Raw genomic sequence first — 112,470 nt, 5'->3', positions numbered from 1 at the left:
GCTTTGCGAGCCGTGCGTGTTTCGTCGATCGAGCGCGCACGGCTCGCAGAGCCCAGACATTTGCGGAGAAATCATGTTTGTCGTTATTGGATGGGTTCTGGTCATCGGCTCGGTGATCGGGAGTTTCATCGGCGTCGGGGGCCACCTTGCCGCACTCGTTCAGCCGTTTGAATTGCTGTGTATTTTCGGCGCAGCGATCGGCGCATTCGTCGTATCGAATCCCACTGCCACGCTCAAGAAGACGCTTCAGGCGCTGCCCAAAGTGTTCAAGGGCGGCGGCTATACCAAAGAGAAATATCTCTCGCTGATCGCGCTGCTTTATGAGCTGCTGCAAAAGGCGCGCAAGGAAGGAATGATGGCGCTCGAAGCCGATGTCGATGCGCCCGAAGCCAGCCCGCTCTTCCAGAAGTACGAACACGTGATGGCCGATCATCACCTGCTCGACTTCATCGTCGATTATCTGCGCATGATGTCCGCAGGCAACGTGAATGCGCTGGAATTGCAGGACCTGATGGACGAAGAACTCGAAACGCATCACGCGGAAAGCTCCGTTGCCGCCAACGCGATTCAGAAGATGGCCGATGGCCTGCCCGCGTTCGGCATCGTCGCGGCGGTGATGGGCGTCGTGCATACGATGGGTTCCGTGGGCGCCGCGCCCGCCGTGCTCGGCGAGATGATCGCGGGCGCGCTCGTCGGCACGTTCCTCGGCATTCTGCTCGCGTATGGCTTCATCGGCCCGCTTGCGGACCTGCTCAACGCGAAGGGCGCGGCCGAAGCCAAGCCGTTCCAGTGCGTGAAGTCGGTGCTGCTCGCGTCGATGAACGGCTATGCGCCGACCATCGCCGTCGAGTTCGGCCGCAAGGTGCTGTTCACCGCCGATCGTCCGAGCTTCCAGGAACTCGACGACGCCGTGCGCGCCACCAAGATGCCGAAGTCGGCCTGACGAACGCGTTGATCGAAAGGAATAGCGCTCATGGCTGAAAGACCTTCACGCGACCCGTTGCAATCGGTGCTCGCGCCCACCGTCGTCGTGCGCCGCAAGAAGAAAGGCGGCAGCCACGGCGGGCATCATGGCGGTGCATGGAAGATCGCCTACGCCGACTTCGTCACCGCGATGATGGCGTTCTTCCTTCTGATGTGGCTGCTCGGCTCCACGTCGAAGTACGACAAGGAAGGCATCGAACAGTACTTCAACACGCCGCTCTCCGCGCTCTTCGGCAACGAAGGCGGCGCGTCGGCGCATACGAGCATCGTCGACGGCGGCGGCAAGGACTTGTCGAGCTCGCGTCCGGGCGAAGCCAACAAGAGCCAGCCGCAGCCCATTCCGCCTTCGGTGGCGCGCGCGTCCGTCGCGGCCGAAGACCTGCAGCGCTTGCAACAACTGAAGCAGAAGCTGACCGCGCTCATCGAAAACACGCCTGCGTTGCGTGCGTTCAAGGACCAGATCCGCATCGCGATCACGAGCGAAGGCTTGCGCATCGAGATCGTCGATTCGCTGAAGCGGCCGATGTTCGCATCGGGCAGCTCGAAGCTCGAAAGCTATGTGACGACGATCCTCGCGAACATCGGCGCATCGCTCAACGACGTGGACAATCGCGTGTCGATTGCGGGCCATACGGACGCCGTGCCCTACTCGGGCAGTCAGGCCGGTTATTCGAACTGGGAACTGTCGAGTGAGCGCGCGAACGCGGCGCGCCGCGCGCTGGTCACGGGCGGCATGAAGGAAAGCAAGGTGCTGCAGGTGCGCGGTCTCGCCGACGTGCTGCCGCTGAACAAGAACGTCATCGACGAGCCGACGAATCGCCGCATCAGCATTCTCGTGCTGAACAAGGCCGCCGAACTCGCGTTCTTCCGCGATGGCGGACGCACCACGGCGGATCAGGCCTTGCCCGCCGATACCGCGATTCCCGCTGCCGTCGCGGCGAAATCGAACCTTGCGGTAGGCGTGGTCAAGTAAGCAGCGCTTAAGCGAACCACTCCATCGCGGTCTGCACGACGAGCCACACGTTCGCCGCGCTGATCACGATGAACAGCAGCCACGCGAGCGCCTTCGTATGCGAGGCGTTCGCGAACCTGCCCATCAAATCGCGATCGCTCGTCATGCGAATCAGCGGATAAAGCGCGAGCGGCAGCTGCAAACTCAGCACGACCTGACTCGCGACCAGCAGCTTCCCCACCGCGCCGTTCCCCATCAGATACACGCCGATCACAGCCGGCACGAGCGCGAGCGCGCGCGTGATCAGTCGGCGCTGATAGCACGGAATTTTCAGGCGCAAGAAGCCTTCCATGATGACCTGCCCCGCAATGGTGCCGGTGAAGGTCGAGCTTTGCCCCGAAGCGAAGAGCGTCACCGCGAAGAGAATCGCGGCGAGTCCGGTGCCGACGATCGGCGCGAGCAGCTTGTACGCATCCTCGATTTCGGTGACTTGCGTATGCCCCGTCGCATGAAACGCGGAGGCCGCGAGAATGAGGATGGCCGCGTTGATCAAAAGCGCGAGCAGAAGCGACACGATGGTATCGAGCCGCGACAGCTTGATCGCGGACGCAAGGCTTTTTTCATCGCGATTGACGACGCGCGTCTGCACGATCGACGAATGCAGATACAGGTTATGCGGCATGACGGTGGCGCCGAGAATGCCGATGGCGAGATAGAGCGGCTCGCGATTCGACAGCATGTCGATGGACGGCACGAGCCCCGCCGCCACCGCGGGCCAATGCGGCTTCACCAGCGCCAGTTCCACGACATATCCCACGCCGATGGTCGCGATGAGCCCGAGCATGATCGCTTCGAGATCGCGGAAATTCTTGCCCTTCAGCCCGAGCACGATAAGCGTGTCGAACGCGGTGAAGACCACGCCCCACATGAGCGAACAACCGAACAGCAAGTGAAACGCGAGCGCGCCGCCGAGCACTTCGGCGAGATCGCACGCGATGATCGAAAGCTCCGCGAGCATCCATTGCGCATGCGCGACGGGCTTCGAATAACGTTCGCGCGAAAGCTGCGCGAGATCGCGGCCCGTGACGATGCCCAAGCGCATCGACAGGCATTGCAGCACCATTGCCGCGAGACTCGACAAAAGAACGACGAACAGCAAGCCATAGCCGTATCGCGAGCCGGCTTCGATATCCGTCGCCCAGTTGCCGGGGTCCATGTAGCCGATGGAGATGAGCAGGCCCGGCCCCGCGAATTGCAGCAGCTTCTTCCAGAGCGGCGCGCCCGGCGCGACGATGACGGAGCCTTTGACTTCGGACGGGCAGAACGGCGCGGTCGCCGTGGTCGGCAATTTGAACGGCAATTGATGAATTCCGGTGTCGATATAAGCGCGGCGCAAGGCCCGATGAGCAGGCGAGTCTATCACCGGCTGCGCGGTCTTTCAGACACGTGCCCGGCGATTCATCTGACCGACGCGCCATCTGGATGCCAGCATCTCGTCACCGTCCGACAAATAGAATTTGCACGTGATCCTGGCGCGCATGCCGCGATCGCCCATCACTTGCAATGAGGAGTCCGCCATGAAGCTAGTCACACGCATTGCCATCGCCGCATTCATCGCTTCGCCCCTCGCCGCCGTCGCTCAGGAAGGACTCACGCGCGCGCAGGTCAAGGAAGAGTTGAAACAAGTCGAACAGGCCGGCTACAACCCGTCCGAGCGCGACGCGTTCTATCCCAACAACATCCAGGCCGCGGAAGAAAAGATCCAGTCTGGAAGCGCGTATGGCGCATCGCCGGATGGCACGTCGGCGTCCGGCCGCACGATGTCCACCACGCCTCCGGGACAGACGCCGCAATAACGTAGACGCAGCTTTGCATGCGAACCTCATGGCGCGTGCCTAGAATGAAGAAGGCCGCGCGCGGATGCCGTGGCCGCGCACCGCAGTCGCGTTCCTTCATCACCTGGTATGAGGAGTCCGCCATGAAGCCAGTCATACGCATTGCCACCGCCATTCTTGCGCTGTCGCCCATCGTCGCGGCAGCGCAAACCAGCGGTCTCACGCGTCAGCAAGTCGTCGATGATCTCGTTCGCGCCGAACGCGCCGGCTACTATCCCGGCGTGGACGACCAGCGCTATCCCGGCAGTTTCCTCGATATCAAGGACGGCATCTATACCGGCGCGAGCGTCTATCGTCCGGCCCGGCCTCTCAACGTCCCCGCCAATACGGACGATTCATCCGCGAACTGAACCGCCGTCGCATCGGGCGATCGCGTCGATGCGACCGCTCATGTCTCTTTTTTCTTTCAAACGCCCTTAGATGACGAAAGCGCCATTTTCACGTCATATTGTCGTTGGGGCCCGGCCACTACCATAGCGTCACCGAACACGATTGCCGCATCGCGTTCATCGATCATCGCGCGCCGCTTACACATCGCCGCGCCCTTCCCTCGCATTTTCCGAACGACTCAATGTGGATCGTCAACGTTGCGCTCAAGCGGCCCTACACGTTCATCGTGATGGCCATCATGATCCTGCTCGCCACGCCCTTCGTCCTGTTGACGACGCCAGTGGACGTCCTGCCCGAAATCGATATTCCCGTCGTCAGCATCATCTGGAATTACACGGGCCTGTCGGCCGAGGACATCGCCAATCGCATCACGTCCGTCAACGAGCGCAGTCTCACGACGACGGTCAATAACATCGAGCATATCGAGTCACAGTCGCTGCCCGGCATCGCGATCATCAAGCTGTTTCTGCAACCCACCGCGAACATACAGACGGCGATTGCGCAGACGGTAGCCGTCGAACAGGCGCAGTTGCGCCAGATGCCGCCGGGCGCGACGCCGCCGCTCGTCATCAGTTATTCGGCCTCCAGCATTCCGGTGATTCAGCTCGGGCTTTCGAGTCCGAAGCAGTCGGAGCAGGACCTGAACGATACGGCGCTCAACTTCCTGCGCCCGCAGCTCGTGACCATTCCGGGCGCAGCGGTGCCTTATCCGTACGGCGGCAAGACGCGGCTCATTTCCGTCGATCTCGACACGCGCGCGCTGCTCGCCAAGGGTCTCACGCCTACCGATGTCGTCAGCGCGGTGAATGCGCAGAACCTCATTCTTCCGACCGGGACCGCAAAGATCGGCCCGAAGGAATACACGATCAACATGAACGGGTCGCCGACGACCGTCGCGGGCCTCAACGACATTCCGGTGCGCACGGTGAACGGCGCGACCACGTATCTACGCGAAGTGGCGCACGTACGCGACGGCTTCTCGCCGCAGACGAACATCGTGCGGCAGGACGGAAGGCGCGGCGTGCTCATCTCCGTGTTGAAGAACGGCAATGCGTCGACGCTCTCCATCGTCAATACGTTGCAGGACCTCTTGCCGCAAGCACGCGCTTCGTTGCCACAAGACCTGAAGATCACGGCGCTCTTCGATCAATCCGTGTTCGTCAAGGCCGCCGTCCAGGGCGTGGTTCGCGAAGCGCTGATTGCAGCGGCCCTCACCGCTGCGATGATCCTGCTCTTTCTCGGCAACTGGCGCAGCACGTGCATCATCGCGATCTCGATACCGCTTTCGATTCTCTCCTCGCTGCTCGCGCTGCATGCGCTCGGACAGACCATCAACATCATGACGCTCGGCGGTCTCGCGCTCGCGGTCGGCATTCTGGTGGACGATGCGACCGTGACCATCGAGAACATCGAACGTCATCTTCATTTGGGCACCGATCTTCACGACGCCATTCTCGAAGGCGCAGGCGAAATCGCGGTGCCGGCGCTCGTTTCGACGCTGTGCATTTGCATCGTGTTCGTGCCGATGTTCTTTCTCACCGGCGTCGCGCGCTATCTGTTCGTGCCGCTCGCGGAGGCCGTCGTCTTCGCGATGATCGCGTCGTACATCCTGTCGCGCACGCTCGTGCCGACGCTCGCCATGCTTCTGATGGGCCACGCGCACGCACCCGATGCGAACAAAAAGCCCAATCTCTTCGCGCGGCTGTACCGGCGTTTCGATCACGGCTTCGAGCGCATGCGTGGCGCGTATATCGTGATTCTGAGCAGCCTGCTCGTGCGGCGGCGGCTCTTCGCCACGCTGTTTCTGGGCTTCTGCGTGATGTCGGCGGGACTCGTCTTCCTGCTCGGCGAGGACTTCTTTCCGACTGTCGATGCGGGCGATATCCGCATGCACATGCGTGCGCCAACGGGTACGCGCATCGAGGAAACGGCGCGTCTCGCGGATGAAGTCGAGAAGGTCGTGCGTCAGGTCGTGCCCCAAGACGAACTCGCGACCATCCTCGACAACCTCGGTCTGCCTTATAGCGGCATCAATCTTTCGTATAGCAATGCGGGCACCATCGGCACCCTCGATGGCGAGATACAGGTCGCGCTCAAGCCCGATCATGCGCCGACGCAAAACTACATCGATACGTTGCGCAACCTGCTGCCGCGCCGCTTTCCCGGCGTCGAATTCTTCTTTCAGCCCGCCGATATCGTCACGCAGATTTTGAACTTCGGGCTGCCCGCGGCCATCGACGTGCAGATACAAGGGCAAAACCAGCAAGCGAACTTTCAGGTCGCGAGCAAGCTGATGAAGCAGATACGCATGATTCCCGGCAACGTGGATACGCACATCCAGCAGAAGCTAGACGAGCCGACGCTGAACCTGCAAATGGACCGCACGCGGCTTCAGCAACTCAATTTGTCCGCGAGCAATGTCGCGCAGAACGTGCTGATTTCATTGTCCGGCAGCTCGCAGACATCGCCGGGCTTCTGGTTCAATCCGCGCAATGGCGTCGAATACAACCTCGCCGTGCAGACGCCGCAGTATCAGGTTTCGTCGATCGATGAACTGATGCGCACGCCCGTATCCGCGTCGACGAGCGGGCCCACGCAACTGCTCGGCAATCTCGTGCGCCTTGCGCCGCAGAGCGAATTCGCCGTGGTCACGCACTACAACATCCGCCCGGTCATCGATCTCTTCGTGAGCGTCGAAGGCCGGGATCTCGGCAGCGTCGCGCGGCAGGTGAATCATCTCGTCGATGAAGCGCGCCGCACGTTGCCGCGTGGAAGCCAGATCGCCGTGCGCGGACAAGTGGAAACCATGCGCACGTCGTTCTTCGGCTTGGGCGTGGGTGTCGCGATGGCGATCGTGCTCGTGTACCTGCTGATCGTCGTGAACTTCCAGTCGTGGATCGATCCGCTCATCATCGTGAGCGCGCTGCCTGCCGCGCTCGCGGGCATCGTATGGATGCTGTTCCTGACGGGCACGCATCTCTCCGTGCCCGCGCTAACCGGCGCGATCATGACGATGGGCGTCGCCACGGCGAACAGCATTCTGATGGTCTCGTTCGCGCGCCAGCGTCTCACGGCCGGCGCGCCGCCGCTCACCGCCGCGCTCGAAGCAGGCGCGAGCCGTATTCGTCCCGTGTTGATGACCGCGTTCGCGATGATCATCGGCATGATCCCGATGGCGCTCGGCCTCGGCGAAGGCGCGGAGCAGAACGCGCCGCTCGGACGCGCGGTCATCGGCGGACTGTTGTTCGCAACCGTATCGACGCTCTTCTTCGTGCCGCTCGTGTTCGCGGGCATTCATTCGCGCCTCGCACGCAAGGCGCGGCGCAACGAAGATGCGCAGCACAACGATCCAAGCTAAACCGTCTCACGTCCGAAGCCGAACATGACAGAAAAGAATCACGCCTCGCTGGCCATTCCCGCGCGCGATCCCAACGAAGGTCACGCGCTTCCGCCGCGCAACGTCGAATGGAAACGCGCGAAGATCGCGATCGTCATCGTGCTCGCGCTGCTCGCCATCGGCGCGGCGCGCACGGTCGTGACCGATATCGTGCATGGCCGCTCCGTCGCGACGCGCACGCAGCAGAACGCGCAACAGTACGTGAACGTGGTCGTGCCATCGCAGACCGACGGCGCCGGTGAAACCACGCTGCCCGGCACGTTGCGCGGCTTCGTCGAATCGCCGATTTATGCACGCGCCACGGGCTATCTGCTGCACTGGTATGTCGATATCGGCGCACGCGTGAAGCAAGGCCAGTTGCTCGCCGATCTCGATACGCCCGAGATCGATCAGGAACTCGCGCAAGCCGTCGCGCAACGCGATCAGACCGCATCGAGTCTCGTGCTTGCAAAGAGTTCGCTGCAACGCTGGCAGCAGTTGCGTCAGCGCGATGCCGTCTCGCAGCAGGAACTCGATGAACGGCAAAGCACGTACAACCAGGACGTGGCGAATCTCGCCGCCGCCGATGCCAACGTGAAGCGTCTGCGTCAGCTCGAATCGTTCAAGCGCATCGTTGCGCCTTTCGCGGGCGTGGTCACGCAACGCAATGTCGATGTCGGCGATCTGATCGATGCGGGCAGCGGTGCAAGCCGCGCGCTCTTCGCGCTTGCGCAGTCGGACCCGTTGCGCGTCTATGTGCAACTGCCGCAGGCGTATGCGCAGAACGTATCGGTCGGACAGCAGGTCGTCGTCACGCAAGCCGAGCTTTCGGGCCAGCAATTCCACGGCAAGATCACGCATATCTCCGGCGCGATCGATGTTCCCACGCGCTCGTTGCAGATCGAAGTCACGCTGCCCAATCCCGACGGACGCCTGCGGCCCGGCGCGTATGTGCAGGTCGCGGTGCCGTCCACGGCGCATGCGCGTTTGCTCGTGCCGGGCAACGCGTTGCTGTTCCGTTCCGAAGGGCCGCGTCTTGCCGTCGTCGATGCAAACGGGCACGTGCATCTGCGCAAGATCGTGATTGCCCAAGACCTCGGGCAATCGCTCGAAATCGAAAGCGGCATCGAGCAAAGCGACAAGATCATCATCAACCCGAGCGATTCCATCGCGGACGGCGATCACGTCGTGATCGCACCGGAAAAGAAGGCGGCGTCATGAAAGCGGCTGCCTTGATCGTCTTGTCGTCGATGCTCGCGGCCTGCACCGTCGGTCCCGATTACAAGCGGCCCATTGCCGACACGCCGCCCACATGGAAGACGGATTCGTACTGGCGCGTGGGCGAGCCTTCGCATGCGCCGCTTGCACTCGACTGGTGGCGCAGCTTCAATGACGACACGCTCGATGCGCTCGAAACGCAAGCGCTCGCGCAGAACCAGACGCTTGCGGCCGCGAGCGCGCATTACGAACAGGCACGCGCGACGCTCGCGCAGACTTCATCGCTCGCGGTGCCTGAAGTCGATCTCGGCGCGCAGGCATCGCGCTCGCGCATATCGAAGAATCGGCCGGCGAATAGCTATACGACGCCGAACATGTCCACCGTGCAGAACGACTTGAAGCTCGCGCCGACCATCGATTACGACATCGATCTCTTCGGGCGCATACGTCGCGAAGTGGAAAGCGCGCAGGCATCGGCCGATCAGTCGCGCGACGATCTCGCCAACGCGCGCCTCGTGCTGACCACGGATCTTGCAAGCGATTACTTCTCGATGCGCGAACTCGATGCGGAGATCGACGTATTGAATCGCTCGGTGGACCTTCAAAAGAAAGCGCTCGACTATGTGACGACGCAGCATGATCTCGGCGCGGTATCGGGCCTCGACGTGCTGCAACAGCAATCCCAACTCGATTCCACGCGCGTGCAGGCGCAATTGCTCGCCAATCAGCGCGCGCAATTCGAGCATGCAATCGCGGCGCTCGTCGGCACGCCCGCGCCGCAGTTCTCGCTTGCGCCCGTGCCCGACGACCACCCTATCCCTTCGATCCCGCTGGGCTTGCCAAGCGATGTACTGCAACGCAGACCCGATGTCGCATCCGCCGAGCGCGCGATGGCCGCGGCGAACGCACAGATCGGCGTCGCGAAGGCCGCGTTCTTTCCGAGCCTCACGCTCAACGGCACGATCGGCTGGGAGAGCACGGCCCTGGCGAGCCTCGTCTCCGCGCCGAGTCTCTTATGGACGATCGGCACGATGGCAAGCCAGGTCGTCTTCGATGGCGGCCGGCGTTCTGCAGCGGTCGCGTTCGCAAGCGAGGGCTACCGCGCGACGGAAGCGAACTATCGTCAGACCGTGCTCAACGCATTCGAGCAAGTGCAGGACGGTATCGTCGGATTGTCGGTGCTCGATGGCGCAGCGAAGCAGTCGCATGCCGCTGTCGTCGATGCGCAGCGTCTTCTCTCGCTTGCGAACGACCGTTATTCGGGCGGTCTCGTCGCGTATCTGGATGTCATCACCGCGCAGCAACAACTGCTCACGAGCGAGCGGCAGGACGTGCAGATACGCGGGCAGCAGCATACGGTGTCGGTTGCGCTCGTGAAGGCGCTCGGCGGAGGATGGAACGCCGATGATGCGGCGAGCACGGCAGGCTCGTATAGTGTCGGAAGCAATGTTGAAAGCACAAATTAAACACGCACAGGTGCAGGCATGAAAGTCCTGATAGTGGAAGACGAACACAAGGTGGTGGACTATCTGCGCTCGGGGCTGACCGAGCAAGGCTGGGTCGTCGATATCGCGATGGACGGCGAAGAAGGCACGCATCTCGCGATCGAATACGACTACGACGTGATCGTGCTCGACGTGATGCTGCCGCGCCGCGACGGCTTCGCGGTGCTCAAGGCGCTGCGTCTGCAAAAATCGACGCCGGTCATCATGCTCACGGCGCGCGATCACATCAACGACCGCGTGCGCGGACTGCGCGAAGGCGCGGACGACTATCTCACGAAGCCCTTCTCTTTCCTCGAACTCGTCGAACGATTGCACGCTCTTGCGCGCAGAACGCGCGCGCAGGAATCGACGCTCATTTCCGTCGGCGATTTATACGTGGATCTGATCGGGCGACGCGCCACGCGCGATGGCGTGAGACTCGATCTCACCGCGAAAGAGTTTCAGCTATTGAGCGTGCTCGCGCGCCGTCATGGCGACATTCTCTCGAAGACGGCAATTACCGAGCTCGTCTGGGAAGTCGATTTCGAAAGCCATACGAACGTGGTCGAAACCGCGATCAAACGCCTTCGCGCGAAGCTCGACGGCCCGTTCCGCACGAAGCTGCTGCACACCGTGCGCGGCATGGGCTATGTGCTCGAAGTGCGCGAGCCGCGTGACATGCGCGAAACGAGAGAAGACGCGAGGCCATCATGAACGTGCCGTGGGCGGCATTGCGCGAAGGTCCGCGCTCGCAATCATCGCAAGGCTCGCAACGTTCGCAGCGATCCATCGCGCGACGGCTCGCGGTCATGTTCGCGCTCGTCGCGTTGTTCGTGTTTTCGCTCGTCGGCTCGGGGCTTTTTCTCGTGCTGCGCGTGCAGCTCGAACAGCACTTGCGCGATTCGCTCGATAACCGTGCGGAGATTGCGCGGCTCATCGTTTCGCATGCGTCCAATCCGGACAAGTGGAAGATGGCGAAGGAGAAGCTCGCGGACATCACGCCGCGCGACGGCTCCACACTCTTCGCGGTCACGAGCAACGATGGCCGCTTCAGCTATGGATTGCCGCCCGCCGGCCACGTCGTGAAGAAGGTGCTCGGCGGCTATGTGCGCTTCAGGCCCGAAGGCCGCGCCTATGACATGCTGATGACCACGCTCACCATTCCGCCTTACGCGGACCGCCCGCCGTTGCAGTTGTTCGTCGCGGTCGATTGCTCGCCGAACGTCCGCACGATGCGCGTGTTCGGCGTGGCGCTCGCGGCGTTGCTTGCGCTTGCCACGGTGACGGTGCTGCTGCTGAGTTATTCGGTGGCGCGCCTCGGGCTTGCGCCGCTCACACGGCTCACGCGCGATGCGCAGAACGTGCGGCCCAACAATCGATCGCAACGGCTCGATACCCGCTCGCTGCCCTTCGAACTCGAAGACCTCGCGAAGTCATTCAACGGCGCGCTGGAGCGGCTCGATCATGCCTATGGCCGCCTCGAATCGTTCAACGCCGATGTCGCGCATGAACTGCGCACGCCGGTCACCATTCTCATCGGTCAAACCGAAGTGGCGTTGACGCGCGACCGTTCCATCGACGAATTGCGTCATACGTTGCAGTCCAATCTCGAAGAATTCGAGCGCGTGCGCGCGATCATCAACGACATGCTGTTCCTCGCGCGCGCCGATCAGGGCGAACGCGCGACGGGGCTCGTCGAAGTGTCGTTGGCGGCGGAAGTGCATCGCACGCTGGAGTTCCTGGAAATTCCGCTGGAAGATGCGCAGGTGCGCGCCGTATCGAATGGCGATGCACGCGCGTTCGTCAACACGTCGCTATTCGGCCGCGCGCTGTCGAATCTCGTGATGAACGCGATCCAGCATTGCACGCCGGGCGCGACGATACATGTGTCGATCACGCGTGAACACGGACGCGTTCGCGTTGCCGTCGCCAATCCGGGCGAGCCGATTGCGCCGCACATCATGGAGCATCTGTTCGATCGCTTCTATCGCGCGGAAAGCTCGCGCACGAATAGCCGCGAGAATCATGGGCTGGGGCTCGCCATCGTGAAGGCGGTGGCGGAGATGCATCGCGGCACGGTAGCCGCGACGAGCGCGAACGGCATCAACACGTTCTCGTTTTCCATTGCACGCTTCGGCAACGAACATCGACCGGTCGATGCCGTGCCTGTTGCGAGCGTGCCGCACAAGCGCGAAGCAAGCGCATGATTCAACGCAACGTCATACGGTGCTCAACCGCGCCATCTCCGTTTCGACGATCAGCTTCTTCAGCTCCGGCACGCACGAACCGCAGTTGCCGCCCGCCTTCACGCACGCGGTGACTTCAGCCGCTGTTTTCAGGCTCTTTTCGCGAATCGCGTTGCAGATCGTAGTGCGGCCCACGCCGAAGCACGAACACACGGTCGGCCCGGTGTCCTCGCTCTTGCCGACGGGTTGACCGAGCAACAGGCTCACGCGGTCTTCTTCATCGAGCCGATCCTTCGAGAACAAACTTGCAAGCCACGCACGCGCCGGCAAGTCCGGGCGCTCGGAGATGAACACGCAATGCTCGATGCGATCGTTCACCACATGCGCCGCGCGATACACACCCGCGCTCTTGTCCTCGTATTCGATCCAGTCCGCGTGCGGATCGTCGATCTTGAAGAGCGCGCGCGCCCATTCACGATGATCGCCATGCGACGCATCGAATCGATTGCGCCCCGCGAGTTCATAGCGCACGAAACGCGCACCATGCACGCGGGTCCAGTGCGTGACGGCATCGAGCGCGGGAACGTCGCGCGAAAGCGAAAAGCCGTGCCATGTCACATGAAACTTCTCGATAGCGACGGGCGTGTGCTTGAACTCCGGCTCGCCGGATATTGGATCGACAACGGGATTCACCACGGCACCCACGCGCGCATCCGACGCCACTTGATCGTTCCAGTGGATCGGCACGAAGACACTGCCGCGCGGCATGCCGCCGCCATGCTGCACGCGCGCGATCATCGAACCCCATCGGCTCGTGATGCGCGCAAGCTCGCCCTCGCGAACGCCGCATGCAAGCGCGTCTTGCGGATGCATGTCGATGAACGATTCGCTGATATGTCCCGCAAGCTTCTCTGAACGGCCCGTGCGTGTCATGGTGTGCCATTGATCGCGCACACGGCCCGTGTTGAGCACGAGCGGATAGTCGGCATCGGGTGCGTTGACCGGCGCGCGCGGCAGAGTCGCGACGAAGCGCGCGCGGCCATCGGCATGGCTGAAGCGGCGCGTTTCGAAAAGGCGAGCGTCGCCTGATTCGCCCTTCGAACGCACCGGCCATTGCACCGGCTCCAGCGCATCGTATTGCTCGCGACTCAGTCCGCTCAAACCGCCGATATCAAACGTGCGATGCACGCCATCGGCTGCATCGTTGCGATACGCAGAGAGCCGCGCGTGTTCGTCGAGGATCTGATGCGGGCCTTCGAAATCGAAGCCATCGAAGCCCATGCGACGCGCCACATCGCAGATGATTCGCCAGTCTGCGCGCGCATGTCCCGGCGCATGCAGAAACGCGCGCTGCCGCGATATGCGTCGCTCCGAGTTCGTCACCGTGCCGTCCTTTTCGCCCCAGCCGAGCGCGGGCAAAAGCACATGCACACATGCATTCGTATCCGTCTTCTCGATGATGTCCGAACTCACCACGAGTTCGCACTGATCGAGCGCACGCTTCACGCGATCTCCATCGGGCAGGCTCACGACCGGATTCGTGCCCATGATCCATACAGCTTTCACGCGGCCCGCCTCGATTGCATCGAAGAGGTCGACGGCCTTCAACCCGGCGCGCTGCGCAATGCGCGGCGAGTCCCAGAACGTCTGCACCATCGCGCGATGCGCTTCGCTCTCCAGTTCCAGATGCGCGGCGAGCGTGTTCGCGAGGCCGCCGACTTCACGCCCGCCCATTGCATTCGGCTGGCCGGTGAACGAGAACGGCCCCATGCCCGGCTTGCCGATACGTCCCGTCGCAAGATGACAGTTGATGATGCTGTTCACCTTGTCCGTGCCCGCGCTCGACTGATTGACGCCCTGCGAATACACCGTCACCACGCGCTCGGTGCGCGCGAATAGCCGATAGAACGTCGTCAGGTCATGCGCATCGAGCTTGCAGTCCTTCGCGATCTGCGCGATATCGGCAGGCGTGGCCGATGCAAGCGCGGCATCGTAACCGTTCGTGTGGGCATCGATGAAAGCGGCATCCGTTGCGCCATGCTCGGCGAGGAACGCGAGCAGTCCGTTGAAGAGCCGCACGTCGCTGCCGGGCTTCAGCGGCAAATGCAGATCGGCCATTTCGCATGTGGCGGTATAGCGCGGATCGATCACGACGATCTTCACCTCGGGCCGCGTCTCCTTCATCTTCACGATGCGTTGAAACAGGATCGGATGACACCACGCCGTGTTCGACCCGACGAGCACGATCAGATCCGCGAGTTCGAGGTCTTCATAGTTCATCGGCACAAGGTCTTCGCCGAACGCGCGCTTGTGCCCCGCCACCGACGACGACATGCACAGCCGCGAGTTCGTATCGATGTTCGCGCTGCCGATATAACCCTTCATCAGCTTGTTCGCGACGTAGTAGTCTTCGGTGAGCAATTGCCCCGACACATACAGCGCGACCGCATCCGGACCATGTTCGTCGATGATGCGCGCAAAGCCGCTCGCGACGCTGCCGATCGCGTCGTTCCAAGAGACATCGGTGAGTGCGCCCGTGGTCTTGTCGCGTATCTTCGGACTGAGCAGGCGCCCTTCCAGCCCGACGGTTTCGCCAAGCGCCGAGCCCTTCACGCAGAGCCGCCCGAAGTTCGACGGATGCCGTTCGTCACCCGCGATGGCGACATCGATGGCGCTGCGAGGCGTCGCCTTCACGCCGCAGCCCACGCCGCAATAAGGGCACGTCGTGCGGACCGTGGCCGGCTCGCTCCGGATAATAGGGATGCTCGCTTTCATATCCATGCCGTCTATGCGCCCGCTTCGCAAAGCGTCTTGCCGAACAACAAACGCCCGCGCAGATGCGATACATCCGTGCGGCTCTGAATGAGATCGAAGTACCACGCGCCGTCTTTGACGTCGCCATAAAGCACCGCGCCGATCACGCGTCCCGCTTGCAGCACGACACGCTTATAAACGCCGCGACGCGGATCGCGCAGCACGAGGTCTTCGCTATCGTCGCCGCCGACGAAATCGCCCGCGGAATAGAGGTCCACGCCGGTGACCTTGAGCTTCGTTGCCGTCGCGCGCTGCACATAACGCCGATGCCCAGCGCCCGCGAGATGCGCGCCCGCCACGCGCGCCTGATCCCAGATCGGCGCAACGAGACCGAACGTGGCCGAACGATGCTGCACGCATTCGCCCACTGCATACACGCGCGGATCGAAAGTCTGGAGCGTGTCGTCGACGACGATCGCGCGCTCGCAATAAAGCCCCGCCGCCTTCGCAAGCGCGATGTTCGGGCGCACGCCCGCCGTCATCACGACGAGGTCCGCGTCGATCTGCGTGCCATCGGCGAAGCGCACCGCGCGAACGCGATCGTCGCCGACGATCTCCGTGGTCTGCGCGGCCATCGCGAAACGCAGGCCCTTTGCTTCGAGCGACCGCTTGAGCAACGCCGATGCGCTCGCATCGAGCTGGCGATCCATCAGGCTGTCGCTCGCGTGCACCACCGTCACCGACATGCCCTGCCGTTGCAGGCCGTTCGCCGCTTCGAGGCCGAGCAATCCGCCGCCGATGATCACCGCATGACGATGATCTCGCGCGGCATTCAGCATCGATTCGACATCCTGAATATCCCTGAAGGCGATCACACCGGGCAGATTCGATCCAGGCACCGGAATGACGAACGGATTCGAGCCGGTCGCAATCAGCAGCCGGTCATAACGCGCCTCGACGCCCTTCTCCGATCGCACGATACGCCGCGCGCGATCGATCTCGACGACCGCATCGCCCGCATGCAGCGTGATGCCGTTCGCGGCATACCATTCGCGCGTATTGATGATGATGTCGTCCATGCTCTTCTCGCCTGCGAGCACCGGCGAGAGCAGGATGCGGTTGTAGTTGCCATGCGGCTCCGCGCCGAACACGGTGATCTCGTACAGCTCGGGCGCGATCTTCAGCAACTCTTCGACGGTGCGCATGCCCGCCATGCCGTTGCCGATGACCACGAGCCGCTGACGCGCCACCACGCCCGCCGCAGCCGCAACCGCGTATTCGGTCTTCATGCCGCGATCCAAACCTTGCCGCCCGCGACGCGCGTGCGATACGCGTTCACCGAACGCTCGGGCGCTTCGAGGCATTCGCCCGTGCGCAGATCGAAGTGCTGCTTGTAGATGGGCGACGCCACGACGATGCGCTCGCCCAGACTGCCGACGATGCCGCGCGAGAGCACCGCCGCTTGCGAGTGCGGATCGAAGTTGTCGATGGCATACACGGACGACGATTCGCCCGCGACGTGAAACACGGCCACTTGCGCGCCGTTGACGAGCGCGCAGACGCCCGTGTCGGGCACGATTTCGTCGAGTGCGCAAATGGGCGTCCAGTCCTTTTCGATGCGGTCGTTCATGGCGTGTTCCTCTCGTTCAGACGGTTTCAACGGTAACGGGAATATCGATGCGTTTCATCGTGCGTTCTTCGAGCGTCGCGGGACGAATCTGGCCGCGCTCTTCGACGAAGCGCACGTTTTCATCGCTCCGTTCGCTGTTCACGAAGTGACGGAAGCGCTTGCGCGTGTCGGGGTCGGTGACGGCCTTCTTCCACTCGTCCTCGTAGCTGTCGACCACATGCTGCATCTCGGCTTCGAGCTCGGCGGCGATATCGAGCTTGTCGTTCACGACGACATCGATCAGATAATCGAGGCCGCCTTCGAGGTTGTCGCGCCATACGCTCGTGCGCTGAAGACGATCCGCCGTGCGCACATAGAACATCAGAAAGCGGTCGATGAAGCGCACGAGCGTGGCCTGATCGAGATCGGATGCGAGCAGTTCCGCATGACGCGGCTTCATGCCGCCGTTGCCGCAGACATAGAGATTCCAGCCCTTTTCCGTCGCGATGATGCCGATGTCCTTGCCTTGCGCTTCGGCGCATTCGCGCGTGCAGCCCGATACGCCGAACTTGATCTTGTGCGGCGTGCGCAGGCCTTTGTAGCGGTTCTCCAGTTCCACCGCGAGCCCGACAGAATCGCCGACACCATAGCGGCACCACGTGGAACCCACACACGACTTCACCGTGCGCAGCGCCTTGCCATATGCATGCCCCGATTCGAAACCCGCTGCAATCAGCTCTTCCCAGATGAGCGGCAATTGCTCGACGCGCGCGCCGAACATGTCGACACGCTGACCGCCGGTGATCTTCGTATAAAGGCCGTATTTCTTCGCGATCTGTCCGACCGCGATAAGACCATCGGGCGTCACTTCGCCGCCGGGCATGCGCGGCACGACCGAGTACGTGCCGTCGCGCTGAATGTTGGCGAGGTAGTAGTCGTTCGAATCCTGAAGGCTCGCGTGTTCCTTCTTCAACACGAATTCGTTCCAGCATGAAGCGAGAATGTTCGCGACGGCCGGCTTGCAGATATCGCAGCCCAGTCCCTTGCCGTGCTTCGCGAGCAACGATCCGAACGTGCGATGCCCTTCCACGCGCGCGATGTGATACAGCTCCTGACGCGAATACGGGAAGTGCTCGCAGAGATGATTGTTCACGGCCATGCCCTGACGCTGCATCTCCGACTTCATCACTTGCGTGACGAGCGGCACGCAGCCGCCGCACGTTGCGCCCGCCTTGCATGCGCTCTTCAACGCACCGATGCTCGTCGCGCCCGCGCATACCGCTGCGCAGATTTCGGCCTTGCTGACGTTGTTGCAAGAGCAGATTTGCGCGGCATCGGGCAATGCTTCGACGCCGAGCGCGGGCTTCGCCTTGCCATCGCTTTGCGGAAGAATCAGGAATTCGGGCGCTTCGGGCAGCTCGATCCTGTTCAGCATCATCTGCAATAGCGTGCCGTATTCGGCTGCATCGCCGACCATCACGGCGCCCAGCAGATACTTGCCGCAATCGGATACGACGAGCTTCTTGTAGACCTGCTTGCGCTCGTCGCTGAACTGATACGAACGGCTGCCCGGCGTCTTGCCGTGCGCATCGCCGATACTCGCCACGTCCACGCCCATCAGCTTGAGTTTCGTGCTCATGTCGGCGCCCGCGAACGCGGCCTGCTCGCCTGTCAACTGCTTCGCGACGATACGCGCCATGTCGTAGCCCGGCGCAACGAGGCCGAACAATTGCCCTTTCCACAACGCGCATTCGCCGATGGCATAGATGTCGGCATCGCTGGTGCGGCAGGCATCGTCGATGACGATACCGCCGCGCGGACCGATCTCGATACCCGCTTCACGCGCGATATCGTCGCGCGGACGAATGCCCGCCGAGAACACGATCATGTCTGTGTCGAGATGCGCGCCGTCCGCGAAATTCATGCGATTCACCGCGCCCTCGCCATCGACGATAGCGAGCGTATTGCGATTCACATGCACCGTCACGCCGAGTTCTTCGATCTTGCTGCGCAATACGCGCCCGCCACCTTCATCGACTTGCACGGCCATGAGACGCGGCGCGAATTCGACGACATGCGTGACAAGGCCCATGTCGCGCAGCGCCTTCGCGGCTTCGAGGCCGAGCAATCCGCCGCCGACCACCGTGCCCGTCTTCGCGCGTGCGCCGAAGGCTTGCATCGCTTCGAGATCTTCTATCGTGCGATACACGAAGCAGCCTTCGCGGTCCCGTCCTTCGACGGGCGGCACGAACGGATACGAACCCGTTGCGATCACGAGCTTGTCATAGGCGAGCGTTTCGCCCGTCGATACCGTGACCGTGCGCGCCACGCGATCGATCGACGTGGCCTTCGCGTTGAGCTTCAACGCATAACCCGAACGCTCGAAGAAGCCTTCTTCGACGAGCGAAAGATCGTCCGCGGACTTGCCCGCAAAGAACTCCGACAGATGCACGCGATCGTACGCGGCGCGCGGTTCTTCGCAAACGACCGTGACTTGCAGCGCATCGTTGCCGCTTTCGGCGAGACATTCGAGGAACTTGTGGCCGACCATGCCGTGGCCGATGACGACGATTTTCATGACTGGACCTTTCCTCAGTTGGCGACGCCGTTGTTGACTGCAAGCGCGCTTTCGCGCAGCGCGGCTTCGCGCGCCTTGTGTTCCGGCGAGAAGCGCACGGCGAGCGCGCAAAGCGCGGAACCGGCGACCATCACGCCGAGCAGCGAGAGCGTCTGCTGCACGTCGCCGACGCCTTTCATCAGGAAGCCCGCGGCGACCGCGCCCACGTTGCCGCCCGCGCCGATCACGCCCGCCACGCCACCGAGCGCCTTGCGATCGATGAACGGCACGAGCGCATACGTCGCGCCGCATGCCATGTGCGTGAAGAGACCGAAGGCGAGCATCGCGATGACGGCAAGCGCCGCGCTGCCCGCATGCGCGAATGCATAGAGCCCGATGCCTTCGCCCGCGATCAACGCGAAGAGCAACGTCGCGCGAATGTCGAGACCGCGTTTGGCAGCGGCTTTATCGGAGAGCCAGCCGCCGAGCGCACGGGCGAACAGTGCGAGGAGGCCGAAGCTGCCCGCTGCCATGCCAGCTTCGCCGAGCGTGAGCTTGAAGTGATCGACGTAGTACACGGCCGCGATGTTATGAATGAACACTTCGACGCCGAAGCACGCGCCATAGGTCACGAAGAGCATCCACACGCGATAGTTCGCGCACGCGGTCACGAAGCTGTCCCAGCCGCCTTTCTTGCCGCCGTCGATGGCAATGCCCGCGCGCCGCAACTGCGAGAAGTCGCCTTGCGGGCAGTCCTGCGTATAACGCCAGTAGAAGAAGGCCATGACCGGCATGACGATGCCCGGCACGATCAGCGCGATACGCCATGCCGATGCTTCGCCCGCGCCCAATGCGATCGCTGCCGCAACGAGCAAGGGCACGATGGCTTGCGCCGCGCCCGCGCCTGCGTTGCCCCATCCGGCGGTCGTCGCATTCGCGGTGCCGACGACGTTCGGCGCGAACATCACCGAGGTGTGGTACTGCGTGATGACGAAGCTCGCGCCGATCGCGCCGATCGCGAGACGGCACCACAGGAAGCTCTCGTAGCCGGTGGAAAGCGCCGCGCCGATCACCGGCACCGCGCCCGCGAGGAGGAGCGCGCTATAGACCTTGCGCGGACCGAAGCGGTCGCACATCGGACCGATGACGAGTCGCACGAGAATAGTCACGGCCACAGCCGCGATGTTGATGTTGGCGATCTGATCCGCGTTGAGGCCGTATTCGCGCTTGATGAGCGGCATCAGCGGCGCGCACGCGAACCACGCGAAGAAGCACACGAAAAACGCCATCCATGTGAGATGGAAGGCGCGCATCGGCGCACTGCGCATGCTGAAGAGATCGATCCGGGTGGCTTTGTCCATTCTCTTTCCGCAAAAAGAAAGGCGTCCCACGCATCCAGCCGATTAAGCCAGATGCGGGGGACGCCGTTGTCCGATGCCCGTCTGACTCGTTCGAGCCGGGGCGCTGTGTTCAGGACGGATCGCCGTTGATCCGATGGCACGACTAAAGGCAAGGGCTATGCCATGCGAATGTCATCGGCCGTTAAGCCTTGTGGAGCAAGGCTTTGCGAGATGCGTGCACTGCTTGCGGGCATCGCGTGAACGCTGCGTCGTGATGCGGGCCGGCACAAGCATGGTGCGACGCAGCACTGATCACGTGCGGGCGTCTTTCATCGTGCCGAAATGTACGATCTGGTTAGCCCGCCCCATCATTCACTCGATGAAGGCACGCACGGGCCGTGCAAGTGCCGCCGCGCACTTCGCTAGTGCTTCGTTAAGCGAGCAACGTATGGCGAAGCCTTATCGCGTTGAAATGGCCCGCTTATTGCATCGAACAACACGTCACCGGCAACGGCGTCGGCGGCAATGGATCAGGCGTGCATCGCGCGCGCTCACATCGAAACACGGACAATGGCGTCCCTCGTGCCCGACACGAGCGGACGCTTTTTGCGTTTGCCGCGTCGGCCCGCAAATAGCCCTGATACAGCATCAAAGGACACGACGATGACCTCCGGAAAAGTCACCCTTCTCAGCGCAGGCCCCGGCGATCTCGACCTGCTCACGATTCGCGCCGCGAAGACACTCGCCGCCGCCGACATCCTGCTCGTCGACGATCTCGCCAACGCGGACATCGTGACGCTCGCCCCGAAAGCGCGCGTGATTCGCGTCGGCAAGCGAGGCGGCTGCAAGTCGACGCCGCAAGCGTTCATCGAGCGCCTCATGCAGCGTTACGCGCGAAAGGGCCTGCACGTCGTGCGCGTCAAGGGCGGCGATGCGCTGCTCTTCGGCCGCGCGGGCGAAGAGATCGCGGCGTTGCGCGGCGCGGGCATCGAAGTGGATATCGTGAACGGCGTGTCGTCGGGATTCGCGGCGGCGGCGGGGCTCGGGATCTCGCTCACGCATCGCGATCATTGCCAGGGCGTGACCTTCGTCACCGCGCACATGCGCGACCACAGCGAGCCGGACTGGCGCGCGCTCGCGGCCACCGGCATGACGCTTGCCATCTACATGGGCATGAGCCGCATCGGGGGCATCGCGCAGTCGCTGCTCGACGTGCTGCCGGCCACGACGCCGGCCGCCGTCGTGCAGCACGCGGGATCGCATGAAGAGAAGCGGCTCGTGACGACGCTCGCCCGTCTCGCCGACGATGCAGCCGCCGCCGGTCTCGGCAGTCCCGCCGTGATTCTCGTGGGCGCGGCGATCGGCGAAGCGGCCGCGTTTGCGGCGCACGGCGGCCGAAGTTTCGCGCACGCCGCATGAGTCATGTGATTCGTCCTATGCCATTCGGCCAGGTTTCCAAGCCCGGTGCGTCGCGCTAAAGTCCAACGAACGATACACCGCTACCTGCCCGACCATGCTTCGCGTTCTTCTCGTCACCGACACCGACAAGCCTATCGGCGATCTGCGCGACAAACTCGCGCCGCTCGGCTACGAGATGCTCGCGGAAGTCGCCGCGCCCGCGCAATTGCATGCGGCCATCGAAAGCCAGAAGCCGGACGTCGTCATCATCGACACGGAATCGCCTTCGCGGGACACGCTCGAACAGCTCGCGGTCATGAACAAGGCCGCGCCGCGTCCGGTGCTCATGTTCAGCAATGACGCGGACCAGCAGTTCATCCGCGCGGCGGTCGGCGCGGGCGTGACCGCGTATTCCGTCGAAGGACTCGCGCCCGAGCGGCTCGCGCCGATCATCGAGGTCGCGCTCGCGCGTTTCGCGCATGAGGCGCAGTTGCGTCAGCGGCTCGAGCAAGTGGAGAACGAACTCGCGGAACGCAAGGTCATCGACCGTGCCAAGCGCCTCTTGATGGACCGGCGCGGCATGTCCGAGAACGATGCGTACGCCACGCTGCGCAAGCGGGCGATGGATCAGGGCGTGAAGGTCGCCGAAATCGCGCGCCAGCTTCTTTCGCTTGCAGACCTGCTGCGTTAATCACCGAATCACCAAGATCCAGCCATGAATTCGCCCGATATCCCTTCTTCCGCGACGCTCACGCCCGAGCGGCCGCATGTGCGGCTGGGCTTCGTCGCCCTGAGCGACGCCGCGCCGCTCGCCGCCGCCGCACTGCGCGACATGGGACGGCGTCATGGCATCAGCATCGAACTGTGCAGGCAGCCTTCGTGGGCCGCGGTGCGCGACAAGCTGCTTTCCGGCGAGCTCGACGCCGCGCACGCGCTGTACGGGCTCGTATATGGCGTGCAACTCGGCATCGGCGGACCGCAGGCGGACATGGCCGTGCTGATGGTGCTCAATCGCAACGGCCAGGCCATCACGCTGTCGAATCCGCTCGCGGATGCCATCGGGCGAGGCGCGAGCGTGAAGGACGCGCTGGCATCGCTCGGGCGCACGCCGGTCATCGCGCAGACGTTTCCCACCGGCACGCATGCGATGTGGCTTTACTACTGGCTCGCGGCGCAAGGCGTGCATCCGTTGTCCGATGTGCGCAGCCTCGTGATTCCGCCGCCGCGCATGGCCGATGCGCTCGTCGAAGGCACGCTCGACGGCTTCTGCGCCGGCGAGCCGTGGCACGCGGTCGCCGAGGCGTGCGGCGCGGGCCGCACGGTCGTTTATACGAGCGAAATCTGGCCGGATCACCCGGAGAAGGTGCTTGCGTGCCGGCGGGACTTCGTCGCGCTTTATCCGAACACGGCGCGCGCGCTCATTCGCACGATGCTCGAAGCGTGCGAATGGCTCGATTCGCGAGAGCATCGCGTGGAGATTGCCGGCGCGCTCGCTTCGCCCGATCTGCTCGGCGTGCGGCGGCAGCTGATCGAAGCACGGCTCGGGTCCGTGACCGGCGTCGCACCGCTGCGATTTTTCGAGGGTGGCGCGGTGAACTATCCGCGCGCATCGGACGGATTGTGGTTCATCACGCAGTACCGGCGCTGGGGGATGCTCGATGCCGCGCTCGACGACGCAGCCATCGCGCAGGCGGTGAATCAGACGGCGCTGTACGCGCAAGCAGCACGGGCGGCGGGAATCGCGATTCCCGACGAAACGCAAACCGCGACGCTCTGCGACGGCCGCGTGTGGGACGGACGCGATGCGAAGGCTTATCTCGCGGGGTTCGCCATGCATGCATAGCGCGTGTGTGGCGCGTCGATACCGCGCCGGACCGCCTACCATTACCGTTGCAACCCAACGCTCTTGCAACGGAGGTGCGCCATGCAACTGCTCGCCATCGGCATCGAGAAGCCGGAAAACACGAACTTCATTCTCGGCCAGTCGCATTTCATCAAGACGGTCGAGGACCTGCACGAGACGCTCGTCGGCGCGGTGCCGGGCATCCGCTTCGGGCTCGCGTTCTGCGAGGCGTCGGGCAAGCGGCTCGTGCGCGCATCGGGAACGGACGACGGTCTCGTCGATCTGGCTACGCGCAATGCGCAGAACATCGGCGCGGGGCACAGCTTCATTGTCGTGCTCGGGGACGGCTTTTTTCCGGTCAACGTGCTCAATGCGGTCAAGGCCGTGCCGGAAGTCTGCCGCGTCTTCTGCGCGACGGCGAATCCGACGCAGGTGCTCGTCGCGGAGACGGACCAGGGGCGGGGAATCATCGGCGTGGTGGATGGATTGCCGCCGCTCGGCGTCGAGAGCCGCGAGGACGTGCAGTGGCGCAAGGACTTGCTGCGGCAGATCGGGTATAAGGCTTGAGGCGATTTTTCGGCTCGCGGAGTCTTGTTCGGCGCGTGCAAAGCAGGCTCGGGCCCGACGTTTGCCGCACCTGCCGCTTACCAGCGCGGTTTCACGCCGAAGCCGTGCGCCTGAATCCGCCGCGCGCGCCTTGACTTGACCGCGCAAATCGCGAGAATGAGGCCCGCCCGGAACCGGGCAACCGGGCAGCCGGGAACCCGCGCGCGCGTGGAGCGCCCGTAACGGCGGGCCGCGCCCGGGTTTTCCCTCGCGATGCGCGACATCAGGGACAATATCGGGATGCGGCGCCACGGCGCCGGCGCTTTTTCCGCCTGCGGGCGACGCAGCGCCGGCGAGCTGGAGCGCACCAGCAGCAGCATTTACGGCGATCGGCGGTATCCGCAGCCGATGCGCCACCGAACACGGCCGCCCGCGCCGCCACGGATAGGGTCGTCCTTTGGCGCGGTTCACAAGAACACCAGGAGCATCACACATGACCGACATGAATCCGTCCTTCTTTGGCCGGCTGTCCATCGCCTTCGGCGCCTTCTTCGGCATCTTGGGCAATAGCGCCTTCGCGGGCCGCGTCCAGCGCCTGCGCGAAGCGCCCCATGCGCCCGAAGCGCCGGAAGCGCCCGTGCCGGCAGCGGCCCCCGTTGCGACACCCGCCACGCCCGCGCCGTCCCCGCTTAAGGAAGCAAGCCCCGTCGCGGCGCTCCAGTTGCTGGGTCTTCTGCAACGCGATGCGCGCTTCATCGATTTCGTCGAAGAGGACATCGCCAATTACAGCGACGCCGACATCGGCGCGGCTGCGCGTCTCGTCCACGACGGCTGCCGCGCCGTGCTGCGCGAACACTTCACCATCAAGCCGGTGCGCAGCGAAGCCGAAGGCAGCCGCATCACCCTGCCCGACGGCTTCGACGCGAGCGCCGTGCGTCTCACGGGCAATGTCGTCGGCAAGCCGCCGTTCAACGGCAGCATCAGTCATCGCGGATGGAAGGTCGAGGAAACGCGCCTGCCGAAGCTCGCGAAGACGCACGACGCGAGCATCGTCGCGCCCGCCGAGGTGGAGCTATGAGCGATTTCAACGAACAACATCAGGCGCGCTATTCGATCGGCGTCGATCTCGGCACGACGCATTGCGCGCTGTCGTACGTCGACATGTCCGCGAGCGACGGCGAAAAGACCGCGCAGGGCGTGCTGTCCATCGCCCAACTGACCGCGCCCGGCGCGGCCGAAGAGCGCGAATTGCTGCCCTCGTTTCTGTATTTGCCGCATCCGAACGAACTCGCGCCCGGCGATCTCACACTGCCGTGGACGCAGGAACGGCCGTTCATCGTCGGCGAACTGGCGCGCAGCCGGGGCGCGGGCACGCCCATCCGCCTCGTATCCAGTGCCAAAAGCTGGCTGTGTCACCCGGGCGTGGATCGGCGCGCGGCCATTCTTCCCGCCGATGCGCCGGAGGAAGTCGAGCGCGTATCGCCGCTGGAAAGCTCCGTGCGTTATCTGACGCATCTGCGCGAGGCGTGGAACCACGCGCATCCGGATGCGCCGTTCGATCAGCAGGACGTCACGGTGACCATTCCCGCGTCGTTCGATCCCGCCGCCCGCGAACTGACCGCCGAAGCCGCCGCTGCCGCGGGCTACACGCGCATGACGCTGCTCGAAGAGCCGCAGGCCGCGCTGTATAGCTGGATCCAGAAGTCCACGGGCGGCTGGCGCAAGCAGGTCAAGGTGGGCGATGTGATCCTCGTCGTCGATGTCGGCGGCGGCACCACCGACCTGTCGCTGATCGCCGTCGTGGAGCGCGAAGGCAATCTGGAACTGCATCGCGTGGCGGTCGGCGAGCACATCCTGCTCGGCGGCGACAACATGGACCTCGCGCTCGCGCATGTCGTCGCCCGCAAGCTCGCGGCGCAAGGCACGCAGCCCGATCCGTGGCAACTGCGCGCGCTCACCTACGCGTGCCGCTCGGCCAAGGAAACGCTGCTGTCCGACCCGAACGCCGACGCCGTGCCGCTCGTCGTGCCGAGCCGCGGCTCGAAGCTGATCGGCGGATCGCTGCGCACCGAACTCACGCGCGCCGAACTCACGCAGATTCTGCTCGAAGGCTTCTTCCCTCAGGTCGATGCCTCCGCGCGTCCCGTCAGCCGCGCACGCGTCGGCCTGACGCAACTCGGCCTGCCCTACGCGCAGGACGCCGCCGTCACGCGTCATCTGGCTGCGTTCCTCGGCCGTCAGGTCAACGCGCTCGCCGAAGTGGAAGGCTTGCAGCACGAGACGCCGCCCGGCGCGACGCTCCTGCATCCGACCGCCGTGCTGTTCAACGGCGGCGTGTTCAAGTCGCCATTGCTCGTCGACCGCGTGATGACGACGCTCAACGCGTGGCTCTCCGCCGAGAACGCGCCCGCCGCGCGCCTGCTCGAAGGCGCGGACCTCGATCTCGCGGTCGCGCGCGGGGCCGCTTATTACGGCTACGTGCGTCGCGGCAAGGGCGTGCGCATTCGCGGCGGCACGGCCCGGGCGTATTACGTGGCGGTCGAATCGGCGATGCCGGCCGTTCCCGGCCTCGAACCGCCCGTGCAGGCGCTGTGCGTCGCGCCGTTCGGCATGGAGGAAGGCACCGAGGCCGCGTTGCCCGCGCAGGAATTCGGCCTCGTCGTCGGCGAGCCGGTGCGCTTCCGCTTCTTCGGGTCGTCGGTGCGCCGGCTGGATCAGGTCGGCACGCTGCTCGAATACTGGCAGCCCGACGAATTGCAGGAACTCGAGGAAATCCAAGCGTCGCTGCCCACCGAAGGCCGCACGCCCGGCGAAGTCGTGCCGGTCAAGCTGCACGCGCGCGTGACGGAAGCCGGCACGCTCGAACTCGAAGCGCTGCCGCGCAATTCGCCCGAGCGGTGGAAAGTCGAGTTCGACGTGCGCGGCGGCGTGAGCGCGGATCAGGGCATGGGCGGCTAAGTGTCCACCCGCAAGAAAAAGCCGGTGGCCGGCGCGAAGTACCGCGTCGGCATCGATCTGGGGACGAGCAATACCGTCGTCGCCTACGCGCCATCCGGTTCCGACGAGATTCGCGTCTTCGAGATCGATCAACTCGTCGGTGCGGGCGAAGTCGCCGCGCTGCCGCTTCTGCCTTCGCTGCGCTATCACTTCGCGCCCGGCGAACTCAAGAGCGCGGACCTGCAACTGCCGTGGGGCGAAATGGAAGCGCCCGCCGTGCTCGGCAGCTTCGCGCGCAAGCTCGGCGCGCAGGTGCCCGGCCGTCTGGTGTCGAGCGCGAAGAGCTGGCTGTCGCACGCAACGGTCGATCGCCTCGCGCCTATTCTGCCGTGGGGCGCGACCGACGACGTCGAGAAGATCTCGCCGGTCATCGCGAGTGCGAGCTATCTGGCGCACGTACACGCCGCGTGGAACGAGCGCTTTCCGGATGCGCCGCTCGACGCGCAGGACGTCGTGCTGACCGTTCCCGCTTCGTTCGACGAAGGCGCGCGCGCGCTCACGCTCGAAGCCGCGCGCATGGCGGGTCTGGAAACGCTGCGCTTGCTCGAAGAGCCGCAGGCCGCGTTCTATGACTGGCTGTTTCATCATCGCGCGACGCTTGCAGCGGAGTTGAAGGACACGCGTCTCGTTCTGATCGTCGATGTCGGCGGCGGCACGACCGACCTCACGCTGATTCAGGTCGAAGACGCGGATAACGGCGACGGCGAGCCGAAGCTGACGCGCATCGGCGTGGGCAACCATCTGATGCTGGGCGGCGACAACATGGACCTCGCGCTGGCGCATCTGGTTGAGCGGCGTCTCGCGCCCGAGGGCGAACGGCTGTCCGCCGCGCGTCTGTCGCAACTGGTCGAGCGCTGCCGCGCGGCCAAGGAACAGTTGCTCGACGCGAACGCGCCCGCATCGACGTCCATCACGCTGCTCGGCGCGGGATCGAAGCTGATCGGCGGGGCGCGCTCGACGGAGCTGACGCGCGACGAACTCGAGCGGATCATCGTCGAGGGCTTTTTCCCGCTCGTGTCGGGTGGCGAGCGGCCGGCGCGCACGCGTGGCGGCATCGTCGAATTCGGGCTGCCGTATGCGAGCGATCCGGCCATCACGCGGCATGTCGCGGCGTTCCTCGGGCGGCATGCCGGGCGCGCAGCGGATGCGGAAGCCGCTGCCGATTCGAACGTCGCGGCGTCACCCGCGCTGCCCGACACCCTGCTGCTGAACGGCGGTGTCTTTCGCGCCGCCCCGCTCGCGCGCCGCATCGCCGAGACACTCGGCCACTGGCGCGGCCAGCCGGTCCACGTGCTCGCCAACGACGCCCCCGACGTGGCCGTCGCGCGCGGCGCGGTTGCGTATGCGCTGGCGCGCGCGGGTCATGCGCCGAAGATCGGCGGCGGATCGGCGCGCAGCTATTTTCTGCTGCTCGACGAAGACGGCGACGCCACGCGCGGCGTCTGCGTGCTGCCGCGCGGGACCGAGGAAGGCCACGCCATCCACCTCGCGGATCGCACCTTCGCGCTGCGGCTCGGCTCGCCGGTGCGCTTCCACCTCGTGTCGTCGGTTGCGGACACGGCGTACCGGGCCGGCGAGATCGCGGACGTGAGCGCATCGGCGGGCGACTTCGTGCGGCTGCCGCCTATCGCCACCGTCGTCGATCCGCGCGGCAACATCCACGGCAACGCGGCGAGACCCAGCGAAATCGCCGTGCAACTGACGACTTCGCTCACGGAAGTCGGCACGCTGGAAATGCACTGCATCGCCATCGACGATCCCGCGAAACGCTGGCTCCTCGAATTTCAGTTGCGCCGCGAAGAACCGAAGGCCGATGTCGGCGTCGGGCAAACGCATCCGGCGCTGCCGAAGGCCATCGAACTGATCGACCGCGTCTTCGGCACGCGCTCGCAGGACGTCGGCCCGAAGGATGTCAAACGGCTGCGCGCGCAGCTCGAACAGGCGCTCGGCCCGCGCGACACCTGGGACATTGCGCTTCTGCGCGAGCTTTTCGGCGCGCTGTGGGATCGCGCGAAGAAACGCCGCCGCACCGCCGATCACGAAAGGCTGTGGCTCAATCTCGCGGGCTACTGCATGCGGCCGGGCTTCGGGCATCCGCTCGACGAATGGCGCGTCGAGCAGTTGTGGACGCTGTTCGATCAGGGCATCCAGTATGTCAACGAAAGCCAGATCTGGTCGGAGTGGTGGACGCTGTGGCGTCGCGCGGCGGGCGGTCTCGACGAAGCGGCGCAACTGCGTCTGCTCGACGACATGGCCTTCGTGCTTCAGCCGCCTGGCACCAGCCGATACCGCCGCGCCGCCGGCGCCGCGCGCGCGGGCTACGAGGACATGGTGCGGCTCGCGGCATCGCTCGAACGCGTGCCGGTGGAGCGCAAGGTCGAGGCCGGCGAATGGCTGCTCACGCGGCTCAGGAAGCCGTCGGAGAATCTGCAAAGCTGGTGGGCGGTCGGACGCATCGGCGCGCGGCAGCCGTTTTATGGCAGCGCGCACGGCGTCGTGCCGCCGGACATCGCGAGCGACTGGCTCAGGACGATCCTCGCGCTCGACTGGAAGAAGGTCGAACCGGCGGCGTTCGCAGCCGTGCAGATCGCGCGCATGACGGGCGACCGCTCGCGCGACGTGCCCGATGACGTGCGCGCCGCCGTCATCGAACGGCTGGAGACGATGGGCGCCGCGCAGTCATGGATCGCGATGGTCCGCGAAACAGTCGCGCTCGATCGCGCCGACGAAGGCCGCGTGTTCGGCGAGACGCTTCCGGCAGGATTGAAGCTGATCGGCTGATCCGGCGAATCGCAACGTCCGACGCGCGCGAATCGAAATGCTTCGCTCTCACAAGCTTTTTGGCGCGCGCGAAAGCGATCGCTTGAATAGCGGCTACCCGCATCCTATGGTTATCAGTGTGTCGCTTCGACACTCACTGAAGGAGGTCCATCATGCCGTCGTCACGCAAGGCTCAGGCGAGCCATCCCGCGGAAACCGAAATGTCGAGCCGCAAGAAAACGGCCGGCAGCAAAGCGTCCACCACCAAAAGCACCGGCGCCAAGGAAACCAGCGTCAGCAAGCGCACGACCAAGGCCAAACCGAAATCGTGAGCAGGCGCTGAGCAGCACGCTGCCCTTCCTGGAGTGTGGGGCATCGATCGTGGCTGTCCTTCGAAACGGCGAGCAGATGTCATGCGCTCGCCGTTCGGCATTCTTGTCCTTCGCTCGTCGCGCGTTCCTTCGCGGAAAGCGCAGAAACGCACTCATTTACGCGCTCTTTCGGCTGCGAGCAAGGTCGCCGTAAAAAAGACATTCCGATCCGACCGACGTAGCCTAAAGTAGTTAATTCTTCCGCTCTCGCCGCCCGACCGAGATCCGACGATGGCCGTCCCGCAACGCGCCGCCACCGTGCGCACCCGAGGCATGCTCGCCGCCGCCGCGCGTGAAGCCGGCGCGAGCCTCGTGCGCAATCTGTCGATTCCCGCGCCTTTCGCCGATCGCGCGCTCGAAGCGCAATTTCTCGAAGACCACAGCCAGCGTTTCTGCGCGTTCCGGCGCGCATCGGCGCTGCTCGCGCTCGTCATTTGGACGTGCTTCCTCTGGTGGGATTTCAGCTTCGTGCGCGGCAACAAGGCGCTCAACGTGCGCCTCGCCGATATCCTCGCGCTGCGTTTCGCGGGCGTGGCGCTCCTGATCTGCGTCGGCTTTCTGGTGCTGCGGCCGTCGTTCCGGTCGCACGCGACGGCGCATCGCGTCATCCTCACCGGCATCTACGGCCTGTTGTGCCTCATCCTGACGATGGTCGCCATCACGCCCGCGCCGTACAACTACACGCAGTACTTCATCGGCCTGTATCTCGCGCTGTTCTTCCAGTTCAGCTTCTTTTACCTGCGCTCGCGCCTCGCGCTGATGGTCGGTGCGATCACGATGGCGTCCGTCGTCTTCCTGCAAATCACCGTGCGTCTGCTCAACCCGGAAGATTTCTTCGCGGGCCTCTTCTATATGTTCAACGTGGTCGTCGTCGGGCACGGCGTGTGTGCGCACGCCGAGCGCGTCTCGCGCGAGCGCTATTCCGCCGAACGCGCGCTGGCGTCGCTCAACGACGAACTGCGTTCCGCCAACGTCTCGCTCGAACGCAAGAACCACGAACTGGAAGTGTCGAAGAAGGATCAGGAAACGAAGACGCACGCGCTGCTCGCCCTGCGCGAACAGCAGATGCTCGCCGCGCAGACCGCGAGCCGCGAGAAGTCCAACTTTCTCGCCGCCGCCACGCACGACCTTCGCCAGCCGATGCACGCGCTCAACCTTTTCCTGCAGGCCGCCGCCGAAGCCATCCGCAACGGGGAGTTCGCTCAGGCGGAGAAGCTGATCGACGAATGCGGGCGCTCGTCGGTGATTCTCGCGCGCCTTCTGAACGCGGTGCTCGATCTGTCGCGGCTGGAATCGGGGCGCGTCGTGCCGCGCTATCACGTGTTCGACGTGCGGCAGATCGTCGAGGAGGCTGCGGAACAGATGCGCCCGTTCGCGGCGAGCCGCGGCGTCGATCTGCGTCTGCGGCTGCCGAAAAACGATGTCGTCTGTGTGCGCAGCGACTCGCACTGGCTGTGCCGCGCGATCGCGAATCTGGTGTCGAACGGCATCAAGTACGCGGACACGGGCAACAAGGCGAAGCCGACGGTGATCGTCGGCGTGGTGCGGTCGCCGACGCGCGCGCGCATCGACGTGCTGGACAACGGCATCGGCATTCCCGCCGATTATTTCGACGCCATTTTTCAGCCGTTCTTTCAGGTCGATAACCCGGAACTGGATCGCGACAAAGGGCTGGGGCTTGGCCTTTCGATCGTCAACGCGGTAGTGTCGATGCTGGACGAGCACCGCATCGAACTGAAATCCGCCGAGGGGCGCGGCTCGCGTTTTTCGCTGGAGATGCCGCAATGCGGGCCGTCGCCGGAAAAGCCCGCCGCGCGCGCGCCCGCGCGTTCCGAGGCGGCCGAAGCGGCGCAGCTGAACGGGCGCTACGTGCTGCTCGTGGAGGACGACGGCCTCGTGCGCGCATCCACCGAAGCGCTGCTCGCGCAATGGGGCGTGCTCTACGACTCCGCCGCGACGTTCGAGGAATTCGAGGACATTCTCGCGACGATCGAGCGCTTTCCCGATCTCATCATCACCGATTACCGGCTGCGCGATTTCAAGACCGCGCGCGAAGTCGCGATGCTCGCGGCGGTCAGGCTCGGGCGCGCGTGCCCTTGCCTCGTCGTGACCGGCGAACCGTCGGCGACCATCGTGCCGCTCGCGTGCGAACACGATGTCCTCTCGAAGCCCGTGAGTCCGGCCGCTTTGCGGCGCGAGATGGCGTCGCTGATTGCTGGCGCTTAGCGTTCGGTCGCGTTCAGCTCGCGTTCAGCCGCGCGCCGAACCACGCTCGCAGCGCTTCGACCTCTTCCATGCAGACCGTGTGCGCCATCGGGTACGCGTGCCATTCCACGTCGCAGCCCTGCTCCCGCGCGAACTCGCACGCGTCTTCGCCGAGCTGGACGTCGAGCACGTCGTCGAACGCGCCGTGCGCGGCGAAGACGGGCGCGTGGCGGTTCGCCTCGCTGAGCGATGCATCGATCAATCCTTTCGACGGAATGTAGCCCGACAGCACGATCAGCCCGGCGAGCCGCTCGGGATGCGTCAGCCCGGCCTGATACGTCATCGCGCCGCCCTGGGAAAAGCCCGCGAGAAAGATGCGCTCGGTGGCGATGCCGCGCGCATTCTGCTCGGCGATCAGCGCGCGCACGCGTTTCACCGACGCCTCGATGCCCGCTTCGTCCACGCGCCGGACGATGCCTTCGAACGAGAGGATGTCGTACCACGCGCGCATCACGTAGCCGTTGTTCGCCGTCACCGCCATCTCCGACGCGCTGGGGAACACGAAACGCACGGCGGGCGCATCGGCCAAGCGCAGCTCGGGCACGAGCGGGACGAAGTCGTTGGCGTCCGCGCCGAGGCCGTGCATGAGGATCACGGCGAATTCGGGATTCGGCGCGGTTTCTACTTCGATGGTCGAGGGTGAATCGGTCATGCGGACTCCGTATGCCTCAGATGATGGGAACGAGCATCTGAACGATGCCCACGATCGAGATCAGCCACACCAGCGACCGCACGAACGGCACGCCCGCCGCGTATAGCGGCACGTAAATCAGGCGCGCGACGAAGTACGTCAGCGCGCCGTAATGCGTGAGCGCGTTTTCACGCCCGGTCACGTGAACGATCAGCACGGCGATCGCGAACACGGGCAGCGTTTCGAAGAGATTGGCCTGCGCGCGCATCAGGCGGCCCGCGAGCTTGCCGGGCGGCGGCGCGGGACCGTCGCGCGGGCCGGCGTTGTACTGGATGCCCGTCTCGCGGTTGCGCACGAGCGCGGGCAGGAACACCTGCACGAGGGCCAGGACGAGCGTCCAGGCGAGCATCGTCAGTTCGAAGGTCATCGTGGCTCCGGGGCGGGTTGGCGTCGGATTTCGCCGGGTCGGGCGACGATTATTCTGTCACGTTGGATCGCGCATTGTCAGGCGTTGCGGTCGGCGTTCGCGACCGCCTCATCCGGCCGGCGCCACCGCCGCCGATTGCGCCGCGCCGTCCAGCGCCAGTTCATGCCGCGCGCGCTGTTCGAAACGATCGTCGGCGTCCGCGTAATCCCATCGCTCGACCACGACGCGCCGCGCGCCGGCATCGCTCGCATCGCAGGAATAACGGATCAGATTCACCGAATTGCCGATGCTTCCCCGCACGCGCGACGACAGCGCCGTGCCCGCCTGCACCGCCCACACGCGTCGCGGAAGATTGGCGAACGTATCGTGCAGCGGCAGCACGTAAGGCAGATGAATGTGCCCGCCGACGATCAAATCCGCGCCCGCCCGCGCCCAACGCGGCACCGCGCGCTCGCGTCCATGCAGCAGATTGCGTTCGTCGTGCGCGCGCGTGACGGCCACCGGCTGATGCGTCACGACAATGCGCAATTGGCGCGCGCACGCCGCCTCCAGCCGCGACGCGACGCGCCTGACCTGCTGCATCGACACTTCGCCGTCCTTGTGCCGATACGGCCGCGTCGTGTTGACGCCGAGCACGAGCACATCGCGCGATTCGAACGACGGCGCAAGCTCCGCGCCGAACGCGCGCTGATGATTCGCGTACGGCGCGAAGAGCCGCGCGAAGACGTTGAAGAGCGGGATATCGTGATTGCCGGGCACGACGAGCGTGGGCGTCGCGCCGAGCGTGTCGAAGAACGCGCGCGCCGCCGCGAACTGCCGCCTGCGCGCGCGCTGCGTGATATCGCCCGAAACGATGACGAGATCGGGCGGCATGGCATCGATGAGCCGCAAGAGCGCCGCCGCGACCTGAGGCCGCTCGGTGCCGAAATGCGGATCGGAAATCTGCAGCAGCAAGGTCATGAGCGATTGGCTTCGGCCACGGCGGGCTCGGGCTTGAGCAACAAAAGCGGCCGCTCGGACACGCGAAATTCGAGCGCCATGTCGAGCCACGCGATTTCGCCATCGGTCGCGATCTTCACGCGGCGGCGTTTCGCCTTCGACGCATGAGGGCGCGTCACCGTGATGCGGTCGAACGTGAAGCTCATCACGTGATCGGAATCGCTCAGCCGCCCCGCCGCGCCGTGCAGCGAAAGAATCAGGTGCGCGAGCCGCCCGACGGGCCGCGGCGCTATCGCGACGAGCAAGCCATGTTCCACCGCCCGCGCTTCCGGCATGCCGATCTGCTCCAGTTGCAGCCGGTTGTTGCCGACGAAGAGCGTCGACGAGCGCACTTCGCGCGTGCGTCCTTCATGCTCTATATGAAAGTGCAGATGCCGATGCCGCCGCAACAGCGTGTACACCGCCGACCACAACGCGACGAGCCGGCTGCGTCCGAATTGCTGCTTGTACGTCTCGCGGTCTTCGAGCAGCTTCGGATAGAGACCGAGGCTCGCGTTGACGATGAACATCCGGTCGTTCACGAAACCGACCTGCACCGGATACGCGCGCGCGTCGAGCAAGAGTTTCGTGGACGCGTGGAGATCGGCTGGAATGCCGTGATCGCGGCTGAAATAGTTGAATGTCCCGCGCGGCAGCACGGCGAACGGCACATCGGCCGCGAGCGCCGCCTGCGCGACCGTGCAGAGCGTGCCGTCGCCGCCCGCGCCGACGAGCACGCCGCGGTCCGCGCGCGCTTTTTCTGCGGCCTCGCGCGCGGCGGCGTCGAGTTCGCGCGGATCGTCGACCACGCACATTTCGAAGCGACGCCTCGCCGCGCCGAGTTCGTCTTCGAGCACGGCGCGTGTTTCATCGGCCTGCTTGCGGCCCGAGCCCGCGTTCATCACGACGAAAAACGGCGCTGTCGGCGCGATCGTGCTTGCGGTATGGGCGGCCTCGGTGAATTCGGCGTTGACGGCGTCGGTGGTCATCGGCAGCGCTCCTCACGGTTCGTCGCATGATTGCGCGCGCCGGCGCAACAGGCCGGCGAGACCTGCCGATTATAACGATTAGCTTACAACTCCGATGGTCGCCGAATATCCGATGCCGCTCAGGTGTGCTCGCCCCGGATGTAGTACTCGAGCTGCTTGATGGTGAACTGCTGTTCGGAAATGATGTTCTTCACCAGATCGCCGATGGAAATCATGCCGACGAGCTTGCCGTTGTCGATGACCGGCAGATGGCGCATGCGCTTGTCGGTCATGAGCGCCATGCAGTCGTCCGTGGTCTGGTCGAGGCGCACGTAGCGCACGTGCGAGGTCATGATGTCGCGCACCGGCGTCTCCTTCGACGACCGGTCCATCAGCACGACTTTGCGCGCGTAGTCGCGCTCGGTCATGATGCCGACGATCTCGTCGCCCTTCGTCACGAGCACCGCGCCGATGTGCTTGTCGGCCATGAGCTTGATCGCGTCGTACACCGGCGAGGTTTCCGCGACCGTATAGACCGTCTGGTCGGGCTTCGAATTCAGGACTTCTGCGACTGTTGCCATCAAGCGCCTCCGTGGGCTTCGCGTGCTCGCCGGGCGTCTATGCCGATGAGCGCGCGCTTCGTTGTATCCGGAAAACGTTGCTGCGCTGCTATCGAGCGTAAGGCTTCGCGCGCGATGCCTTCATCGGCATTAACCCGACCATTCGCAAAAAGTATAGGACACGCCCGGCGGCGGGATATGCGCTTTCCCCGACTTCAGTTTCGCGGATTGTTGCCGCTATTCAGGCATCGCGTGGAAACAACGTGGCGATCCGCGAAAGCACGCAGCGCCAGAGGCGCACCGAATAGAGGACAAAAATGAGCAGTTCACAGCAGGATATCGAGCAGCGCGTACGGCTCGCGGGCAACAACATGTTCGAGTTGCTCCTGTTCAGGCTCGGCGAGGCGCCGGGGTCGGAGCAGCGCGAGCTTTACGGCATCAACGTGTTCAAGGTGCGCGAGATTTTGGCGATGCCCGCGATTACCGCCGTCGCGGGATCGAGCGAAGAGATTCTCGGCGTCGCGGATATTCGCGGCCAGATCATTCCGGTGATCGACCTTGCGCGCATCACCGGTTGCCGTCCGAAGAACGGGCCGAAGATTCTGCTCGTCACCGAATTCGCGCGCACGACGCAAGGCTTCGCGGTCGAGGAAGTCGACGATATCGTGCGGCTCGAGTGGAATCAGGTGCTCTCGGCGGAATCGCATTCGGGCGGGCGCACGGTGACGAGCTTCGCGCGGCTCGACGGCAACGTCGACGGGACGCGGCTCGCGCAAGTGCTGGATGTCGAGCGCATCGTCCGTGACGTGCTGCCGGGGCAGGACGCGAATATCAGCGAGGCGAGCACCGGCCGGCTGCAGCTGAAGCCCGGCGCGCGCGTGCTGGCGGCGGACGATTCGGGCGTCGCGCGGGCGCTCATCGAGCAAAGTCTGACCGCGATGGGCGTGCCCTTCGTGATGACCAAGACCGGTCAGGAAGCGTGGGACGTGCTGGAAGCGGCGCTCAAGAAAGCGAAGGAAGACGGCACCGAAGTCGCCGATGAAATCGCGCTCGTGCTCACCGACCTGGAAATGCCTGAGATGGACGGCTTCACGCTCACGCGGCGCATCAAGTCCGATACCGGCTTGCAGCATATTCCGGTCGTGATCCACTCGTCGCTGTCGGGATCGGCGAACGAGCAGCACGTGCGCAAGGTCGGCGCGAACGCGTATGTTTCGAAGTTCGTGGCGTCCGAGCTTGCCAGCGTGATGCGCGGCGCGCTCGTCAGCGCGGAGTAAACGCATCGGCGCCCGGTGCGGGCAGACCTCGTGAGTCTGCTGCAGCGGGCGCCGAAAGGTCGCTCAGTCTTGAAGGCCGGAGAGATGCCCGGCCAAACTGGTTCGATCAGTGACCGAAGTAGATCGAGTTCGTGTTGTTTGCAGCTTGCGCACGGCCGCCCGATTGGGCCAGCGAGTCACGCGAACCGCCGAAAGCGCGGGCGTCGGTGCCATGCGCGCTTTCTTCAGCGGCGATGGTTTGCGCGCTCGGGCCTTGTTGCGATGCCGGTGCGCCGACGGCCGGACGGTACGACGGAGCCGGACCGTAGCCGCTTGCGAAAGCGGGTGCGGCGATCGAGGCGGAAGCAGCGATAAGAAGGGTAGCGATGAGATTGCGTTTCATGGTGTGCTCCAAGGACGGTTGACGTTCGTATCAGAAGCGCCGCTTGATTGCGAGAAACTGTCTGCTACGTCGATGGAAAGCAGTGTATACCCCTACTATCGTTTTTTTATCTCAATATATTTCAATTCACTTTTCGCTGTGCGCCAACAATCATTGGCCGCACGATCGTGCCTGGATCGCGCGCACGCATGCCGTGTAAGGCGTTCAAGGGAGTGACCGACGCCGCATCGAGCAGTGTCGATTCGCGGGGACAGAACAATAGTTTTGCGCACGACTGTGCGGATCGGCGGGATCAGTGAGCGAGCCGCTGCATCAGAGTGACCAGCGTGGCCGGCGAATTGCCCTTCTGGCAGTACGCATCAAAGCCCGCGTGCAGGCCCTTCGTGCGCACCAGTTCCTCGCCGAGCGCCGTAAACGCGATGATTCCCGCATCGCGCGTCCGGGCGATGCGCCGCAAGACCCGCGCGGTCGCGAAGCCGTCGTGCTCCGGCATGCTGATATCGAGAATGACGATGTGAGGCGCCCAGCCGTCGACCGCGTGGAGCGCATCGACGCCGGAAAGCGCGACGCGCGTTTCGAATCCGTCCGCGTTCAGGGCGGCGGCGAGCGCTTCGGCGCTGGATGCGTTGTCATCGACGACCAGAATGCGCCAGCTTTGGACTTCCACATCGACACTACGGTTGGTCCAGACGGCGCAATGAGGGGAATGCAAGTTCACGGACATGGCGGTTCGATGAATAGATCGCCCGCCTATCAGCACGTTTCGCGCCTGACTTCGATTTCCTTTCAGGCGTTGTCTTCCTTCTTGCCTTTGCGCCGTTTCGCGGGCGCTTCTTCGCTTTCGCGCAGCCGCGCGTTGGCTTCGACGAGCGAGGCCGCGTCGCGCTGACGCAGCGCCAGATCGAGTTCGCCGATCGCCGCGAAAAGCGCATCGCGGGACGATTCGTCGGACGTTCCGCCGTCGCGCTCGGCCACGCGGCGCGCTTCCTTGTCGAGCCGCTTGCACAGCTTTCCGCCGAAGCGCGTGTCGACCGCGCCGTCGCGCGCGAGCGCAGCAATCACCGATGCAAGGCGTATCAGGCCCGTTGCCGTCGTTTGCGTCACGCCATCCAGATCGTCTTGGTCGTCCACTGCCTTTCTCCCCTAGTTGACGCGAAGCCGGCGTCTTCGTCCGGGCCACCTTGCATCGCGCCATCATACGCCGCCAATATGACAATCATTTTTTGCGCGATGAGCGCCGGACCCGCCGTTCGTTTCGCCTTCGACCGATGGCACACTAGCGCCATTGCATCCGACTCCCGCACGAAGCGCGCATGAATCCCGCTACCCTGCAACGACCGCCCTATGGTTCCGACTTCACCGGCCTCGTCTGCGGCTTTCGCTTCCGCGTCGACCAGCCGGGCGAGCCAATCGATGCCGAAGCGGCCAGCGCCTGGCTCGCTCGCGACGATACCGTGAAGGAGTTCATCTGGCTGCACTTCGATCTTGCCAACAGCGCATGCGAGCGCTGGATGCGCACGCGCCTCGGCGTGCCCGACGAATTCTTCGACACGCTGCATGAAGGCTCGCACTCGACGCGCATCGAGCATCAGGAAGGCGCGCTCTTCGCCGTCATCAACGACGTGATGTTCAACTTCGAACTGACGCCCTCGGAAATCGCGACGCTCTGGGTGTACACGCGTCAGAAGCTGCTCATCACGGCGCGCATGAAGCCGCTGCGTTCGGTGGATTCGCTGCGTGAATCGGTGCGGCGCGGCGAGCTGTTTCGATCGCCTGCGGAATTGCTCGCGCATCTGCTGCGCGATCAGGCCGATCTCCTCGTAGAGATCGTGCGGCGAACCAGCGTGGAAGTGGACGGCATCGAGGATCGCTTTCTGTCGACGCATTCATCGCGAACGCGCTCCGATCTCGGCGCGCTGCGGCGCGTGCTCGTGCGGCTTCAGCGTCTGCTCGCGCCCGAGCCCGGCTCCGTATTCCGCCTGCTCGCGCGGCCGCCGCGCTGGCTTCATGCGCAGGACATTCAGGATTTGCGCGACGCGACCGAAGAGTTCTCCCTTGTGTTGAACGATCTGGCAGGCCTCGTAGAACGCATCAAGCTGTTGCAGGAAGAAATCGCGACGCGGATGGACGAGCAAAGCAACCGCACGCTTTTCACGCTGACGCTCGTCACGGTGCTCGCGCTTCCGATCAACATCGTGGCCGGCTTCTTCGGCATGAACGTGGGCGGCATACCGCTCGCGGAAAATCATCACGGCTTCTGGTTGCTCGTGCTGATTGTCGCGAGCTTCACCGTGCTCGCCGGATGGTGGGCCTTCCGGCGGCGGCGCGATATGTGATGGTGTGATGCGCTTTTTGCCTACAGCCCGAGGTCGCTCAGGCCGGGATGATCGTCGGGCCGGCGGCCGAGCGGCCAATGATACTTGCGGTCGGACTCCTTGATCGGCAGATCGTTGATGGACGCGTGACGATGCGTCATCAGCCCCGCTTCGTTGAACTGCCAGTTCTCGTTGCCATAGCTGCGATACCAGTTGCCCGAATCGTCGTGCCATTCATACGCGAATCGCACCGCGATGCGATTGCCGGTAAAACCCCACAGCTCCTTGATGAGCCGATAGTCCAGCTCGCGCACCCACTTGCGCTGCAAGAACGCTTCGACTTGCGCGCGGCCCGTGACGAACTCCGCGCGATTGCGCCAGCGCGTGTCCTCGCTATAAGCCAGTGCGACGCGCTTCGGATCGCGCGTGTTCCAGCCGTCTTCGGCCAGGCGAACCTTCTGTGCGGCGGTGTCTGCATCGAACGGCGGAAGAGGCGGTCTGCTTTCCATGTCGGCTCCTGGTTGATGTAGACAGGTCTGTCTACCTGCACGCACTCTAGCGCAGGTAGACGAACCTGTCTACAATCGGCGGCATGAATATCATCGACTATTCGGCGGATGCGGCGAATGCGGCGGAGCTTTCCCCCGATGCCCGCATTCTGCGCACGGCGCACGACCTGTTTTATCGCGACGGCATTCGCGCGACCGGCATCGACCGCGTGATTGCGGAATCGGGTGTCGCGAAGAAGACGTTCTATCGCTATTTTCCGAGCAAGGATGATTTGATCGTCGCGTTCCTAGAGTTTCGGCACGAGAACTGGATGGCATGGTTCCGCGACGCGCTCTCGCGTCACGGCGGCACGCTTTCCGCGCTGGTGCCGGCGCTTGCCGAGTGGTTCGGCGGCGAGACTTATCGCGGTTGCGCGTTCATTAATTCGGTGGTGGAAGTCGGCGGCACGCTGCCGCAAGCGGTGGATATCGCGCGGCGGCACAAGCGCGACATGACCGCCGCCATTCGTGCGCTGATGCCGGCGTCGCGCACCGCGAAGGCCGACGCGCAGGCGCTCGCGCTTGCCGTCGATGGCGCGATCGTCGCCGCGCAATTCGCCGATGCCCCCGCCGATGCGCTGAAAGCGCTCGCCCGCCTGGTGCGTGCGCTTTCCACACATCGGCGCGGCGCGAGTACGGAGTAATGCGCTTCAGCGCGCGTCCGCCTTGGCCATCTGCAATTTGCAACACAGCTTCGCGCTCATCTCGGCGATGTCCTCCTCGCTCAACGTGGCGACATCGGCTTTGAGTTGCAGGAAGGCGACGAGCGCCGCATAGCGCGAACGCAACAGATCGCGGCGCGCGGTGTACAAGGTATCGAGCGCGCGCAGCACGTCGCTGCTCGCGCGGCTGCCCACTTTGAATCCGACTTGCGTGGCTTGCAAGGTTTCGCGTGCGCTTTCGACGAGATGCCTCAGCGAACCGGTCTTCTGCTGCTCGCGGATGTACTTCGCGTAGTTGTCGCGAGCGGACGCCTCGGCCTGTGTCGATGCCAGCAGATAGCCCTGCTTCGCCTTGTCCTCCAGCGCAAGCGACTGCCCGACGCGCGCCTGAATTTCGCCACCGGAAAAGAGCGGAATCTGGATCTGCAACATGCCGGTCGTGGTCGTCGTCGGGCGCGCGTAGCCCGAGGCCGCGCCCGCGGGTGTGTAGCTGCCGGTGACGCTGACGACCGGATAATTCGCCGCGCGCGCCTTCGACGTATCGAACCTGGCGATTTCCAGGCCGAGCTGCTTCGACTGCACTTCATAACCGCGCGTCTTCGCCTGCTCTATCCAGCTCTCCTCGCCCTCGGCGAGCTTCGGCAACGCCATCTCAGGCGGCAACTGCGCCAGCGCCGCGAACGGCCGCCCGGTGACTTGCTCGACGGCGCGACGCTTCACGGCCAATTCCTGCGCCGCGTCCACTTGCTGAAGCTGCGCCTGTTCGAGCGCGGTATCGGCTTCGTATTGGTCGATGACCGTCGCCTCGCCCGCCGCGCGCTTGCGGCGGACCTGATCGACCTGCGCCTGTATCGCGGCGAGATAGTCGGCGGCACGCTTGACTTCATCCTCGGCGGCGAGTTCGTCGAAATACGCCCGCACCGCTCGCAGAATCGACGCCTGTTGCGCGCCTGCGAAATCCACCGCGCCCTGCGCCACGACGAAATCCGCCTGCCTGTAAGCAGTCCACTTGCTCCAGTCGAAAAGCGGCTGCGATACGGTCACCATCCAGCCGTTCTGCCAATACTTCTGACGCGGAAAGCCGTCCATGTCGATACGGTTGTATGCGCGCCCCAGCCACCGACGATCTGCGGCAACAGCGCCGCGCGCGCGATGGGCACCGCCTGCTTCGCGGCCTCGTAGCCGGCGCGTGCCTGACCGAGTTCGGCGTCGTGATCGAGCGCCTGCTGAACGATGGCGATGAGATCGTCGGCGCGGGCTGCATCCACGAACACGAGCGCACTCGCCAGCGCGCATATCGAGAGGCTTCGCTTAAGCATGGAGCGCTTCGTCCGGCGTGGTGTCGGTCTGCCCGATGCGGTCGCGCACGAGTCCGCCGCCTTCGAATCGGTAACGCACGTCGAACGACGAAGCCAGCGACATGTCGTGCGTGATCACCACGACCGTACGATCCAGGCTTTGCAGCAACCCTGCGATGTTCCGCACGGAAGCGGGATCGAGATTGGAGGTCGGCTCGTCGAGCAGCAGCAATTCACGTTGCTGATACAGCGCGCGCGCAAGCAGAAGCCGCTGACGCTGCCCCGCCGAGATGTTCGCGATGGTGTCGCTGATGACGGTGCGCGTGCGCATCGGCAAGCGCATGATGTCGTCGAGCAAGCCGACCTGATCGAGCAGCTTGTGGATGCGGTCCTCGTCGGTCTGCGCGGCGAACAACGTGACGTTATCCGCAATCGATCCGTGCAGGATGATGTCGCCTTGCCGCATGTGCGCCTGATGCCGGCGGATTTCATCGACAGCCAGATTGGGCCATGCGATGCCGTTCAGCGCGATATGCCCTTCCTGCAGCGGTTCCGCCGCCGACAGCAGCTTGAACAGCGTGGATTTGCCGCTGCCCGAAGGACCGGTGATCGCGAACTTGTCGCCCTTGCGAATCTGGAAGCTCGCATTCTTCAGCACGGGTTGATCCGAAATGCCGTAGCTGAACGTCACGTCGCGCACGTCGATGTGATCGAACACGCGCACTTCCGTCGCGCGCTGCGTATCGGCGAGCGGCGTATAGCGTTCGTTCTCGCTTTCGACGATATCGTCCACGCGTGCGGTCGGCACGCTCAGCATGAAGTACTGGAACGTGGCGTTGATGGCACTCGCGAGCCTCTCGGACATCAGCGACTTATAGATGAGAAACGAATAGAACACGCCCACCGACACCCTGCCGCCGAGCATCAGACGCGCCGCAAGCCACGTGATGATGATGGTATCGGCGTAAGTGACGAGCTTGAGCAGCCCGTCGCGCGTACACGTGAGGCGGCTGCTCTTCAGCAGCGCCGCCGCGTACGCCTTGTAGATGGTCATGTAGATGGCCGTGCGCCGCGTCTCGCCTTGCGCGAGCTTCAAGAGCGATGCGGCGCGTATGGTTTCGATCAGCGAGTCGTCGCAGCGTGCGGACGTTTCGAGCACGAGCGCATGGTTGTCGCGCATGGCGGCGAACATGCTGATGGCGAGCCCGATATACACGAGAAAAACGAGCAACGCGACGCCCGCGAGCTGGCGGCTTTGAATCAGCATCAGAATGAGCGCGATGATGCCTACCGTCAGATCGACGAACAGCGACACGCTGGTGCGCGTGGCGAACACGCTGATTTCGTCCTGCGCTTTCACGCGGGCGAACACGTCGCCGACGTGACGCTTCTCGAACCACGACATCGGATTGCGCAACAAGTGACGCAACAAGCCTTCGGTGGAATTGATCTGCGTGAGGTTGTAGAGCAATTCCGTGAGGTACTTCTGCACGAACTCGCTCAACGCGCCGAGGATGAAGATGCTCGCGAACGTGACCACGAGCACGTTCAGCAGATTGCGGTTGTCGGCCGCGACCACGTAATCCAGCACGAGATTGCCGAAATACGGCATCGCGAGAATAGCGAACTGACTGCCGAGCGCGACGAACAATATCTTGCCGATGTGCGCCTTCAACTGCGGACTCAACGCGCGTACGCGCTTGAGCGCAGCCGGCACGCGCGATTTGGCGCGAATGCGCGGCATCTGCGGCGTCGGCGCGAATTCGAGCAGAAAGCCGGACACGGCTGAGCGGAACGTGTCCATCGAGACGCGACGACGGCCGGTCGCGGGATCGATCACGCGCACGTAACCATGCCCCGCCTTCTCGAACACGACGAAGTGCGCGCCGCCGAAATGGAGAATGGAGCCCTTCTTGACCGCCGACAGATCGGACGCGTCGAAACGATACGCCTGCACTTCCAGACCGAAATCGACGGCGACATCGTACAAGTCCATCAGCGAGAGGCCATTCGCCGAGATCGGCTTATACGACGACAGTTCCCGCACTTCCGTGGCCCGCCCGAGATGCGAGAGCACCATCGCCAAACATGCATAGCCGCATTCGGCGACTTCGTTCTGATAGATGATCCGCACATCAACCTCTTAGCATTCGATACAACGGCGCCAGCACCCATTCGGCGAGCGTCCTTCGTTCGACGACGATGCTCGCCGTCGCCCGCATTCCGGGCAGGATCTTGAAATGCTGGCCCTCGAATTCGAACGTGTTGCCGCGCAGCGTGGCCCACGCCAGGTAATCGCCCTCGGATTCCTTGGCGCTTTCTGTCTGCTCGGACGGATCGGGCGCACCGGGCGTGCCGGGCAAGCCGAGCGGGCTCGCGGGCAGCACGGTGGTGCCGGATATCGAATCGATGCGCGCCTCGTAGGTGCCAAACTTGGCGTAGGGGAAGGCGTCGAATTTGAGCCGCACGATCTGGCCTTCTCTGACGAAGCCGCGTCGCCGCGACGGGATACTCAACGCCGCGCGCAATGGGACGCTGTCTTTCGTGGAAATGACCATGGCGACATCGCCCGCTGCGAGCATGCGGCCTGCGACCAGCCCCGAAAACGTGACCACGCCGCCCTTCGGCGCGGAGACGGTCGCGTCCTGGCGTTCGCGTTCGAAGCGCGCGCGGACGTCCTGAATGTCGCGTGCGCGACGGGCATCGAGTTCGCGCAGTTGTGCTTCCAGATCGGCTTGCGTGCCATTGGATGCGCCGATCTCGCCGGCCAATTGCTGTCGCCGCGCCACGCCCTGCGCGACCGTCACCTTGCCTTGGTGGATATCCGCGCGCGCCTGCTCCACCTTGTCCGCAGTCACATACTCCGACACCGCGTTGAGCCGCGCGAGCCGTTGTTCGAACTCCCCCACCAACTGACCGTTTTGCGCGATCTGCGCATCGAGCGACCCAAGTTCCGCGCGACGGCTGGCTTCGGTGACACGCGCGGTCTCGCGCTGCGCGTTCAATTGCGCGCGACGCTCGTTGTATTGCTCGTCGATGGCATGGATCTGATCGTCGCGCACCTTCTCGTCGAACACTTGCCGGCGCAGGCCGTCTGTCGTGAGCGAAAAATCGCGCTGCAAGCGAAACAACGGCGTTCCCGGTTCGACATGTTCCGACGGCCGCGCATAGATCGCGGACACCATCCCGTTCAAGCCCTGAATCTTCACCTCCGACGGCGACACGATCTCGCCCGAGACGTCCTGCTTGAGCTCGATCTGGTGGACGAAGCCGAAGGCCAGCGCCGCGATGGTGAACACGGACGTGGCATAGGCGATCCAGCGCCATGGCACGTCCCTGAATTGGGGAAGATCGGTCGGTTGCATGAAGTCTTACGTGGTCGGCTGTTGCATTCGGCTATTTCGACGGGGCGAATGCGTACATTGCGGGATGCCCGGCCGGAAGCCACTGTTCATAATTGTCGAGAAGCGCCGTCTCGATATAACCGGCGAGCCGCTGCGGCGACTCGGCCGCGTCGAGCGGGAGAGCATCGAAGAGCCGCGCCTCGAAGTGTCCGCGCGAGAAGCGCAGGTAAAACGGCAGGAGGACGGCGCCGAAGGTCTCGCCCACGCGAAACACGCCGTTATGGATGCGCGCGCTCTTGCCGAACATCGATACCTCGACCGTTTCCATCGGATAGCGATGCATGGTGAAAGGCGGGACATCGGAGAAGAGCACGGCGACGCCATCGCGTTTCAGCGAGCGCGCGACGCGCACGCCGAGCCCATTGCGATTCGTGTCGCCATAGGTGTAGAGCACCTTGATGCCGGGAATGAGCGCGTGGTCGTCGCCATATTGATTCCTCGGCACGCCGGACACCACCGACATGGACTGCAAGCCGAGCAACGCGGCCACGCGCTCGACGATATAAATGTTCGCGTACTGCGATACGAAGTGGAACGGGGAAATGAACACCGGCCGTCCGGGCGCTTCCCTTCTCAGCTTTTCGACTTCGGCTGTAAGCGTTCGCGCGATTTGTTCGAGGTCAGGCCACGCTTCATGCTTTCGAATGTCGCGGCCGAAGTAGATGCGCTGATCGATCAGCTTCTCGATATACGCGCCCACGCACGCACGACGCGCTCTCGCTTGAGGCAGGTTCAGGACGTCGCGGCCAATTTCCGATCGCACTCGACCGCTTGCTCTACATGTTGCGTCATATATGCTGCGCGTGCGCCAAGCACAACGAGCGAGTGTTTCCACCGAACTCATTGGAATTCGACCGTAGAAGCTACGCCGCACGCGATGCTTTCGCAGCGCGAGCCACTTTTTTAGCGCGGAACGCAGAGCGGGCATTGATTCTCGTGGAAATGGCAGGACATCGATGAGTCTTCCGGACTACGGTGGATCCGGCACTTACTCACCGACTTCTTAGAGCAATCGATCGATGCGTGAGCATTGGGGCGCCTGAGCCGCTCGGCATCGAGACTCGATCATCTTCATCATTCAGTTCAAGGTGGATTCACGTGGGAAGCTGCCCTGAACTGAGAGGACCGCGTAACCGACAAAATCGCCTTAACAATCAACGCTTATGCCGCTACGCGATCCTCCTTGGCAGTTTCATTGACCGGACCCAGCGCTGAATCCGGCTAATGACAAAACGCCTTAACCTTGCTTCAGGTTAATGATGACGGTCGTGGTCGACGAAGACTGGCTGCTAGCCTTGTGGCAACCACCAGCCAGCGATGCCTGAGCCAAAGCAGTGCGTTCGATCTTTTGCATTTTGATTTTCCCGATGTTTCTTTCAATAAAAACTGCGCAGCTCGTCATGAGCCGACGCGGTCACTTTCCTGATTAACTCAGGAGTCCGTCTTAAGTTGAATACCTCAAGACGGGAAGGATGTTAGGTTCTTTCCCGGTGCCGGTAAACCGCGAAAACTCCTAAATTAGAGACGGTTGGCAGTAGCGCTTGGTCATTCAAATCAAACTGGCAGCGAAAGGCTCGCGCGAGAACCGGAAAAACATCGGCAAGTAAACAAGCATGCACCTGCCTCATCTGTCGCTTGACAAGCTTATGCGCCTGCACCCTACTCAGTCACCGTTCCCGATGAAACGGGCCTTTGCCGACGATCTTATCGATCAAAACGGAAAGGCCGCCTTGGACTGAGGCGGCCCTGATTGACGAGTCAGGTCAAACCAACAGCGGCGAAGTATTATTGTTTCTGGTTGTTGTTGACCTGGACGAAAGACCCGGAGATCTTCACAGTCGTTGACGTCGAACTGCTCGATGAAGCCTTCGCAGCTCCGCCCGCCAGTTGGGAATATTTCAATGCATTACGGTCGATCTTTTTCATCTTCTGCTCTGCCAAATCCTTGAGATAAATCAAACAAATACGAACGGTTTTGTTTGTTCGCTTCGTCATCCTATCCAATAGCCCGAGCCGAATTCAATCGGAATTCTCGGATGTATTGCCGGGACTCAGTTGTATCCGAAGTTCACCGTCGCCGTTGCGGTAACCGTGCCGCCAGTCATGGTTCCGAGCCGGTAGAACTGAGCGACCATCGGAATGGTCATGGTATTGGTGGCATCCACGGCACCGATAGTCGTCTGCGTGTTGAGCGGGAACGGCGTTCCCGTCGTGTCGCCGACATTGACCGCTTTCAACAATTGCACGCCAACCTGACTCGCTGTCCCCGTGTTCTTGAGCACGCTCTGCACGGTGTCGACGGTTCCGTAAATGGTCATCGAAACGTTCGTGTTGACCGCGCAGCTCTTCAACAACAGACTGAACGGCGTTGCATTGTTCGTCGAATTCACTGAAAGGAAGTCCGTTGTCTTGGCCGTCTTTAGATCAATCGTCTGCGAGACGGAACCCGAATCGACGGTGCACGTAGGCAATATGATCGTGCCGGTGAAATTCAGCGTGGCATCGACGGCGAATGCCGGGCCCGCGCTCATGAGCCCAAGCACCGCCAGCCCGCTTATTAGCCTTTTCATGTTTCTGCTCCTTTGTTTCGTGGTGGTCCCAATTTGATAGCAGTCCGCCCCTCGCGCAGACTGCCACCGCAGCAATCACTGGTATGAGACGGTCATCGTCATGGTTGAGTTTGCGGGTCCGGCGGTCAGCGTGCCGGTGCGGTAATATCGCGCCGTCATTGGTATGGCATAGCTGCCGCCGTTTGCACTATCGAAGCCGCTCAGCGTCCGAAGGGTACCGAACGGAAACACGGCCCCAGTGTTGTCATAAAGTTGGACGCCCACGCCGCCCGCACTCGGGCTACCGCTTAACGCCGCAACGTTGCTGAAGCCGGGCACCTGACCGTTCGATGGATCGATCTGATACTGAATGTTGTGAATCTGGCCTGCGGATGTCCCTGCTACCGGCAAGCCGCCTGGACAGTTGTTCAGACTCAGGTTGAACGATGCGACTTTGCTCGGAGCGGGCCCCACGTTCGGCAGATCCGCTGGTCCCTGGATGCCCATTGGAACGTTGACGTCAGGCGTCTGGCAGGTGAGCACGGTGATTACAACCGGCGTGATATAGAAATTGATGATGCCCGCTGATGGCACATTCCCCGCAGGCGGCGGCGTCAGCGTTTGCCACGAGAACGCCTGTGCGATCATGCCTGTCGCTGTGCCCGGCGTGATGTCACCGGTCTTGACCAATGCAACGATCAACTGGCCCCCATTCTGGATGGTGCCATTCCTATTCCATTGACGGCCCATGGTGCGAAATGTCTGAGGACCATAGGGCGTACTGTCCGGGATGGTATAGCCGCCCATCGCAATGCCTACGCCGGGAACGTTCGTCGGATAGACTTGAAACGCAACGCCCTGGTACGTCGCGTTATAGGTCGTTGGCCCCGCTGTGGTGATGCCCGCCGTTTCGAAGTCGGTTCCGTTATAGACGCTTCCCGAAACGATGCAGGTCCAGTAATCGTTCTTCGACGGCGACAACGACCATGTCGTCAGAACCGAGCCATTAGGCAAGTCCCGCGCCACCGCCACGGTGGGGGGCAGCGTTAGTGTGAAGGATGTGTAATTCGCCGTGCAGCTCGCGGTCGCCCATGCGGAAGAAGGCACGAAGATCAGCATCGCAAGCCAGCACATCACGCGCCGCAAGAGCGCAAGTGCAAGCCGGTTCATGTTATTCATTTGTTTCTTTCCCGATGAATTAGCTTTGATGGCCGTTCACTGACAGACCGCGTCCGAAACGCTGATCGAATTCGGCTTCGAGGCGTCCACACTCGGCGGTAGTTGATACCGCACCGCGCACCGCTGCTCGGGTGCATCGCCCCATTTCACGTTCAACGTGCCGGCATCGGCCTTGAGGCCTGTCGCGATGATGCGGCTGCCTTGCGCCACCGTGCCCACCGTGTGGCTTTCGCCATCGAACACTTCGGCACCGAACGGCAAGGGCTTGCCATCGGCTTGCATGACCCGCATAACGGCCGGCTTACCGAGGTTCTCCGTTTCGAACTGCACGCGCACGACTGCTCCAGCCGTAGGCGCGGTGCGCTGCACAGTGGACTTCAGCGAAACGTTGATCGGCAGGCCCTTCGGATCGAGTTCGATGTCATTGTTCGAATACGGCTGGATGCCGGATACGACCGCATGTCCCCAGCGATCGACACGCAAGCCCGCGCCGCTCGCCAGTCTGGCGCCCGCCGCGTCCTTGGCCTCGATGACGGCCACGGTGTCGCCCATGTTCGGCGTGAATGCGACGCCGTTGCGCCACGCCACCACACCGCCCGACACGCCTGCGCCGACCTGCGAATAATTCCGCCCGACGCTCGCGTTCGCCGTGAGCAACGCAAACGGCGACACATAGCCGATGTTGCCGCCTGCGCCGACCGAGCCGCTTTCGTCGTGGCCGCCGTCGGTGAGGGTCGCATTGACGCCATAGCTGAATGCATTGTCCACGCCCAGCGTCCCGGTGACGGACTGCTGAATCGTTGAGCGGCCGTCGCTCGTGTCGTGCTGGAAGTTGGTCGACGACAACGGTGCATGCGCGCCGAAGCCGAGCGGGATCGACATGTTCAGCATGATCCGGTTGTCCCACCGGTTCGTGTTCACCTGATACTGCCGCACCAGTGACGCGCCATACGTCATGCGTTTCCAGCTGTTGTTGTAGCCGATCTGGAACTGCGTATCGTGGTCGGAGCGATTCCAGTAAGTCTGCAACGAGCCCATCGCGTAGATAGCGCCGTATCGTCCGCCCTCGCCGAGGCTCTGATTCAGCACGAACTGCAAGCGCGACTTCTGAAGCGAAGTCATCAAACCCGGCTGATGATCCTCGTTGAGTTGCCGCATCATCATCGCGTCGGGCAGCGTGAAGAAGCCGTTCGTCGAATAGCGGTACGCCGCGATCGCAATGTTCGTGTTCGTCGGTTCGAAGAGGCGTGAATAGCTGAGCCGAACGCTGGCGCCGTTACGCGTGCCGTAGCCCTTGAAACTGGCGATCGCATCTGTCACATCGAGGCCGAACGCGCCGACGCTCGTATTCAGCGCCGCACCGATCATCGACGAGAAGTACATGTCGGCGCCGGTCACGCCGCCGTAGAGCGTCAACAGATTGTTGATGCCGCGCTGCACGGTGAACTGCGACACGAACGGATGAATATCGATGGTCGGATCGCGATACTGGCCGACCATCGCGCTGTAACGCAGCACTCCCGGACGCAGCGCATTCACCGCCGCCGCGTACGGCACGGTCGAGATATGCTGCGAGCCGTCGGCTTCGGTCACGATGATATCGAGGTTGCCGCCGTAACCCGTCGGGTACAGATCGTCGATCTCGAATGCGCCGGGCGCGACCGTCGTTTCGTAGATGATGTTGCCGTTCTGCCGGACCTGCACCCGCGCATTGCTGTTCGCGATGCCGCGCACCACCGGCGCATAGCCACGCTGCGACTCCGGGTACATACGATCGTCGGTGGCAAGCGTCACGCCGCGCACACCGAAGCTGTCGAACAACGCGCCATCGGTAAAGGTGTCGCCGACCGTGAACTGGCTCTTGATGTCCTTGAACGCACGCTGCGCGTACGTCTGCACGTTCTGATAGTGCTGCCCCGTGATGTTGTTGTGCGTCAGGTTGCCCTGGTACCGGAACCGCCAGGCACCCACGTTGACACCACCGATCAGCCCGAGATACTGGGAATCGTTCGCGTACCCGCCGGCCGAGCTGTGATAGACGTTCGCGTTGTATTGCAACGTGGCGGCGTTGATGCCGTCGTCCCAGTATTTAGGATCAACATAGCCGCGCGCCCGTGTGCTCATGGCGATCTGCGGAATGCTGACATCGAGACGTTGCTCGCCGCCGTCGAACACCGCTGTCGCGTTCGGAATCAGATCTTCCACCGTCAGGCACGCATTGCCAGCCGATTCCAGCTTGGCGGCGGATTCCGGCGACAGCTTGCGCAGATCCACGCCGAACCGCTCGAGCAGGTCGGTAGTGACGCACGCCTGCACCGAGCCCGGATGCTGCGCGGAATCGCGAATGTCGACGTCGAATTTTCCACGCCATACGTTATTGACGTAGGTATCCGCGCGATACGTCCCCGGCAACACAGGTTGTCCGTTGTTGAACCGCGAGATGTCCAGCTTCTCGCCGCCACCCGACTCCAGGAATTGCTCGTTGAACTGCACGGGCCCCGGCTGCTGAGAAGCGTCTGCCCATGCGTGCCCGCTAACGCCCATGACGGCGAAGGCCTGGATGGCGAGCAACGTGACCGGCTTCAATCGCATGCCGGACATATGCGCGCTGTAGGAGTGCGTTTTCATTTAGTTATACCAACTATTCGAAGACAGCATGCCCCGGCATGCTGCGTGGTATGCGAGCTAGTACATCTTTACCGGATCATTGCGGCGCGCAGAATGCGCATCCGCCCATGATGGAACGACGCGGCGACGGGATTTCGCGTCTCAGGGCGCGAGCTTCGCGTCGCCGGCTTGAGGTCCGCCGTAGTCGTTGATTGCCGTGTAGTGAACTTTCGCGCCGGCTGCGGGCAACTCGCCCTTCACGGGGAAAGCTTTGCTTTCGCCCGGTCCGACCATCCCGCCGTCGGTGAACGCTGCGATGTGCGCGCCGTCGGTGACTTCGATACGGTCGAACGATACGTGATACTGAGTGGGGTTATCCGCCACGATCAGATTTTTCCCGCCCTCGTGTTTCAAATGCCAGACGATGCCATCCGGCGCGTCGGTAGCCTGCCCTTTGAGCCCCGTCGGGCGATAAAAGAACTTGATACGCGTCCGAAACGCCAACTGCAGCTGATTGGCGCTGGCTTCGTCGCCCGTAGGCTTCGGCGGCACTTCCAGCACGTTCAGGTAGAGCACCGTCTCCTTGTCTCCCGGCATCGGCTCGCCGGTGGACATGATGCGCAACGTCTGCGACTTGCCCGGATCGATACGCATCATCGGCGGATTGATCGTGAACGGCACGTCGATGGTGTCGGGCTTCGCGTCGGCATCGCCCTTGTCGATCCATACCTTCGTGAGCCCCGGCAGCTTGCCGTTGTTCGTCAGCTTGACAGTGACTTCGGAATCGCCTTGGTTGTACACGACACGTGTGCCGGCGATGACAACTGACGCGTGGGCCTGCTGTCCAACGCTCTGGATGGCGACAAGCAGCACGGCGGCGGAGACGAGTCGGTGGAAGATTTTCATGTTGACGACGAATTGCACAACGAAGCACGGATTCAAAGTGAGGCGGACTTTCGCCCGCCTCTTGCACCGGAACTTCACAACCGGAAGTTCCGCTTTCGCGACACCGCTTACTGGTAGTCGATGCTGTATACGACGGACGAGTTCGCCGCGCCTGCGCTCGTTGCGCCGGTCGCATAGTAGCGGACCATGTAGTTCAGCGTGGCAGCGCCGGACGAGATGTCAGCCGGCTTCGAGTTCTGAAGATCACGCGAGTAACCCGCCTTGATCTGCGATGCATCCTGGTTCAGCAGTTCGAGCTTGACGTTCTGCGCGCCGCCGGTCGCAACCATCAGACGGCCATCCGCCGGATCGACGGTGGTACCCGCTTCATAGAACACCGACGCCTTGCTGGTGCTCGTCACCGGTGCACAGTTCGTCAGCGCGATGTTGTAGGACGTGGAGCCCGCGGTGTCGCCCAAAGCTTTGAGGTTCGACGTCGAGACCGTCGGAAGCGTGACCGTAAAGTTCTTCGACGACGTGCCGTTGCCGTTGATCGTGCAGGTGGTGGCAGTGAGCGCGCCATTGAAGTTGATGGTGCCGTCGGATGCGAACGCACCGCCAGCGGCGAGACCCATAACGGCGGCCATCAGTGCCGAGACAAGGGATTTCTTCATTTTTAGGACTCCAGTTAGTTTTAAAAAATCGGTTTCATTTGGAGTGTGGCGCCGCATGCAGTTGCCGCTTCGACCACCCTTGACGCCCGATCACGCATCTCGTCCACCCGGACGCTGTCGCGAAGACAGCCTGGGGCACGGCCCTCGGTTTAGCTTTGTCCCAGCCAGTTGAACTTCCACGATTCTGAATGGAACCTGTAACAAACTAAACCCGATTATTCTTATTTTCGTAAGGCCTCTTTAATAATTGATTCGGAGTATCGATACTAGAAGAATGCCTGCCTGACGGCAAAATTAAGGGCGTGCCGAGGTGCAGATCGATGCCGGCCAGCGTGACCCGGGAAAGGTCATCGCTGGCGGTGAGAGGAGAGTGGATCGCGCTATGAAAAGTGCGTCGGGCCAGTGCGCAATACGCCCGAGTACGCTGAATTTCGCTGAGAACGCTAGCCGCACGCGCCGATTTCCCCGCATGCGGTGCAGAAATCGCAACCGTCCTTGCGAATGACGGCGTTCGCGCCGCAAGTCGCGCATTTGCGCCCGTGCATCAGCGCGAGGCCGCTCGCGTCGTTCGCATCGCTGGCGGATGCATCGGGTGGATCGGAGTCATCGGCTGCGACTTCGTCATCCACCGTCAACGCGCGCACCGGCTGCGCGCTCTCGGTGCGCCTTTTAGCCAGCACGCGCGAAGGCACCTGATTGCCTTCTGCGTCGAGAAATCCACGGCGATGAAGAATCTGCTGAATCGCGTAGGCAAGCGCCGCGACTTCCGAGTCATGCCAACGCGGACTGCGATGACCGTCGATCCGCTCGACATCGCCAAGACGCACTTGCCCGCGATCCCACGATACCTTGCGCATATCCTGCAGCGTGCGCGCCGCAAATCCGCCGCGCGCGGCGAGCGAAAGCGAACGCATCGTCGCGGTGATCCATTGCTGCGATTCGTCGCGCTGTCCTGTTGGAATGAAGAACTCGATGGGACGCTCGATCGTCACGTCCTCGCCTGCAATGCGCCCCGTCACTTCGATGAACGACACCGCCAGATAAAGCGACTTCTTTCCCGCCTGCGTCAGATATTCGACCTTCTCGATGATCGCGGGCAACTCGCCGCGCGGCCGATGATCGATTGCGATGCGCAACGGATCGAGGTCCAGCTCGGGATCAGGCGAATCGCTCGGCGTCTCTTGCGGCGTCACGGACAGCACCGCGCCGAGCGTTTCGTTCGGGCGATACGTCGCGAGACCCTTGAGGCCGCGTCGCCATGCTTCGAAGTAAAGGTCCTGAAACTTGTCGAACGGATAATCCGCCGGCACGTTCACCGTCTTCGAGATCGACGTATCGACGAAAGGCTGCACGGCCGCCATCATTTCGAGGTGATCGTGCGCGGACATTTGCAGCGCGTTCACGAAGTAGTCCGGCAATGCGTTCACATCGCCGCCCATCTCGCGATACAAACGGTATGCGTGATCCTCGACGGCAAAGGTCTGACGCGAGCCGTCCGCCATGCGCTTCGTGCGCTGATACGTCCATGAAAACGCGGGCTCGATACCGTTCGAAGCATTGTCCGCGAACGCAAGACTCACGGTGCCTGTCGGCGCAATGGAAAGCAGGTGACTGTTGCGGATGCCATGAAGACGAATGGCACTCTTGATATCGTCGGGAAGGCGCGAAGCGAACGTCCCTTCCTCGAGATAACGCTTCGCATCGAAGAGCGGAAACGAGCCGCGCTCGCGCGCCAGTTCGACCGATGCGCGATACGCTTCATCGCGCATCGTGCGGCCCACGCGCGCCGCGAAATCGCGGCCTTCTTGCGTGTCGTAACGAAGCCCGAGCATCACGAGGGTGTCGCCGAGGCCCGTGAAGCCCACGCCGATGCGACGCTTCGCCTGCGCCTCGCGCGCCTGTTCCGGAAGCGGCCAGAGCGTGACGTCGAGCACGTCATCGAGGAAACGCACTTGCGTTCTAGTTGCGCGGGCGAGTCCGTCCCAGTCGAAGCTGGGCACGCCGCCGCGCATCTGCGCGAATGGATCGAGCACCAGTCGCGTGAGATTGATCGGACCGAGATTGCAGCAGCCGTATGCGGGCAACGGCTGCTCGCCGCATGGATTCGTCGCGCGAATGGATTCGACCGCGCGCAGATTGTTGTCCCCGTTCATGCGCGAAATGAACACGACGCCCGGCTCCGCGACATCGTAAGTAGAACGCATGATCGTGTTCCACACTTCGCGCGCCTCGACCTCGCGATACACCCATAGGCCGTCTTCGCGTTGCCGAATATCCGCCGATGTCCGCTGCGCCGGCGACGGCTCGGCCTTGTGCACGAGTTGCCACGTTGCACCGTCGGCGACGGCCTGCATGAATTCGTCGCTGACCGCGACCGACACGTTGAAGTTGTTCCAGCGCCCCTTCGTATGCTTCGCCGCGATGAATTCGAGCAGGTCCGGATGCGTGCAATCGAGAATGCCCATCTGCGCGCCGCGACGTGCGCCCGCGCTTTCGACCGTGCGGCACGATGCATCGAAGACATCCATGTAGCTGCACGGTCCCGACGCGGCCGAGCCCGTCGAATGCACGCGCGCGCCACGCGGACGGATTGCCGAGAAGTTATATCCCACGCCGCCGCCGCGTCGCATTGTTTCGGCTGCTTGCAGAAGCGCCACGTAGATGCCCGGCAGGCCGTTGTCGTCGACGCCCTGGATCGCATCGCCCACGGGCTGCACGAAGCAGTTGATGAGCGTGGCGTCGATGCCCGCGCCCGCCGCGCTCATGATGCGTCCGGCGCCCAGCGCGCCGCGTTTGAAGTTGTCGACGAACTCCGCTTCGACCTTCGCACGCAATTCGGCGGGCTCAGCAAGGGCCACGCCACGCGCGACGCGTCGATGAATGTCTTCCACGCGCGTCTCGTCGCCCTTGGCATATTTTTCGAGCATCACGTCGATGGAAAATTGCTGCGGAGCGAGCGCGGTGCTCGGATTGTCTTCGGCCATGTCTATTCCTCTGGAATGTCGCGGGCTTGCCGTCGTTCGCAAACACGATGCCCGACGATAGCGCGATTTCACTGCGCTCGCTACGGAACGGCTAAACTCGCTTGACCTGCTCCGACTCACATGACTCTATAACCATCGCATGAATTCGCCGCATCCGCCGTTCTTCGGCATTTCGGGCCGCTCCGGTCAGGGGAAGACCACGTTGATCGAAGCGTTGTTACCCTGGTTTCGCGCGCACGGCCTCACGGTCAACGTGATCAAGCATAGTCATCATTCCATCGAACTCGAGCCGCCTGGAAAGGACAGTGCGCGCTTTCGCCGCGCGGGGGCGGGTGAAGTGTTGATCGCTTCGCCATATCGCTACGCAATCGTCCATGAATTGAACGATGAAGCCGAGCCGCCGCTCGCCACGCTCGCCGCGCGTCTTTCGCATGCCGACTTCGTGATCGTCGAAGGTTTCGCGCGCGAAGCCATGCCACGGCTCGAAGTGGTGCGGCCTTCGGTTTCCAGAGAGCCGCTCTACAAGACCGATCTGGAAATTCTTGCAGTCGCGACCGACAACGCGACCGCGCTCGATACGACGCTTCCCGTCTTGCCACTGAACGACATCCCGCGCATTGGCGCATTCATCTGCGAAACGCTCGGCATTGCATTGAATGGTTAAGCGAGCCGCGCAAGCAGTTCTTGATGCTGCGGATACCGCGCTTGCAATTCCCCCGGCGCGGCCAATGCGAACTCACTGAATTCGAAGCCTGGCGCAACGGTGCAGCCGACCAGCGCCGCGCCCGATGCATCGCGGCATTCGGCGGCGAACCAGTCGCCGGCTTTCACGACGGCCTGGAATGCGGTGCCCGCACGCACGAGCGCGTTCCCTAACCGATGCGTATGCAGCGTACCGCTTGCATCGAGCACATGCACGTCGACAGGATCGCCGGCATAGAAATGCCAGACTTCATCGGAGCGAATACGATGCCACGCCGAATGCGCGCCATCGCAAAGAAGAAAATAAATGGCGGTGGAAGCGGCGCGCGTTTCATTCGATCCATCGCGCATCACGCGTTGATCCGCACGATACGTCTCGCGGAAATAGCCGCCTTCCGGATGCGGTTGCAATTGCAGGCGCGCGATCAGCGCGTGACTGTCGATGGTGTCAGGCATTCTCACTCCTTGTTTGCAAGAGCCTTTGCGATTCGCGTATTCTGCATGCTCATGCTGCAGACAGATCTTCATGCAACCACCGGAATCGCGCAAACATGACTCTTTCTTCAACCTTGCAGAAAGCCTTTGCGCCGACTGGCGTGCTGCGCGCATCGATCAATCTCGGCAATCCGATTCTCGCTCATCGCAATGCGTCAGACGGTGAACCCGGCGGCGTATCGGTGGATATCGCGCGCGAGCTGGCGTCGCGGCTAGGCGTCGGCATCACGTTCAGCGCCTTCGATACCGCCGCGAAATCCGTCGAAACGGTCACGAACGAAGCGGCCGATATCGGCTTCTTCGCCATCGATCCGCTGCGTGGCGCGGGTATCGCCTTCACGGCTCCGTACGTGCTGATCGAGGGCTACTATCTCGTGCGCGATGACTCGCCCCTGACGCGTAACGACGAAGTGGACCGCGAAGGCAACCGCATCATGGTCGGCAAGGGCAGCGCGTATGACCTGTTTCTCACGCGCGAAACAAAGCGCGCGCAGATCGTGCGGACGGAGTCGTCGCAAGCGGTCGTCGAAGCGTTCCTGCGCGATGGCCTCGAAGTCGCGGCAGGCGTCAAACAGCAATTGGAAGCCGATGCCGCGCGCACACCGGGCCTGCGCCTTCTCGACCAACGCTTCATGGTTATTCAACAGGCGATGGGCCTTCCCAAGAGCCGTGGCGATGAGGCCGCGCACTTTCTCAGGGAATTTGTCGAGGACGTGAAGCGCTCGGGCTTCGTCGCAAGCGCGCTGTCGCGCCACGGCATCAAGGGCGCGTCGGTTGCGCCGCCTTCGCAGGCGTGACATGTCCGACGTTACGTTATCCGTCACTGACTGGATCGACGAATCGTTCGAGGCGGATGTCGCGGGCGGGCTCGCCGCGTTCAACGCGTCGCAACTCGGACCGAGCGGGCATCGGGACTTGGCCGTATCGCTCTATGTCGGCGACGATTTCGTCGGCGGCCTTGCCGGATTCACCGCGTGGGACTGGCTTTTCGTCAAATGGCTATGGATTCGCGAAGATATGCGCGGCCGCGGGCTTGCGGCACGCGCACTGGAAGCTGCGGAACTGGAAGCGAAACAACGCGGCTGCCGCGCCGCCTGGCTCGACACGCTCAACGCGCAAGCGCGTAATCTTTACGCGCGCTGCGGCTATGAGGCGTTTGGTGAACTCGAGGATTTCCATAGCGGCCGGTCCCGCTATTTCATGCAAAAGCGCTTCTGACGAAGGAAATACCGTCGCGAATTAACGCATTTTCTCCAAGCGTCTTACATTTTTTTGTCGGCGATGCTCAAGCCTGTATCCTCGCTGCCGTTAGCCCGGTAGGAACGATTGCTTGAACAACGACCCGGACCGCCGGCAAGGCGGCCGCAACGCCCTTGGAAAGAATGGCCTGGAGCGCCGATGAGTGTGTTTTCCGCATATAACGCGACGCCGGGTTCGGCTTCCGCCGCGGCCGATACGGCTTTGACGGATGTGACGGAAGTGACCGATGCGCAGCCTGTCGAAGCGCTGCTGCGCGATGCCGCGTCGATCAACTGCTGCCGCGAATGGGCGTGGTATCGCGCGGGCGAGCAGTTGCATCTTGCACATCGTGGCGACGCGCCGTTGCATTGGCCGCGCAGTATCCCGGAAGAAGGGTTCGAAGCGCAGTGCGCCGCGCATGGCTGGCATCGCTGGCCGACCGGGCGCAGTGAAGGCGTGCTCGGCTGGCTGCTCGCGCCGGCCGTGCATAAACACAACAGAGAGCTAGCCAGCCTCGCGCGGCGTCTTGGCGAACGCGTACAAGCCGAGGCATTGGCGCGCGCGCAACTGACACAGCGCGTGCTGTATGAAATCGCCTATCTGGCCAGCTCAGTGCGCGACCGCGCCGAATTCTTGCGTTGCGTGCATGAACGGCTTGGCACGCTCATCGATGCGGAAAATTTTTATCTCGCGCTCTATGACCGCAAGACCGGCAAAATTACTTACCCGTATTACGTCGACGTCATTGATACCGATGTACTCGAAGCCGACAATTACGACATTCTCGATCCTTCGCATCTTTCGATGACCGGCCGCGTGCTGACGAGCGGTCAACCGCTTTTCGTCACGCGCGCCGACATCAACGCCGCCGAACGCGAGGGGCGCTTCTTTTGCTTTGGCGACCGCCCCGAGTTCTGGATGGGCGCGCCGCTCAAGAACGCATCCGACGAAGTGTTCGGCATGCTGGCCATGCAGGTCTACGAGGTGTCGCGCATTTATACCGCCGAAGATCGCGCGCTATTTCTCGTCGTCGCGCGGCACGTGGCGATGGCGCTCGACCGCATCTTGCACCGTGCGGATCTCGAAGAGCAGGTCGCGCGGCGCACGTCCGAACTCTCGCAACTCAACGCGGCCTTGCGTCATGGCATTGCGGAGCGGGAGCGTTCCGAACACTTGCAGGCAGCGCTTTACCAGATCGCGGAATTGTCGAGCCGTCCCGGCGACATGATGGAGTTTTTTCGCAGCTTGCACGGCATCGTCGGCGAATTGCTCTATGCGCGCAATTTCTACATCGCCTTGTTCGAAACCGAAACGGGCGAGGTTTCGTTCCCTTATTACGTCGATGAAATCGTGCAGGAACGCCCTGATCCGCGACGCGGCCAGCGCGGACTCACGGAATATGTCATCAGCGAACGGCGCGCGCGGCTGATCGATCATCCTGAAGCGATGCGCCTCATAGATGAAGGCGCGTTCGAAACGGAAACGGGCAGCGTGCGGCTGCGTTCATGGCTCGGCATTCCGCTTTTCGATGGCGATGTCGTGCGCGGCGTGCTTGCCGTGCAAAGTTACTCGCCGCTCGTGCGTTATTCGTTGCGCGACCAGGAATTGCTTACGTTTGTATCGCGCCATATCGACACGGCCCTTTCGCGCCGCCGCGATGCAGAAGCCTTGCACGCGGCCAATCTCGAACTCGAGGCCCGCGTGCAGGCCCGCACGCACGAACTCGACGAAGCCAACGCGCGTCTTCTCCACGAAAACGCTCATGACTCGCTGACCGGCCTGCCTAACCGCAGTCATCTCATGCAGCGGCTTTGCGGCGCATGGAACGACTATCGGACGCGCGGCCAGGAACTCTCGGTGATGTTCATCGACCTGGACCGCTTCAAGGTCGTGAACGACAGCCTCGGGCATCACTTTGGCGACATGCTGCTCGTGCAGGCCGCCGCGCGCTTGCGCGATTGCGTGCGCTCGACGGACCTGCTTGCGCGTCTCGGCGGCGACGAGTTCGCCGTGCTATCTGCAAACGCGCCGGTGCAGGACGCTGTAGGCATCGCCAAGCGTATTCTCGCTGCATTCGATTTGCCGTTTCACATCGAGGAACACGTCGTATTTTCGTCGTGCAGTATCGGCATCGTCACGGCGGACAGTCAGTTTCATACCGAGCCTGTCGACCTTTTGCGCGATGCGGATACGGCCATGTATCGCGTGAAGAATGCGGGACGCGACAGCTTTGTCGTGTTCAATCAGGAATTGCGGCGTGAAGTGTCGGATCAGGTGGAACGCGAAGGCGCGCTGCGCAATGCAATGAAGCGCGACGACGAATTGCTGCCCTATTTTCAGCCTATCGTCGATGTAAAGAGCGGTGAAATCGTCGCACTCGAAGCACTCATACGCTGGCGTCAGGCGGATGGAAGCATCGTGGGGCCCGGGCAGTTCTTGCCCTCGGTGGAAGGGCTTCGACTCATCGGCCGGCTCGATCTTTATATGCTCGAACGCGTCGCCGCCATTCTCTCAAATGCGCATTACGCGCATTGGCCGCCGGTGCATGTGAATTGTTCGAGCTACAGCATGACGCGGCCCGAATTCGCGGATGACGTGCTTTCACTGCTGCGGCGTTATCGCGTTTCACCATCACGTCTGTGCCTCGAACTGACCGAAGGCGCGCTGGTCGCCGAGCCCGATCTCGCACGCCGCACCATGCAGCGGCTTGCCGATAACGGCATGTCCGTGGTCCTCGACGATTTCGGCTCGGGGTTTTCATCGCTGAGCTATGTGCACCAATATCAGTTCAGCGGCTTGAAGATCGACAAGTCATTCATTCTGGAACTGACTGAAAGCGCACGCAGCCGCGCAATCGTCCGGGCGATCGTGCGCATGGCGGAGTCACTGGACTTGACGCTGGTTGCGGAAGGTGTCGAAGACGCAGCAACCCTCGCCGTGCTGCGCGAGATGGGCGCGGCACAGGCGCAAGGCTATTTCTTCGATCACCCTCTTCCGCTCGACGCGCTCACGCGGACGTCCCTCGCGCCGCGCACGACGAACAACGCAGCGTTATAGACGCTGGCTGACGCTCACGGCATGCCGCCCATCGACGGCGAAATGATGCTGCCCGGCTCGCCGCCGATTTGCGTGCCATCGCTCGCAGCGGCGCGAGTCGATAGGGGCGCGTGATCGGTCTTGCACGTCTCGATGCTATCGCTGCCCAGGCATTGCTGGAAAGCGTCGGCTCTATCCTTGCTGTCGAACGTATAGATGGTGTTCTCTATCTTGACCTCGGTGTCCGATAAGCGGTCTGCGGCTATGGTCATGTGCCTTTCCTCCTTTTCTTCGTTACTCACTCACGCGTCGCAGCATCAATCGCGCCCGCAGATGGCATGGCCGTTGCTGCCCTTCAAGCGTTTGCGAAGTAATCGTCACATCGAACAAGGAGGCGTTATGTCCCAACATCCCGCGCATTCGCAAGATCAACGGCACGAGGACGAACCGCGCATGGAAGACGTTGCCCGCGCGCTCAAGGGCGCCGAGTATCCAATGGGCAAAGAGAAATTGATGGCGCTGGCAGAACGCAACGGCGCGGACGGCGAGATTCTCGCGCTGCTCAGGAAGATGCGCGATCACAACTACGACAGCGACGCGGCAGTGCTGCGCGAAGCCTCGCGCGCCGAATGATCACCCAAACGAGGAAATGCAATGGCTCAAACTCCCGAAGCGCCCGACACGCACGACAAGCCGCGCGCGCCGGGCGGCAATGATCTGAACAACATCAGCGAAGACGAAGCCGACAGGGTAATCCCTCGACCCGGCGAAGCGTTGGAGCGTGATGAGGCAACGGATCCGGACAAACTACGCATTAACCCTGATGACTCGGGAAACCGTCCAAGGCCGCTATAAAAAAATTAAATGAACGTGTACGCAATTTCCAATCATGCAAGCGACAAAGTCCGCTAGGATTTAAGGGCGTCGATTTGGGGGCGCAGTTTTGCACGGCGCTTGCAGGAGATCACTGCGCAACGGCCCGGCATCCGTCAGGTCACTTATCGCACAAGGAGGCTTTATGAAGTGGGAAACCCCTAGCTTCACCGATATGCGTTTTGGCTTTGAAATCACGATGTATATTGCCACCCGCTAATCGGCATAAAGAAGCGGCCGCGATGAGCGGCCGCTTTGCTTTTGGCTTGCAGTTGCTAACGTTTCAATTTCCGCGCGGCGGTATGTTCTGCTGCGTACTCTCTTGCGCGTCTTGCGGTCCCAGACCGCCCTTTCCCGGCGGGTCCGGCCGATCGCCCGAGCCGAGCGGCACCTCTGCCGTCTGATGAGGATGCTGATCCAAACGCCTGTTTTCCGGCTGGACTTCACCTGCATTCGGTTGCCGCACGCCTTGCTTGGGGTCGCCGCCTGTAGCTGCGCCCGGTCCCGGCAGATTGCCTATCGATCCGCCGCCGCTTGCTCCGCTGCCCGCTTCGCCGAGCGGCTTGTCCGTACTCCCTGGTCCTTCCAAGCGATCGTCAGTGCCCATTGCATGCCTCCTGTCGAATTGATTGACGGAATGTGAGCAACGGGCATTCCACTTCATGCCACGCGTCAAAAGCCAAGGCCCGCGCAAAGGCGGGCCTCGTTACGGCGACTGACTCGAGCCTTAGTGAGTCAGCCAGTGACAGTCGAGCCGATCACTTCGTTAGCCACGGCATCGACCGCCTGCTTCACGACGCCGACGATCTCATCCACTTCTGCGCGCGTCGTGACCAGCGGCGGCGCGAAGCCGAGGATATCGCCATGCGGCATGGCGCGCGCAATCACGCCGCGTTCGAGCGCCGCGGCTGACACCTTCGGGCCGACTTTCAACGCGGCATCGAAAGGCTTGCGGCCTTCCTTGTCCGCCATGAATTCGAGCGCTGCAAGCATGCCCGCGCCGCGCACTTCACCGACGAGCGGATGCGCGTCGAATGCAGCGTGCAATTGCGCATTCAAATAGTCGCCCACATCCGCCGCATTTTGCGTGAGATTTTCGCGTTCGAGGATATCGAGGTTCGCCAGCGCTGCGGCAGCACAAATCGGGTGGCCCGAGTAGGTCCAGCCGTGACCCATTGCGCCGTATTCCTGCGAGCCTTTCTCGATCACGTCCCATACGCGCTCATGCACGATGACGCCCGACAGCGGCGCATACGCGCTCGTCAGACCCTTTGCAACCGTGATGAGATCCGGGTTGATGCCGAAATGCTGCGCACCCATCTTCGAGCCAAGACGACCGAAACCGCACACCACTTCGTCGGAAATGAGCAGGATGTCGTGCTTCCTGAGCACTTGCTGGATGGCTTCCCAGTAGCCTTGGGGCGGCGCAATGATGCCGCCCGTGCCCATGACCGGTTCGGCGATGAATGCGGCGATTGTATCCGCGCCTTCCTTCGCGATCAGCTTCTCCAGTTCTTCGACGCAATACGCAGTAAATTGCGCTTCGCTCATGCCGGCTGGCGCCTTGCGATACCAATGCGGACAGACGGTGTGCTTGACGCGATCGATCGGCAGATCAAAGTTTTGGTGAAAGCTCGGCAAACCGGTCAGGCTACCCGTGACGATGCCCGAACCGTGATAGCCGCGCTCGCGCGAGATAATCTTCTTCTTGTTCGGACGGCCCAGTACGTTGTTGTAGTACCAGACAATCTTGATCTGCGTTTCGTTCGCATCCGATCCCGACATGCCGTAGTACACCTTCTTCATGCCTTCCGGTGACCAGTCGATGATGCGCGACGACAGTTCGATGATCGCATCCGTCGAATGGCCGACATACGTGTGGTAATACGCGAGCTTGTTCGCCTGCTCGTAAATGGCATCGGCGACTTCAGTGCGTCCATAGCCGATATTCACGCAATAAAGGCCGGCGAATGCATCGATATAACGCTTGCCTTGATGATCTTCGATGCGGATGCCCTTGGCGCCCGTCACGATCTTGCCCGGCAATGCGCCACTTGCGTGATCGTGCGCATGCGTCGACGGATGCATGAAGTGCGCGCGGTCTTCAGCGAACTTTTGTTCGAGCGATTGGTTCTGTTGGCTCATGTGCTTCTCCTTGTTCCTTTGCGTATCTTGAGAGTAGTTCGTTCAGGCCGCGCTTGACAGCGGCAGGCCGAGATTGCCCAGGCAAAAATATTTTGTTTCAACGAAAGGTTCAAAGCCTTCCGCACCGCCTTCACGCCCGAGTCCCGAGGCTTTCATGCCGCCAAAGGGAATCGGCGCGCCAGTGAATTTGACGCCGTTGACGGAAACCATCGCGAATTCGAGCCGGCGCACGAGTTGAAAGATCGTGTCGATGCGCGTCGCGCATACATAGGCGGCGAGACCATATTCGGTCTCGTTCGCGCGTTCGACCGCTTCGTCCAGCGTATCGAACGGGGAAATAGCGGAGATAGGCGCGAAGTTCTCTTCGTCGTAGATGCGCATGCCCGCCTTGGCATCCGCGACGACCGTAGGCTCATAGAACCAGCCGCCAAGCGCATGCGGCGTACCGCCTGTCGTGATGCGCGCGCCTTGCGCTTTGGCATCTTCAACGCGTGCGACAGTCGAATCGAATGCGGCTTGATGCATCAGCGGGCCGACATCGACGTTGGCTTCGAATGCGCCTCCCACTTTCAATGCTTTGACCGCTTCCGTATAGCGTTCGACGAATTGCTCATACAGCGGACGCGCCACCAGAATGCGATTCGCCGCACAGCAATCCTGTCCCGACGTCTGAAACTTCGCGCCTACCGCCACGCGCACCGCCTGTTCGAGATCGGCGTCTTCCGTCACGATGAAAGGCGCGTTGCCGCCCAATTCCAGAGCGAGTTTCTTGATGCCCGATGCCGCCGCAGTCTTTGCAACGAGCCCACCCACGCGCGTCGATCCGGTAAAACTCACTGCGCGCACGCGCGTGTCGCTGACCAGCGTTTCCATCGCCATTTGCGGTTCGCCGATGACGACGTTGAACACGCCCGGCGGAAAGCCCGCCTCTTCTGCCAGTTGCGCAAGTGCGATAGCGGAGAACGGTGTCTCGTGCGCGGGCTTGACGACCACCGTGCAGCCCGCCGCGATCGCCGCCGCAGCCTTTCGCGTGATCATCGCGACCGGAAAATTCCAGGGCGTGATGAGCGCCGCGACGCCAACCGGCTCCATGACCGTGCCGAGATGCGCGCCGTCGATGTGCGTCGGGATCGTGCGGCCAGCAAGACGCTTGGCTTCGTTCGCGAACCATTCGACGAAGCTCGCCGCATAGGCAATCTCACCGCGCGATTCCGCAAGCGGCTTGCCTTGTTCGAGCGAGAGAATGCCGGCGAGGTCGGCCTGATGACGCATGATCAACTCATGCCAGCGCAGCAGCAATGCACTGCGCTTTTGCTGCGGCATCCAGCGCCATGACTGAAATGCGCGATCCGCTGCATCGACGGCGCTTTCGATCTGCGCGCGGTCGAGCATCGGCACATGGCCGATCACCTTTTGATCGGCGGGATTGACGACTGCGATGGACGCTGCGCTGTCGCTATGCACCCAGCGATTGTCGATATAGCAAAGCGATTTGAAGAGAATGGGATGACCGAGCAACATGATCGATATTCCTTGCGTGGGCTTTCGTTCGTGATCCGATGAACTCACTTTAAGCCCTTTGCCACTGATGAATTTTTCGTTGTCGGTATCGCGCGATGCGGTTTTTTCTGTTTGCCCGGCAAAACAAAGGCGTTTCTTAAACGTCGATCCAGTCGGGCACGCCATCGCCGCCACGCTTCACGACCTTGGTCACGATATAAGTGAAATATCGCTCGATGCCGAGCTCCTCGACGAGCAGTGAGTCGATGAAGCGCTGATAGTGATCGATATCGCGCGCGACCACATGCAACACATAATCGACGCCGCCGCCCGTGGCAAAGCATTGCACGATCTCATCGGCCTGAGCCACGCGCTCCTCGAAGCGCCGCATGTCCTGCGCGGTATGCCGCGAAAGCGTCACCTCGACGACGATACGGCTGCCCTTCGCCACGGCCGTCCAGTCGATATCCGCGTGATAGCCGCGCACGATGCCGCTTTCTTCGAGCTTCCTGACGCGCTCCCATGCAGGCGAGACCGACAGATTGATCTCTTCCGCAAGGCGCGATTTCGTAATGCGCCCCTCGCGGGCGAGAATACGCAGGATGCCTACGTCGTAGCGGTCGAGTTTCATCGGTCAGATGGCGACAGGTATGTTGCGCTCGACGATATCGGCGACGACGGCAACCGTATCGCCCGTCTGCACGAGGCCGGGGAAATGACGCGCCGCAACGAGTCCCGCGCGCTTCGCACGATATTCGAAAGGCACCGCGCCGGAGCGCGTGATGTCGTAGACGCGCGCGAGCAAATCGCCTTCCTTCACGATATCCCCTAGATCACGGCACATTTCGAGCAAGCCCGCATGCTCGCTGGTCGTATAGCAGGAACCATCGGGCATATCGAGCAAGGTCGTCGTGCGCGCTTCGCCTTTCACAGCTTCCTTGTCGATCACGCCTGCGTATGCGAGAAATCCATATACGCCGCGCTCGGCGATCGCGACGCTTGCGGCGGTGGACGTTCCGCCGCCGCCCAACTCCGTCGATACGAACACCTTGCCTGCTTCTTCCGCTGCGCTGTCGTAAAGGCCGACGCTATCCAGTTCGAGCATGCGCATTGAATACGGCGCACCGAATGCGCGCATCGCGGCTTCGCATCGCGCTTGCTGCGCGGCATCGGGCAATAGATGAATGGCCGCGAACGGCAGAAAGTCGAGCGTGCGGCCGCCCGCGTGAATATCGAGCACGTAGTCCGCAAGCGGCAACAAATGGCGCTGAAAATAGTCCGCGATCTTCTCGGTCACGGTGCCATCGGGCTTGCCGGGAAAACTGCGATTCAAGTTACCCGCATCGATAGGCGACGTGCGCGCGCCCGCCCTGAACGCCGGATAGTTCATGAACGGCACGATGATCACGCGGCCGTTCACGTCCTTCGATTTAAGCGTCGAAGCGAGCTTTGCCAGCGCGATCGGCCCTTCGTATTCGTCGCCATGATTGCCGCCGGTGAGCAGCGCGGTAGGACCATCGCCGCGCTTGATCACGGTGATGGGAATCATCACCGCGCCCCATGCGGAATCGTTGCGCGAGTACGGCAGCTTGAGAAAGCCGTGCTGTTCGCCTTCCGCCTCGAAATCGACGGTCGGGCTGATCGGTGACGCGCGCATCGTGCTACTCCTTCACGAACAGTTTGCGTGGCGTATTGCAGAAGGTCTCGACGCCGGTATCGGTAATCAGGATGCTCTCCGTGATTTCGAGGCCCCAGTCGTCGAGCCACAGGCCCGGCATGAAGTGAAAAGTCATGCCGGGTTCGAGGACGGTCTTGTCCCCTGGACGCAGACTCATCGTGCGCTCGCCCCAGTCCGGCGGATAACTCGCGCCGATGGGATAACCACAGCGGCTGTCCTTTTCAATGCCCGACTTGCGCAGCACGGCGAAGAAAGCATTGGCGATGTCCTCGCATTGATTGCCCGGCTTCGCGGCCGCAAGCCCGGCCTCGATGCCTTCAACCACGGCCTTTTCCGCATCGATGAAATGCTGCGGCGGCTTGCCGAGATACACCGTGCGCGATTGAGGGCAGTGATATCGCTTGAAGCATCCCGCGATTTCGAAGAACGTGCCGGCATTCGCGGTGAATGGCGAATCGTCCCAGGTAAGATGCGGCGCCGCTGCATCGGAACCCGTGGGCAAGAGCGGCACGATGGCCGGATAGTCGCCGCCGTATCCTTCGACGCCGGTGATACCCGCTTCATAAATATGCGCGACGAGATCGCTTTTCTTCATGCCGGGCTCGACCTTGTCGAGAATGCGCGCATGCATCTTCTCGACAATGCGCGCTGCAATGCGCATATATTCGATCTCGCGCGGCGACTTGACGGCGCGTTGCCAGTTGACGAGCGCGGTCGCATCCTTGAACTGCGCATTCGGCAAGTGCTGAACGAGGGACGCATACGCCTTCGCACTGAAGTAGTAATTGTCCATCTCCACGCCGATGCGCTTCTTGTCCCAGCCCCGTGCAGCAATCACTTCGGTGGAGAGGTAATCCATCGGATGACGCACTTGCGATTGCACATAGTGGTCCGGATAGCCGACGATATTGTCATGCCCCATGAACACAGTGCGTTTCGCGCCATTCGCGTCCTGACCGCGGCCGAACCATACCGGCTCGCCTTCCGTCGAAAGCAGCACGCATTGATGCACATAGAACGACCAGCCGTCGTAGCCGGTGAGCCACGCCATGTTGGTCGGATCGGTCACGATCATCAGATCGATGCCCGCCTGCTCCATGGCGCGCCGTGTCTTTGCAATGCGTGCGTCGTACTCAACGCGCTCGAACGGCAAGCGCACGGCAGGCGCTTCGCTTGAGCCCTCTTGCTTGATTTCTGACATCGTCCCCTCTATCAGAGCGTCACATCGTTATGAAAAATGGTCCCAGCCTGCGCTTTGCGCGCACGCTCGAGTGCAAGCGTTGCAATGGCGGTGTCTTGCGCGCCGGTGCCGGTGAGGTCGCACACGGTCACATCGTCATCGCTCGTGCGGCCGGATGCCTGTCCTGCAATGACCTCGCCCAGCTCGGCAAAGGTCGCATCGGCTGCGACGACTCGCGCCTCGATCGCGTGATGGAGCTCGCCGAGCACGCGTGTTTGCTGCAAGCGGTCGCAGACGTAGCGCGCGGCTTTGAATACATCCGGTGCGATTTCGTTCTTGTGCTCCGCGTCCGATCCCATTGCCGTGATATGAAGGCCGGGATGCAGGTCGCGCGCATGAATCAACGGCTCGCGGCTCGGCGTCGTCGTGATGGCGATATCCGCGCGCTTGAGCGCATGGCTCACGCTATCCGCGAGTTCGCATGCAATGCCTCGCACTTCGCAATCACGTGCGTACTGCAGCGCGCGATCGCGTTCACGCGCCCATACGGTCACATGTTCGATGTCGCGCACGAGACGCAGCGCATCAAGCTGCAAACGGGCTTGCTCGCCTGCACCGATGATCGCGACCTGCTTCGCATCGCGCCGTGCAAGCCAACGCGCGGCGACTGCACCAGCCGCTGCGGTACGCACTGCAGTGAGATAGCCGTTATCGAGCAGAACGGCTTCGGTGAGACCGGTACGCGCGGACAACACGAGCATGAGTCCATTGAGACTCGGCAATCCCAGCGATGAGTTGTTGAAGAACCCCGGACTCACTTTGATTGCAAAGCTGGAAAAGCGCGGTAAATAAGCGGTTTTTACGTCGACTTCGCCTGCGTGCTCAGGAATGTCGAGTCGAAGAATGGGCGGCATCGCGACAGCTTCCGTTGCAAGCGAACGAAACGCGGCTTCCACTTGTTCGATCGCGTCGAGATCGAGCGGCACGAGCGTGCGCAAATGCGCTTCGCCCAGGAGAACAGTGGATCGGTCGATGGCGGACATGAATCAGGCTCCGATCAAACGGCGATGCGCGTCGATGTCGATGTTGCAGCCGCTTATGACAATGACGATAGGGTTCGTGCCGCGCGTTTCGACGGCGCGATCGAGCACGGCCGCAATGCCGACCGCCGCCGCGCCTTCGATAACGAGCCGCTCTTCGCGATACGCATGCACGATGCCGCGCGCAATGGACACTTCATCGAGCAACACGACATGGTCGATCAATTCGCGCGTCATGCTGAACGTATGACGGTTATCGAGCCCGATGCCGCCACCGAGCGAATCGGCAAGCGTCTCGAGTTCATCGACGAAGATAGGCTTGCCTGCTGCGAGACTCGCATGCATAGCGGCGCCGCGTTCCATGGATACGCCGATCATCGCGATATCGGGCCGCACACATTTGGCCGCAAACGCAACGCCGCTGAAGAGGCCGCCGCCTGAAAGCGGCACGATGATGGTCGATGCGTCCGGCAGCGTTTCGAGAATTTCAAGGCCTATAGTCGCCTGACCCGCGATCACGCGCGGATCGTCGAAAGGAGGGACATACGCATAGCCTTCCTCTCGCACGAGACGTTGTGCTTCGACTTGCGCATCGTCCTGGCTCTTGCCGCTGATGACGACACGCGCGCCCAGCGCATCGACCGCATCGACCTTGTTTTTGGGCACGAGCGACGACATGCAGACGGCCGCTTCCATCCCGAGCGCGCGTGCAGCATGTGCGACCGCACGTCCATGATTTCCCGTCGATGCCGTCACGACACGCTTGCAGCCTTGTTCGGCGAGTTGAGCAAGTGCATTGGTCGCGCCGCGCAGTTTGAAGCTGCCGGTAGGCTGAACCGTTTCGAGCTTGAGATAAACCGGCACGCCCGCGATGCGCGATAGCGCCATCGATTGCACGAGCGGCGTAGCGACGACGCGCCCTTTAATGCGTTGTCGCGCGCGATAAACATCGGCAAGCGTGAGTTCTGACATGACGCGGTTGCAATCTCGAATGGCAGTGCAACCGAGTCTAATGTCCTAAAAAATCAAATCGCATTGTCCTAGTTCAATCCAGACGATCAAATGAAGTCATGCACGTGCGGATATTGCTCGAATACTTCGCGAATGGTTTCGATCGCCGTGCGGAACGTGGGCTCGTTGACTTCCGCGCCGACGCAAAGGCGCACTGCATTGGGCCTGACCGCACCGCGCACGAGAAACGGATCGGGGGATGTCACCGCGATATTGCGATTGCGCAGCTCGCGCGTGATGCGTTCCGCCTCCCAGGCATCCGGTACGCGCAGCCACGCGGAAAGCGCATTGGGATGACTACCTAGAACGTACTCGCCGAGAATTTCGCGCACGACACTCTGACGCGCCGCCACGCGCTCGCGTTGTATTTGCACGAGCCGTTGCGCGGTGCCATCCATGATCCATCGCGCAGTGACTTCTGCTATCGGCGACGTCGCCATCCAGCTCGACACGCGCAATACGCTTTCGGCACGCAACGCAAGCCGGCGCGGCACCGTCATGAAGCCGGTGCGCAAGCCGCTCAATACGGACTTCGTCATGCTCGTACAGTAGAACGCCAGTTCGGGAATCAGGCTCGCAATAGGCGTTTGGGCTTTGGCGGGCAACGCGCCATAGACATCGTCCTCGATGACGTACACGCCATAGCGCTCGGCGATACGCGCAATCGCACGACGGCGCGAATCGGGCATCACGGCGACAGTGGGATTATTGAGCGTCGGCGTGCAAACGAGCGCGCTCACGCGCTCGCTATCGCAGACTTCCTCGAAATGCTCGGGGCGTATGCCGTGCTCATCTATTTCGAGTCCTTTAAGCGTAAACCCGAGCACGTTAGCGGAGCCGATCACGCCATGATCGGTCAGGCTCTCGCATAAAACGGTGTCTCCTGGGCCGACGATCGAAGCAAGCGCCAGAAATATGCCGTGCGCCACGCCGTTCGTGACGAGCAACGTGTCGACGCTTGCGGGCATGTTGAGCGATTCGAGCCACGTCACACCCGCTTGCCGATGATGCTCGAAGCCCGCAATGGGACGAAACGCGCGTATCCACGGCTGGTCCTCGACCGTCGCGAGCGTCGCGCAGACCTTGCGCCACATGGCGTCGTGCTCGGGCGTATGCACGATCCGCGCGATGGAAAAGTCTACGACGGAGCGCTCGGCGTTATCGAGCATGTAATTGGACATGGTCTCGGTCACGCGCGCCGCGACGAAGCTCCCGCGACCCACTTCACAGCGAATCAGCCCTTGCCGCTCCAGTTCCTTATAGGCATTCGTCACCGTTTGCACGCTGATTTCCAGGTCCGCCGCGACTTCGCGTTGCGGCGGCAAGCGTGCGCCTTCCGCGAGTTCGCCGCTTTCGATATCGCCGGCCATCGCCTTGACGAGCCGCTTGTATTTGGATTGCACGCCCTGCACCGCGCGCACGGCCTCGCGCCATCTTTCGTTCAATTGCTGCTCCCTTCCCGCTAGTCCATGCGCAATAGTGGCGCAAAACGGCACGCGAAAATAATTGTCCTAGAGCAATCGGAACAAATATATGGCTTTGTATTCTGCGTTCGTGGCTGCGCGTCAGGCGCGGCAAGCATGCGGTTCTTAAGGGTTTTTACTTGAATCGCGTTCCCGACCACACGACAAACGAACCATACGAACGGAAACCTCATGAAGACCAAACGACTCTCCGGATTGCTCTTAGCGGCGTGTGTGGCTACAGCGAGCTTCGTCGTCACGACGAGCGCCAGTGCGGAAACGACGTTGCAGCGCATCCAGCGCACCGGAGAGGTGCGTATCGGCTATGCGAACGAAACGCCTTTTGCCTACACGACTCCCGATGGCACCGTCACCGGCGAATCGCCCGAAATCGCCAAGAAGGTTTTCGCCAAGCTGGGTGTCAAGAAAGTCGATGCGGTTCTCACCGAATGGGGCGCGCTTATTCCGGGCCTGAAGGCAGGCCGCTTCGACGTGATCGCGGCGGGCATGTACATCACGCCGGAACGCTGCAAGCAAGTTGCGTTTGCCGATCCGCAATACCAGATTCCCGACACGCTGCTCACGATGAAGGGCAACCCGAAGAACCTTCACAGCTATGCCGACGTCGCCAAGCAAGCGGACACGAAGCTGGCGATCATGGCCGGCACGGCGGAACTGGGCTATGCACGAGCAGCGGGCATCAAGGACGATCAGATCCTTCAGGTTCCGGACACCACTGCGCAACTGCAGGCCGTGCGCGCGCGCCGCGCCGATGCCGCCGTGGGCACTGCGCTCACGATGAAAGGTCTTGCATCGAAAGGCGGGCCGCAAGTCGAAGCGGTCAGTCAGTTCAACGACGATCCGAAGCACATCGGCTACGGCGCACTCGCCTTCCGGCCGGAAGATACCGACTTGCGCGATGCGGTGAATAAGGAACTTCATGCGTGGCTCGGCACGGAGGATCATCTGAAGACGGTCGGACCGTTCGGCTTCGACAAGACGAACCTGACCGACAAGAAAGCGCCCGAGCTTTGCGGCGGCTAAGGCTTGAGTAATGCGTGCGCACCGCGTCTTGAAACTAGCGAGGAACCGTCATGAGTGACCTCAATGAGCTTTTGCCTTTATTGATGAAAGGCACGCTCGTCACGATCGAAATAGCTGTGTGCAGCATTCTGCTTGCGATCGTGATGGCGGGTTTCGCCACGACGCTGCGCGCCGCTCCTTATCGCATCGTGCGATGGACCGCCAATGCGTATGTCGAGATTTTTCGCGGCACATCGCTGCTTGTCCAGTTATTCTGGTTTTTCTTCGTGCTGCCGCTGCCGCCGTTCAATGTTCATCTGACGCCGTTCACGGTCGCCATCGTCGGCCTCGGGCTTCACTACGGCGCGTATGGCTCGGAGATACTGCGCGGCGCGCTTCGCTCCGTGCCGGGCGGTCAATTCGAAGCGGCGCTCGCGCTCAACATGCCGCCCGCGGCGCGCATGCGGCGCATCGTCTTGCCTCAGGCGATGATCAACGCATTGCCGCCCGCCACGAACCTCATGATCGAATTGTTGAAGGGCACGTCTCTCGTATCGCTCATCACGCTTTCGGACTTGACGTTCCGTGCGCGCCAGCTCGATGAATCCACCTTCAAGACGGCTGAAATATTCGGGCTGACCTTGCTGATTTACTTCGTGCTTGCGCAAGTCATCGTTGCGGTGATGCGCTATTTCGAGCGTCGCGTGAGCGGCCATGTCGCCGTGCGCCGCGTCGTTCCGAGGGCTGCGTCATGAATTCTCTAGGTCAGTTTTTCGACATTAAATACGCGCTGCATATTCTTCCCGAGCTTGCACGCGCGGCAACTTACACCATCGGCATCACGCTCGTCGGCTTTGCAATCGCGTTGGTGCTGGGCCTCGTGCTCGCCATCATGCGGCGCAGCGACTTTGCGCCGGTTGCGAAGACCACGGCCTTCTTCATTGAATTCATTCGCAGCACGCCGCTCTTGATTCAAGTGTACGTGCTCTTCTATGTCGCACCGCTTTACGGCCTCACGATGTCCGCGCTGACCGCCGGCACGATCGGCATTGCAGTGCACTATGCGTGCTATGTGTCGGAGGTGTATCGCGCGGGCCTCAATGGCGTTGCGCGCGGTCAGTGGGAAGCGGCGTGCGCGCTCTCACTCTCACCGTGGCGCACCTATAGCGGCGTGATTCTTCCGCAAGCCATTCGTCCGGTGATTCCCGCGCTTGGGAACTACCTTGTCGCCATGTTCAAGGACACGCCGGTGCTCTCCGCGATCACCGTCGTCGAATTGATGCAGCAAGCGAAGAACATCGGCTCGGAGACGTTCCGCTATCTGGAGCCCATCACAATGACCGGCGTATTCTTTCTCATCATCAGCGTGACGTTCGCATCCGGCGTGCGTCATCTCGAACGGCGCGTGAGGCTGCCATGATGCACGGCGCTCATGTATCGATTACTCCGACCTCGCTGGACGGCGCACGGTAATGGAACTCAGGGAAAAGGAACAGCAGATGAAACGAGACCTCGACCCGGCGCTGTCCACTGCCGCCGATGACCGCGCCAATGCGCCGATCGTACGCTTTCGCAATGTCACCAAGCGCTATGGCGCGCTGACCGTGCTCGACGGACTCGACCTCGACATCGCGCCTCACGAGAAAGTGGCGATCATCGGGCCGAGCGGCTCCGGCAAATCCACGCTATTGCGCGTGTTGATGACGCTCGATCCGCTTAGCGATGGCATCATCGAAGTCGACGGCGAACCGCTCACGCACGAAATGCAGGGCGGCAAACTCGTGCCTGCGTCCGCACGTCACGTGCGTCAGGTGCGCAGCAAGATTGGCATGGTGTTCCAGAGCTTCAATCTCTTTCCGCATATGACGGCGCTCGCCAACACCATCGAAGCGCCCATGCGCGTGCTCGGGTTATCGAAGAAAGAAGCCACCGAGCGCGGCCGCGAACTGCTTTCCATGGTAGGTCTTGCCGAGAAGTGCAATCACTATCCATCGCAATTGTCGGGTGGACAGCAGCAGCGTGTCGCCATTGCGCGCGCGCTCGCCATGCGGCCAAAGATCATGTTGTTCGATGAAGTCACTTCCGCGCTCGATCCCGAACTCTGCGGCGAAGTGCTCAACGTCATTCGCAAACTCGGCGACGAACACAGCCTCACGATGCTGATGGTCACGCATCAAATGGGTTTCGCCAAGGAGTTCGCCGACCGCGTCTGCTTCTTTTCGCAAGGGAAGATTATCGAGCAGGCGCCGCCGCAACAGTTCTTCTCCGCGCCGCAACATGAGCGCACGCGACAGTTCTTGCGCGCAGTGACCGAAGCACTGTAATCGGGGCGCGGTCCGTTAATTGCTTCGCACCTTCCGTTAGTCCACGGAGAGTGCGATGCCTTCGATTCCGCTTAGACCGCCCCGCGTGGCGAGCGCCTGACCCTCATGGCGACGAGCAAGGATCCCGGCGTCGAACCGGATCAAACGCCGGACTCACTCGACACATGCCACCGTTGCGCGCTCTATAAGGACGCGACGCAAGGCGTGCCCGGCGCGGGACCGCGTCATGCGCCGTTGATGATCGTCGGCGAGCAGCCCGGCGACCAAGAGGATCTGCAAGGCAAGCCTTTCGTCGGTCCGGCCGGCGCCATGCTCGATCGTGCGCTCGAAGAAGCCGGCGTCGCGCGCAAAGAGGTGTACGTCACCAACGCGGTCAAGCACTTCAAGTGGGAACCGCGCGGCAAGCGCCGCATGCACAAGACACCCGCGCAGCGCGAAATCGACGCCTGTCATTACTGGATGGATCGCGAGACCGCCGATATCGATCCAAAGGTCATCGTCGCGCTGGGTGCAACCGCGCTCAAATCCGTTCTGAGCGATTCAAAGGCCAAGTTGCAGGCGTCGATGGGTCATCCCATCGACCATGACGGACGCGTGATCGTCGCGACTTATCACCCGTCATACGTTTTGCGCGCGCCCGATCCGGAGACGCGCCAGGCCGCGTATCGCGCGATTGTCGATGCGCTAAGCGAAGCGCATCGTTTGCTCAAGAAAAAACGTTGATCGAGAACCCGCCATGCCAACGACACGAAAGACGACGAAGACAGGCAAATCCGGCAACACGCGGCAACGCCATACGCTTGCCAGCGATTGCAAGAAGACGACGAGTAAGTCCACGAAGAAAACATCGAAACGCTGGTCGCATCACGTCATGGAAACGAGCGATGCAATGGATATCGAGCGCGATATCTTCAAGACGGGCAACGCAGAAGAAATTGCTCAGTCACTCAAGCGTTCATCGACTAGCAGCAAGCGGCGCAAAGGTTCGCCGTTTCAATCGGCCATGTCGATGCTGAACTTCTACATCAATCGCGCCGGGCGCAATCTTCCCAAGACGCGCCGCAATACGCTCGAGCGCGCGAAGAAACATTTGCGTGAAGCGTTCGGGCGCAAGCCCTGACCGCGGTTGATAGACGGGAATAATCTTTGCTCGAATGCGTTGACCCACCAGGAGACGATCATGGCGCAAGAACCTCCTCTCAGTCCCGGCGATGAAGCCGAGCCCGGCGTGCCCGGCACTGGCGAAGACATCTGCCCCGATTGCAACGGCAGCGGCAAGCGCGATGGTGCCGATTGCCCGACATGCGACGGCACGGGCAAGGTAATACAAGGCATCGGCGGGGGCTAATGAAGCGCCGCATCGAATGTCTCGCAGCAGCGGCGATCGCCGCCCTCGCCTGTGCAAGCAGCGCGGTCATCGCCGCGGATTATGCGCCGGGCTTCGGCCCGGACCCGACGCTGCCCGCGCCGAAGCGCGCGCTATTGCCGACGGTGAACGTCGCGCCTGCGAAGCCCTGGGCGCAAGGGCAAAAGCCCATTGCACCCGAAGGCTTCAGCGTGACGGCATTTGCGTCGGGCCTCGATCATCCGCGCTGGCTTGCGACCTTGCCCAACGGTGACGTGCTCGTTGCCGAAACCAACGCGCCTGCGCAACATGATGAGAACGCGGGCATCAAGGGCATGATCGCGAAGAAGGTAATGAAGCGCGCGGGCGCTTCGGGCGCGAGTGCCGATCGCATTACATTGCTGCGCGATGCCGATGGCGACGGCATCGCGGAAACGCGCACGGTGTTCATCGATAAATTGCACTCGCCGTTCGGCATGGCGCTCGTCGGCGATGATCTTTACGTTGCGAATACCGATTCGATCATGCGCTTCAAATATCGCAGCGGCGAAACGAAGATCGAATCGCCGGGCGAGAAATTCATCGACTTGCCAGCGGGACCGATCAATCATCACTGGACCAAGAACGTCATCGCGAGTCGCGACGGCAAGCGGCTTTACGTGACGATCGGATCGAACAGCAACGCGGCGGAAAACGGCATCGGCGCGGAAGACGGCCGTGCGGCGATCATGGAAGTGGACATCGCCACGAAAGAATCGCGGCTCTATGCAACGGGCTTGCGCAATCCCAATGGCCTTGCATGGCAACCGCAAAGCGGCGCGTTATGGACAGCCGTGAACGAGCGCGACGAACTCGGCAATGAGCTCGTGCCCGACTATATGACGGCGGTAAAGGACGGCGGATTTTACGGCTGGCCTTACAGCTATTTCGGGCGACACGTCGACGACCGCGTGAAGCCGCAACGCCCTGAACTCGTGGATTCGGCCATCGTTCCCGACTATGCGCTTGGCGCACATACGGCATCGCTTGGCCTCGCGTTTTACGATGCCCAGGCGTTTCCGCAGCATTACTGGAACGGCGCGTTTATCGGTCAGCATGGCTCGTGGAACCGCAAGCCGAGAAGTGGCTATAAGGTCGTGTTCGTTCCCTTCGAAAATGGCAAGCCTTCAGGTCCGCCCGAAGACATGCTGACCGGTTTTCTTTCATCGGATGGCCACGCGCTCGGGCGACCCGTCGGCGTGGTGGTCGATCATGCGGGCAGCCTGCTCGTCGCCGATGATGTCGGCAATACCATATGGCGGGTCGCGCCCGCTGGCAAATAATGGCCGCGCGCAAGCCCAAGTCACTGCCCAAGGCCGCGCCGCAGCCTTCGCTCTTTGCGCTTGCAGAGCGGCAAATAGTCGGCCTTTACGATGCGGGCGTGTTATCGCCTGCAGTGCTGCATCATGTAATCGCGGCTTATGCGGATAGCGGCATCGACTGGAATGAAGCGGGTTCGTTGCATACGGTCGATGACCGCACCGTGCAGGAAGCAGTCGTGCTCATCATGATGCCGGGGCGCGCGTTACGTTCGGCGCAGAAGGATTTCATATCGGTGGTCGAGCATCTCGCGGGCGAGAATCAACCCAAAGCGCGCGCCGCGGACGATGCAGAAGAAGAACCCACGGATGATGAAGACTTGCTCAGTCAACTAGGCGGCAATAGCAACGCGAAGCGCAACGACAAGCGCGAAACATCATCGAGCAAGCCTGCGAGCTTCAATCCATTGGTCGGCGCGCGAGCCCTGCCGACGCATAACAAACGCTGAACATCCCGCTCAATGCGGCACGCCGTCCGCCATCAGATCGCGCAGATCGTCCATGTCGAAGGGCTTTGCGAGGATCGGCACGCCGAGATGCTTTGCGCGTTCGATTTCGTCCGCATAGCCCGTCATCAACACGACCTTCTGCGAAGGCAGCCGCTTCGTGATCTGCTCCACCAGGTCGATGCCGTTCATGCTGCCGGGCATTTGCACATCGGAGAGCACGAGGTCGAAGCCATAGCCTTCGCCCAATAAGGCAAAGGCGGCGTCCGCGCTTTCTTCGTGATGCACGGTGCAGCCGAAGACTTCGAGCACCGCCATGACGCCCGCCGCGACATCCGCGTTATCTTCGACGAGCAGCACCGACATTCCGCGCAACGGATGGTCGTCATCGATCATCGCCGATGCTGTCGGACGCTCGCGATTCACGACCGCTTCAGGCTTCGACGACACGACCGGCCCCTGATAATGCGGCAGATATAAACGCACCGTCGTGCCCGCGCCCGGCACGCTCGTGATGCGCGCCGTGCCGCCCGCCTGCTCACACGCGGCAAGCACTTGCGCAAGGCCGAGTCCCGTGCCTGCGCCGTGCTCCTTGGTCGTGAAGAGCGGCTCGAATGCGCGACGCAACACGGACTCGCTCATGCCCTCGCCGTTGTCCGTGACGGAAATCAGCACATACTCGCCATCGGGCAGATCGTTTTCCGCGCCGCGCAAGCGCACGTTCTGGCAGCGAATCACGATGCGCCCGCCATGCGGCATCGCATCGCTCGCATTCACCGCGATATTGACGAGCGCGAGTTCGAGCTCGACGGCATCGGCCATGACGTTCCACAAGGCGGCGGAGAATTCGACTGTCAGCGAGATCGACGGATGCACCGCGCTCTTCACGATATCCAGCACGCTTCTTACCCATGCAGCGGGGTCAATGACTTCCTGCTTGCGCGGATGCTTGCGCGCCACGCTCATCAGCCGGCGCGCAAGCGACTCCGCGCCGGCCGTGGCGCGTTCCACTGCAAGCACTTCACTCTCGACATCATTGAAATGCTTGCGACGTGCCAGCGCCATGTTCGACGACACGACCATCAGCAGGTTATTGAAGTCATGCGCGACGTTCGCCACGAGGTTGCCGAGCGCGCCCATGCGCCGCAACTGACGGCTCGATGCCTCGATGGAAAGGCGCGTCGCGACTTCCGCTTGCCAGCGTTCCCATGCGGCGCGCTCCGCGTCGAGGCGACGTATCGAGAATGCAATCAGCAGCCACACCGCGATGCACGGCAGCGCCGCAATGGCCGAAACGAGCATGAGGTTATGCCGCCAGCGCGCTCGCACGACGGAGGTTGCATAGCCCGTCGACACGTAAAGCGGAAAATCGCCGACGCGGCGGTAAGCGAGCACGCGTTCCACATGATCGACGGTCGATGTCATGCGCAAGCGGCCGTACAGCTCGTTGTTGCGAAACGCGTTAGTGAACGGCGTATCGTTGGCGGGCTGCGCAGCGTTCTTCATCAGCGGATAGCGCACCAGCACGCCGCCGTCGCGCCGGTAGAGGCCGATGACCAGCGCGTTATCGCCCGCAGCGATCTCATGATAGAAATCGGTGAAGTAATCGCGCTTCAGCGCAATCGACACGACGCCGAGAAACTGACCGCCCTGGCTAATGCGGCCCATGGTCGTCGTGAAGACATCGGAATTGGCGACCTTGCCGCGCAAAGGCAATGAAAAGTAAGTTACCGGCGCGACGGCGCGCGCGGAGAGAAAGTCGTCGCGATCGGCAATGGATACTTGCGGCGCCGGATACCAGCGGCTATTCGCAAGCAATGCGCCATTGGCACCGAATACGGAAATGGCGGCAACCTGTGCAAGCGTGCCGCTCATGGCGTCGAGCGCATGATGCAGCGCTTCCTGACGACCGGCGATGTTGGCATCGTCGCTGTCGCCCAACATGTCGACGACGCGCGTTTCAAGCTGCTGATTGAGATCCAGTACTTTCAGCGCATGCTCGTTCGCAACGCGCGCAAGACGCTCGGTCAACTCTTCCGCATCGGCAAAACGGCGTTGATAGTCGTAATAGCCGTAAATGCACAAACACGCGAGCGGAACCAGCACCGATGCTGCGAGCACGAGCAAGAGCACACGCCGCGTCAACGCGAAGTTGCGCGACGGAAGCGGTAAGTCCAGTGTCCCGTTCTCGATAGGATTCAAGCGTTCGGCCTTGTGGTGAGTCGGCCGTATATCGTAACCGGCGGGCGCGCATGGCGCATAGCGAACCGTGCGCCCGCCCTTACATCAGCAACGCATCATCCCGCCATTTCGCGATCCGGCGTGGACGATATGCGATGGATCGCGAGATCCGCGCCGTTGAATTCGTCCTCGCGTTCAAGCCGCAAGCCGACGGTCAGCTTGATCGCACCGTACACCGCGCCGCCGCCCGCGAGCGCCAGCAACACCGCGCCGATCGTGCCGATGCATTGCGACCACACCGACACGCCGCCGATGCCGCCGAACGCCTTCTGTCCCAGCACGCCCGCCGCGATGCCGCCCCACGCGCCGCACATGCCGTGCAAGGGCCAGACGCCGAGTACATCGTCGATGCGCCAGCGATTCTGCACGCAAGTGAACATCTGCACGAACAACACGCCCGCCACCGCGCCGACGACCAGCGCGCCGAGCGGATGCATCAGGTCCGATCCCGCGCACACGGCGACCAATCCGGCGAGCGGCCCGTTATACGTGAAGCCCGGATCGTTGCGGCCCGCGAACCACGCGGCGAGCGTGCCGCCGACCATGGCCATCAGCGAATTGACGGCGACGAGGCCGCTGATCTTGTCGACGGTCTGCGCGCTCATCACGTTGAAGCCGAACCAGCCGACCGCAAGCACCCATGCGCCCAGCGCGAGAAACGGAATGCTCGAAGGCGGATGCGCGGCAATGCGGCCGTCCTTGTGATAGCGCCCGTGGCGCGGCCCGAGCAACAGCACGGCGGGCAGCGCGACCCATCCGCCGAATGCGTGCACGACCACCGATCCCGCGAAATCATGAAACGGCGCGCCGAAGGTTTGCGTCAGCCAAGCCTGAATGCCGAAGCGCTCGTTCCACGTCACGCCTTCCAGCAGCGGATAAATGAAGCCGACGATCACGCACGTCGCGAAGAGTTGCGGATTGAATTTCGAGCGTTCCGCGATGCCGCCCGACACGATCGCGGGAATCGCCGCCGCGAACGTCAACAGAAAGAAGAAGCGCACGAGCGCATAGCCGTTGTGCTCGGCGAGGATGTCCGCGCCGTGCATGAACTGCACGCCATAAGCGATGTTGTAGCCGATGAAAAAGTACGCAAGCGTCGATACCGCGAAGTCCACGAGGATCTTCACGAGCGCATTCACCTGGTTCTCGCGCCGCACGGTCCCGAGTTCGAGAAACGCGAACCCTGCGTGCATCGCGAGCACCATCGCGGCGCCTAGCAGCAGAAAGAGTGTGTTGGTTCCGGATTGAAGTGCCTGCATGGGATCGCTGCTTTCTCAAAAAAGCGGCGCTTTTCGCAAGTTCCGGGCCAAGCTGGGGCATTTTGCATGCAATCGGTGCTGGCGTTGACGCAGCCACGCTTCGGATCAGTGCAGTGCCGGCGCACCGGTTCGCTTTGTCAGCCCGCATGTGGTGCAGGGCATCCCCTTGATGTCGCATCGGCCGCACCGTTGCAGTGCAGGTTTTCGGTTGCATGCAGCATTCAAACGGCGCCGCGGGTTGCCGCCCGTTCATCACGCCGGCTTCCGGTTCCCCTACCCATTGACCGGGTTTTATTTCCGAATCTTACTGAGATGTGTAATGATAGTGATTCGCATTTAATGCGTGGAATAGCCGGACTCAACGACGCGGATTCGATTCAGCGCAGGCATGCGCGGTATCCGCCGCGTCTTCACTTCTCGGCGACGAAAACCCGCTTCGCGCCGATCGGAATTCACTAACAAGTATCGGGGAACGACATGTTGAGGAAAACGCCGCTTGCCGCGGCACTGGTCACCATTGCCGCCGTGCCGATGGCCGCGCCGCTCTACGCGCAGCCGGTCGCACAAGACGCGCAAACCGCACAAGCAGCGCAGCCCGCAACGCAAGCCACTCCCGCCGATGGCGCGCCCGACATCGCCACCCTGCCCGCGGTCACCGTGACCGGCCGAAGCGATGCGGCCGCCGACTTCCAGCCGGAAATGTCGAGCGTCGGCGCGAAGGTGCCGACTGCATTGCGCGACATTCCGCAAGCGGTCGTCGTAGTGCCGAAGGCGGTGCTGCAATCGCAAGCAGTGAGTTCGTTCTCCGACGCGCTGCGCAACGTGCCGGGCGTCACGCTCGGCGCAGCCGAAGGCGGGCAGATCGGCAACAACATCAACCTGCGCGGCTTCACGGCGCGCACCGATATCTATCTCGACGGCTTTCGCGATCGCGGCCAGTACTACCGCGACACGTTCAATCTCGAATCGATCGACGTACTGTACGGTCCGTCATCGCTTTACTTCGGACGCGGATCGACGGGCGGCGTCATCAATCAGGTCAGCAAGCAGCCCAACCTCAAGCCGCGCGCCGACGTGTCGTTGCAAGCGGGTACGCATGACCGCTATCGCACGACCGTCGACATCAATCAGCCCATGACCGATACCTCCGCGTTTCGCATCAACGCGTTCGGTCAGTCGCTCGGCTCCACGCGCGACGAGATGAAGAACAAGGACTACGGCATTGCGCCCGAAGTGAAATTCGGCATCGGCACGCCGACGCAAATCACGCTGTCCGCGCTCATTCAACATAACCGCGATCAACCCGACTACGGCATTCCGCCGCTCAACGGACATCCGGCGCCCGTCGACAGAAAGACGTTCTACGGCTTCACCGACGACCGCACCATTCAGGACGTGCAGACGTTGAACGCGCGCGTGGAGCATCGCTTCAACGACATGTTCACGGTGCGCAACCAGACGCAGTTCAGCCACTACAGCACCGAAGCGCGCGCGACCAATGCGGCGGCCGTGCTGACCGGGCCGCTCGGCACGTCGACCGCGCTCAGCAACGGCAACTACACGACGCTGCCGCTCTCGTCGCTCTATGTGCGGCTGCAAGGCAAGGACCGCAATATCAACGATCACTCGGTCTATAACACGACCGACTTCCAGGGTAAGTTCGCGACGGGCTTTCTCAAGCACGACATGCTCGTCGGTGTCGATTTGAGTCACGAGACCTATAGCAATCAGAGCTTCACCGCGACGACGCCCGGCTTGCCGACGAATACGCTCGCTATCGTGCCGCTTGTGGATCCTGCTTATACGACGCGTCCGTCGAATTATCGCGAGGTCGCGACTAATCTCGCGGAGTCGAGTGCCAACGGCATCGGTCTCTATTTGAACGATACGATTTCGCTCGGCGATCAATGGAAGTGGATTGGCGGCGTGCGCTGGGACCGCTATGAAGCATCGATCCACAATTCGATCAATGCGCCCGGCTATGCCACGCAAACGAATTACTTCACGAGCGTGCGCACGGGCATCGTGTGGCAGCCGACGGAATGGCAGTCTTATTACGTGTCGTATGGCACGTCGTTCAATCCGTCGCTCGAAGCGCTCACGCTGACCAACAATCAGCAAAACACGCCGCCCGAGAAGAACCGCTCGTATGAAATCGGCTCGAAGTGGGATCTGCTCAACGGCGGGCTATCGGTGACGCAGTCGCTCTTCAACATCGAGAAAACCAACGCACGCACACAGGTATCGACCGGCGAATACACGCTCGATGGCGATGTGCGCGTGCGGGGTTATCAGCTCGGCGTGGCGGGTCACATCACGAACAAGTGGCAGGTCTTCGGCGGCTACACGTATATGGACGGCACCGTGGAGAAGGCGCTCGACGGCACCGCGGGCAACACGCTCGCCAATACGCCGCACAACATGGTCACGCTGTGGTCCACGTATAACTTCACGCCCAACTGGGAATTCGGCGGCGGGCCTTCGTATGTGTCGTCGCGCTATGCGGCGAACAACAACCTCGTGAAAGTGGGCGGTTATACGCGCTGGGACGTGATGGCCGCGTATCATCAGAAGCGCTACGATATCCAGTTCAACGTGTGGAACATCACGGACAAGAAGTACTACGATGCCCTGATTCCATCCGATGGCGGACGCGCGGTGCCGGGCATTGGCCGCACGTTCCTCGCAACGTTGAATTACCGCTTCCGTTGATGCACGCGCGCGCCGCTTCATCGCTTGAATCGTTCATGATGCGTGCATGAGCGGCGCGCCTGTCACGATGAAACCCGCACCATGATTCTCTCGATACCGAACGTACTCAGTCCCGAAGACGCCGCCACCATGCGCGAGCGTCTGGAAGCAAGCGACGCATGGGTCGACGGTCGCGCGACCGCCGGCTATCAGGGCGCGCCGGTCAAGCGCAATCAGCAGATCGCGGAAGGTTCGCCCATTGCGCGTGAAATGGGCGACGCGATCGTCGGTGCGCTCGAACGGCATCCGCTCTTCATTAGCGCCGTGCTGCCGAACCGCGTCTATCCGCCGCTCTTCAATCGCTATGAAGGCGGCATGCACTTCGGCAGTCACGTGGATGGCGCGATTCGCATCGTGCCCGGACATGGCGCGCGCGTTCGCACCGATGTATCCGTCACGCTGTTTCTTTCGCGGCCCGAGGACTATGACGGCGGCGAACTCGTCATTGAAGACACTTATGGCGTGCAGGAAGTGAAGCTGCCGGCGGGACACGCCATTGTCTACCCCGCCACGAGCTTGCATCAGGTGCGGCCCGTCACGCGTGGCGCGCGCGTGGCGAGCTTCTTCTGGACACAAAGCCTCGTTCGCGACGATGCTCAACGCGCGTTGCTATTCGACCTCGACAACTCCATTCAACGCCTGAATGCGACCAACGGCGATGAAGCCGCGAAGCGCACGCTCGTCGGCTGCTATCACAATCTGCTGCGCATGTGGAGCGAGACGTGATCGCTTAGCGGCTGGCGCGCGCTTTCTTCTCTGATGGTGCAGCGCCTTTGCCCGAAGCTTGTTGCTGCGTGATTTCCTTGAGCAGCGCTTCATCGCGTGCGATGACATCCGGAAGATGCGCGCGCAAGAACTCCACCCACGTCCGCGTCTTGGCATCGACGAACTTACGCGATGCATACAGCGCGAAGAGATTCGTGTGCTGCAGCGTGTGTTGCGGCAGCACGCGCACGAGCGAACCGTTGCGCAAGCCGTCGATGGCCGCATACAGCGGCAACATGCCAATGCCCATGCCTTCGCGTATCGCCACCACGAGCGATTCGGCAATGTTCACCTGCACCGGCCCGCTTATTTGCAGCGTCTCGCGGCCTTGCGGTCCTTCGAGCGTCCATTCGCGCGCGGGAAACGCGGGCGTCTGCAGCGTGAGGCAGTCGTGGTTAGCGAGATCGGCGGGCGTGGCGGGCGTGCCGCGCGCGTCGATATAGTCCGGCGATGCGCAAAGAATGCTGAACGTGCTGCCAAGGCGATGCGAAATGACTTCAGAATCCGACAACGTCCCCGCCGATACCACGGCGACATCGCTGCTGCCTTCGAAGAGATCGGGCATGCGCTGCGATAGCGTCAATTCCACCTTCACGTCCGGATGAAGCGCGCGATATTTGGCGATGGCCGGAAGAATATAGTGCTGTCCCACGCTTGCGAAACTGAACATGCGCAAGGTGCCCGATGGATGCTCGTGCGCCCCGCTTGCTTCTTCTTCTGCCCCGTCGACATCCGCGAGAATCTGCAAGACGCGCTTCAAATAGCGTTCTCCCGCGGACGTGAGCGCAAGACGCCGCGTCGAGCGGTTCATCAGGCGAGTGCGCAAATGGGCTTCAAGTTCCGACACCGCGCGCGACATGGCGCCGGTGGTTGAATTCATCGACTGGGCCGCGGCGGTAAAGCTGCCGGCTTCGATCACGCGGGCAAATACCCGCATGTTCTGTAGGGTGTCCATCAAACCTTCACAATTGCCAAAGAAGCGACATTGTCCGCTCAACGGCTAAAAGGATTGTTATTGAATCTGGAAAGAATGTTCCCTGATTCCCTCATTAATCCATGATGCCGTGTTGCCTACAATCGGCCCCTTCAAGAGAAGGATGTACCAGGCAACAGCATGTCGTTCATGGATCAGCCGCGTGCGGGCAATGCTTTCGCACGAGAAGTCATCGACGGCCTGCGCGACTGGCTCGCCACCGATGGCGCCGTCTGGCTGCATCTCTTCAAGACGCTTCTTGCCGCGTTCATCGCGATGGGTCTTGCCATGCGCTTCGAGCTTTCGCAGCCGCGCATCGCGATGACGACCACCTTCGTATTGATGCAGCCATTCTCCGGCATGGTACTCGCAAAAAGCGTCTATCGCTTCGCGGGCACCGCGCTCGGCATGCTCGCGGCGCTCGTACTCGGCGCGCTGTTCGTACAACAAGCAGAACTCTATGCACTCGGACTCACGGTCTGGGTTGCCGCGTGCACGGCGCTTGCTGTGCGGCATCGTCAATTTCGCTGGTACGGCTTCGTGCTTGCGGGATATACGGCTGCGCTGATCGGCGTGCCTGTCGTCACCGCACCCGACCAACTGTTGCTCGCGACGCTCACGCGCGGCGCGGAAGTGATGATCGGCATTCTTTGCTCGAGCGTCGTCAGTGCGCTCGTCTTGCCGCGTCACGCCAGCGCAACGCTCATGACGACGCTTGCGCAACGCGAAGCCAGCTTCAATGCGTTTGCCGCGAGCGTGTTGCGCGGCGGCCTCGAACGCCGGGCGCGCGAACGCCGCTATGCATCGCTCGTCGATGAGATCGTAAGCTTCGAATCGACGCGGCGTGTGGCGGCTTATGAAAACCCCGCGTTGCGCCGTCAACGCACTCTGCTCGCGCAACTCAACAACGCCTTCATGGATGCGTGCGCGCGGTTGCATACGCTCGATCAAGCCATCAAGCGACTGCGCGCGACTGACGGTCATGCCGGGCTGGCGGTCTCCCTCAACGAACTCGCGGACCTGCTCGATTCATCGCGATGCGACGAACATGCGCTCAAGCGCTTTGGAATGGCGCTAAGCGAACGTCTTGCCGAGCCATCGCATATCGACGTCACCACTTGCGTCGAATTGCTTTGCCGCTTTACGAGCGATATCGCTCGTCTCATGCGCATGCGCGCATCCATCGCAAGCGGCGAACAACAACGCTCTTCACGTGACGACCGTGCAGGCCCGCGCTATGCCGCCACCACACACCGCTACGTCGTGGCCGCGACGTTCGTGCGCTCGGGCATCGTCATCGCGGCAGTCGCATGGTTCTGGATCGCGACCGCATGGCCGAGCGGCGGCCTCGCGGTCATCGCGGCGACGCTCGCTTGCGCATTGTCGTCGGCACAGGCGAGACCGGCCAAGTTCGTCACGCAGATGGCGGCGGGCGCGGCCTTCGCAACGATGCTCGGCTACCTTTATCTATGCCATGTCTATCCCGCTATCGACGGCTTCCCGCTCTTGTGCGCCGCGCTCGCGCCGCCGCTTGCAGCAGGCGCTTTCGTCGCGGCGCGTCCCGCTACAGCCGGCTATGGCGTGGGCTTTTGCGTGTTCTTCTGCCTGCTCGCCGCGCCCGACAACGTCATCGTCTACGACCCCGGCCTCTTGCTGAACAACGGCATCGCGATTGTCGTATCGATGCTCGTCGCGGCGATTGCATGCGCCGTGATCGTGCCGCCGCATACGCCGTGGCTCGTCGGCAAGACGCTCGCAGCATTGCGCGCTCAGGCAGCGCTTGCATGCGAAGGAAGGTTGCCCGAATTGAACGAGCGCTTTCATTCGGGCACGCATGATCTGATGTCTCAACTGCTCGGCTTGCTGGCGCCGCGCTCGCGCGAACATCGCAGAGCGCTTGCATGGATGCTCGTCACGCTCGAAGTCGGTCAGGCGATGATCGACCTTCGCATGTTGCGCGCCGCATTGAATATGGATGCCGCGCCCGCGCCGTTGCGCAGCGCGTGGTCATCGTCGATTGCGCAATTGCTGCACGACATCGCGATGCTGTTTCGCGCGCCCTCCACTGTCACGCTGCGTCGTGCGATCAGCGCAGTCGTCTCGTCGATCTTCGCCACCGAGGCATTGCTCGAACGCTTGCATGCACCTCACGAAGCGCGCGACGTGCGGCGCATGCTCGCGTGCCTGCATTTCATCCGCAGCGCGCTTGTCGACCCCAATGCGCCGTTCGGAATGCACCGCTAGGCCGATCCTTCCTCGGCCTGGAAATGTGCCTTCCGCACGCGGCGATTAATTCGCTCGACAGCACATCCTATAGTTCTCTCGTGCCCGAATATCCGACGCATGGCACACGTCAATAGAGGAAATATCATGAAGCCGTTAAAGTTCGTCATTGCCGCAATCATGTTGTCGAGTGCATCCCTCGCCATTGCGCAAACCTCCGCGCCTGCCGCCGACGAGCAATCCACACAAGCGCCGCGTCAGTCACACGACTCGCAGGAATGCGTCGGTCCTGCAAGCTATTGCACCGTATTCTTCGGCGGCAGTTGATTCGACTGCGCTTCGCTATTCGGCGTGCTTGCCCGGCTTTAGCGCGCCGAAATTAGACAAAGCGCAAAGAGTCGCATGGTCAGGAATGGCCTTTAAGCGTTGCGTCTATGAAAACGTCAAGGGATAACTAATAATTGCGCCGTTGCCCGCAAGTCTCTGTCCGCAGTATCCGAGCATCGCGCATTGCCGCGACATCATCGAAGCCTACGCAAGACATACTCGATCAACGCGCCGCATACATGCACGCTGAATGAACCGTGCGCGCCTCCTTGCGCGCCGATCCGTTCCGCATACGACGAGACGCAAATCAGGGCACAAGGCAATCAGTGTTCGTGGAGATATCGATGTTGGATGACCGTATTCGTTGTGCCGCCCTGCGCGGAAAGATCACTTCCGCCGCCGACGCCGCGCAGCTCGTGCGCAATGGCATGCGAGTGGGTACGAGCGGTTTCACGCGCGCCGGCGATGCCAAGGCCGTGCCGCTGGAAATAGCGCGGCGCGCACGCGAGGAAAGTGAGCCGTTGCGCATCACGCTCATGACGGGTGCATCGCTTGGCAACGACACCGACCGCATTCTCACCGAAGCGCGTGCGCTCGAACGCCGCCTGCCCTTTCAGGTCGATGCCACCTTGCGCCGCGCGATCAATCGCGGCGAAGTCATGTTCGTCGATCAGCATCTCTCGGAGACGGTCGAGTTATTGCGCGACAACCGCCTCGGCGCGCTCGACCTTGCGATCATCGAAGCGGTCGCCATCACGGAAACGGGCGGCATCGTGCCCACTACGTCGGTGGGTAACTCAGCAACGTTCGCCGCGCTTGCACAGAAGGTCATCGTCGAGATCAATCTTGCGCAGCCTCTCGCGCTCGAAGGCCTGCACGATATCTGGTCGCCCGCCGCGCGGCCCGGGCGCGCGCCACTGCCCTTGATGCGCGTCGAAGATCGCGTGGGCACGCCTTGCATCCAGATTGCGCCGGAAAAGATCGCGGCCATCGTCATCACGAATCAACCCGACAGTTCTTCTACCGTATTGCCTGCCGACGCGGACACGGCGCTCATTGCCGGCCATCTCGTCGAATTCTTTCAGCATGAAGTGTCGCGCGGGCGTCTGCCTAAACAATTGCCGCCGCTGCAAGCGGGCATTGGAACAATCGCGAATGCGGTGCTGTCGGGCTTCGCGGCATCGCCCTTCGAAGCGCTCACGCTCTATTCGGAAGTACTTCAGGATTCCACATTCGATCTCTTCGATGCAGGCAAGCTCGCGTTTGCATCGGGCGCATCCGTGACGCTATCGGCCAAGCGTCAGGAGCAGGTCCTCAACGATATCGCGCGCTATCGCGATCGCCTGGTTCTGCGTCCGCAAGAGGTCAGCAACCATCCCGAAGTGATTCGGCGCCTCGGTCTTATCGCCATCAATACGGCGCTGGAGGCCGATATCTATGGCAACGTGAATTCGACGCATGTCGGCGGCACGCACATGATGAACGGCATTGGCGGCTCCGGCGACTTCGCGCGCAACGCGTCCTATGCGGTGTTCGCAACGAAGTCCATTGCGAAGGATGGCCGCATCTCCAGCATCGTGCCGATGGTTCCGCATTGCGACCACAACGAGCACGATGTGGACGTCATCGTGACGGAGCGCGGCCTCGCGAATCTCACCGGACTTGCGCCGCGCGAGCGTGCGTTGACCGTGATCGAGCATTGCGCGCATCCGCTGTATCGCGACATCTTGCGCGATTACTATCGCGATGCAGCAGCGCTAGGCGGACACACGCCGCATCGTCTCGATGCCGCGTTTGCTTTACATACGCGCTTCGCTCAAACCGGCTCCATGCTGCCCTGAAACTTACTCTTCGACGATTGCTGCAATGCGAGAGCGTCAAGCTCTCGCAGAGCACGTCAAGCAAGCCGCTTCAAGTGAATTTGGCGCACAATGCCTGAATGTCTTCGCCCGAACATGGGCGGACAGGAGGAGCATCATGACCGCCATTACGTGGGTTGTCGCCGGCGACGGCAACCGCGTCCGAATCTTCGAAACGCGAGGCCTGAAGCTCGATCTGCAACAGATCGAGGACATCAGGAACCCTGCGCTGCGTATGACCGATTCCGTCGATAAAGACCGCGATAATTTCGCCAGAACGGTGGCGGCGTTTCTTGAACATAGCCGCTTGGGTCATCGGTTCGATCGCTTGCGGCTTGCAGTGGAGCCTCAGTTTCTAGGCCTGCTACGCGACCATCTGAGTGGCGAGACGCGCAAGCTCGTTTATGAGGAACGAGGCAATGATGCATCGAAGCCGGACGATCGAGACATGCAGCGGCACCACGAACGGCCTTAGGTCTTTCGCGCGCCGCCAGGCGTTCCCTGAGACGCCATAGCGGCGCGCGCACTTGTTACGCCGGCTTGATGTTCTGATTGCTGCGGAACAGATTGTCCGGATCGTAGCGGCGCTTGACATCGGCAAGCCGATCATAATTCGGGCCATAGGCGGCCTTCACGCGATCGCCTTCATCGCCCGTCAGGAAATTCACGTAGACACTGCCGATTGCATGCGGCGTCATCGCCGAGAACATGTCGCGCGCCCATTGCGTGCACTTCTCGTCATCGGCGGCTTCGGTCCATCGGCCATGAATGTTGATCGTATAAACCGAATCGCGATTCGCGTACGCGGTCGCATCCACGGGAACGCGGTTCGTCTGCCCCGCCATCGCGCCGATAAAGACTTCGCAATGCGGCGACGGCACCGCTAGTACCGCCTTCGTGAGAATGTCGAAGGTCTCGTCGGAGAGGCGCGCAAAGTTATGCGACTTCCAATAATTGCGCGCGCCCGGTGTAAGCAATGGATCGAAAGCCTTTTGCCATGCAGTGAAAGGCATGGGTCCGAGATGTTCGCCATACGGCGTGCCGAACGAGCGCACCGGTTCGAGCGCCTTCGGGCCGTCCTCGAGCGCGCCGATATAGCAGCAAGCGAGTGCGATCACCGGCTTGCCATGCACACTCTCCGGCAAGAACGGCAAAGGCGGTGCGAGGCGCATGACCGCCCATACGGTCATCTCATCGGGACTGGCCTCGATGAACTCGCGATAGCGAGGCAACACCTGATCTGCCTGCTCCAGCGGATAAACGACGAGCCCGCCATACACTTGCGGCCCCACTTCGTGCAGGCGAAATTCGAACAGCGTCACCACGCCGAAATTGCCGCCGCCGCCGCGTAACGCCCAGAACAACTCAGGCTCCGACTCCGCGCTCACACGCCGCCACTTGCCATCCGCCGTGACGATGTCCGCAGCGACAAGGTTGTCCACCGTCACGCCGTACTTGCGACTGATCCATCCAAAGCCGCCGCCAAGCGTGAGACCGGCAACGCCTGTCGTCGAGTTGATGCCGAGCGGTGTCGCCAGTCCGAATGCCTGGGCTTCGTGATCGAAATCGGATAGCAACGCACCCGGCTCGACATACGCCCGCTTGGCTTGCGGATCGATGCGCACGGATTTCATCGCGGACAGATCGATCATCAACGCGTCGTCGCCGACCGCGCTTCCGGCGATGTTGTGCGCGCCGCCGCGTATCGAGAGAAGCACGCCGTTTTCGCGGGCGAACGCGAGCGCGGCGATGACATCGGCCGCGCCCGCGCAACGCACGATCAACGCCGGGCGCCTGTCGATGGTGGCGTTCCAGACCTTGCGCGCTTCGTCGTAATCGGAATCGGCCGGGCCGATGACACGGCCGCGCACCGCTGTCTTGAGGGTATCGATTGCTTCGACGGGGATGTTGTTCATGGAAGACCTCGCTGCATGAGAACGCGCCGCGACGTGCCCGACCCTGCCAATTGGAACGCTAGCGCGCGAGGATTCCGCTTCTGTTACTTGTAGTTTGGACAAATGGTCACAGGCTGCTTCGAGCAAAGCGGAACAAGGACGGCGGACAACGAAGTCCGCTCGTTGATTAAAGGTCCGACATTGCGGAATGTAAAGTGCGGCGCCCGCCAAATTACGCGTTGCATCTAGCATGCATCGGCCAAGTTTTCCGATCGCTGCCTTTCGCACTTCGGCATCGCTAAAAAGTCAGTGACTTCTGCTTACGCGCTTAAATGACTCCGGCATTTGGGACCGATTTGCCAAGAAATGTTGAATGTCCTTACACCAAAGCGACAGCGGTCAACGTGCGATCAACGCAGCCGTTTGTGTGGCATGCAGATCATCCCGACCTGCTTCTTTAAATGAAGGCCGTTCCATGACGAAGAAACTGTTTGCCGCCACTCTCATTGCTTGCCTTTCGGCGGGCGCGTATGCCAAGTCGCACGATTACAAGCACTACGAGCAACACGAGCGCAAAGAGCAACACGAGAAGTTCAAACTCGAGCAACGTGAACAGCGCGATCGCCACGAAGTGCGCGACGAACACAAGCGCGCTGAAGAGATCGCTCATCACGACGCAGCGCCGGGCAACGCGCACGTCGAGTTCCATCACGACGGTGCCAATGGCGTGCAATTCACGCACTAAGCTGCCTGGTTGAAGCGCCGTAAAGGAAGCGAGCGTCGTTCGGCGCTCGTTTCCTTCGCAGGCACACAATCTGCATCCGCCGACGCCTGATGATTACGTCAGGAGCCCGGCATGAAGAATCCCTGGACGAAGAAGAATCCTTTCCTGAGCATGTGGCTTTCCGGAGCCAATGCAATCGCGGGATCGGCGCGCGGGCATGCGACTGCCGCCGCCAAGCGTCAGGCGACTACTGCTGCCCGGCAATCGCAAAAGCAAGTGGTCGACTTTTGGACCGCCGCGATGGCGCCCCCAAAAACATCGCGGCGAAAAAAACGTCGTTAGCGAATTCGATTAGTCATTGAAAGCGCCGCCGCCAGTCGGAAAGTCGATCGCGCCCTTATCCGAAAAGCTCGCGCCGCCGAACGCGCCGCCTGCAAGCCGGCCACGCACCGCATAGGCAACCCGGGTCGATGCATCGCCGCTTGCCAGCCCCAGCGCCTGCCGTGCCATCGACCACGCCGATACCGTCACGGGCACCGATAGCACCGCCTCACCGAAACGCGGCACCGTGCCACGCTGCGGACTCACGCCGCTTGCAAACGGGCGGCCATTGAGATCGAGATCGAGTGAAACGCCGTCGAAATCGATCGGCGCGTCGTTCGGGTTTTGCACGCGCAGTTTCACCGCGAAGCGCATTTCCAGGCCTTGTCCTTCGAGCGGTTCGATGCCCGCGACATTCACGCGCATGGGCTCGCGATTCAGGAAGCCCGCGCAACCGCCGAGCGTCATCATGGTGACGAATACGAAAAGCGTAACGAACAACCGGCGAAGCACGTGATTCGATTGCATGGGCGACATCCTGTTTCTGTTTGGCATGAAGAAAGCAGCGGACATTCTAACGACGCGAACCTTTAGACAATCACTCAGGCGCGCAACGCGTGAAGCAGCATGCGGCCATACTCATGATGAAACCAGATACCATCGGCGACATAAAGCGCCGCCATCCACGCCCCGCCGACAATGAACAGATCGCAATGTCCGCTCGTCCATAGCTTGAGCGAATGACGGCCGGCAATCCACGGCACGCCGAGCGGATTCGGCCAATCCGCCAGCAGATGCATGATGCCGCCGCAAGCAAAGCCGAATGCGAACGGCACGGCGGGATGCTGCCCGAGGAAGTGCCAGCTCAATGCAAACAGCGCGGCCCAGCCGATGCCCCAATGCGTCAGCGTTCGATGCGTGATCCACAGCTTGCGCTTTCTCGTCCACCACGCCACTTCAAGCCAATCGGGCGCGGTTGCGCCCACCACGCCTCCAAGGACCGCAAGCGCGCATGACAAATACCCTGCGCTTGCCGCCTTGCTGACGAGGGCTGCCGCAATAATGCCCGCTGCCCATCCGGTCGCATGATGGGCCTTACTCGATGCCATGTGAACCTGCCTTGGAACGCTTGCAAAAGAAACCGCGCATGTTCGCACGGCGCCCGCATTCCTGCTGCACGTGGATACATAAACTTACGCAAATGCAGGGGGCGGAAACTCACTTTCGCGCACATCGCGGGCGAGGCGGCGCGCCTATGACTAAAATGATTGGAAGCACTGTTGCGCAGCGGGCCAGCGTAACCGATACCTTAGACCGTCTTTAGATGACAACGCCGTCATGCAACACCTGAAATACCTGAGCGCCTATCCGAACACGCTGCAGGACAAGGTGCGCCGTCTCATCGCCCAGCAGCAGCTCGGGCCATACCTCGACGCACGCTATCCGAACCGACACTCGGTGCAGTCGGACCGCGCGCTCTATCAGTACTGCACCGACCTGAAGAATGAATTTCTACGCGTGGCGCCTGCCATCGACAAGGTCTTCTACGACAGCAAGCTCGACGTGCTGCGCCACGCGCTCGGCCTCCACACCGCGATTTCGCGCGTGCAAGGCGGCAGACTCAAGGCGAAGAAAGAGATACGCGTCGCATCATTGTTCAAGGACACGGCGCCCGAGTTTCTTCGTATGATCATGGTCCACGAGCTTGCGCATCTGAAGGAAAGCGAGCACAACAAGGCGTTCTATCGACTGTGCGAAACGATGCAGCCCGGCTACCATCAGATCGAATTCGATCTGCGGCTTTATCTCACGCATCGTGATTTGATTCGCACGAAGACCGACTAACGGCAGACCACGCGAGCGCCGCTGCATAACCCTCGGGCGCTTCGATCGATACGGCTTCGAATGCCCCCGCTTCGGCCGATACCGCATAACGCACGCCATTGCGCGGCAAGACGGAAAAGCTGGTCATTGTTAGTGCTTTTCCGCCGATGCCTTCGCCGTGCGCCTTGAGCAACGCTTCCTTCGCCGTCCAGCACGCAAGGAAAGCGCCGCTATGTTGAGCTTCCGGCGTAGCGTCGATAACGCGCTTGTCCGCGTGGTGCAGCACCGAGGCTTCGAGTTCGCGCCAGTCGAACGACGGCCGCGCTTCTTCGATATCCACGCCTACGCGCCGCTTGAATGAAATGGCGATCAATCCATGCGCGCCCGAATGCGACACGTTGAAGTCGGGGGCATGAGGCATTGCGAGTGAAGGACGGCCGTTTGTATCGACGTCGAGCTGGAGCTGCGGCGGCTCGATATCGAGTTCGGCAGCAAGCAAACGGCGCAAACATGCTCGCAGGGTGATGAAGCGCGCGGCATCCTCATGACGCATGAAGCGATGCGCCCGCGCGATTTCATTCGCGTCGAGCAGTCCCGCGCCGGCCCCTTCGAGCGGCGCATCGAGATCGATATCGACGCGCCACACATGCACGTCCGCGGGCGCATCGACTGCAAGCGAGTGCATCTGCATTCGTATTACGTTGCCGCGTATTGCGCTTCGCCGTTTCCGAAGGACCAGTTTTCCTTCTTCACTTCGACGAGACCGATAAAGACGTCTTCGCGACGTAATTCAAGGCGCTCGTGCAGGCCATCGGCGACGGCTCGATAAAACGCGCGCTTCTTTGCCAGATCGCGCCCTTCGTTCAATGTCACTTGAATAATGATGCACTCGTCCGTGCGCGTAATGCCGAGATAACCGCGATCGACGATGAAGTCCCCCGCGCCGTGTTCCGCGACGATTTGAAAGCGGTCATTTTCCGGCACATCGAGCGTGGCGCGCATGGCGTCGTACACCACTTCCCCAATCGTCGCGCGATAAGTCGCATCCTTTCCCTGCATCAAATCGATTCGAACGAGCGGCATCGGTTTTCTCCTTCATGCGTGGCGATATCGCGGATGCAATCGCAAGCGAGGCACACCATCCGCGTCCAATATGACGACCGCATTCTGTTCGAATGCGATCATGAGTTCATCTGCGGTCTCTTTGTCGGCGCCGAGCACAAGGAGGCTCGTTTCGGCTTTCCATGCGCCCTTCGGATCGATGCCCGCGCCCGGCAACGCGTGCAGTCCCGTTTGCGCGACGAGCGCGGCGAGCGCCTGCTGCCTCGTGGCGTTTTCGTCTTGCTCCAATGTTCGTCCGAATGGATTGAATGCCGTCACGAACACGGCGCCCGTCACATCATGCCGCGCTAGCAGCGACGCGGCAGCGTCATTCCTTGTGTCGATCATCATGTCGATTGGCGGCTCATCGTCGATGCGATAAATGGCCGAACGATAGGCGGCGAGCGTCTCAACGGGAATCGAATGCACCGGAAAAAGTGGGTTCATGGCGACACGTTACCCAAACACGCAGACGCACGCAAACGCAGCCTTGAAGCGCCGGACATTGCCTATACTGAATTCAGCGTCTCATGCGAGGAGGATGCCATGGCACGCAAATTCATCGATTGCCGCGAGTTTCCAAGCGACACGAATTGCACGGTGGCGCTGTCCGCCGACTCCGAAGACGAATTGATGGAAGCCGCCGTGCAACACGCGGTAAGCGTTCATCGGCATGAAGATTCGCCGGAATTGCGCTCGGCGCTCAGAAAGCTCTTTCATGACGGCACGCCGCCAATCGACAGGCCAAGCGCATAACCTATAAGTAACGCATTAACCGAGTTCGAAAGTCGTCACGCCGAAGACATGATCGAGCGGCGCCGCGAGTGGCGCCCGCGTGTACATGCGCGCCGTTTCGAAGACGCTCGTCATGTCGTGCTCGATCGCAAGCGCGACGGCTGACGCATTGCTTTCGGGCACATCGAGAAAGACAGTCTCGCCTTTAATCGATGAAACGAGCCTTTGATACAGCGCGCGTGCAATGCGTAAGTCATCCGCGAAGAGCGGTCCGATCTTGTATCCGCTACGGCAGCGGCGAATCACGCCGTATCCGCGCACTTCATCGCCATCGAGCGCGGCGAATGCCCGCGCGTGCTCTTGCGTGAGCCACGCGCGCAGGAATGCCTCGCGCACTGATATGAAGCAGCGCGTGTCGTAGGCGAGCAGGCGATCGAACGGCACGCTCGACGCATTCACAACGGTCATATCCGCCAACGATTCGACGCAATCCGCCGCAACGCCTCGATAACGCACGTTGCGATACGCCAGCACGAAACCGGATTTGCGGTAGTTGGCTTGCTGCGCAATGACTCCATCCAGCCCGACGTTACGCTCGCCCAGATACGCCATTCCTTCATTCCACAAGCGCATGCCCAGGCCTTTGCCGCGCCATTCCTGCCGCACGATATATAGGCCGATGAAGCCGAACGCGTTGTCATAGGCCACAGCGGAAATGCAGCCGATGGGCTCGCCGTCCCATGTGCCCATGAAAAAGCCATGCGGGTCGGCGGCGAGAAAACAGCGGGCATCGTCGATGCCGGGATTCCAGCCTTCCGCCGCCGCCCAGTCGAGCGCCGTGCCGAGATCGGCCAGACTCATGCGGCGGATGGCGAAGCGAGCGTTATCGGGAGATACGTGGAGGGAAGCAGATGACATGCTGCGCGCCTTATTCGAATGGGCGGTGCATGCAGTGTCGAGCGTTTGCGAGTCGGGGAAAAGGTGAGAAGGAGGAAAGGAGAAGAACGAAGCGATTGAAGGACGACTATCGCTTCGCCTAGGTGCAACCGGGACGGCGTTCGCTGCGGCTGAAGCTCTGGCGCGAGCGCCAGTCTTCCGAGCGCAGGACCTGTTCGCCGTCCTCGCGCGCTTCGTCTTCCGAGTCGAAACCCTCGTCGCTATAGGCGACCACTTTCATGCCGCCGCCGGCTGCGCGTTCAATGGTGATGCCCCAATGCCACCCGCCTTCCTGATGGAAGACGTGTAGCGTTGGGTTAGACGATGCGATCAGTTCCATAAATGCGGCTCCTGCAAGTGACATTCATCTGGCTACTGCTCTGCCTCGACGAATGCTCCTGCTTACGGGCGCTTCGTTAGCCCTTTGTAGGGCAGTAGTTTCATGCGGCATTGCCGGCTACTCAAAGTATCATAGTCAACCGATTGCTGCGTCGCAACACGGGCTTTCCCCAGCGTGGCGTCGATGAAACGCTCAGCGTGAAAAGTGATAACGATCGCAGTCATTCGCTACCAGATGTAACGAGATCGTCGACGCATCTACAAGCGCCGCCGACGTGACCACCTCTTGTCTAAGCAAACCGCGTGTCTGATCAATCAATAGGCAGCACAGGCCTGCTGAACCGGATTCGCCAGAGCCGATTCATCGCGGTTTACCCTGAAAGTCGACGTTCTGTCGCCTAGAATGAGTAGACCCGCCCTTAAGCGACCACAAGGGGATCTTCATGAAACTTCTTTCCCAACTCATCCTCGGTGCGCTCGCCGCTTGTTGGGCAGCATCCACTTTTGCGCAACCGCTTTCCGATAATTCGCCCAAGACGCGCGAACAAGTGCGGCAGGAAACGCTCGCGTGGTTCGCGGCGGGCTACGACCCTGCCGACTGGGTGCATTATCCCGAGAATGCAATCCGGGCAAGCCGCGTGCTGGCGCAACAACGCGCACCGCAAGGCCAGCATCAGGGGCTGGGTAACAACGCATATTGAGCGGTTGCGCGTCGAGTCGCGCACCGGACGATTGCGTCTATGCGCGCGGCTTCTCGCCGCGCAGGATGCGCCGTGCAATGCTCCATCGATGCACCTCGGAAGGGCCATCGTAGATGCGGAATGCACGCATGTCCGCGAAGATTCGCGCCACCACGGTCTCATGCGTGACGCCCTGCCCGCCCAGCACCTGCACCGACCGATCGACGACGCGCCACAGCGCTTCCGACGACACCACCTTCGCAATGCTCGATTCGTGCTTGCCGAGCACGCCTTGATCGAGCACCCAGGCGCAATGCCATATAGCGAGGCGCGTAATGTGCAAATCCATCTCGTTGTCTGCAAGCATGAAGCCGACGCCTTCATGTTCGCCAAGCGTCTTGCCGAAAGCCTGACGCCGGCGCGCATGTTCGCTCGCGACATCGTGCGCACGACGCGCCGCGCCTAGCCAGCGCATGCAGTGCGTGAGGCGCGCGGGCGACAGACGCACCTGCGCATAACGAAAACCTTCGCCCGGTTCGCCGAGCACATTCGCGGCGGGCACGCGCAAGCCTTCGAAGCGCACGACGCCGTGGCCGCCGGGAAAACAGGTATCGAGCGAATCCATCGAGCGCTCGATCACGATGCCTTCGCTCTTCATATCGGCGAGAAACATCGTCGCGGGGCCGTCCGCGAATTTCGCCATGATGATCGCGACCGCCGCGCCTTCCGCGCCCGTGATGAACCACTTGCGGCCGTCGATCACGTAGTCGTCGCCGTCGCGCGTGGCGATGGTCTGAAGCATCGCCGGGTCCGCGCCCGCACCCGGCGGCGGCTCTGTCATGCAAAAGCACGAGCGAATCTCGCCCGCGGCCAAAGGCCTGAGCCAGCGCTCTTTTTGCTCTGGCGTCGCGATGGCTTCGAGCAGATGCATATTGCCTTCGTCGGGCGCGGCGATATTCAACGCCACCGGTCCAAGCGGCGAATAACCGGCTTCTTCGAAGAGAATGGCTTTAGCGACGTGTCCCAATCCAAGCCCGCCGAAGTCCGGTGAAACATGACTCGACAGCAATCCCGCCTTGCGCCCTTTCGCGATCAGTTCCGCGCGTAAAGCCTCGTTCGGGCCATGCGGCGTGCAGCGCGGATCGCGTTCGCAAGGCACGATTTCATCTGCAATGAACGCGCGCACGCGTGCTTGCAATTCAGTGAGTTCGGGCGTAAGCGAAAAGTCCATCAGTTATCCCTCGTGTTCGTTGGATTCAGGCGAGCTTAGCGGGATACGCGCGTTTCGTCATTCATCGTATTCGCTGTATTTGCGGGCATCGCCGCGAACCTTTTGCGCCGGATACTTCGTGCGATTGATCGCCATCTTTTCCAGGAGCGCGCTGTGAAGATCGACATCGAGTGAATCTGCGAGCATCAAGAGATACGCGAGCACGTCGGCCATTTCGTGGCGAATGGCCCGCAACTTGGCGTCGTCGAGCTCGTCTTTATTGCCGGTTGCAAGCCACGTGAACGGCTCGAGCAACTCACTCGCCTCGACGCTCAGCGCCGCCGCGAGATTCTTGGGCGAATGAAAACGGCTCCAGTCACGCTCGCTGACGAATTCACGCAGCAGATCGCGCATGGCCAGCAACTCACTTGGCTTTTGATGATCCATATCGATTCAACTCACTGCGCGGGATAAAGGCCCAGGGTACGCGCGTGCAGACGTGCCAGGCCCAGCAGCGCATCGGTGAAAGGCGTGGGCACGCCGGTCATTTCGCCGAGTTCTCTGACCGATGCGACGAGCGCATCGAGTTCCACCGCCTTGCGCGCTTCCACGTCCTGCAGCATGGATGTTTTCATCGCGCCGAGCTTGAGCGTGACCGCATGCCGGTCTTGCGGCTCCTGCTCGATTGGAATGCCGAAACGCGCGCCGATTTCCTTCGCTTCCAGCATGATACGAGTGACGAAGCCGCGCACGAGTTCGTCGCCGAGAATGCGATCCGTCGTGGCGCCCGTGATGGCGCTGATGGGATTCATCGTCATGTTGCCCCACAGCTTGAACCACACGTCGCGCTGAATGTGCGGCGAGTGCGACGCATCGAAACCCGCCTTCGCAAAGAGCGATACGAGCGATTCCACGCGCTCACTCTGCTTGCCGTTTGCCTCGCCGAGAATGAGGCCCTTGCCCTGATGATGCCGAATGACGCCCGGCGCTTCGATGAAGCAGCTTGCATGCACCACGCAGCCGACCGTTTGCGCGACAGGAATTGCCGATGCAATCGCACCATGCGGGTCCACCGACGATAGGCGCTTGCCGACGAACGCTTCGCCCAGGCCTTCGCAGAACCACCACGGCACGCCGTTCATTGCGGTCAGCACGATCGACTGTTCGCCGATGAGCGGGGCGATATGCGCGGCCACCGACTCCATCGCCGGCGCTTTGACCGCTACCACGACGAGGTCTTGATCGCCCAGATAGGCGGGCGACGCGCTCGCTCTGACTTGCACGGTATGCGTCGCGTCTTTCTCCGCGAGTTGCAGACCGCGTGTCTCGAGCGCGTCGAGCGTCGCGCCGCGTGCCACCACGCTGACGTCGCACCCTGCCTGCGCGAGCTTCACGCCGATCCATCCGCCGATTGCGCCTGCGCCGTATATGCATACCTTCATCGTGCCGTCCTCGTGAGGAACCGTGAAGCGCTCATTGTAAGAGCAGCCGCGCACTTTGCACGCGCGGCGCATTCGATCGAATCTAGGCGCTGAAAAGCGCTTTTCAAGAGCCTGATGGCGAATAAAAAATCGCGTTGAAAATACGTTGTCCGCTATTGAAACGATAGTCCGCGCTCCTATTTTCGATGCAATGGCAGCGGCAATGAACGCTGTCTCAATCGATCAACTTATCCGCGTTATCGGAGGCTGAACCATGAGTGACTTTTACTTTGGCGGCGACCTGTTTCAGGAACTCGACCGCATGCAGCGGCAAATGTCGACGCTATTCGGCAATCTCCCTTCGAGCATTCGTTCGAGCCGCACCGATGTCTTTCCGCAATTGAATATCGGCAGCACCGACGACGCAGTGGAAATCGTCGCGTTTGCACCGGGCGTGGATCCGGCATCGCTCGAAGTGACCGTCGACAAAGGCACGTTGACGATCAGTGGCGAGCGCAACGGAGAAACCTTGCCCGAAGGCGCGCGCACGTACGCGAAAGAGCGCTTCACGGGCAGCTTCCGCCGCGTGATCGAATTGCCGCAAAACGCGGACGTCGACAAGGTCCAAGCGCGTTATGAAAACGGCACGCTGTCCATTACCGTCGGCAAGCGCGAAGCGTCCAAGCCGCGCGCCATCACCATTCAGTAATAGAAGACCCGGGAGCAGATCATGACCGAGAATACCCAGATCGCACAACGCAACGAAGGCGAAGTCACTCGCGAGACCGAGGACACCGCGCGCCGCCCGGCGATCACGCCCGCCGTCGATATCGTCGAGGACAGCCACGGCATCACGCTATGGGCAGACCTGCCCGGCGTGCCGCGCGACCGGCTCGACGTGAAGGTGCACGACGCACGGCTCTTTATCGAAGCGGAAGCGGTCGTCTCCGCGCAGGCCGGCTTGCGCGTGCATCATGCCGAAGTGCGCGCGCCGCGCTTTGCCCGCGCGTTCACCGTCAGCGATGACTTCGACACCACGAAGATCGACGCGAATCTCACGAATGGCGTGCTCAAGCTGACCATTCCGCGCCGCGAAGAAGCGCGTCCGCGTCGCATCGAGGTACGTGCGAACTAAACGTTCTGCCTTGAGCATCGAATGGCCGCGTGAATCGCGGCCATTTTTTTATTCGGCTCAAGCGTCCCTTTATAATTCTTTAGCGTCGGTTTAAAAATATTCGAATTCATTGCTAAAAAGGGAAGAGACGATCGTGAATAAGCTGTTGAAGGTGGTGTTGGGCTCCATGCTGGCCGTATCCATCGGCGCGCACGCAAAAGACTGGTCGACCATCCGCTTCGGGGTGGACGCGAGCTACCCGCCGTTCGAATCGAAAGCGCCGGACGGCACGCTCGTCGGCTTCGATATCGATGTCGGCAACGAACTGTGCCGTCGTCTGAATGCGAAATGCGTGTGGGTTGAAAACGCATTCGACGGCATGATTCCGGGCCTCAAATCGCGCAAATTCGACGGCGTGCTCTCCACCATGTCCATGACGCCCGCGCGCGTCAAGCAGATCGCCTTCTCCAGCAAGCTCTTCCATGTGCCGACGCGTCTCGTCGCGCGGCGAGATTCGAAAATCCAGCCGACGGCGGAATCGCTCGCGGGCAAATCGGTGGGCGTCGAACAAGGCTCCATGCAGGAAACTTACGCCAAAGCGCATTGGGGCGCGAAAGGCGTGACGGTCGTATCGTATGCGGATCAGGATCAGGTTTATGCGGATTTGCTGACCGGACGACTCGACGCATCGCTGCAAAATGCGGTGCAAGCCGAACGCGGCTTTCTCGATACCCCACGCGGAAAACCCTATGACTTCGCCGGTCCCGCGCTCGAAGACAGCGCGATTTTCGGCCCCGGCACCGCTATCGGCCTGCGCAAGGAAGACACCGATCTGAAGGAAAAGCTCGACGGCGCGATCGCCGCGATGATCAAGGACGGCACGTACAAGCGCATCGAAAAGAAGTACTTTGACTTCGACATTTACGGCGAGTGACGTGTCCGTTTTTCTCCGACGATAACGCCGTCTCTTAACGGGCACTGTCGTAATTTCACGAACGCCACGCTGAAAATTACACGCTCAAACGCGGTGTTTTCGGCGTCGCGCGGAAGGCCGCCATCGGCATGGTGTTTGCATGAGGTGGCGGCACATGGAGAACTGATTCCGGGGATATCATGCATCACTCGATCGAACCTCACGAGCTTGGCAAGATCGACCTCGCACGCTTTCAGGTCGTGCAGGTTTCGGATGGCACGCACACCGTGGTGCTCTGGGAAGCCCCCGAGCCGGATGATGCGATGCCGCTGCATATGCAAGCAGCGACTCTCACCATTCGTCTGTGCGATCCGCTTAATCCCGTGCGCAGAAAAGATGTATGCGAGCGCTTGCAGGCGCATCTCGCCGCATCGCGGAATAACAAGCGCACGACGCGTCAGCAAGCACTTGCGCATCGCGCGGGCGCGCACGCCGCCGCTTGATTCGCTAAAGCGATTTGCCCAGGAAATCCCAGAGCGCATCGTCGACGGAATAAGGTACATTGAAGCGGAAACACGCGCTCGGCGCATCGCCCGGACGAAAGTATGACCCGGGCGCAAGCCAGATGCCGTGCTCGAGCGCGCGCGTGGCGACATCGCTTGCGTCGGACGGATCGATAGGCAAAGACGCCCACACGAACAGACCCGCACGCGGACGGCGGAAGAGCGACACGCCCAGCGCATCCATGCGCGCTTCGACGAGCGCGTGCGCGTCCTTCAGCTTGTCCACCACGAATTCGACGTGGCGCGCATAACGCCCTTCCGTCAGCACTTTTTCGACGATGCGCTCCGTCGCCTCCGACGACGTCAATCCGACCGCCATCTTCGTGCGCGCCAACTCGCGCAGCACGTCGCGCCCGGCGACGACATAACCGCATCGCAACGAGGGCGTGATCGTCTTTGCAAAGCCGCCGACATACAGCACGCGATTGAGCCCTTCCATCGCCGCGAGCAGGGGCGCACCGGGCGGGGCAAGCTCGCGGTTCACATCGTCCTCGACAACCCACAGGCCGTGCCGCTCAGCGATCTGCATCAGCCGGAACGCGGACGCCATGCCGAACGTCGCACCCGTCGGGTTCTGCAAGGTCGTATTGAGAAACACGGCCTTCGGTCGATGCTCGATCACGATGCGCTCGAACACGTCCGTATCGATGCCCGCCTCGGTGCGCGGCACGCCATGCACGTCGAGACCGGCGAGCTTGAGAATCTGCAGCAGATTGCAGTAGCCGGGATCTTCGACGACCACCGCATCGCCGGGGCGCAGCAGCGTTCGCACGATGAGATCGAGCGCCTGGGTCGCGCCCGCCGTCAACAACACGTTCGATGCGGCATCCACGGGCAAGCCGTATCGGTCCAGTTGTTCGGCAATGCGCTCGCGCAGCGGCGCGAAGCCGTACGGATGCCCGTAATCCGCGATGCGCGCGGCGGGCACGCGGCTCATCGCGCGCAACGCATGCTGCAGGCCGCTCTCGTTGACCCATTCGTTCGGCAGCCAGCCGCAGCCGGCCTTGATCGGCACCGAATGATCCGCGAAGACATCGGAGAGCAGCCACGTCGCGGTGAGGCTCGGCGGCTGCCACTCGACCGCGCGCGACTGTTCGCGATGACCGCGCTGCGCCACGCGATACCCCGATCCGCGCCGCGCGGTGACGAGCCCCATCGACACGAGGCGGCCGTAGGCTTCGGTCACCGTGAAGGTGCTCAGGCCCTGATCGTCGGCAAGACGGCGCACGGAAGGCAGCAACGCGCCCGCGCGCAAGGTCTCGCCTTCGATCGCCGACGAGAACGCGCGCACGAGTTGTTCGACGAGCGTGGGCCCCTGCCGCGAGCCGCGTTCGAGCTTGAGTTCGATCATGGTGTCCATCGCCGATTGCCGGCCAGCACAGTTTGCAGCATTTTGCCAGCACAGTTGGCAGCGCAGTGAAGCAACTGTATATGCAGCGTGATTTTGTTCGGAATAGAGTGACCGTTCTTCCCTGGAGACCCGTTATGAATGCTCGCCCCGTCATCGACGATCTGTCGTCGTTCTGGATGCCCTTCACCGCGAATCGTCAGTTCAAAGCCGCGCCGCGCCTGCTCGAGAGCGCGAAAGGCATGTACTACCGTTCGACCGATGGCCGCGACGTGCTCGACGGCTGCGCGGGGCTCTGGTGCGTGAACGCGGGCCATTGCCGCGACGAGATCGTCGATGCCGTGCAGAAGGCGCTCGCCACGCTCGACTTCGCGCCGACGTTCCAGATGGGTCATCCGCTTGCATTCGAAGCCGCGTCGAAAGTGGCCGCGCTGATGCCCGAAGGGCTCGACCGCATCTTCTTCACGAACTCGGGCTCCGAGTCTGTCGATACCGCGCTCAAGATCGCGATTGCGTACCATCGCGCGCGCGGCGAAGGACAGCGCACGCGGCTCATCGGACGCGAGCGCGGCTATCACGGCGTGGGCTTCGGCGGCATTTCGGTGGGCGGCATCGCGCCGAACCGCAAGACGTTCTCGGGCGCGCTGTTGCCGTCGGTCGATCATCTGCCGCATACGCACGATCTCGCGCACAACGCGTTTTCGAAGGGACAGCCCGCGTGGGGCGAGCATCTCGCGGACGAACTGGAGCGCATCGTCGCGCTGCACGATGCATCGACGATTGCGGCCGTCATCGTCGAACCGCTCGCGGGTTCCACCGGCGTGCTCATTCCGCCCAAGGGCTATCTGCAAAAGTTGCGCGAGACCTGCACCAAGCACGGCATTCTTCTGATTTTCGATGAAGTCATCACCGGCTTCGGACGTCTCGGCAAAGCCACCGCGAGCGAGTTCTTCGGCGTGACGCCCGATCTCATCACGATGGCGAAGGCGATCAACAACGCCACGATTCCGATGGGCGCGGTCGCGGCGCATCGCAAGGTGCACGACGCGATCGTCGATGCTGGCGCGGCCAACGCCATCGAACTCTTTCACGGCTACACTTACTCCGCACATCCGGTGGCGACCGCGGCGGCCGTCGCCACGCTCGATCTCTACGTGCGCGACAAGCTGTTCGACCGCGCGGCGTCCAAGGCGCAGAAGTTCGAAGACGCGGTGCACGCGTTGCGCGATGCGCCTTACGTCAAGGACATCCGCAATCTCGGGCTGGTGGCCGGCATCGAACTCGAATCGCGCGATGGCGCACCGGGCGCGCGTGCCTACGAGGTCTTCGTGAAATGCTTCGAAGCGGGCGTGCTCGTGCGTTATACGGGCGACATTCTCGCGTTCTCGCCGCCGCTCATCATCGAGGACGAGCAGATCGATCACATCTTCGGCACCGTGCGCCGCGTGCTCGCGAGCGTGAAGTAATCTGAGACGATCGCGCGTGTTCATGAGACGCGCGCGCATTCACGCCGGCGACGTGTGCTCCTACAGTTGAGCCATGCCATGCAGATGGCCAACCAACGAGTCAGGAGCACACCATGTCACGTCTTTCTCAAGTCAACGTCAACGAAGCAACGGGCAAGACCGCCGAACTTTTCGGCGGTATCAGGAAGGCGATGGGACGCGTGCCGAACGCGTACGCGACGATCGGCACGCATAGCCCCGGCGCGCTCGGCGCCGCGCTCTCCAACGATGCCGTGCTCGCGCGCAGCAGCCTCGACAAGGCCGATGCCGAAGCGATCAAGCTCGCCGTCAGCGAACTCGCGGGTTGTGACTACTGTGGTGCGGCCCATACGGTCGTCGGCAAGATGGTGGGCCTCACGCAAGCGGAAACGCAGCAGATTCGCGCGGGCGATGCGACCGGCAATGCGAAGCGCGATGCACTCGTGCGCTTCGTGCGGCATGTGGCGGATTCGCGCGGCACCGTGGATGCTCGCGTGCTCGCCGATGTGCGCGAGGCCGGCTATTCGGAAGCGCAAGTCATCGACGCGCTGTTCGCGATGAGCGTCATCCACTTCACGAATCTCGTGAATCGCGTGAACGATACGACGCTGGACTTCCCCGCGCTCGTTTAAGCGGCGTCGCCGGCTTTTCCCTTGCTGAAGCGTTCGATCACCGCGCTCACCAGATCGATCGGCACGGGGAAGACGATCGTGGAGTTCTTGTCGGAGGCGATCGTCGTCAGCGTTTGGAGATAGCGAAGCTGCATTGCCTGGGGCGCCTGCGCGAGCATTTGCGCCGCCTGCAGCAGCTTTTCCGATGCCTGCAATTCGCCTTCGGCATGAATGATCTTCGCGCGACGCTCGCGCTCGGCTTCGGCCTGCCGGGCGATCGCGCGGATCATCGTCTCGTTGATGTCCACGTCCTTGATCTCCACGTTCGATACCTTGATGCCCCACGCGTCGGTCTGCGCATCGAGCACGCGCTGGATGTCGCTGTTCAGGCGCTCGCGCTCGGACAGGAGTTCATCGAGTTCGTGCTTGCCGAGAATCGCGCGCAACGTGGTTTGCGAAAGCTGGCTCGTCGCCTCCAGAAAACGCGCGACCTGAATCACGGCCTTCTCCGGATCGACGACGCGAAAGTACACCACGGCATTCACCTTCACCGAGACGTTGTCGCGCGTGATGACGTCTTGCGGCGGCACGTCGAACACGACGGTGCGCAGGTCCATGCGCACGACCTGCTGCACGACCGGAATGATCAGCACGAGCCCCGGCCCTTTCACTTTCCAGAAGCGCCCGAGCATGAACACGACGCCGCGTTCGTATTCGCGAAAGATGCGCACCGCCGACGCCAGAATGAAGATGACGAACGCAATGACGACGCCGCTAAAGCCGTAAGTAAGCCCCATGTTCCTCGCCTCGTTAAGCTGCCTGCTGACGTTGATCTTCGAGCGGTTCGACGGTGAGCGTGAGCCCGTCGCGCGCGACGATCCGCACGCGCGCACCCGCGCCCGGCAGCGAACGCGCGCCCGTCGCCTGCACGCGCCAGCGTTCGCCGTGCACGCGCGCCCATCCGCTCGCGCCGCCGTCGTCCAGCATCACGCCGATGCTGCCGAGCATCGCCTCAGCGCCGCTCACGACCGGCCGCCTGCGCGCCTTCAACGCGACGCCGGACACCGCGAACACGAAGAGCGCGGTGATCGCCGCGAGCGCGAGCACGACGCCGATCGGGATGCCGAAGCCGGGCACGTCGGTATCGATCAGCATCAGCGCGCCGATGGCGAACGCCACGATGCCGCCGATGCCGAGCGCGCCGAACGTCGGCAAGAACATCTCCGCGACGAGACAGCCGGTGCCGAGCAGGATCAGACCGAGGCCAACGTAGCTGATCGGCAGCAGTTGCAGCGCGAACAGGCCGACGAGCAGACAGATCGCGCCCGCCACGCCCGGCAGCACGAAGCCGGGATTCGCGAACTCGAAGAAAAGCCCGTACATGCCGATCATCATCAGAATCAGTGCGACGCTCGGGTTCGTGATGGCCGCGAGAAAGCGGCTGCGCCAGTCCGGCTCGACGGCGACGACGGGCGCCGTGCGCGTCGCGAGGACGCGTTCGCCGTGTGCCGTGCGCACGTGCCGGCCGTCGACTTTGGCGAGCAGATCGGGGATATCGGTTGCGGTCAGGTCGATCACTTTCTGCGCGAGCGCCTCGTTCGCCGAGAGCGCGACGGCCTCGCGCACCGCCCGCTCCGCCCACTGCTCGTTGCGGCCGCGCAATTGCGCGAGACCGCGAATGTAGGCGGCGGCGTCCTGCATCGCCTTGCGCGATTCGGCCGACGATGACGCATCGGACGCCGGGCGGTCGCCGCCGCCCATGCCGAGCTGGATCGGCGTGGCCGCGCCGAGATTCGTGCCGGGCGCCATCGCGGCAATATGACTCGCATAGACGATGTACGTCCCCGCGCTCGCCGCCCGCGCCCCGCTCGGCGCGATGAACGCGGCGACCGGCACCGGCGACGCCAGCATCGCCTGGATGATGGAGCGCATGGAAAGATCGAGGCCGCCCGGCGTGTCGATGCGCAGCACGACGAGTTGCGCGCGCTCGTCGGCGGCGCGGGCGAGCGAGCGCACGACGAAATCCGCGCTCGCCGGGCCGATCGCGCCCGACAGCGGAATCACGACGACCGGCGCGGCGGCGTCAGCCCGAAGCGCGCACAAGCCGAGCGCGGCCGCCAGCAGGAGGCGTCGGACGAACAGGCGCAGCCAGTCAGCGCGATTCGTTGTCATCGGTCATCGCCGGCCACAGCCGGCGTCGCTCACGGTCTCGCTTTCAGATTAGGCGATAGAACCGTCGTGCGGTCGATGATCTTCTCGACATCGGCCGTCTCGCCCAGTTCGGCGGCGAAGCGGGCCTTGTCGAAATCGCGCGACACGCAGCCGTCGATATAGATGAAGCGGCGCTGCAGCGTGAGCCACAGGCTCGTTTTCTCGCGCCATTGCAGCGATGCGTTCAACGCGCTCAGGCGGCGCGTCACGCTTTCGGCGATTTCCTTGTCGTATTCGTAGCTGTTGGAAAGACGGCAGCGCCCCGCGATCCAGCAGCTATTGCCGCGTTCGATGCGGTAATGCGCTTCGTCGAGCCATTCCTGTTGCGTTTCGAACGGGCCGCGCGGCGCGGGGCAATCGGGAATGGCGTTCGATACGTGCAGGAAAGGATCGTTGCCGCGATTGGCGAGCGGTTCGTCGGCGCGAGCGATCAGCGAGAAAAGCGCGAGAGCGAGCACGCGCGTTGCGTTCGGAATCGGCAAGAATGAGCGCATGGGGCGCGTCGTCCGTGAACCCGCACTCGGGAAGCAT

Annotated in this window: 110 protein-coding genes; 54 read left to right on the top strand and 56 right to left on the bottom strand. The window is 62.2% G+C overall.

From position 1 onward, the window contains the following. Positions 1-73: 73 nt before the first annotated feature. Positions 74-943: a flagellar motor stator protein MotA gene (motA, locus tag AWB72_RS10590; RefSeq protein ID WP_040052344.1), complete on the top strand. Its 870-nt coding sequence runs from the start codon at positions 74-76 to the stop codon at positions 941-943. Positions 944-973: 30 nt separating this feature from the next. Further along, positions 974-1,957 carry a flagellar motor protein MotB gene (motB, locus tag AWB72_RS10585; RefSeq protein ID WP_040052149.1) on the top strand — a complete coding sequence of 328 codons (984 nt, stop codon included), beginning with the start codon at positions 974-976 and terminating at the stop codon, positions 1,955-1,957. 7 nt (positions 1,958-1,964) lie between these two features. On the opposite strand, the gene AWB72_RS10580 is transcribed toward motB, so the two are convergent. After that, positions 1,965-3,296, bottom strand: a complete 1,332-nt coding sequence (locus AWB72_RS10580; RefSeq protein ID WP_040052343.1) for an Nramp family divalent metal transporter — start codon at positions 3,294-3,296, stop codon at positions 1,965-1,967. 217 nt (positions 3,297-3,513) lie between these two features. On the opposite strand from AWB72_RS10580, the gene AWB72_RS10575 reads away from it, so the two are divergent. The 7 genes from AWB72_RS10575 (at position 3,514) to AWB72_RS10545 (ending at position 12,506) form a co-directional block, all read left to right on the top strand. Beyond that, on the top strand, positions 3,514-3,792 hold the full coding sequence (locus AWB72_RS10575; protein WP_040052148.1) for a DUF4148 domain-containing protein: 279 nt from the start codon (positions 3,514-3,516) through the stop codon (positions 3,790-3,792). 122 nt (positions 3,793-3,914) lie between these two features. Beyond that, entirely contained in the window at positions 3,915-4,181 is a 267-nt protein-coding gene (locus AWB72_RS10570; RefSeq protein WP_143754608.1) for a DUF4148 domain-containing protein, read from the top strand. A gap of 221 nt (positions 4,182-4,402) precedes the next feature. Then, positions 4,403-7,579, top strand: a complete 3,177-nt coding sequence (locus AWB72_RS10565; RefSeq protein WP_040052342.1) for an efflux RND transporter permease subunit — start codon at positions 4,403-4,405, stop codon at positions 7,577-7,579. 24 nt (positions 7,580-7,603) lie between these two features. Then, entirely contained in the window at positions 7,604-8,818 is a 1,215-nt protein-coding gene (locus AWB72_RS10560; RefSeq protein ID WP_040052146.1) for an efflux RND transporter periplasmic adaptor subunit, read from the top strand. Next, positions 8,815-10,281, top strand: a complete 1,467-nt coding sequence (locus tag AWB72_RS10555) for an efflux transporter outer membrane subunit (RefSeq protein WP_052450038.1) — start codon at positions 8,815-8,817, stop codon at positions 10,279-10,281. The genes AWB72_RS10560 and AWB72_RS10555 overlap by 4 nt, the downstream gene beginning before the upstream one ends. An 18-nt stretch (positions 10,282-10,299) precedes the next feature. Next, entirely contained in the window at positions 10,300-11,013 is a 714-nt protein-coding gene (locus AWB72_RS10550; RefSeq protein ID WP_040052145.1) for a heavy metal response regulator transcription factor, read from the top strand. Between the two features lie 95 nt (positions 11,014-11,108). Continuing rightward, the gene (locus AWB72_RS10545; protein WP_052450055.1) at positions 11,109-12,506 is read left to right on the top strand and encodes a heavy metal sensor histidine kinase; all 1,398 of its coding nucleotides are present in this window, start codon (positions 11,109-11,111) and stop codon (positions 12,504-12,506) included. Positions 12,507-12,518: 12 nt separating this feature from the next. On the opposite strand, the gene AWB72_RS10540 is transcribed toward AWB72_RS10545, so the two are convergent. From AWB72_RS10540 to AWB72_RS10520, 5 genes are read right to left on the bottom strand one after another with little or no spacing between them, the layout of a single operon-like run. Beyond that, the gene (locus AWB72_RS10540; protein WP_374728891.1) at positions 12,519-15,260 is read right to left on the bottom strand and encodes a molybdopterin-dependent oxidoreductase; all 2,742 of its coding nucleotides are present in this window, start codon (positions 15,258-15,260) and stop codon (positions 12,519-12,521) included. A gap of 11 nt (positions 15,261-15,271) precedes the next feature. After that, on the bottom strand, positions 15,272-16,528 hold the full coding sequence (locus tag AWB72_RS10535) for an NAD(P)/FAD-dependent oxidoreductase (protein WP_084593055.1): 1,257 nt from the start codon (positions 16,526-16,528) through the stop codon (positions 15,272-15,274). Further along, positions 16,525-16,869, bottom strand: a complete 345-nt coding sequence (nirD, locus tag AWB72_RS10530) for a nitrite reductase small subunit NirD (RefSeq protein WP_040052142.1) — start codon at positions 16,867-16,869, stop codon at positions 16,525-16,527. Before nirD ends, AWB72_RS10535 begins: the two co-directional genes overlap by 4 nt. 16 nt (positions 16,870-16,885) lie before the next feature. Continuing rightward, entirely contained in the window at positions 16,886-19,426 is a 2,541-nt protein-coding gene (gene nirB, locus AWB72_RS10525; RefSeq protein WP_040052141.1) for a nitrite reductase large subunit NirB, read from the bottom strand. Positions 19,427-19,440: 14 nt separating this feature from the next. Further along, complete coding sequence (locus tag AWB72_RS10520) at positions 19,441-20,766, bottom strand: MFS transporter (RefSeq protein ID WP_040052140.1); 1,326 nt, start codon at positions 20,764-20,766, stop codon at positions 19,441-19,443. A 642-nt stretch (positions 20,767-21,408) separates the two neighbouring features. On the opposite strand from AWB72_RS10520, the gene cobA reads away from it, so the two are divergent. The 4 genes from cobA to AWB72_RS10500 all read left to right on the top strand — a co-directional run bounded on the left by cobA (position 21,409) and on the right by AWB72_RS10500 (position 24,553). Next, positions 21,409-22,164 carry a uroporphyrinogen-III C-methyltransferase gene (gene cobA, locus AWB72_RS10515; RefSeq protein ID WP_040052139.1) on the top strand — a complete coding sequence of 252 codons (756 nt, stop codon included), beginning with the start codon at positions 21,409-21,411 and terminating at the stop codon, positions 22,162-22,164. 94 nt (positions 22,165-22,258) lie between these two features. Then, positions 22,259-22,834 (top strand): ANTAR domain-containing response regulator, encoded by a 576-nt coding sequence (locus AWB72_RS10510; protein WP_040052138.1) that lies wholly within the window; start codon positions 22,259-22,261, stop codon positions 22,832-22,834. 24 nt (positions 22,835-22,858) lie between these two features. Then, positions 22,859-23,986: a CmpA/NrtA family ABC transporter substrate-binding protein gene (locus tag AWB72_RS10505; protein WP_040052137.1), complete on the top strand. Its 1,128-nt coding sequence runs from the start codon at positions 22,859-22,861 to the stop codon at positions 23,984-23,986. A gap of 81 nt (positions 23,987-24,067) precedes the next feature. After that, positions 24,068-24,553 carry an adenosine-specific kinase gene (locus AWB72_RS10500; protein ID WP_040052136.1) on the top strand — a complete coding sequence of 162 codons (486 nt, stop codon included), beginning with the start codon at positions 24,068-24,070 and terminating at the stop codon, positions 24,551-24,553. Between the two features lie 77 nt (positions 24,554-24,630). Here AWB72_RS10500 and AWB72_RS10495 read toward each other — a convergent pair whose 3' ends face one another. Next, positions 24,631-24,912 carry a hypothetical protein gene (locus tag AWB72_RS10495; RefSeq protein WP_040052135.1) on the bottom strand — a complete coding sequence of 94 codons (282 nt, stop codon included), beginning with the start codon at positions 24,910-24,912 and terminating at the stop codon, positions 24,631-24,633. A 113-nt stretch (positions 24,913-25,025) separates the two neighbouring features. On the opposite strand from AWB72_RS10495, the gene AWB72_RS10490 reads away from it, so the two are divergent. The 5 genes from AWB72_RS10490 (at position 25,026) to AWB72_RS10475 (ending at position 32,886) form a co-directional block, all read left to right on the top strand. After that, on the top strand, positions 25,026-25,610 hold the full coding sequence (locus AWB72_RS10490; protein WP_040052134.1) for a DUF2760 domain-containing protein: 585 nt from the start codon (positions 25,026-25,028) through the stop codon (positions 25,608-25,610). After that, positions 25,607-27,490 carry an Hsp70 family protein gene (locus AWB72_RS10485; protein ID WP_040052133.1) on the top strand — a complete coding sequence of 628 codons (1,884 nt, stop codon included), beginning with the start codon at positions 25,607-25,609 and terminating at the stop codon, positions 27,488-27,490. Before AWB72_RS10490 ends, AWB72_RS10485 begins: the two co-directional genes overlap by 4 nt. Beyond that, positions 27,491-30,310: an Hsp70 family protein gene (locus AWB72_RS10480; protein WP_052450036.1), complete on the top strand. Its 2,820-nt coding sequence runs from the start codon at positions 27,491-27,493 to the stop codon at positions 30,308-30,310. It begins immediately after the preceding gene. Between the two features lie 152 nt (positions 30,311-30,462). After that, positions 30,463-30,621, top strand: a complete 159-nt coding sequence (locus AWB72_RS28855) for a hypothetical protein (protein ID WP_159459354.1) — start codon at positions 30,463-30,465, stop codon at positions 30,619-30,621. Positions 30,622-30,891: 270 nt separating this feature from the next. Then, the gene (locus tag AWB72_RS10475; RefSeq protein ID WP_040052132.1) at positions 30,892-32,886 is read left to right on the top strand and encodes an ATP-binding response regulator; all 1,995 of its coding nucleotides are present in this window, start codon (positions 30,892-30,894) and stop codon (positions 32,884-32,886) included. A gap of 13 nt (positions 32,887-32,899) precedes the next feature. Here AWB72_RS10475 and AWB72_RS10470 read toward each other — a convergent pair whose 3' ends face one another. The 5 genes from AWB72_RS10470 to AWB72_RS10450 all read right to left on the bottom strand — a co-directional run bounded on the left by AWB72_RS10470 (position 32,900) and on the right by AWB72_RS10450 (position 36,510). Next, on the bottom strand, positions 32,900-33,577 hold the full coding sequence (locus AWB72_RS10470; protein ID WP_040052131.1) for an alpha/beta hydrolase: 678 nt from the start codon (positions 33,575-33,577) through the stop codon (positions 32,900-32,902). A 16-nt stretch (positions 33,578-33,593) separates the two neighbouring features. Further along, positions 33,594-33,983: an MAPEG family protein gene (locus tag AWB72_RS10465; protein ID WP_040052130.1), complete on the bottom strand. Its 390-nt coding sequence runs from the start codon at positions 33,981-33,983 to the stop codon at positions 33,594-33,596. Between the two features lie 108 nt (positions 33,984-34,091). Continuing rightward, the gene (locus tag AWB72_RS10460; RefSeq protein ID WP_040052129.1) at positions 34,092-34,943 is read right to left on the bottom strand and encodes a metallophosphoesterase family protein; all 852 of its coding nucleotides are present in this window, start codon (positions 34,941-34,943) and stop codon (positions 34,092-34,094) included. Next, on the bottom strand, positions 34,940-35,950 hold the full coding sequence (locus tag AWB72_RS10455; protein ID WP_052450035.1) for a diacylglycerol/lipid kinase family protein: 1,011 nt from the start codon (positions 35,948-35,950) through the stop codon (positions 34,940-34,942). The genes AWB72_RS10460 and AWB72_RS10455 overlap by 4 nt, the downstream gene beginning before the upstream one ends. A 119-nt stretch (positions 35,951-36,069) precedes the next feature. After that, the gene (locus AWB72_RS10450; RefSeq protein WP_040052128.1) at positions 36,070-36,510 is read right to left on the bottom strand and encodes a CBS domain-containing protein; all 441 of its coding nucleotides are present in this window, start codon (positions 36,508-36,510) and stop codon (positions 36,070-36,072) included. A 296-nt stretch (positions 36,511-36,806) separates the two neighbouring features. On the opposite strand from AWB72_RS10450, the gene AWB72_RS10445 reads away from it, so the two are divergent. Then, positions 36,807-37,766 carry a chemotaxis protein gene (locus AWB72_RS10445; RefSeq protein WP_040052127.1) on the top strand — a complete coding sequence of 320 codons (960 nt, stop codon included), beginning with the start codon at positions 36,807-36,809 and terminating at the stop codon, positions 37,764-37,766. A 106-nt stretch (positions 37,767-37,872) separates the two neighbouring features. Here AWB72_RS10445 and AWB72_RS10440 read toward each other — a convergent pair whose 3' ends face one another. From AWB72_RS10440 to AWB72_RS10430, 3 genes are all read right to left on the bottom strand, one after another. Continuing rightward, positions 37,873-38,148, bottom strand: a complete 276-nt coding sequence (locus tag AWB72_RS10440) for a hypothetical protein (RefSeq protein WP_040052337.1) — start codon at positions 38,146-38,148, stop codon at positions 37,873-37,875. A gap of 292 nt (positions 38,149-38,440) precedes the next feature. Next, entirely contained in the window at positions 38,441-38,872 is a 432-nt protein-coding gene (locus AWB72_RS10435; protein ID WP_040052126.1) for a response regulator, read from the bottom strand. A 62-nt stretch (positions 38,873-38,934) separates the two neighbouring features. After that, positions 38,935-39,279, bottom strand: a complete 345-nt coding sequence (locus AWB72_RS10430) for a hypothetical protein (protein ID WP_040052125.1) — start codon at positions 39,277-39,279, stop codon at positions 38,935-38,937. Positions 39,280-39,461: 182 nt separating this feature from the next. Here AWB72_RS10430 and AWB72_RS10420 point away from each other — a divergent pair, with 182 nt between their 5' ends. After that, positions 39,462-40,484, top strand: a complete 1,023-nt coding sequence (locus AWB72_RS10420; RefSeq protein ID WP_040052123.1) for a transporter — start codon at positions 39,462-39,464, stop codon at positions 40,482-40,484. A 20-nt stretch (positions 40,485-40,504) separates the two neighbouring features. On the opposite strand, the gene AWB72_RS10415 is transcribed toward AWB72_RS10420, so the two are convergent. Beyond that, the gene (locus tag AWB72_RS10415; RefSeq protein WP_040052122.1) at positions 40,505-40,972 is read right to left on the bottom strand and encodes a nuclear transport factor 2 family protein; all 468 of its coding nucleotides are present in this window, start codon (positions 40,970-40,972) and stop codon (positions 40,505-40,507) included. 83 nt (positions 40,973-41,055) lie between these two features. On the opposite strand from AWB72_RS10415, the gene AWB72_RS10410 reads away from it, so the two are divergent. After that, positions 41,056-41,655 (top strand): TetR/AcrR family transcriptional regulator, encoded by a 600-nt coding sequence (locus tag AWB72_RS10410; protein ID WP_052450033.1) that lies wholly within the window; start codon positions 41,056-41,058, stop codon positions 41,653-41,655. A gap of 6 nt (positions 41,656-41,661) precedes the next feature. Here AWB72_RS10410 and AWB72_RS10405 read toward each other — a convergent pair whose 3' ends face one another. The 11 genes from AWB72_RS10405 to AWB72_RS10355 form a co-directional block, all read right to left on the bottom strand. Continuing rightward, on the bottom strand, positions 41,662-42,762 hold the full coding sequence (locus AWB72_RS10405; protein ID WP_244285581.1) for a TolC family protein: 1,101 nt from the start codon (positions 42,760-42,762) through the stop codon (positions 41,662-41,664). After that, positions 42,714-42,992, bottom strand: a complete 279-nt coding sequence (locus AWB72_RS29365; RefSeq protein ID WP_244285580.1) for a hypothetical protein — start codon at positions 42,990-42,992, stop codon at positions 42,714-42,716. The genes AWB72_RS10405 and AWB72_RS29365 overlap by 49 nt, the downstream gene beginning before the upstream one ends. Beyond that, positions 42,985-45,105 carry a peptidase domain-containing ABC transporter gene (locus AWB72_RS10400; protein ID WP_040052121.1) on the bottom strand — a complete coding sequence of 707 codons (2,121 nt, stop codon included), beginning with the start codon at positions 45,103-45,105 and terminating at the stop codon, positions 42,985-42,987. Before AWB72_RS10400 ends, AWB72_RS29365 begins: the two co-directional genes overlap by 8 nt. A 1-nt stretch (position 45,106) precedes the next feature. After that, positions 45,107-46,336, bottom strand: coding sequence for an HlyD family secretion protein (locus AWB72_RS10395; protein WP_040052120.1), 1,230 nt, complete (start codon positions 46,334-46,336; stop codon positions 45,107-45,109). A gap of 31 nt (positions 46,337-46,367) precedes the next feature. Then, positions 46,368-47,138 carry a lysophospholipid acyltransferase family protein gene (locus AWB72_RS10390; protein ID WP_244285579.1) on the bottom strand — a complete coding sequence of 257 codons (771 nt, stop codon included), beginning with the start codon at positions 47,136-47,138 and terminating at the stop codon, positions 46,368-46,370. Positions 47,139-48,426: 1,288 nt separating this feature from the next. Then, positions 48,427-48,906, bottom strand: coding sequence for a fimbrial protein (locus AWB72_RS10380; RefSeq protein ID WP_244285578.1), 480 nt, complete (start codon positions 48,904-48,906; stop codon positions 48,427-48,429). 114 nt (positions 48,907-49,020) lie between these two features. Further along, positions 49,021-50,103 carry a fimbrial protein gene (locus AWB72_RS10375; protein WP_040052116.1) on the bottom strand — a complete coding sequence of 361 codons (1,083 nt, stop codon included), beginning with the start codon at positions 50,101-50,103 and terminating at the stop codon, positions 49,021-49,023. A 36-nt stretch (positions 50,104-50,139) separates the two neighbouring features. Continuing rightward, positions 50,140-52,731: a fimbria/pilus outer membrane usher protein gene (locus tag AWB72_RS10370; RefSeq protein ID WP_040052115.1), complete on the bottom strand. Its 2,592-nt coding sequence runs from the start codon at positions 52,729-52,731 to the stop codon at positions 50,140-50,142. Positions 52,732-52,872: 141 nt separating this feature from the next. After that, positions 52,873-53,616 carry a fimbria/pilus periplasmic chaperone gene (locus AWB72_RS10365; RefSeq protein ID WP_040052334.1) on the bottom strand — a complete coding sequence of 248 codons (744 nt, stop codon included), beginning with the start codon at positions 53,614-53,616 and terminating at the stop codon, positions 52,873-52,875. A gap of 107 nt (positions 53,617-53,723) precedes the next feature. Next, positions 53,724-54,269 (bottom strand): fimbrial protein, encoded by a 546-nt coding sequence (locus AWB72_RS10360; RefSeq protein WP_040052114.1) that lies wholly within the window; start codon positions 54,267-54,269, stop codon positions 53,724-53,726. Between the two features lie 443 nt (positions 54,270-54,712). Further along, entirely contained in the window at positions 54,713-57,253 is a 2,541-nt protein-coding gene (locus AWB72_RS10355; RefSeq protein WP_040052113.1) for an adenosylcobalamin-dependent ribonucleoside-diphosphate reductase, read from the bottom strand. A gap of 139 nt (positions 57,254-57,392) precedes the next feature. Between AWB72_RS10355 and mobB the strand changes: the two genes are divergently transcribed. Then, positions 57,393-57,917 (top strand): molybdopterin-guanine dinucleotide biosynthesis protein B, encoded by a 525-nt coding sequence (gene mobB, locus AWB72_RS10350; protein ID WP_040052112.1) that lies wholly within the window; start codon positions 57,393-57,395, stop codon positions 57,915-57,917. Here the strand turns inward: mobB and AWB72_RS10345 are convergent. Next, positions 57,914-58,411, bottom strand: coding sequence for a cupin domain-containing protein (locus AWB72_RS10345; protein ID WP_040052111.1), 498 nt, complete (start codon positions 58,409-58,411; stop codon positions 57,914-57,916). The two genes, mobB and AWB72_RS10345, sit on opposite strands and share 4 nt — an antisense overlap. 95 nt (positions 58,412-58,506) lie before the next feature. Here AWB72_RS10345 and AWB72_RS10340 point away from each other — a divergent pair, with 95 nt between their 5' ends. The 3 genes from AWB72_RS10340 (at position 58,507) to AWB72_RS10330 (ending at position 62,746) form a co-directional block, all read left to right on the top strand. Next, the gene (locus tag AWB72_RS10340; protein ID WP_040052110.1) at positions 58,507-59,247 is read left to right on the top strand and encodes an ABC transporter substrate-binding protein; all 741 of its coding nucleotides are present in this window, start codon (positions 58,507-58,509) and stop codon (positions 59,245-59,247) included. A 1-nt stretch (position 59,248) separates the two neighbouring features. Next, positions 59,249-59,668, top strand: coding sequence for a GNAT family N-acetyltransferase (locus AWB72_RS10335; protein ID WP_040052109.1), 420 nt, complete (start codon positions 59,249-59,251; stop codon positions 59,666-59,668). 180 nt (positions 59,669-59,848) lie between these two features. Continuing rightward, positions 59,849-62,746, top strand: a complete 2,898-nt coding sequence (locus AWB72_RS10330) for a sensor domain-containing phosphodiesterase (RefSeq protein ID WP_040052108.1) — start codon at positions 59,849-59,851, stop codon at positions 62,744-62,746. A gap of 14 nt (positions 62,747-62,760) precedes the next feature. Here the strand turns inward: AWB72_RS10330 and AWB72_RS10325 are convergent, their stop codons facing one another. Beyond that, complete coding sequence (locus AWB72_RS10325; protein ID WP_040052333.1) at positions 62,761-62,997, bottom strand: hypothetical protein; 237 nt, start codon at positions 62,995-62,997, stop codon at positions 62,761-62,763. A gap of 127 nt (positions 62,998-63,124) precedes the next feature. Here AWB72_RS10325 and AWB72_RS10320 point away from each other — a divergent pair, with 127 nt between their 5' ends. The 3 genes from AWB72_RS10320 (at position 63,125) to pqqA (ending at position 63,818) form a co-directional block, all read left to right on the top strand. After that, a complete protein-coding gene (locus AWB72_RS10320; protein WP_040052107.1) occupies positions 63,125-63,358 on the top strand; it encodes a DUF2795 domain-containing protein in 234 nt (77 codons plus the stop codon). Between the two features lie 21 nt (positions 63,359-63,379). Then, positions 63,380-63,580, top strand: a complete 201-nt coding sequence (locus AWB72_RS28480; protein WP_143754607.1) for a hypothetical protein — start codon at positions 63,380-63,382, stop codon at positions 63,578-63,580. 163 nt (positions 63,581-63,743) lie between these two features. Next, positions 63,744-63,818, top strand: a complete 75-nt coding sequence (pqqA, locus tag AWB72_RS29650) for a pyrroloquinoline quinone precursor peptide PqqA (RefSeq protein ID WP_008353049.1) — start codon at positions 63,744-63,746, stop codon at positions 63,816-63,818. Positions 63,819-63,881: 63 nt separating this feature from the next. Here the strand turns inward: pqqA and AWB72_RS10310 are convergent, their stop codons facing one another. The 9 genes from AWB72_RS10310 to ehuR form a co-directional block, all read right to left on the bottom strand. Continuing rightward, positions 63,882-64,205 (bottom strand): hypothetical protein, encoded by a 324-nt coding sequence (locus tag AWB72_RS10310; RefSeq protein ID WP_052450031.1) that lies wholly within the window; start codon positions 64,203-64,205, stop codon positions 63,882-63,884. A 128-nt stretch (positions 64,206-64,333) separates the two neighbouring features. Continuing rightward, positions 64,334-65,743 carry an aspartate aminotransferase family protein gene (locus AWB72_RS10305; protein ID WP_040052106.1) on the bottom strand — a complete coding sequence of 470 codons (1,410 nt, stop codon included), beginning with the start codon at positions 65,741-65,743 and terminating at the stop codon, positions 64,334-64,336. Positions 65,744-65,785: 42 nt separating this feature from the next. Continuing rightward, the gene (locus tag AWB72_RS10300) at positions 65,786-67,264 is read right to left on the bottom strand and encodes an NAD-dependent succinate-semialdehyde dehydrogenase (protein ID WP_040052105.1); all 1,479 of its coding nucleotides are present in this window, start codon (positions 67,262-67,264) and stop codon (positions 65,786-65,788) included. A 136-nt stretch (positions 67,265-67,400) separates the two neighbouring features. Beyond that, a complete protein-coding gene (locus tag AWB72_RS10295; protein WP_040052104.1) occupies positions 67,401-67,874 on the bottom strand; it encodes an Lrp/AsnC family transcriptional regulator in 474 nt (157 codons plus the stop codon). A gap of 3 nt (positions 67,875-67,877) precedes the next feature. Further along, positions 67,878-68,900, bottom strand: a complete 1,023-nt coding sequence (gene doeB, locus AWB72_RS10290) for a N(2)-acetyl-L-2,4-diaminobutanoate deacetylase DoeB (RefSeq protein WP_040052103.1) — start codon at positions 68,898-68,900, stop codon at positions 67,878-67,880. Between the two features lie 4 nt (positions 68,901-68,904). Continuing rightward, a complete protein-coding gene (gene doeA, locus AWB72_RS10285) occupies positions 68,905-70,122 on the bottom strand; it encodes an ectoine hydrolase DoeA (protein WP_040052102.1) in 1,218 nt (405 codons plus the stop codon). A gap of 11 nt (positions 70,123-70,133) precedes the next feature. Continuing rightward, positions 70,134-71,144, bottom strand: a complete 1,011-nt coding sequence (locus AWB72_RS10280) for a cyclodeaminase (RefSeq protein WP_040052101.1) — start codon at positions 71,142-71,144, stop codon at positions 70,134-70,136. Between the two features lie 3 nt (positions 71,145-71,147). Continuing rightward, entirely contained in the window at positions 71,148-72,113 is a 966-nt protein-coding gene (eutB, locus tag AWB72_RS10275) for a hydroxyectoine utilization dehydratase EutB (protein ID WP_040052100.1), read from the bottom strand. 86 nt (positions 72,114-72,199) lie between these two features. Further along, the gene (gene ehuR, locus AWB72_RS10270; RefSeq protein ID WP_040052099.1) at positions 72,200-73,597 is read right to left on the bottom strand and encodes a MocR-like ectoine utilization transcription factor EhuR; all 1,398 of its coding nucleotides are present in this window, start codon (positions 73,595-73,597) and stop codon (positions 72,200-72,202) included. A 210-nt stretch (positions 73,598-73,807) separates the two neighbouring features. On the opposite strand from ehuR, the gene ehuB reads away from it, so the two are divergent. From ehuB to AWB72_RS10230, 9 genes are all read left to right on the top strand, one after another. Then, positions 73,808-74,659 (top strand): ectoine/hydroxyectoine ABC transporter substrate-binding protein EhuB, encoded by an 852-nt coding sequence (gene ehuB, locus AWB72_RS10265; protein WP_040052098.1) that lies wholly within the window; start codon positions 73,808-73,810, stop codon positions 74,657-74,659. Between the two features lie 50 nt (positions 74,660-74,709). Next, positions 74,710-75,393 (top strand): ectoine/hydroxyectoine ABC transporter permease subunit EhuC, encoded by a 684-nt coding sequence (ehuC, locus tag AWB72_RS10260; RefSeq protein WP_040052097.1) that lies wholly within the window; start codon positions 74,710-74,712, stop codon positions 75,391-75,393. After that, positions 75,390-76,058, top strand: a complete 669-nt coding sequence (gene ehuD / locus AWB72_RS10255; protein ID WP_040052096.1) for an ectoine/hydroxyectoine ABC transporter permease subunit EhuD — start codon at positions 75,390-75,392, stop codon at positions 76,056-76,058. Before ehuC ends, ehuD begins: the two co-directional genes overlap by 4 nt. A 79-nt stretch (positions 76,059-76,137) precedes the next feature. Then, the gene (gene ehuA / locus AWB72_RS10250) at positions 76,138-76,962 is read left to right on the top strand and encodes an ectoine/hydroxyectoine ABC transporter ATP-binding protein EhuA (RefSeq protein WP_040052331.1); all 825 of its coding nucleotides are present in this window, start codon (positions 76,138-76,140) and stop codon (positions 76,960-76,962) included. Positions 76,963-77,067: 105 nt separating this feature from the next. Then, positions 77,068-77,685 (top strand): UdgX family uracil-DNA binding protein, encoded by a 618-nt coding sequence (locus AWB72_RS10245; RefSeq protein ID WP_040052095.1) that lies wholly within the window; start codon positions 77,068-77,070, stop codon positions 77,683-77,685. Between the two features lie 13 nt (positions 77,686-77,698). Next, a complete protein-coding gene (locus AWB72_RS10240; RefSeq protein WP_040052094.1) occupies positions 77,699-78,082 on the top strand; it encodes a DUF3175 domain-containing protein in 384 nt (127 codons plus the stop codon). Between the two features lie 60 nt (positions 78,083-78,142). Further along, positions 78,143-78,310: a hypothetical protein gene (locus AWB72_RS29135; RefSeq protein ID WP_167550951.1), complete on the top strand. Its 168-nt coding sequence runs from the start codon at positions 78,143-78,145 to the stop codon at positions 78,308-78,310. Continuing rightward, positions 78,310-79,629 (top strand): PQQ-dependent sugar dehydrogenase, encoded by a 1,320-nt coding sequence (locus tag AWB72_RS10235; RefSeq protein WP_040052093.1) that lies wholly within the window; start codon positions 78,310-78,312, stop codon positions 79,627-79,629. The genes AWB72_RS29135 and AWB72_RS10235 overlap by 1 nt, the downstream gene beginning before the upstream one ends. Continuing rightward, the gene (locus AWB72_RS10230) at positions 79,602-80,114 is read left to right on the top strand and encodes a hypothetical protein (RefSeq protein WP_244285577.1); all 513 of its coding nucleotides are present in this window, start codon (positions 79,602-79,604) and stop codon (positions 80,112-80,114) included. Before AWB72_RS10235 ends, AWB72_RS10230 begins: the two co-directional genes overlap by 28 nt. Before the next feature lie 9 nt (positions 80,115-80,123). Here AWB72_RS10230 and AWB72_RS10225 read toward each other — a convergent pair whose 3' ends face one another. Then, entirely contained in the window at positions 80,124-82,313 is a 2,190-nt protein-coding gene (locus AWB72_RS10225; RefSeq protein ID WP_040052091.1) for a hybrid sensor histidine kinase/response regulator family protein, read from the bottom strand. 95 nt (positions 82,314-82,408) lie between these two features. After that, positions 82,409-83,611, bottom strand: coding sequence for an ammonium transporter (locus AWB72_RS10220; RefSeq protein ID WP_040052090.1), 1,203 nt, complete (start codon positions 83,609-83,611; stop codon positions 82,409-82,411). Between the two features lie 477 nt (positions 83,612-84,088). On the opposite strand from AWB72_RS10220, the gene AWB72_RS10215 reads away from it, so the two are divergent. Both AWB72_RS10215 and AWB72_RS10210 read left to right on the top strand, forming a co-directional pair. Continuing rightward, the gene (locus AWB72_RS10215) at positions 84,089-86,323 is read left to right on the top strand and encodes a TonB-dependent receptor (protein ID WP_040052089.1); all 2,235 of its coding nucleotides are present in this window, start codon (positions 84,089-84,091) and stop codon (positions 86,321-86,323) included. 81 nt (positions 86,324-86,404) lie between these two features. After that, positions 86,405-87,088, top strand: a complete 684-nt coding sequence (locus AWB72_RS10210; protein WP_040052088.1) for a Fe2+-dependent dioxygenase — start codon at positions 86,405-86,407, stop codon at positions 87,086-87,088. Positions 87,089-87,092: 4 nt separating this feature from the next. On the opposite strand, the gene AWB72_RS10205 is transcribed toward AWB72_RS10210, so the two are convergent. Further along, a complete protein-coding gene (locus tag AWB72_RS10205; protein WP_040052087.1) occupies positions 87,093-88,082 on the bottom strand; it encodes a LysR family transcriptional regulator in 990 nt (329 codons plus the stop codon). Positions 88,083-88,241: 159 nt separating this feature from the next. Here AWB72_RS10205 and AWB72_RS10200 point away from each other — a divergent pair, with 159 nt between their 5' ends. The 4 genes from AWB72_RS10200 to AWB72_RS10185 all read left to right on the top strand — a co-directional run bounded on the left by AWB72_RS10200 (position 88,242) and on the right by AWB72_RS10185 (position 92,984). Further along, entirely contained in the window at positions 88,242-90,344 is a 2,103-nt protein-coding gene (locus tag AWB72_RS10200) for an FUSC family protein (RefSeq protein ID WP_040052086.1), read from the top strand. A 126-nt stretch (positions 90,345-90,470) separates the two neighbouring features. Beyond that, positions 90,471-90,650 carry a hypothetical protein gene (locus tag AWB72_RS28470; protein WP_143754621.1) on the top strand — a complete coding sequence of 60 codons (180 nt, stop codon included), beginning with the start codon at positions 90,471-90,473 and terminating at the stop codon, positions 90,648-90,650. Between the two features lie 344 nt (positions 90,651-90,994). Continuing rightward, the gene (scpC, locus tag AWB72_RS10190; RefSeq protein ID WP_040052330.1) at positions 90,995-92,491 is read left to right on the top strand and encodes a succinyl-CoA:acetate CoA-transferase ScpC; all 1,497 of its coding nucleotides are present in this window, start codon (positions 90,995-90,997) and stop codon (positions 92,489-92,491) included. Between the two features lie 136 nt (positions 92,492-92,627). Next, a complete protein-coding gene (locus tag AWB72_RS10185) occupies positions 92,628-92,984 on the top strand; it encodes a host attachment protein (protein WP_040052329.1) in 357 nt (118 codons plus the stop codon). 55 nt (positions 92,985-93,039) lie between these two features. Here AWB72_RS10185 and AWB72_RS10180 read toward each other — a convergent pair whose 3' ends face one another. Beyond that, complete coding sequence (locus AWB72_RS10180) at positions 93,040-94,425, bottom strand: FAD-binding oxidoreductase (RefSeq protein WP_040052084.1); 1,386 nt, start codon at positions 94,423-94,425, stop codon at positions 93,040-93,042. A 352-nt stretch (positions 94,426-94,777) separates the two neighbouring features. On the opposite strand from AWB72_RS10180, the gene AWB72_RS10175 reads away from it, so the two are divergent. Together AWB72_RS10175 and AWB72_RS10170 are read left to right on the top strand one after the other, a co-directional pair. Further along, the gene (locus AWB72_RS10175) at positions 94,778-95,149 is read left to right on the top strand and encodes a hypothetical protein (protein WP_143754606.1); all 372 of its coding nucleotides are present in this window, start codon (positions 94,778-94,780) and stop codon (positions 95,147-95,149) included. A 111-nt stretch (positions 95,150-95,260) separates the two neighbouring features. Next, the gene (locus AWB72_RS10170) at positions 95,261-95,470 is read left to right on the top strand and encodes a hypothetical protein (protein ID WP_084593038.1); all 210 of its coding nucleotides are present in this window, start codon (positions 95,261-95,263) and stop codon (positions 95,468-95,470) included. 9 nt (positions 95,471-95,479) lie between these two features. Here AWB72_RS10170 and AWB72_RS10165 read toward each other — a convergent pair whose 3' ends face one another. Together AWB72_RS10165 and AWB72_RS10160 are read right to left on the bottom strand one after the other, a co-directional pair. Beyond that, on the bottom strand, positions 95,480-95,977 hold the full coding sequence (locus AWB72_RS10165; protein ID WP_052450053.1) for an LEA/WHy family protein: 498 nt from the start codon (positions 95,975-95,977) through the stop codon (positions 95,480-95,482). A gap of 74 nt (positions 95,978-96,051) precedes the next feature. Next, positions 96,052-96,558, bottom strand: coding sequence for a metal-dependent hydrolase (locus AWB72_RS10160; protein WP_040052082.1), 507 nt, complete (start codon positions 96,556-96,558; stop codon positions 96,052-96,054). A gap of 229 nt (positions 96,559-96,787) precedes the next feature. Here AWB72_RS10160 and AWB72_RS10155 point away from each other — a divergent pair, with 229 nt between their 5' ends. Next, on the top strand, positions 96,788-97,294 hold the full coding sequence (locus AWB72_RS10155; protein ID WP_040052081.1) for a YgjP-like metallopeptidase domain-containing protein: 507 nt from the start codon (positions 96,788-96,790) through the stop codon (positions 97,292-97,294). Here AWB72_RS10155 and AWB72_RS10150 read toward each other — a convergent pair. From AWB72_RS10150 to AWB72_RS10140, 3 genes are read right to left on the bottom strand one after another with little or no spacing between them, the layout of a single operon-like run. Then, positions 97,257-97,958, bottom strand: a complete 702-nt coding sequence (locus tag AWB72_RS10150) for a 4'-phosphopantetheinyl transferase family protein (RefSeq protein WP_244285576.1) — start codon at positions 97,956-97,958, stop codon at positions 97,257-97,259. The genes AWB72_RS10155 and AWB72_RS10150 overlap by 38 nt on opposite strands. Positions 97,959-97,969: 11 nt before the next feature. Further along, positions 97,970-98,356 carry a tautomerase family protein gene (locus AWB72_RS10145; RefSeq protein ID WP_040052079.1) on the bottom strand — a complete coding sequence of 129 codons (387 nt, stop codon included), beginning with the start codon at positions 98,354-98,356 and terminating at the stop codon, positions 97,970-97,972. Positions 98,357-98,368: 12 nt separating this feature from the next. Beyond that, positions 98,369-98,821, bottom strand: a complete 453-nt coding sequence (locus AWB72_RS10140) for a DUF3293 domain-containing protein (RefSeq protein WP_052450029.1) — start codon at positions 98,819-98,821, stop codon at positions 98,369-98,371. Between the two features lie 99 nt (positions 98,822-98,920). On the opposite strand from AWB72_RS10140, the gene AWB72_RS10135 reads away from it, so the two are divergent. Continuing rightward, positions 98,921-99,130, top strand: coding sequence for a DUF1059 domain-containing protein (locus tag AWB72_RS10135; RefSeq protein WP_040052078.1), 210 nt, complete (start codon positions 98,921-98,923; stop codon positions 99,128-99,130). A gap of 15 nt (positions 99,131-99,145) precedes the next feature. On the opposite strand, the gene AWB72_RS10130 is transcribed toward AWB72_RS10135, so the two are convergent. Together AWB72_RS10130 and AWB72_RS10125 are read right to left on the bottom strand one after the other, a co-directional pair. Next, on the bottom strand, positions 99,146-100,027 hold the full coding sequence (locus AWB72_RS10130) for a GNAT family N-acetyltransferase (protein ID WP_040052077.1): 882 nt from the start codon (positions 100,025-100,027) through the stop codon (positions 99,146-99,148). 118 nt (positions 100,028-100,145) lie between these two features. Beyond that, the gene (locus AWB72_RS10125; RefSeq protein WP_040052076.1) at positions 100,146-100,385 is read right to left on the bottom strand and encodes a hypothetical protein; all 240 of its coding nucleotides are present in this window, start codon (positions 100,383-100,385) and stop codon (positions 100,146-100,148) included. 442 nt (positions 100,386-100,827) lie between these two features. Here AWB72_RS10125 and AWB72_RS10120 point away from each other — a divergent pair, with 442 nt between their 5' ends. Further along, the gene (locus tag AWB72_RS10120) at positions 100,828-101,085 is read left to right on the top strand and encodes a DUF4148 domain-containing protein (RefSeq protein WP_040052075.1); all 258 of its coding nucleotides are present in this window, start codon (positions 100,828-100,830) and stop codon (positions 101,083-101,085) included. 37 nt (positions 101,086-101,122) lie between these two features. Here AWB72_RS10120 and AWB72_RS10115 read toward each other — a convergent pair whose 3' ends face one another. Genes AWB72_RS10115 through AWB72_RS10105 form a run of 3 tightly spaced genes read right to left on the bottom strand, consistent with a single transcriptional unit; the run spans position 101,123 to position 103,716 of the window. Beyond that, positions 101,123-102,295 carry an acyl-CoA dehydrogenase family protein gene (locus AWB72_RS10115; protein WP_087128059.1) on the bottom strand — a complete coding sequence of 391 codons (1,173 nt, stop codon included), beginning with the start codon at positions 102,293-102,295 and terminating at the stop codon, positions 101,123-101,125. Between the two features lie 57 nt (positions 102,296-102,352). Continuing rightward, positions 102,353-102,721 carry a nucleotide pyrophosphohydrolase gene (locus AWB72_RS10110; protein ID WP_040052073.1) on the bottom strand — a complete coding sequence of 123 codons (369 nt, stop codon included), beginning with the start codon at positions 102,719-102,721 and terminating at the stop codon, positions 102,353-102,355. Between the two features lie 11 nt (positions 102,722-102,732). Further along, positions 102,733-103,716: a 2-dehydropantoate 2-reductase gene (locus AWB72_RS10105; protein ID WP_040052326.1), complete on the bottom strand. Its 984-nt coding sequence runs from the start codon at positions 103,714-103,716 to the stop codon at positions 102,733-102,735. Between the two features lie 253 nt (positions 103,717-103,969). Between AWB72_RS10105 and AWB72_RS10100 the strand changes: the two genes are divergently transcribed. The 4 genes from AWB72_RS10100 to AWB72_RS10085 all read left to right on the top strand — a co-directional run bounded on the left by AWB72_RS10100 (position 103,970) and on the right by AWB72_RS10085 (position 106,225). Beyond that, entirely contained in the window at positions 103,970-104,404 is a 435-nt protein-coding gene (locus AWB72_RS10100; RefSeq protein WP_040052072.1) for an Hsp20/alpha crystallin family protein, read from the top strand. A 21-nt stretch (positions 104,405-104,425) separates the two neighbouring features. Then, the gene (locus AWB72_RS10095; protein WP_040052071.1) at positions 104,426-104,830 is read left to right on the top strand and encodes an Hsp20/alpha crystallin family protein; all 405 of its coding nucleotides are present in this window, start codon (positions 104,426-104,428) and stop codon (positions 104,828-104,830) included. Positions 104,831-104,963: 133 nt separating this feature from the next. After that, on the top strand, positions 104,964-105,743 hold the full coding sequence (locus AWB72_RS10090) for an ABC transporter substrate-binding protein (protein WP_040052070.1): 780 nt from the start codon (positions 104,964-104,966) through the stop codon (positions 105,741-105,743). A 179-nt stretch (positions 105,744-105,922) separates the two neighbouring features. Next, the gene (locus AWB72_RS10085; protein WP_040052069.1) at positions 105,923-106,225 is read left to right on the top strand and encodes a hypothetical protein; all 303 of its coding nucleotides are present in this window, start codon (positions 105,923-105,925) and stop codon (positions 106,223-106,225) included. Between the two features lie 4 nt (positions 106,226-106,229). On the opposite strand, the gene AWB72_RS10080 is transcribed toward AWB72_RS10085, so the two are convergent. Further along, the gene (locus tag AWB72_RS10080) at positions 106,230-107,636 is read right to left on the bottom strand and encodes an aminotransferase-like domain-containing protein (protein WP_040052325.1); all 1,407 of its coding nucleotides are present in this window, start codon (positions 107,634-107,636) and stop codon (positions 106,230-106,232) included. Between the two features lie 134 nt (positions 107,637-107,770). On the opposite strand from AWB72_RS10080, the gene aptA reads away from it, so the two are divergent. After that, complete coding sequence (gene aptA / locus AWB72_RS10075) at positions 107,771-109,099, top strand: omega-aminotransferase AptA (RefSeq protein WP_040052068.1); 1,329 nt, start codon at positions 107,771-107,773, stop codon at positions 109,097-109,099. Between the two features lie 113 nt (positions 109,100-109,212). Further along, positions 109,213-109,749 carry a carboxymuconolactone decarboxylase family protein gene (locus AWB72_RS10070; RefSeq protein WP_040052067.1) on the top strand — a complete coding sequence of 179 codons (537 nt, stop codon included), beginning with the start codon at positions 109,213-109,215 and terminating at the stop codon, positions 109,747-109,749. On the opposite strand, the gene AWB72_RS10065 is transcribed toward AWB72_RS10070, so the two are convergent. Genes AWB72_RS10065 through AWB72_RS10055 form a run of 3 tightly spaced genes read right to left on the bottom strand, consistent with a single transcriptional unit; the run spans position 109,746 to position 112,433 of the window. Further along, on the bottom strand, positions 109,746-110,525 hold the full coding sequence (locus AWB72_RS10065) for a slipin family protein (protein WP_040052066.1): 780 nt from the start codon (positions 110,523-110,525) through the stop codon (positions 109,746-109,748). The genes AWB72_RS10070 and AWB72_RS10065 overlap by 4 nt on opposite strands. Before the next feature lie 13 nt (positions 110,526-110,538). After that, positions 110,539-111,900, bottom strand: a complete 1,362-nt coding sequence (locus tag AWB72_RS10060; protein WP_040052065.1) for an NfeD family protein — start codon at positions 111,898-111,900, stop codon at positions 110,539-110,541. A 29-nt stretch (positions 111,901-111,929) separates the two neighbouring features. Then, positions 111,930-112,433 (bottom strand): hypothetical protein, encoded by a 504-nt coding sequence (locus tag AWB72_RS10055; protein ID WP_052450028.1) that lies wholly within the window; start codon positions 112,431-112,433, stop codon positions 111,930-111,932. Positions 112,434-112,470: the final 37 nt, after the last annotated feature.

It is taken from the genome of Caballeronia concitans (genome assembly GCF_001544615.1).
Taxonomy (GTDB): Bacteria; Pseudomonadota; Gammaproteobacteria; order Burkholderiales; family Burkholderiaceae; genus Caballeronia; species Caballeronia concitans.
This window is presented reverse-complemented; position numbering and strand designations above follow the sequence as displayed.

What these genes read in the sequence shown, in the direction of transcription:
- motA (WP_040052344.1), top strand. Translation starts at nt 74, where the DNA reads ATGTTTGTCGTTATTGGATGGGTTCTGGTCATCGGCTCGGTGATCGGG.
- motB (WP_040052149.1), top strand. Translation starts at nt 974, where the DNA reads ATGGCTGAAAGACCTTCACGCGACCCGTTGCAATCGGTGCTCGCGCCC.
- AWB72_RS10575 (WP_040052148.1), top strand. Translation starts at nt 3,514, where the DNA reads ATGAAGCTAGTCACACGCATTGCCATCGCCGCATTCATCGCTTCGCCC.
- AWB72_RS10570 (WP_143754608.1), top strand. Translation starts at nt 3,915, where the DNA reads ATGAAGCCAGTCATACGCATTGCCACCGCCATTCTTGCGCTGTCGCCC.
- AWB72_RS10565 (WP_040052342.1), top strand. Translation starts at nt 4,403, where the DNA reads ATGTGGATCGTCAACGTTGCGCTCAAGCGGCCCTACACGTTCATCGTG.
- AWB72_RS10560 (WP_040052146.1), top strand. Translation starts at nt 7,604, where the DNA reads ATGACAGAAAAGAATCACGCCTCGCTGGCCATTCCCGCGCGCGATCCC.
- AWB72_RS10555 (WP_052450038.1), top strand. Translation starts at nt 8,815, where the DNA reads ATGAAAGCGGCTGCCTTGATCGTCTTGTCGTCGATGCTCGCGGCCTGC.
- AWB72_RS10550 (WP_040052145.1), top strand. Translation starts at nt 10,300, where the DNA reads ATGAAAGTCCTGATAGTGGAAGACGAACACAAGGTGGTGGACTATCTG.
- AWB72_RS10545 (WP_052450055.1), top strand. Translation starts at nt 11,109, where the DNA reads ATGTTCGCGCTCGTCGCGTTGTTCGTGTTTTCGCTCGTCGGCTCGGGG.
- AWB72_RS10540 (WP_374728891.1), bottom strand. Translation starts at nt 15,260, where the DNA reads ATGAAAGCGAGCATCCCTATTATCCGGAGCGAGCCGGCCACGGTCCGC.
- AWB72_RS10535 (WP_084593055.1), bottom strand. Translation starts at nt 16,528, where the DNA reads ATGAAGACCGAATACGCGGTTGCGGCTGCGGCGGGCGTGGTGGCGCGT.
- nirD (WP_040052142.1), bottom strand. Translation starts at nt 16,869, where the DNA reads ATGAACGACCGCATCGAAAAGGACTGGACGCCCATTTGCGCACTCGAC.
- nirB (WP_040052141.1), bottom strand. Translation starts at nt 19,426, where the DNA reads ATGAAAATCGTCGTCATCGGCCACGGCATGGTCGGCCACAAGTTCCTC.
- AWB72_RS10520 (WP_040052140.1), bottom strand. Translation starts at nt 20,766, where the DNA reads ATGGACAAAGCCACCCGGATCGATCTCTTCAGCATGCGCAGTGCGCCG.
- cobA (WP_040052139.1), top strand. Translation starts at nt 21,409, where the DNA reads ATGACCTCCGGAAAAGTCACCCTTCTCAGCGCAGGCCCCGGCGATCTC.
- AWB72_RS10510 (WP_040052138.1), top strand. Translation starts at nt 22,259, where the DNA reads ATGCTTCGCGTTCTTCTCGTCACCGACACCGACAAGCCTATCGGCGAT.
- AWB72_RS10505 (WP_040052137.1), top strand. Translation starts at nt 22,859, where the DNA reads ATGAATTCGCCCGATATCCCTTCTTCCGCGACGCTCACGCCCGAGCGG.
- AWB72_RS10500 (WP_040052136.1), top strand. Translation starts at nt 24,068, where the DNA reads ATGCAACTGCTCGCCATCGGCATCGAGAAGCCGGAAAACACGAACTTC.
- AWB72_RS10495 (WP_040052135.1), bottom strand. Translation starts at nt 24,912, where the DNA reads ATGCTGCTGCTGGTGCGCTCCAGCTCGCCGGCGCTGCGTCGCCCGCAG.
- AWB72_RS10490 (WP_040052134.1), top strand. Translation starts at nt 25,026, where the DNA reads ATGACCGACATGAATCCGTCCTTCTTTGGCCGGCTGTCCATCGCCTTC.
- AWB72_RS10485 (WP_040052133.1), top strand. Translation starts at nt 25,607, where the DNA reads ATGAGCGATTTCAACGAACAACATCAGGCGCGCTATTCGATCGGCGTC.
- AWB72_RS28855 (WP_159459354.1), top strand. Translation starts at nt 30,463, where the DNA reads ATGCCGTCGTCACGCAAGGCTCAGGCGAGCCATCCCGCGGAAACCGAA.
- AWB72_RS10475 (WP_040052132.1), top strand. Translation starts at nt 30,892, where the DNA reads ATGGCCGTCCCGCAACGCGCCGCCACCGTGCGCACCCGAGGCATGCTC.
- AWB72_RS10470 (WP_040052131.1), bottom strand. Translation starts at nt 33,577, where the DNA reads ATGACCGATTCACCCTCGACCATCGAAGTAGAAACCGCGCCGAATCCC.
- AWB72_RS10465 (WP_040052130.1), bottom strand. Translation starts at nt 33,983, where the DNA reads ATGACCTTCGAACTGACGATGCTCGCCTGGACGCTCGTCCTGGCCCTC.
- AWB72_RS10460 (WP_040052129.1), bottom strand. Translation starts at nt 34,943, where the DNA reads ATGACCTTGCTGCTGCAGATTTCCGATCCGCATTTCGGCACCGAGCGG.
- AWB72_RS10455 (WP_052450035.1), bottom strand. Translation starts at nt 35,950, where the DNA reads ATGACCACCGACGCCGTCAACGCCGAATTCACCGAGGCCGCCCATACC.
- AWB72_RS10450 (WP_040052128.1), bottom strand. Translation starts at nt 36,510, where the DNA reads ATGGCAACAGTCGCAGAAGTCCTGAATTCGAAGCCCGACCAGACGGTC.
- AWB72_RS10445 (WP_040052127.1), top strand. Translation starts at nt 36,807, where the DNA reads ATGAGCAGTTCACAGCAGGATATCGAGCAGCGCGTACGGCTCGCGGGC.
- AWB72_RS10440 (WP_040052337.1), bottom strand. Translation starts at nt 38,148, where the DNA reads ATGAAACGCAATCTCATCGCTACCCTTCTTATCGCTGCTTCCGCCTCG.
- AWB72_RS10435 (WP_040052126.1), bottom strand. Translation starts at nt 38,872, where the DNA reads ATGTCCGTGAACTTGCATTCCCCTCATTGCGCCGTCTGGACCAACCGT.
- AWB72_RS10420 (WP_040052123.1), top strand. Translation starts at nt 39,462, where the DNA reads ATGAATCCCGCTACCCTGCAACGACCGCCCTATGGTTCCGACTTCACC.
- AWB72_RS10415 (WP_040052122.1), bottom strand. Translation starts at nt 40,972, where the DNA reads ATGGAAAGCAGACCGCCTCTTCCGCCGTTCGATGCAGACACCGCCGCA.
- AWB72_RS10410 (WP_052450033.1), top strand. Translation starts at nt 41,056, where the DNA reads ATGAATATCATCGACTATTCGGCGGATGCGGCGAATGCGGCGGAGCTT.
- AWB72_RS10405 (WP_244285581.1), bottom strand. Translation starts at nt 42,762, where the DNA reads ATGGACGGCTTTCCGCGTCAGAAGTATTGGCAGAACGGCTGGATGGTG.
- AWB72_RS29365 (WP_244285580.1), bottom strand. Translation starts at nt 42,992, where the DNA reads ATGCTTAAGCGAAGCCTCTCGATATGCGCGCTGGCGAGTGCGCTCGTG.
- AWB72_RS10395 (WP_040052120.1), bottom strand. Translation starts at nt 46,336, where the DNA reads ATGCAACCGACCGATCTTCCCCAATTCAGGGACGTGCCATGGCGCTGG.
- AWB72_RS10380 (WP_244285578.1), bottom strand. Translation starts at nt 48,906, where the DNA reads ATGAGCGCGGGCCCGGCATTCGCCGTCGATGCCACGCTGAATTTCACC.
- AWB72_RS10375 (WP_040052116.1), bottom strand. Translation starts at nt 50,103, where the DNA reads ATGAATAACATGAACCGGCTTGCACTTGCGCTCTTGCGGCGCGTGATG.
- AWB72_RS10370 (WP_040052115.1), bottom strand. Translation starts at nt 52,731, where the DNA reads ATGAAAACGCACTCCTACAGCGCGCATATGTCCGGCATGCGATTGAAG.
- AWB72_RS10365 (WP_040052334.1), bottom strand. Translation starts at nt 53,616, where the DNA reads ATGAAAATCTTCCACCGACTCGTCTCCGCCGCCGTGCTGCTTGTCGCC.
- AWB72_RS10360 (WP_040052114.1), bottom strand. Translation starts at nt 54,269, where the DNA reads ATGAAGAAATCCCTTGTCTCGGCACTGATGGCCGCCGTTATGGGTCTC.
- AWB72_RS10355 (WP_040052113.1), bottom strand. Translation starts at nt 57,253, where the DNA reads ATGGCCGAAGACAATCCGAGCACCGCGCTCGCTCCGCAGCAATTTTCC.
- mobB (WP_040052112.1), top strand. Translation starts at nt 57,393, where the DNA reads ATGAATTCGCCGCATCCGCCGTTCTTCGGCATTTCGGGCCGCTCCGGT.
- AWB72_RS10345 (WP_040052111.1), bottom strand. Translation starts at nt 58,411, where the DNA reads ATGCCTGACACCATCGACAGTCACGCGCTGATCGCGCGCCTGCAATTG.
- AWB72_RS10340 (WP_040052110.1), top strand. Translation starts at nt 58,507, where the DNA reads ATGACTCTTTCTTCAACCTTGCAGAAAGCCTTTGCGCCGACTGGCGTG.
- AWB72_RS10335 (WP_040052109.1), top strand. Translation starts at nt 59,249, where the DNA reads ATGTCCGACGTTACGTTATCCGTCACTGACTGGATCGACGAATCGTTC.
- AWB72_RS10330 (WP_040052108.1), top strand. Translation starts at nt 59,849, where the DNA reads ATGAGTGTGTTTTCCGCATATAACGCGACGCCGGGTTCGGCTTCCGCC.
- AWB72_RS10325 (WP_040052333.1), bottom strand. Translation starts at nt 62,997, where the DNA reads ATGACCATAGCCGCAGACCGCTTATCGGACACCGAGGTCAAGATAGAG.
- AWB72_RS10320 (WP_040052107.1), top strand. Translation starts at nt 63,125, where the DNA reads ATGTCCCAACATCCCGCGCATTCGCAAGATCAACGGCACGAGGACGAA.
- AWB72_RS28480 (WP_143754607.1), top strand. Translation starts at nt 63,380, where the DNA reads ATGGCTCAAACTCCCGAAGCGCCCGACACGCACGACAAGCCGCGCGCG.
- AWB72_RS10310 (WP_052450031.1), bottom strand. Translation starts at nt 64,205, where the DNA reads ATGGGCACTGACGATCGCTTGGAAGGACCAGGGAGTACGGACAAGCCG.
- AWB72_RS10305 (WP_040052106.1), bottom strand. Translation starts at nt 65,743, where the DNA reads ATGAGCCAACAGAACCAATCGCTCGAACAAAAGTTCGCTGAAGACCGC.
- AWB72_RS10300 (WP_040052105.1), bottom strand. Translation starts at nt 67,264, where the DNA reads ATGTTGCTCGGTCATCCCATTCTCTTCAAATCGCTTTGCTATATCGAC.
- AWB72_RS10295 (WP_040052104.1), bottom strand. Translation starts at nt 67,874, where the DNA reads ATGAAACTCGACCGCTACGACGTAGGCATCCTGCGTATTCTCGCCCGC.
- doeB (WP_040052103.1), bottom strand. Translation starts at nt 68,900, where the DNA reads ATGCGCGCGTCACCGATCAGCCCGACCGTCGATTTCGAGGCGGAAGGC.
- doeA (WP_040052102.1), bottom strand. Translation starts at nt 70,122, where the DNA reads ATGTCAGAAATCAAGCAAGAGGGCTCAAGCGAAGCGCCTGCCGTGCGC.
- AWB72_RS10280 (WP_040052101.1), bottom strand. Translation starts at nt 71,144, where the DNA reads ATGTCCGCCATCGACCGATCCACTGTTCTCCTGGGCGAAGCGCATTTG.
- eutB (WP_040052100.1), bottom strand. Translation starts at nt 72,113, where the DNA reads ATGTCAGAACTCACGCTTGCCGATGTTTATCGCGCGCGACAACGCATT.
- ehuB (WP_040052098.1), top strand. Translation starts at nt 73,808, where the DNA reads ATGAAGACCAAACGACTCTCCGGATTGCTCTTAGCGGCGTGTGTGGCT.
- ehuC (WP_040052097.1), top strand. Translation starts at nt 74,710, where the DNA reads ATGAGTGACCTCAATGAGCTTTTGCCTTTATTGATGAAAGGCACGCTC.
- ehuD (WP_040052096.1), top strand. Translation starts at nt 75,390, where the DNA reads ATGAATTCTCTAGGTCAGTTTTTCGACATTAAATACGCGCTGCATATT.
- ehuA (WP_040052331.1), top strand. Translation starts at nt 76,138, where the DNA reads ATGAAACGAGACCTCGACCCGGCGCTGTCCACTGCCGCCGATGACCGC.
- AWB72_RS10245 (WP_040052095.1), top strand. Translation starts at nt 77,068, where the DNA reads ATGGCGACGAGCAAGGATCCCGGCGTCGAACCGGATCAAACGCCGGAC.
- AWB72_RS10240 (WP_040052094.1), top strand. Translation starts at nt 77,699, where the DNA reads ATGCCAACGACACGAAAGACGACGAAGACAGGCAAATCCGGCAACACG.
- AWB72_RS29135 (WP_167550951.1), top strand. Translation starts at nt 78,143, where the DNA reads ATGGCGCAAGAACCTCCTCTCAGTCCCGGCGATGAAGCCGAGCCCGGC.
- AWB72_RS10235 (WP_040052093.1), top strand. Translation starts at nt 78,310, where the DNA reads ATGAAGCGCCGCATCGAATGTCTCGCAGCAGCGGCGATCGCCGCCCTC.
- AWB72_RS10230 (WP_244285577.1), top strand. Translation starts at nt 79,602, where the DNA reads ATGGCGGGTCGCGCCCGCTGGCAAATAATGGCCGCGCGCAAGCCCAAG.
- AWB72_RS10220 (WP_040052090.1), bottom strand. Translation starts at nt 83,611, where the DNA reads ATGCAGGCACTTCAATCCGGAACCAACACACTCTTTCTGCTGCTAGGC.
- AWB72_RS10215 (WP_040052089.1), top strand. Translation starts at nt 84,089, where the DNA reads ATGTTGAGGAAAACGCCGCTTGCCGCGGCACTGGTCACCATTGCCGCC.
- AWB72_RS10210 (WP_040052088.1), top strand. Translation starts at nt 86,405, where the DNA reads ATGATTCTCTCGATACCGAACGTACTCAGTCCCGAAGACGCCGCCACC.
- AWB72_RS10205 (WP_040052087.1), bottom strand. Translation starts at nt 88,082, where the DNA reads ATGGACACCCTACAGAACATGCGGGTATTTGCCCGCGTGATCGAAGCC.
- AWB72_RS10200 (WP_040052086.1), top strand. Translation starts at nt 88,242, where the DNA reads ATGTCGTTCATGGATCAGCCGCGTGCGGGCAATGCTTTCGCACGAGAA.
- AWB72_RS28470 (WP_143754621.1), top strand. Translation starts at nt 90,471, where the DNA reads ATGAAGCCGTTAAAGTTCGTCATTGCCGCAATCATGTTGTCGAGTGCA.
- scpC (WP_040052330.1), top strand. Translation starts at nt 90,995, where the DNA reads ATGTTGGATGACCGTATTCGTTGTGCCGCCCTGCGCGGAAAGATCACT.
- AWB72_RS10185 (WP_040052329.1), top strand. Translation starts at nt 92,628, where the DNA reads ATGACCGCCATTACGTGGGTTGTCGCCGGCGACGGCAACCGCGTCCGA.
- AWB72_RS10180 (WP_040052084.1), bottom strand. Translation starts at nt 94,425, where the DNA reads ATGAACAACATCCCCGTCGAAGCAATCGATACCCTCAAGACAGCGGTG.
- AWB72_RS10175 (WP_143754606.1), top strand. Translation starts at nt 94,778, where the DNA reads ATGTCCTTACACCAAAGCGACAGCGGTCAACGTGCGATCAACGCAGCC.
- AWB72_RS10170 (WP_084593038.1), top strand. Translation starts at nt 95,261, where the DNA reads ATGAAGAATCCCTGGACGAAGAAGAATCCTTTCCTGAGCATGTGGCTT.
- AWB72_RS10165 (WP_052450053.1), bottom strand. Translation starts at nt 95,977, where the DNA reads ATGCAATCGAATCACGTGCTTCGCCGGTTGTTCGTTACGCTTTTCGTA.
- AWB72_RS10160 (WP_040052082.1), bottom strand. Translation starts at nt 96,558, where the DNA reads ATGGCATCGAGTAAGGCCCATCATGCGACCGGATGGGCAGCGGGCATT.
- AWB72_RS10155 (WP_040052081.1), top strand. Translation starts at nt 96,788, where the DNA reads ATGCAACACCTGAAATACCTGAGCGCCTATCCGAACACGCTGCAGGAC.
- AWB72_RS10150 (WP_244285576.1), bottom strand. Translation starts at nt 97,958, where the DNA reads ATGCACTCGCTTGCAGTCGATGCGCCCGCGGACGTGCATGTGTGGCGC.
- AWB72_RS10145 (WP_040052079.1), bottom strand. Translation starts at nt 98,356, where the DNA reads ATGCCGCTCGTTCGAATCGATTTGATGCAGGGAAAGGATGCGACTTAT.
- AWB72_RS10140 (WP_052450029.1), bottom strand. Translation starts at nt 98,821, where the DNA reads ATGAACCCACTTTTTCCGGTGCATTCGATTCCCGTTGAGACGCTCGCC.
- AWB72_RS10135 (WP_040052078.1), top strand. Translation starts at nt 98,921, where the DNA reads ATGGCACGCAAATTCATCGATTGCCGCGAGTTTCCAAGCGACACGAAT.
- AWB72_RS10130 (WP_040052077.1), bottom strand. Translation starts at nt 100,027, where the DNA reads ATGTCATCTGCTTCCCTCCACGTATCTCCCGATAACGCTCGCTTCGCC.
- AWB72_RS10125 (WP_040052076.1), bottom strand. Translation starts at nt 100,385, where the DNA reads ATGGAACTGATCGCATCGTCTAACCCAACGCTACACGTCTTCCATCAG.
- AWB72_RS10120 (WP_040052075.1), top strand. Translation starts at nt 100,828, where the DNA reads ATGAAACTTCTTTCCCAACTCATCCTCGGTGCGCTCGCCGCTTGTTGG.
- AWB72_RS10115 (WP_087128059.1), bottom strand. Translation starts at nt 102,295, where the DNA reads ATGGACTTTTCGCTTACGCCCGAACTCACTGAATTGCAAGCACGCGTG.
- AWB72_RS10110 (WP_040052073.1), bottom strand. Translation starts at nt 102,721, where the DNA reads ATGGATCATCAAAAGCCAAGTGAGTTGCTGGCCATGCGCGATCTGCTG.
- AWB72_RS10105 (WP_040052326.1), bottom strand. Translation starts at nt 103,716, where the DNA reads ATGAAGGTATGCATATACGGCGCAGGCGCAATCGGCGGATGGATCGGC.
- AWB72_RS10100 (WP_040052072.1), top strand. Translation starts at nt 103,970, where the DNA reads ATGAGTGACTTTTACTTTGGCGGCGACCTGTTTCAGGAACTCGACCGC.
- AWB72_RS10095 (WP_040052071.1), top strand. Translation starts at nt 104,426, where the DNA reads ATGACCGAGAATACCCAGATCGCACAACGCAACGAAGGCGAAGTCACT.
- AWB72_RS10085 (WP_040052069.1), top strand. Translation starts at nt 105,923, where the DNA reads ATGCATCACTCGATCGAACCTCACGAGCTTGGCAAGATCGACCTCGCA.
- AWB72_RS10080 (WP_040052325.1), bottom strand. Translation starts at nt 107,636, where the DNA reads ATGATCGAACTCAAGCTCGAACGCGGCTCGCGGCAGGGGCCCACGCTC.
- aptA (WP_040052068.1), top strand. Translation starts at nt 107,771, where the DNA reads ATGAATGCTCGCCCCGTCATCGACGATCTGTCGTCGTTCTGGATGCCC.
- AWB72_RS10070 (WP_040052067.1), top strand. Translation starts at nt 109,213, where the DNA reads ATGTCACGTCTTTCTCAAGTCAACGTCAACGAAGCAACGGGCAAGACC.
- AWB72_RS10065 (WP_040052066.1), bottom strand. Translation starts at nt 110,525, where the DNA reads ATGGGGCTTACTTACGGCTTTAGCGGCGTCGTCATTGCGTTCGTCATC.
- AWB72_RS10060 (WP_040052065.1), bottom strand. Translation starts at nt 111,900, where the DNA reads ATGACAACGAATCGCGCTGACTGGCTGCGCCTGTTCGTCCGACGCCTC.
- AWB72_RS10055 (WP_052450028.1), bottom strand. Translation starts at nt 112,433, where the DNA reads ATGCGCTCATTCTTGCCGATTCCGAACGCAACGCGCGTGCTCGCTCTC.